This is a genomic window from Nonomuraea glycinis (assembly GCF_014646515.1).
Taxonomy (GTDB): domain Bacteria; phylum Actinomycetota; class Actinomycetes; order Streptosporangiales; family Streptosporangiaceae; genus Nonomuraea; species Nonomuraea glycinis.
Genome location: NZ_BMNK01000011.1, coordinates 1 through 84,603, shown reverse-complemented (window position 1 = coordinate 84,603; position 84,603 = coordinate 1). Strand labels below are relative to the sequence as shown.

The following is an 84,603-nucleotide window of genomic DNA, read 5'->3' as shown; positions in this document are numbered from 1 at the left end:
CGACGGTCCAGGAGGGCCTTCTCACGTTGCGAAGGGCAGGGGGTCAGGCGCGGTTGGGTGCGAGGCCCAGTTGGAGGCCCTTGAGGCTGGAAGAGCGCTTGCTCAGCCGGTCGGCGATCTGCCGCAGCTCCGCGGCGGCGGGTGAGTCGGGGTCGGTCAGGACCAAGGGCTTGCCTTCGTCGCCGCCCTCGCGCAGGCGCAGGTCGATGGGGACCTGGCCGAGGAGGGGGACGCGGGTGCCGAGGGTGCGGGTGAGCGCGTCGGCGACCGTCTGGCCACCGCCCTCGCCGAAGACGTTGATGCGGTCGTCGCAGTGGGGGCAGGGCAGCCAGGCCATGTTCTCGATGACGCCGGCGATCTGCTGGTGGGTCTGCGCGGCGATGGAGCCGGCCCGCTCGGCCACCTCGGCGGCGGCCATCTGCGGGGTGGTGACGACCAGGATCTCGGCCGACGGCAGCCGCTGGGCCACCGAGATGGCGATGTCGCCGGTGCCGGGCGGCAGGTCGAGCAGCAGGACGTCGAGATCGCCCCAGTAGACGTCGGCGAGGAACTGGTGCAGGGCCCGGTCGAGCATCGGCCCGCGCCAGACCACGGCGCTGTTGCCCGGGGGCTTGAACATGCCGACCGAGATGACCTTGATGTCATGCGCCACCGGCGGCATGATCATGTCTTCGACCTTGGTGGGCCGTTCGGCGGCGCCGAGCATGCGCGGGATGCTGTGGCCGTAGATGTCGGCGTCGACGATGCCGACCTTGAGCCCGCTCGCGGCCATGGAGGCGGCCAGGTTGACGGTGACGGAGGACTTGCCGACGCCGCCCTTGCCGCTGGCCACCGCGAAGACGCGGGTCAGCGAGCCCGGCTGGTTGAAGGGGATCTCCTTCTCCGGCCCCCGGTCGCCGCGCAGCGTGGTCTGCAGTTTCTTGCGCTGCTCGGTGCTCATGACGTCGAGCTCGATCTCGACGGCGCTGACGCCGTCGATCTTGGCCACCGCGGCGTTGACGTCGCGGCGGATGGTGTCCTTCATCGGACACCCGGACACCGTGAGGTAGATGCCGACGCCGACCTTGCCGTCCGCGGCGATGTCGATGCCTTTGACCATGCCGAGGTCGGTGATCGGGCGACGGATCTCGGGGTCGATGACGGTGGCGAGGGCGGCCGTCACCTGTTCCTGGGTTGGTGCCATCGAAGTCTCGGCACGCCCATGACTGAGGGGTGCCGTCCCTCCTTTGCCGGTATATGTAGGACAAGCGCTGGACGCCAGTTGAGGATGCCCCTCAATGGTATGAACCTCGGGAGCGGCCTCGGTAATCCACCTGGGTGGGCTGAGCTTCTGAGTGTCCGTGCAACGCTCTAAGGTTACTCGCTGGCCCATTCGCTCACCGCCCCTCCCTGACCTCCTCGCCCAGCCGCTGGAGCTCCGAGCGTAGATAGTCGCGGGTGGTGACCTCGCTCAGGGCCAATCGGAGCCCGGCGATCTCGCGGGTCAGATACTCCAGGTCGGCCCGGTTGCGCTCGGCCGCCCGCCGGTCGTGCTCGTACTGCACGCGGTCCCTGTCGTCCTGCCGGTTCTGCGCGAGCAGGATGAGCGGCGCGGCGTAGGAGGCCTGCAGCGACAGCATGAGCGTGAGGAAGATGAACGGGTACGGGTCGAACTGGAGATCGGCCGGGGCCGTGGCGTTCCAGCTGATCCAGACCGCCACGAAGACGGTCATGTAGACGAGGAAGCGGGCCGTGCCGAGGAACCGGGCGATCCGCTCCGACAGCCGGCCGAACGCCTCCGGATCGTAGTGCGGCCGCCGTGCGCGGCGCAGGTCCCGTGGCTGGTCCAGGCGGTCTGTCGTCATGAAGGGGACCTCTCTCGCCAGTCCTCGGGGAGAAGGTGGTCCAGGACGTCGTCGACCGTCACGGCGCCGACGAACCTGTTGAGCTCGTCCACGACGGGCGCCGCGACCAGGTTGTAGCTCGCCAGGTAGAAGGCGACCTCCCGGAGCGTGAACTCCGGCCTGATCGGGTCGATCGACGGGTCGAGGACGCCGCCCAGCAGTGTGGACGGCGGGTCGCGCAGCAGCCGCTGGAAGTGCGTCACGCCGAGGTAGGCGCCCGTGGGCGTCTCGTTGGGCGGCCTGGTGACGAACACCTGGGCGGCGACGGCGGGCAGCAGGTCCTGCTGGCGAATGTGCGCGAGCGCCTCGGCCACCGTGCTGCTCGGCGGGAGGATCACCGGCTCGGTGGTCATCATGCCGCCCGCGGTGTCGGAGGGGTAGGTGAGCAGCCGCCGCACCGGGGCGGCCTCCCGCGGCTCCATGAGCGCGAGCAGTTCGGCCGCCTTCTCCTCGGACAGGTCGTGCAGCACGTCGGCGGCGTCGTCGGGGCCCATCTCCTCCAGCACGTCGGCGGCCCGCTCCGGCTCCAGCATGCCGAGGATGGTGATCTGGTCGCCGGGCGGCAGCTCTTCGAGGATCTCGGCGAGTCGTTCGTCGTCGAGGGCGCGGGCGATCTCGATGCGTCGCTTGCCGGGCAGGTCGTGCAGGGCGCCGGCGATGTCGGCGGCGCGCATGGAGTCGAAGGAGGCGATCAGCCCGGCGGCTCCCTGGTCCTCCTGCAGGATGTCGAACCCCGACACCTCGCTCCACTCGACGATCGCGGGATCGCGCCTGCGCTTGTCGCGGTAGACGGCGACCTTGGTGATCTCCCAGGTGGACGGGCTGGTCTCGGCCATCGCCACGTCGAAGACGGTCACCGGGCGGCCGTATACGCTGACGGTCAGGTCCAGCATCTCGCCGATCACCAGCGTCTCGGTGGCGCGCTGCTCGAACCTGCGGACGTTGATCCGCCCGGTGAAGACCACCGCGCCGGCCTCGATGCCGCGCACGCGGGTGATGGGCAGGAACACCCTGCGGCGTGGTTGCACCTCGACCACCATGCCGTGGACGCTCGGCGGCCGGCTGCCGCGCAGTCCGGTCACGACGTCCCTGATGCGGCCGATCTTGTCGCCGGCGGGGTCGAAGACCGGCGTGCCTGCCAGGCGGGCCACGAAGATCTGCACGTCAACCAGGCTAACAGTGCCATGGCATTGCGCCTGGGACCCTGAGCGTGTCAGTATCAAACGTTTTCTACACTCATTACTCTTCTGGCGGTGTGTCATGCGGTATGCGGGGCTCGCGATCGCTTTCGTGTCCTCGGTGTGTTTCGCCTTCTCCGGCCCTATGGCGAAATATCTCATCGCTGCCGGAATGGCACCGATGGAGGCCGTCTGGGTGCGGATGGCGGGCGCGGGGGTGCTGATGATCGCCGTGCTGGCGGTGCTGAAGCCGTCGGCGTTGCGGATCCCGCGCTCCCGGCTGCCGTTCTTCGCGATGTACGCGATCATCGCCGTGGCCGGGGTGCAGTCACTCTACTTCGCGGCGATCACCCGGCTGCCGGTGGGCGTCGCGCTGCTGCTGGAGTTCATGGCGCCGGTGATGGTGGTGATCTGGGTGCGGTTCGTGCGGAAGGTACGGCTCGCCCGGGCCGCCTATGTGGGCGCGGTGGTCGCGGTGATCGGGCTGGCCATCGTGGTCGAGGTCTGGTCCGGGATGCGGTTGGACGCGCTGGGCCTGCTCCTGGGGTTGATGGCCGGCGCGTGTTGCGCCGGATATTTCCTGATGAGCGATAGCTTCGGGGCGGATGTGGACCCGCTGGGCCTGATCGCCTGGGGGATGACCGGCGCGGCCGTGGTGCTCGTCCCGCTCTCCCAGCCGTGGAACATCCCGTGGAGCGCCTTCACCGAGACCGCCACCCCCGACGGCGCCGTCACCCTGCCGGTGCTGGGCGCGTACCTGTGGATGGTGCTCATCGCCACGATGATCGCTTACGTCCTCGGCGTGAACGCGGTGCGCAGACTGTCGGCGGCGGTCGGGGCCACGGTGGCCTCGCTGGAGGTCATCGCCGGCGCCGTGGTGGCGTGGGTGCTGGTGGGCGAGGCGCTCGGTCCGTTCCAGATCTTCGGCGGCCTCATCGTCCTGTCGGGCGCGCTGCTCGCCCAGACCGCCACCTTCACGCGTCAGCCGGAGGCGGCGGCGCTCGCGGAGCCGGTGCGGACCGGCTGAGGCGTGAGGCGCACCACCGTGGCGCTCTCGGCCCAGCGCTCGGTGAGGTGCTCGCTGTCGCGGGCGTTGAGCCGCTCCTTGGCGAGCGCGGCGATGGCGTCGGGCTCGGCCGCCTGGTCGACGACCGTGACGGCGGCCTCGAAGTCCACCAGCCTGGCGCCGTTGTCCTTGCTGCGCAGCGTGACGCGGACGGAGCTCAGGGCGCCGAGGCCGGGCAGGTCCTGCTCCTGCCCGCCCGTCACCACGTAGAGGGCGCCGTCGTGCCAGGCGTGCCAGGCCAGGCGGGGACGGTCCAGGTCGAGCCAGCAGATGCCGGACTTCTTGGCACCTTCCTGGATGGCGGCGCTCAGATCGCTCACAGCACGACTTTAACCCGGACTCACCCGGTCGCGGCTCCCGGCTCTTCGACGCGCTCGAGCGCGGAAGCCTTCGCCGCCAGCGGCGCCAGCCGCCGCTCGGCGCCCTCCACCACCTGCAGATCCGCCTTGATGTGCGCGATGGCGGCGTCCACCAGCAGCGCCACGAGCGGATCCGACTCGCTCTCGCGGCGCAGCCGGGTGAGTCCCGCCAGGTCCGACAGGTAGGCCTGCTGCTGTGCTTCGGTGAATCTGGCCAGGGCCTCCGGGCCCAGCCGGGTGGCGGCGAGCAGCTTGAGGAACAGCTCATCCCGGAACCCGCCGGAGCGCAGGTGCGGCGTGACCGCCCAGGTGGTCAGCTCATCGGTGCCCGCCTGGGTGAGCCGGTAGATGGTCTTGTCCGGCCGGACGTCCTGAGCGACCTGGCTCCTGGTGACGTGCCCGTCCCTGACCAGGCGGTCCAGGATCTGGTAGAGGTGCCCGATGTTGAGCCCACCCCACTGGGGGCCGATCGCCGACTCGAAGCGGCTCTTGAGCTCGTACCCATGGCTTGGACCGTCGGCGAGCAGGGTGAGAACGGCATGGCTCAGCGGCATGATCGAATCATTTCCTAGATTGTCGCAATGTAAAAGGTGGGCATCTCTCCATGCATTGTGACAATGTAATACCCCATGGGAACATCAGTCACCCTCGAGAGCGTGAGCCGCTCGTACGGTTCCACCAAGGCGCTCGACGACGTCAGCCTGCACTTCGAGGCGGGCACGGCGGCCGCCCTCATGGGCCATTCGGGCGCCGGCAAGTCCACCGTGCTGCACCTGATCGGCGGGATGGACCTGCCGGACTCCGGGCACATCAGCGTCGACGAACAGCCGCTGCCGCGCCGGCTCGACGCGCACCGACGACGCGTGGGCTTCGTGTTCCAGCGCTTCCATCTGCTGCCCGCGCTGAGCGTCCTGGACAACGTGCTGGCGCCGGTGCTGCCGTACCAAGTGGACTTCGACAGGAAGGCGCGAGCGCGCGAGCTGCTGGAGGCCGTCGGGCTGGCGATCAGGGAGCGGGCGCTGCCCAGCGAGCTGTCCGGAGGACAGCAGCAGCGAGTGGCCATCGCCCGCGCGCTGATCGGCAGGCCGCCGCTGCTGCTCGCGGACGAGCCGACCGGCAACCTCGACAGCGCCACCGGCCAGGAGATCGTGGAGCTGCTGCTCGGTCTGCGCGAGCGCTACGGCATGACCATGCTGATCGCCACCCACAACCCTGAGCTGGCCGCCACCTGCGATCGCCTGATCAAACTGGCCGACGGCAAGATCGTGCGGGACATCCCGGTCACGCCCTCGGCCGACATGCTCCAGCGCATCGGCAGGCTGGGATGATCCGGCTCGCCGTCGCGCAGCTCCGGCACCGGCTCGCCCGGGCCGCGGTGCTCCTGCTGGGCATCCTGGTGGCCGCCACGGGATTCAGCGTGCTCACCGGCACGGCCACGACACAGCACCTCGAGATCGTCGGGTCGGTCAAGGAGCACTACCGGGCGCAGTACGACATTCTCATCCGGCCGAAGGGGTCGACCACGGCGCTGGAGCGCTCGACGCGGATGGTCCGGGCCAACTATCTGTCAGGCATCCACGGCGGCATCACCCTGGATCAGCTCAAGACGATCAAGAAGATCGACGGGATCGAGGTCGCCGCCCCGATCGCCATGATCGGCTACTTCACCGCGAACGGCACCACCCAGATCCCGGTCACCGAGGTGCTCGACGAGGGCGAGCGCACGATGCTGCGGGTCGACCGCACGCGCGTGGCCGACCGTGGACTGACCAAGATCCCGTACGCGCCGCTCTACCAGTACGTCACGCGCCGCCCGCTGACCGCGGCCATGGACAAGGGGGCGCTGCTGGACCTGACCACCGAGCGGCTGGCCTCGGGTGAGAAGACGCGGCTCGGCGACTCCCTGCTGTGGCCCGCACCCAAGAAGGCCGGGCCGTTCCCGTCCGACGGCGGGCCGACCGCGGCGGCCTGGTCCACCCAGAGCGGCAGCGGCGACGGTGTGCCGATGCAGTGGGGCAAGGGCGCGGCCAAGAAGGGCGAGGCCATGGTCTCGATGTCGCAGGAGTTCCCGCTGCTGCTCGGCGCGATCGACCCCAAGGCCGAGGCGGCGCTGGCCGGGCTCGACAAGGCGGTGGTGGAGGGCGCCTATCTCGGCTCGCCCGCCGAGCTCACCCAGTGGGACATCCCGCTGCTCGCCACCGCGAAGCCGCTGACGGACCAGACCGAGGAGGTCGTCGTCAGCCGGTTGCCGGCGAAAGCGGCGCGGATGGTCGCCGACGGCGTACCTGCCCCGAAGGTGCTCGACTACCTCAAGGCCCACCCCGGTGAGGTGGTCAAGAAGGTGAGCGTGGGCCCCGACGTGTTCTTCGAGGACCTGCTGGACACCTGGCAGAAGCAGGGGCTGCGACTGGACCAGAAGGTCGTCGCTCCGCTCACCCGCTACTACACGGCCGGTCCGGTGGACTACGAGCGCCAAGCGGACGGCGCCCTGATCCCCAAGAGGGCGGCCAACGACCCGAAGGTCTGGCAGGACAAGGAGTGGACCGGCGGCGCGCCCATCGGCTCGGCCGACACCGAGTTCCGGGAGCTGTCCCGGCTGCCGCTCAAGACCGGGCTGGACGGCTCGGGCGGGCTGGGCGGCCCGCTGTTCCTCAAGCTCATGGGCCGCTTCGACGCGGCCAAGCTGCCCGGCTTCTCCGAGCTGACCCAGGTGCCGATGGAGACCTACAACCCGCCGTCCGTCGTCGGGGCGGACGAGCGGACCCGCGGCCTGCTAGGCGGGCGCGAGCTGCTGCCCACCGACAACGTGGCCGGCTACCTCCAGGCCCCGCCGCTGCTCCTCACCGACCTCGGCGGCCTGTCCAAGATCGCCAAGCGGGACACGAAAGGGGTGCTCGCCAAGGCTCCGCTGAGCGTGATCCGGATCCGGGTCGCCGGAGTGACCGGGCCCGACCCGGTGAGCCAGGAGCTCATCGGCGAGGTGGCCCGCAAGATCGTGGCCGCCACCGGCCTGGAGGTGGACATCACCATGGGCTCCTCCCCGTCGCCGGTCACCATCGAACTCCCGGCCGGCGACCACGGCCGGCCCGCGCTCACCCTTCAGGAAGGATGGGTGAACAAGGGCGTAGCCCACCAGATCCTGGACGAGGCCGACCGCAAGTCGCTCGTGCTGTTCCTGCTGATCCTGACGGTGTGCGCGCTGTTCGTGCTGAACGCCGCCTCCGCGGTGGTCCGCAGCAGGCGCACCGAGCTGGGCGTGCTGGCCTGCCTCGGCTGGTCGCGGCGCAAGCTCTTCGGCGTGGTGCTGTGGGAGGTGGGGCTGGTCGGGCTGGTCGCCGGCCTGCTGTCGGCGGCGCTCGCCATCCCCCTGTCGTCCTGGTTCGGCCTGCACGTCTCGGTCCCGCGCGCACTGCTCGCGGTGCCGGCCGCGGTGCTGCTGGCCCTGGCCGCCGGCGCCGTGCCCGCGTGGCGGGCCTCCACCGTGCCGCCCGTCGCGGCGGTGCGCGCCGGAGTCAACGCCGCACGCCGCGCGAGCTCCCCACGCGGGGTGACCGGGCTGGCCCTCGTCGGGCTCGCCAGAGTGCCCGGCCGCACGATGCTCGGCGCCGCCACGCTCATGCTGTGCGCGTTCGCACTCACCGTGCTGCTCGCGGTCACGTACGGGTTCCGCGGCCAGGTGGTCGGCTCCCTGCTGGGGGACGCGATCGTGGTGCAGGCCAGAGCAGCGGACTACGTGGCGATCGCGGTGATGTTCACGCTTGGCGCGCTGGCCGTGGCCGACGTGCTCTACCTCGGCATCCGGGAGCGGGACGCCGAACTGGCCGCGCTGCGTGCCACGGGCTGGCCGGGCCGGGCCGTCGTCCGGCTGGTGCTCTCGGAGGGCGTGGTCATCGGGTTGGCCGGCGGGGTGTCGGGCGCGGTCCTGGGGCTTGCCGCGGCCGCGGCGCTCGCCGGGGCGCTGCCCCAGGTGGTGCTGGCCGGCGCCCTGGCGGCGGCCGGGATCGCGCTCGTGCTGGCCGTCCTCGCCTCCATCGTGCCCGCCGTGCTCGCCCGGCGGTTGCCACTGGCGGCGGTGCTGGCGCGCGAGGGCTGAAGACCGGGGGGTCTGCCGCCGGGACGCGGACGCAGCCGCTAGCGTGTGTGCGCATGCGCTCACGTCGGTCCGTTCTCGCAGTCCCGGGCAGCAGCCCCCGCTTCCTCGAGAAAGCGCAGGGCCTGCCCGTCGACGAGGTGTTCCTCGACCTGGAGGACGCCGTCGCGCCGCTGGCCAAGCCGGAGGCCCGGCAGAACATCGTGGCCGCCCTGCGCGAGGGCGACTGGACGGGCAAGACGCGGGTCGTGCGGGTCAACGACCTGACGACGCAGTGGACGTACCGCGATGTGATCGAGATCGTGGAGGGCGCGGGGGACCGGCTCGACTGCTTGATGCTGCCCAAGGTGCAGGACCCGACCGAGGTCGTCTGGCTCGACACGCTGCTCACCCAGATCGAGAAGACCATGGGCTTCGAGGTGGGGAGGATCGGCATCGAGGCGCAGATCGAGAACGCCCGCGGCCTGGTGAACGTGGACGCCATCGCCGGCTCGTCGCCGCGGCTGGAGACGCTGGTGTTCGGCCCGGCGGACTTCATGGCCTCGATCAACATGCGCACGCTGGTCGTGGGTGAGCAGCCGCCCGGCTACGAGGAGGGCGACGCCTACCACTACATCCTGATGAGGCTGCTGATGGCCGCCAGGATGCACGACCTCCAGGTCATCGACGGGCCTTACCTGCAGATCAAGGACGTCGACGGTTACCGGCGGGTGGCCCGGCGCTCGGCGGCGCTCGGGTTCGACGGCAAGTGGGTGCTGCACCCGTCGCAGATCGACGCGGCCAACGAGGTGTTCTCGCCGGCGCAGGAGGATTATGACCACGCCGAGCTCATCATCGAGGCGTACGAGCACTACACCACCGTCGAGAAGCGCGGCGCGGTCATGCTGGGGGACGAGATGATCGACGAGGCCTCGCGCAAGATGGCGCTCGTCGTGGCGGCCAAGGGCCGGGCCGCCGGGCTGAGCCGTACGAAACGGTTCAGCCCGGAGGGCTAGATCTTGAAGCCGATCGTGGTGAAGAACCAGAAGGACGAGGTCAGCCAGAGCCCGACCAGCGCGGTGAACGCCAGCCCGCCCAGCACCGGGAACGTCCAGCCCGGTGCGTCCTGCTTGCGCAGGGACAGGAGCTTCGTGGTGAACACCCCGTAGAAGAAGCAGCCGAGCAGCGAGTGGACCATCACGCGCGGCGCGTCGTACTGCAGGCCCAGGGCGTACAGGCAGTGGAAGGCGACCGGGATGGTGAGGATGAACGCCAGCCTCCCGGACCAGCGGTGCACGCCGGCCGGGATGTCGATGCCCAGCTTGCCCCACATGGACAGGGCCGACACGACCTGGACCACGGCGAGCACGGTCGCGCCCGTCGTCAGCCACACCTTCATCGGCAGCGCGGCGGAGAAGCCCGCGACGCCGACCGCGAACCCGGTCGGGGGGTTCACCCGCCCGTAGACGCCGAGCGCGATCATGACCAGGCCGCCGACGAGCAGCGGCACCAGCAGCGATGCGGAGCCACGCGACGAAGGTCGCTGGATGGCGGTCATCCCATCTCCTCGATGAAGCCGTCGACGTCCTCAGGTGTGACGGTCGCGCCGTTGACGGACACGGGGCTGGTGGGCGAGTCGCCGTCCAGCTTGGGGATCGGCACCTGCTTGTCGTCCTGGAACGCGGTGCCGACCTGGGTGAAGCCGCCGTCGGCCCGCTTCACCACGATCCAGCCGGCGCGTACCTTGGCGCCTCTGACGATCGCGCTGGCCCGGTACAGGCCGGACGGCTTCACCGCGATGGGCGCGGTGAAGCGCCACTTCTTGCCGCCGACCGCGACCTGGCCGGTGGCCTTGCCACCACCGAGCTCGGCCGTGACCTTGGCGCCGCCGAAGCCTTTGAGCGCCAGTTCGCTGCTGCCCGCGTCGCCCTTGAACCAGGCTTCGGTCTTGCCGTCGCAGAAGTAGCCGACGGCCTTGCCGTTGCGCACGGAGATGGCGATGAGGCCGCCGTTGTCCCTGACGCGGCCCGCGTAGTCGCCCTTCTTCGGCGCGGGGGGCGTCGTCTCCTCGAAGGTGGGCGTCTCGGTGGGCGACGCGCTCGGCGCGGCCGCCGCCGTTTCTGGGTTCTCGGTTTCGGTGTTCTCAGGGGTTTCTTCGGGTGCTTCGGTCGCCGTTTCGTCGGCTGTGGCGACGGTGGTGTCCGCCGCCGGTGTCGCGGTGATGCTGGCGACACCCAGCCCCACGGCGAGCACGGCGCCCGCCGTCAGGGTGACGATAGGTCCCAGCCTTGACATGGACTTCTCCCAGGGTCGAAATGCTTACCACCCGAGCATCCGCCGGAATTGTCGGAGCGTCTGTGAACTATTGCGCACCAGCCGGACAGAATATACAGATGCAGGAAAATCCCGGGTCTCATCCGCCGTTCGGCACGCAGCCCCCCTATCCATACATGTCGCCTCATCCGCCACGGCCGACCTGGTTTCTTCCGACGCCGCGAGGGGCCCGTTACGACCACCTGGCCAGGACTCCCGCGAGCGGGCTGTGGCGTCAGTTCGTCGGCACGATCCTGATCGCGGTGAACTTCTTCGCCGTCGGGACGGTGGTGATCGTCGGGGGCGCCATCGTGGCGGGGATCCTGGGGATCCCGACGCCGGTGAATCCGGAGCAGATCTCCAGCGACCCGGTGTTCGCGCTGGTGGTGTTGCTGCTGTCGCTCGCGGCCGTGCTCCCGCTGGTCTTCGGTACGGTCGCGCTGGTGCAGCGACGCCGGCCCGGGACGCTGTCCTCGGTGGCCGGCCGGCTGCGCTGGTCGTGGCTGCTGCGCTGCTCGGGTGTGGCCGTGCTGTCGCTCGTCCTGGGGCAGCTGGCCCAGTTCGGCGCGCTGGCGACCACCGGGGAGACGGTGGAGGGCATGTTCGGCTGGACCGGGTGGGAGCGGTTCCTGCCGGCGCTCATCGTCATCGTGCTGCTGGTGCCGTTCCAGGCGGCCACGGAGGAGTACATCTTCCGGGGGTGGTTCCTGCAGGCGTTCGGGACCCGGTTGAGCAATCCGCTGTGGAGCATCCTGATCAGCTCGGCGCTCTTCGCGTCGTTGCACGGGTATTCGTGGGCGGGGCTGGTCGACGTGTTCGCGTTCGGGGCGGCGATGGGGTTCCTGGCGGTGCGCACCGGGGGGCTGGAGGCGCCGATCGCGTTGCACGTGGTCAACAACGTGGTGGCGTTCGGGCTGAGCGCGGCGGCCGGGAACCTTGAGGACGCTCTTCAGCAGGACAAGGTGCCGGTGCCGTGGCAGTCGCTGGTGGGGACGGTGGTGCAGCTCGGGGTGTTCGTCATCGGGGTGCTTTACCTCACAAGAAAGCGGTCAATCAGCACTATTTCCGGATAAAAGTCTGAGGGGTGCCGGGAATCTCGCTAGAGAGCTCTCGCCATTCCGGCTTCGGCATGCTGCTCTGGACGGTGTGCGCGTACGCGAAGATCGGAGGTGATCATCTCGGGCGGCCGGGGTAAAAGTATTCCCGGGTTCCACCAACTCGACGAGTTCGACTAGGAGGTACGGCGCGTGGCCTCCGGCGCCAGTGAACCGCCACGGCTACCGCCGGGTGACGACGATCCGCGTGCTGACGACGGACGCGCCCCGGATCGGCATCCCCGCGATGAGCCCAGGATCCGGCATACCCCGCCAGGTCCCACGGACGAAAGAGTCGGCGCGCCGCCGCTGAGCTCGCCCTGGGGCATGCCGCCGTTCGCCGCGCCCACCCCCGAGGACCCCCAGGAGCCGCCCAAGGGCCGCCGCCCGTACAGCTCCCCGACGGCCGAGCCCGAGGTCGAGTCACGCCCCCGTCGTACGGTCGACCGCCCCGACAAACTCGTGGCCAGCGGCCCGCCCCGCCTCGTCCCCCCACCGGCCGAAACGCCCCCGGAAGGCCGCGAGCAGCCCACCCGCCGCGACCCCAGAACAGCCCCCTACCGCATGGCCCACCGCCCCCCAGCCCCCGGCACGGGCCCCGCGCCCGCCGAGGCACGATCTCCGTACGGTGAGGAGGAGTTCGGGCGGTCGCCCGACGCGAGGTCCGAGCACGCAGGCGAAGAGTTCGGGCGCGCCTCCGACGCGGGGCCCGCGCATGTCGGCGAGGAGTCCGTGCGGTCCGGGGCGGGTGACGACTTCCCGGACGGTGACGAGGACTTCGTACGGCAGGACGAGGGCGAGGAGGCGGACGGCGACGAGGAGTTCGTGCGGAGGGTGGGGCGGCCGCCCGGTGGCCGGCCCACGAGGCCGGACCTGCTGGTCGCGTCCGGGCCGGAGCGGCAGTCCAGCGGCAGGCACCACCGGGGACCGGCGCCGGCCGCACTCAGGCGGGCCGGCCCGATGCGGCGGCGGCGCGGCGTCCCCGCCCCCGTCGTGCTGGCCGTGGCGCTGGTGGTGCTGGTGGCGAGCGGGGTGCTCGTGTGGCAGTGGGCCGGCGCCGGCGATCCGGGGCTGAGCCTGGCCACCGGCACCGGGCGGTCGGGCGACGACCTGTTCACCGTCCCCGCCTCCACCGGCCAGGGCTCCGACCAGAAGCTCAACGACGTGGTCGCGGTGGGCGGCGCCGTCGTGGCCGTGGGCAGTGACACCACGAGCCCGACGCCACGCCCGCTGTTCCTGTTCTCGCCGGACGGCAAGAAGTGGCAGCTCGGCAAGGTGACCGGCTCGACCACGCCCACCGTACGGCGGGTCGTCGGCGGCGCGGGCCGCTGGCTGGCCAGCGGCGGCGACGGGCTGACCGAGCGCGGCATGTGGACCAGCGCCGACGGGCTGACCTGGCAGGCCGTGGAGCCGAGCGGCCTGGCCGCCTTCCGCGACGGAGACCTGATCAACGACATCGCCAGGACGGCCTCGGGGTTCGTCGCGGTCGGCCGCGCGGCGCTGCGGGACGGCGGCGCCGGGACGGCCGCGTGGTGGTCGGCGGACGGGCGTGCCTGGGAGCGGGCGGAGACGCGCGGGACAGGCGTGGGAGAGCTGAAGGCGGTGGTCGCCAAGGGCGACACCGTGGTGGCGCTGGCCCAGCCGGGACAGGGCGACGGCTCGCGGGTCGTTCGCTCGGCCGACGGCGGGCGCACCTGGCAGGCGACCGGCTTCCAGCTGCCCGAGGCGCAGCCGAGGCTCGGGTCGCTGGCGGTGACGCCGAAGAGATTCGTGCTGGTGCCGACGCGGCAGCGGACGATCGCGGGCGACGTACGCGTCTACTGCTCGCCGACCGGCGCCGAATGGTCGCAGTGCGGCACGATCGGCGGGCTGGGCAGGACCAGCCCGGGGGTGGAGTCGCTGGTCCCGCACGCGTCCGGGGTGGCCGCGATCAGCCAGGCGAGCCTGGGCGGCTACGCGGTGCTGAACAGCGCGGACGGCCGAGACTGGAAGAAGTCGGCCGAGCTCGGCGACCTGGCGGGGGCGACGCTGCGCGGCTTCGCGATCTCGCGGGCCGGCACCCTGTTCGCGGGCGGCGACCGGGCGGCGGCGGACGTGGACAACCAGCTCGTCCTCATGGCCGTGCCGCCGGGCGGCAAGGCGTCGCGGGTCCGGCTGGACCGGGTGGAGGGCCTGTCCAGGGTCGCCCGCGAGACCAGCCGGGTGGCCGGCCACGACGGCAGGTACGTCGCGGTCGGCTCGGCTTCGGGCGACGCCGGCATCTGGACCAGCCTCAACTGGCAGGACTGGCGGTCCATCAGCCTCGGCGGCCCGGGCCTGCAGCAGCTCCACGACGTCGCCTTCGGCCGCCGCGGCTGGCTGGCGGTCGGCGGCACGCAGACGGGCCCGCAGGTCACCGAGCCCCTGCTGGTCACCTCCCGGGACGGACGCCAGTGGAAGAAGGTGGGGATCTCCGGCGACCTCGCGCGCCCCGGTGACGACCCTTACCTGGACGCGCGGGTGCTCGCCGCAGGACCGCAGGGCTATGTGCTGGCGGGCGAGGACAGAGCTCTGTCCGGTACGGTCTCCGCCGCCCTCTGGTTCACCCCTGACCTGCGCAGGTTCACCCGGTCGAAGAAGCTCCCGCAGGGCGGCTCGAACGTACGCGTCCACGACCTGGCCGCCACGCCCACCGGATATGTGGCGGTCGGCGGCGCCGGGGTGGGCGGCGACGAGAGCGGCGTGGTCTGGGTCTCCGAGGACGGCGTCAACTGGACGGCGCGTAAGCGGGTGGTGCCGCCGGAGGCGACCTCGGCGAGGCTGCGGCAGGTGGCGGCCTTCCAGGACCGGCTCGTCGCGATCGGCACCGCGCAGGCGGCCACCGGCGGCCGGCGGCCCTTCTCCGCGGTCTCGGAGGACGACGGTGTCACCTGGACGACGGCCTGGCTGCCGGCGGAGAAGGCGGCGGAGGTCTACGACCTGGCGGCGGCGGAGCAGGGTCTCGTCGCGGTCGGCCGGCACGGCAGGGCGGGCGAGGACGACAGCGCGGCGTGGATCTCGCCGGACGGCTCGGCGTGGAGCCGCCTGGACCTGACCGAGGATCGGCTGGGCGGCCCGGGGAGCCAGTGGCTGACGGCGGTCACGGTGGCAGGCGAGGAGGTGGTGGCCCTGGGGCGCTCCACGACCTACAGCGACGACCACCTCATCCTGTGGACGTCCACCCTCACCGCCAGCCGGTGAAGGGCTCGGTGACGCCGGACCAGGGATCATGGAGCGGGCAGGACGTTCCAGGCTGGGTGACGCCGGACCAGGATCATGGATCGGGCAGGACGTTCCAGAGGGTCAGGGCGTCCAGCAGGCCGGCCGTGAGCGGAAGGCGTACCAGCTCGTCGTGGGTGCACCAGCGGGCGTCGGCGGCGTCGTCCCCGGCGGCGAGCGAGCCGCCGGTCACGGTGGCGAGATAGTCACGGATGACGTACGTGCCGCCGTTCGGGGCGGGGCGGTCCACCGCGCCCGCCGGCGCGCCCACCCGCACCAGCAGGCCCGTCTCCTCCAGCACCTCGCGTCGCACGGCCGCGGCGTCCGTCTCGCCGGGCTCCACCCGCCCGCCGGGCAGTGACCACAGCCCCTCGCCAGGCGGGTGGCCGCGCCGGATGACGAGCAGTCGCCGTGAGGGGTCAAAGACGATCGCTCCCACACAATTTACGCGCACCTGACCAATATTACGAGGAGATAACAAGCAGCGGCCTTGACGGGTGGCGCGTTGAGGAAGCACCGTGGGTAGCTGTGAGAGCGGCTCCGACCTGCCCGCGGTGTTTTGGCCCGCTTCACGGGCCCAGTGCGTCGAGCGCATGGCGATGCGACACGCACGGTGACGTCCTGCCCTACCAGCCACCCTGGCCACCGTCCCAGGCGGGGGTGGCGGCGATGCGCAAGAACTCCCTGCTCCCCGTGTGGCTGCCCTGGCCGCTGCCCGCCGGCTGGCTGGTGACGGGCTTCGGGGAGGTGGGCGACGAGCACCGGGGAGGCCGGGCCAGCGTGGTCGCCCTGTCCGGGCCGGCGCTCCTGCAGGGCCCCGCCGACCTGCTGGTCATCGCAGAGGAGCCGGGCGTGGGGCTCGGCGCCGCGTTCGCCGGGCTGGACGGGCCCGACCCCGGCGAGGGATTCGACTCCGGCCCGCCCAACGCCAAGATCGAGGTGCTCGGCCACCCGACGCCGCTGTGGTGCGTGGGCGGGGCGCCCGACCGGGCCGTCTACGCCGGTGAGGCGCTCGGCAACTGGCTGTGGACCATCGCCTGGCCGACGGAGGCCGGCTGCCTCATCGGGCTCGGCGAGCTGAGCCTGCTCGACCTGCGCGACCACGACCTCGACGTGCCCTTCGGGGCGTTCTCGCCGAGGCTGGAAGACTAGCCGCAGATCGCTCGGCGGCATGTCGCGAACGTGATTCGCTCATTCACCCAGACGGACTAGAGTTCGGAGGCGTGACAGCGCGTATCGAGCGAGTGGTGACCGAGGGCGTCGTCGACATCGACGACGTCGAATACAAGGTCGAGAACAACACCTGGATCATCGGCGACGACGATGAGGTGATCGTCATCGACCCGGCGCGTGACGCCGACAAGATCCTTGAGCAGGTCGGCGAGCGCGAGGTGCTCGCCGTGATCTGCACGCACGGCCTGCCCGACCACGTCGGCGCGGCCATCGAGGTGGCCAGCAGGGACGAGGCGGTGATCGCTCTCCATCCCAAGGACAAGCCGCTCTGGCGGGAGACCTGGTCGGAGACGTGGCCCGACATCGACATGGAGGACGACGGCATCTTCGGTGTCGCCGACGTCCAGCTCGACGTCATGGAGACGCCCGGCGTCACGCCCGGCGGGGTCTCCCTCTACTGCGAGGGGCTCGGGGTCGTCTTCTCCGGCGAGACGCTGCAGGCCGACGGTCCGGGCAAGCTCGGCGGCGAGTATCCGCGCCTGGCCGACCAGCTCACCGCGATCGGCGGGCGGCTGTTCACGCTGCCCGCGGAGACGCGCGTGCTGGCCGCACACGGTGACGAGGTGACGGTCGGCGATCTGGAGCCGCACTTCGACGACTGGATCTCGGGGTCGCTGACCCGTACCGAGCCCGAGCCCGCCCCGGAGGGCCCGCTCTCCGACGGCACCAAGATCTCCGGCATCAAGCTCAACGGGGGCGACGAATAGGGTGCAGGACCAGCTCCCGCTGGAAGGGATGCCGCGGCGGCTCTACTCGTGCACGCCGTCGCGGTTGAACGCCTGGCTCGACTGCAGGCGCCGCTACCGGTTCAGCTATCTGGACCGGCCCCAGCCGTCCAAAGGGCCCGCCTGGGCGCACACCAGCGTCGGGTCGAGCGTGCACAACGCGCTGGCGGCCTGGTGGCGGGAGCCGTACGAGCGTCGCACCCCGCTGACGGCGGCCATCCTGGTCACCAACGGGTGGATCGCCGAGGGGTTCAGGGACGCCCAGCAGTCGGCTGAGTGGCTGGGCCGCGCCCGCGACCTCGTGTCCGGATATGTCGCGACTTTAGATCCGGCGGATGATCCCGTCGGCGTCGAGCGCACCGTCGCCACCCGCACCGGCGTCATCGCGGTCTCCGGCCGTATCGACCGCCTCGACCGGCGCGGGGACGAGCTGGTGGTGGTCGACTACAAGACCGGGCGGCGGCCGCTGACCCAGGACGACGCGCGCTCCTCGCTCGCGCTGGCGATCTACGCGGTCGCGGCGACCCGGATGATGCGCACCCCGGCCCGCGCCGTCGAGCTGCACCATCTGCCCACCGGTGAGATCGTCGAATGGCGCCACACCGAGGAGTCCCTCGGCCGCCATCTGAGGCGTGCGGAGGAGATCGCCCTGGAGGCCTCCACCGCGGACGAACGCTACCGCGAGATCATGGGTCCCCCGGCGGCCAGGACCCGACGCCCCTCAGGAGCCGCTGGCGGGCGCTCCGGTGCGGCGAGCGGCAAGGGTGCCCCTACGGCGGCGCAGGGCGCGAGAGGCCCCTCTGGGGGCTCTCAAGGCGCCCGCGAGGACAGGCCCTCCGTGGGGCCCGCTCGGGTGCCGGATGAGCTCGACGCTCTCCTCGCGCCCAATCCCGGCCCGCTCTGCGGCTGGTGCGACTTCCGCCGCCACTGCCCCGAAGGCCAGGCCGCCGCCCCCGACCGCCGCCCCTGGGACGCCCTCGCCGAGTGACCCGTGGTTACAGGGGGGTGGGTCTGATGTCGGTGAAGTGGCTTTCGGCGGTGTTCCAGAACCTGATGAGGGCCGCCGCCGTCGTCTCCGGGGCCTCCACCGAAGGGGAGTGCGCGGCGCCCGGCACCACCACGCACTCCGCGTCGAGGTAGCCGGCCATCTCCGACTGCGTCTCGGCCGACCAGCCGTCGTCGTGCTCGCCGTACAGGACCAGGGTGGGGAGCTCGACCTGGCGCAGCTCGTCGGTGCGGTCATGCATGGTGACGACCTGCTCGGCCATGTACCGCAAGGCCGTGGGGGAGTTGGCCAGCAGGCGCTTGCGCAGGAACGCGATGATGTCGTCGGGCACCCCGTTGGCCAGCGCCTCCGGCTCGAAGCCGGCATGCCAGACGTGGTCGAGCCCCAGCTCGGGGATGTCGCGGATCATCTTTCTCGCGTGCTCCGCGCGCTTGCCCGCGATGGCGGCGGGGCCGGAGCCCAGCAGCGTGAACGAGGCGAACTTGGTGCGCCCGTCGATGACCGCCTCGCGCGCGACCAGCCCGCCGAAGGAGTGGCCCACCAGGTGCAACGGCTCGCCGTCACCGATCTCCTGGGCCAGCAGGTCGATGTCGGCGCCGAGCGCCGCGCAGGTGTAGGCCGCGGGATCGTCGGGGCCTGGTGTCTCGTACTGGCCGCGCAGGTCGACGGCCACCACGCGGCGGCCCGACTGGGCCAGGGTCTGCAGGACCGCGATGAAGTCTTCCTTGCTTCCGGTCAGGCCGGGCACCAGGAGCGCGGGCCAGCGCTCCACCACGCCGCTCACGGGCGACGCCTCAAGGGCCGCGAACATGCCCTGGGGGGTTTCGATCATTCGTGGTGCAACGCCAGGAGGCAGGTGCAGGAATCGCGGCGTACTCACGTGGGGCAACAATACCCAGAGCTCAGCACGTCAACACCGATGAACGGGCTACGCCGGTGCCGTTTTGTCGCATTTGTGAGTAATGCCGGATCTGGTGGCGTACACGCGAAAGGCGCGCACCGCGGGTGCGGTGCGCGCCTTCGTGATGACGCTCGGAGCATGCTCAGAGCGTGCTCAGCTCATTGCTCAGCCCATGCGGCGGCGGTTGCCGCCGTCGCGGCCACCTGGGGCGCCGCCACGCGGCTGGCGCCGCTGCTGCTTGCGCTCGGTGGCGGCGGACGGGGCGATGTCGTCGTCGTCCGTCGCCAGGTCCGGTGACTGGAAGATCACCGAGAACGGGCTGGCAGGGATGATCCGCTCCGGCTCCTTGGGAGCCGGGGGCTCCGGGGTGGACAGGAAGCTGGGAGCCTGCACGGGTGCCTGCTCTGTCGCTGTTTCGGTCACCGGGGTGGCCTCCATGATGGGCTTGGGTTCGGCGGTCGGCTCGGTCATCGGGGCGCGCGCCACGACGGGCTCCACACTGTCGATGACCGGCGCGGCCTGTGCCGGAGCGGTGCGGCGGGTGCGGCGGCGCGGCTCGGCGGCCACCGTCTCCACCTCGTTCGTTGAGATGATCGCGGGCGTCTCCTCCTGATCGCGGGAGCGACCGTTCACGAGCTCGACCTCCGGCGTCTCGACGAGGACGGCCTCGTCGGCGGGCTTGCCGCCGCGGGTGCGGCGGCGCTGGCGTGGCGTGCGGGCGGGACGCTCCCGCTCCTCACGCTCGTCACGGCGCTGTCCGCCACGCACGCCACTGCGTACGCGGGGCCGGCCCGTCTCGCCGAGGTCCTCGACCTGCTCCGCCGACAGGCCCGCCCGGGAGCGGTTGGCGCGCGGCAGCACGCCCTTGGTGCCTTCGGGAATGCTGAGCTCGGTGAAGACGTGCGGCGAGGTGGAATAGGTCTCCACCGGGTCGGGGAAGTCGAGGCCGAGCGTCTGGTTGATCATCTTCCAGCGCGTCAGCTCCTCCCACTCCACGAACGTGACCGCGATGCCGGTGCGTCCGGCCCGGCCGGTGCGGCCGATGCGGTGCACGTAGGCCTTGTCATCGGCCGGGCAGTCGTAGTTGACCACGTGCGTGACGTCGTCGACGTCGATGCCCCGGGCCGCCACGTCGGTGGCCACCAGCACGTCGATCTTGCCGTGCCGAAACGCGCGCAGAGCCTGCTCGCGCTGGCCCTGGCCGAGGTCGCCGTGGACGGCCGCGACCGCGAATCCGCGCGTGTCGAGCTGCTCGGAGACCATGTCACAGGCCCGCTTGGTCTCACAGAAGACCATGGTGAGCCCGCGGCCGTCGGCCTGGAGCAGCCGGGCGACGATCTCGATCTTGTCCATCCGGTGCGCCCGCCAGACGATCTGCCGGGTCTGCGGCGGGGTGTCACCGTCGCCTTCTTCGACGTCGGTACGCACGCGGGTGGGACGGTTGAGGTATTTACGGGAGAGCCCGACGATCTCGCCCGGCATGGTCGCCGAGAACAGCATCGTCTGGCGCTCGGCCGGGACCAGCTTGAAGATGCGCTCGATGTCGGGCAGGAAGCCCAGATCGAGCATCCGGTCCGCCTCGTCGAGCACCAGGCTGGTGATCTGGCTCAGATCCAGGTGCTTCTGCTTGACCAGGTCGAGCAGCCGGCCCGGGGTGCCGACGATGACGTCGACCCCGGCCTTGAGCGCCTCGATCTGCGGCTCGTAGGCGCGCCCGCCGTAGACGGTCAGAACCCGGGAACCGAGCTTGCCCGCGGCGGTGACCAGGTCCTCGCTGACCTGGACGGCCAGCTCGCGGGTCGGCACGACGACCAGCCCGCGCGGCTTCTTGCGGTTCTTGCGCGGCTTGCCGATGCCTTGCAGCATCGGGATGCCGAACGCGAGGGTCTTGCCCGTGCCCGTCCTGGCCTGACCGATGAGGTCCTGGCCGCTCAGGGCGAGCGGGAGTGCCATCTCCTGGATCGGAAACGGTGTAGTGATGCCCTCGGTCTCGAGGGCATCGGCGATTTCTGGTGTGACTCCGAGGTCTCGGAAAGTCGTCAGCGTGGCCTGCCTCAGTCTCAAATGAAGGCGGGCCTGCCGGGACCGACGGGCGGAAATGAATCCCCGTGCCTGGGTCCTCGCGGTAGAGCCAGCCCTCTCGCGTCATCAGCGACCGCGCACCCGGGGAGCGGGGGTTATCGGGGGGGATTCCCCCGAATTAACACAGTGCGGTCGCACTTTCACAGAGCAGTGTACTCGATACCACAACGTTGACCGAGCTTAGATCTGTTCCCGAAGATTCTGCCAAGTACGCTGCGGGGCATGAACGAGTCTCCTGGGGTCGCCGACCTGCTCGGCGTTCTTGCCTATGCCGAGCTCAGCGCTTTCACAAGGATGACCGAGGACGCCGCGCTGCTGGCGCCCTCGCTGGCCGACCGCACCACGCTGAGCGAGCTGGCCGTGGCGGAGTATGCCCACTTCCGGCTGCTCCGCGACCGGCTCACCGAGCTGAAAGTCGATCCCGAGCAGGCGATGCGGCCCTTCGTCGAGGCGCTCGACGCCTGGCACACCCAGACCAGACCGGCCGACTGGCTGCAGGCCCTGGTCAAAGCTTACGTGGGCGTGGGCATCGCGCTCGACTTCTACCGGGAGGCGGCCAAGCGGCTGGAGCCGTCGATCACGAAGCTGGTCGACGAGGTGCTGGCCGACGAGGGGCGGGCCAACTTCGCGGTGGAGCGGGTCAGAGCGGGCGTGGCGGCCGATCCGGTGGCGAGCGGACGGCTGGCGCTGTGGGCGCGGCGGCTCGTCGGCGAGGCGCTCAGCCAGGGCCAGCGGGTCGCGGCGGCCCGGCCCGAGCTGGCCAGGCTGCTGGTGCAGTCGGTGGCCGACGACCAGGCGGAGATCTCCCGGCTGTTCGCCGCGCTCACCGAGGAGCACGGCAAGCGGATGGCGGCGCTGGGACTGTGAGATGTTCGTCCGCACATCGTGATGGCAGCGCTGAGACTGTGAGATGTTCGTCCGCACATCGTGATGGCAGCGCTGGGACTGTGAGACTTCCGTCCGCACATCGGGCGGCGCGCAGGCCCGCAACGGTTGTACGGTGCCAGGTATGAGGGCCTCGCGCCGCTATGGCAGTTCTTTGACCAGATGTGGGCCGAATCGCTGGACTTCGCGCGCTGTACTGAGAAGAGGAAGCGCGGACTGTCCGATCGAACCCAAGCGAAATGTCCTTCTCCGCCGCCGGCGGCCCCGCGGCTGCCGGCTCGGCGAGTCCCAGCTTGGCGAGCCCCACGAGGAGTGCTGAGGGGCGGCCAAGCCGGGCCGGAAGCGTTAGAGGGTGCCGCCGAAGCCCACGGGACGGGTCTCGTCCTCACCGATCTCCAGGAAGCCGAGTGACGAGACCGGCACCACGATGCGTCTGCCCTTGACATCGGTGATGGCGAAAACTCCCCGATCGGCCGCGAGAGCCTTCCTGATCTCCTCTTCGACCTGGTCGGCTGACAGGTCGGTCTCCACAACGAGCTCACGGTGCACGGAGCGCACGCCGATCTTGATTTCCATCATGCTCCCTTTCGACGGGGCTGGCTCATCCCATCGTGGCTGTCGAACGGTGGAAACACGCCGTTGATCGCGGCCAGCGAACGGGTTTAAGCCGTACGCGGAAAACCGCTGATGCCCCGCCAGGCCAGCCGGGCCATGAGCTGCTCGGCCGCGTCCTTGGGGATGGACCCCTGGGTGGTGACCCAGTAGCGGGCGCTCACCTCGGCCATGCCGACCAGCCCGACTCCCAGCAGGTGGGCCTCGTCGCTGGTGCAGCCGGTGTCCTCCTGGATCACCGCGCTGACCATCTCCGCGCACTCGCTCAGGGAACGCTCGACCATCTGCCGCACCGGCGCCACATTGCGCAGGTCGGACTCGAAGACCAGGCGGAAGGCCTCGCCCTGGGTGGAGACGAAGTCGAAGAACGCGCTGAAGGTCGCCTGGACGCGCAGTTTGTTCTCGTGGGTGGAGGCCAGCGCCTCGCGGCAGCGGGTGACCATGTCCTCGACGTGCAGTTCGAGCAGCGCCAGATAGAGCTCCAGCTTGCCGGGGAAGTGCTGGTAGAGCACCGGCTTGCTGACGCCCGCCCGCTCGGCGATCTCATCCATGGCGGCCGCGTGATAGCCGTTCTCGACGAAGACCTCCTGTGCCGCGCTGAGCAGCTGCCGGCGGCGGGCGAGTCGGGGCAGCCGGGTGCCCCGGGGCTTGGCGTCCGGGGTTGCGGTCACGCGGTCTCCATAGGCTCGTGCGGATCGTGCCGTCATCCTACGTGCGGGGGGTCGACGTCTCAGCGATAGTCATCATCATCGAGCTCGACCACACGGTCCTGCTCCGCCGCGTCGGCCGGGTCGACCTCGAGTGGAGTCTCCCGGCGCGGATGGACCCCGTCCTCGGCGAGCAGGCGCTGCTGCTCGGCGGCGTCCGCCTCCGGAGCCTCCAGGGACAGCTCCTCCTCCTCGGCGAACTGCCCTTCGTCCCCGCGTATGTCCATCTCCGACATTGGATCCCCCTCTACGTGTGGACGCGTCCAGCCTACGCCCGGGTGAAAAGGTCGCCGTGCTCATCGGCTCGCGCCAGCACGTCCGACGTGGTGAACACCAGATCTTCGGGATTCGCGCAGCCTTCCACCTCCTTCCACAGCAGCGGGGCCGACACCGTCGGGTGCGCCCTGGCCCGCAGTGAGTAGGGGGCCACGGTGGTCTTGGCGGGGTTGTTCTGGCTCCAGTCGATGAAGACCTTGCCCGGCCGCAGCTTTCTGGTCATGACGCTGAGCACCTGCTCCGGATGCTCCTTCGCGAGCCGCTGGGCCACCCGCTTGGCGTACGCCGAGGCCTCCTCGCGGCCGTCCCAGCCGGTGTAGAGCTGCATGCCCTTGCTGCCGCTGGTCTTCGGCCTGGCGGTGAGCCCGTCGTCCTCCAGCACCGCGCGCAGCATGAGGGCCACCTCGCAGCACTCCACGATCGTGGCGGGCGGGCCGGGGTCCAGGTCGAACACCAGCGTGTCGGGCGGCAGCGCCTCCCCCTCGGCGGACACCCGCCACTGCGGCACGTGCAGCTCCAGGGCGGCGAGATTGGCGTAATAGACCAGGGCCGGCAGGTCCTCGACGAGGGCGAAGTCGATGGTCTCGCGGTTCTTCGTACTGCCGGGCACGGGCAGCCGGACCCTGCGCACCCACGCGGGCGTGTGCTCGGGGGCGTTCTTTTCGAAGAAGCTGGTGCCCTCGACCCCGTTCGGGTAGCGCTTGACGGTCAGCGGCCTGCCTTCCAGGTGCGGGAGCAGGATCGGCGCGATGCGGGTGTAGTAGTCGATGACCTCGGCCTTGGTGAATCCGACCTCTGGATAGAGCACCTTGTCCAGGTTGCTCAGGGTCAGCTCACGCCCGTCGACCTTGACCGGAACCTTCGCCTGGCTCATCGGGCCGGGCTCACCTCCTTGCCTCCGAGGGACGCACGGGGGCTCGCCCGTCCACATCGTGTAGGCCACCTCCCCGGCCAGATCAGGTCTAACCCATCGATCCGGGGTGGGGAAAGGGCTGCCGGCATGTCCCGATAGCGCCACAGACAGAGCTGGCATCGGTACGAGCGGGTATGGCATTGCTTATGCCATGACGGGTATGTGCCCATGAGCGACCCGCCCGCTACCGCTGAGGAGTGCCCATGCGCAGCATCTGGAAAGGTGCGATCTCCTTCGGGCTGGTCACGATCCCGGTCAAGCTCTACTCGGCGACCGAGCAGAAGGACGTCAGCTTCCATCAGGTGCACCGCGAGGACGGCGGCAGAGTCCGCTACAAGCGGGTCTGCACGGTGGACGGCGAGGAGGTCCCCTACGCCGACATCGCCAAGGGCTACGAGCTGGCGACCGGCGAGATCGTGGTGCTCACCGACGAGGACTTCGAGGGCCTGCCGCTGAGCACCTCACGCAGGATCGACGTCCTGCAGTTCGCCCCCGCCGAGCAGATCGACCCCATCTACTTCGCCAAGTCGTACTACCTCGAACCCGACGCCCAGGGCGCCAAGCCGTACGTGCTGCTGCGCGACGCGCTGGAGAGCTCGGGCCAGGTCGCGGTGGTCAAGGTGGCCCTGCGCCAGCGCGAGTCCCTGGCCACGCTGCGCGTACGTGACGGCGTCTTCGTGCTGGAGACCATGCTCTGGCCCGACGAGATCCGCAAGCCGGACTTCGAGTTCCTCGACGAGGACATCGAGGTGCGCGCCCAGGAGCTCAAGATGGCCGAGTCGCTGATCACCACGATGGAGTCCGACTTCGACCCGACCGAGTACCACGACACCTACCGCGAGGCGCTGCAAGAGGTGATCGAGGCCAAGGTCGCGGGCAAGGAGGTCATCGCGCCGGCGGAGGGCGAGGAGGAGGCCGGCCCGGCCGTCGACCTCATGGCCGCGCTACGGGCGAGCGTCGAGGCGGCCAAGCGGGAGCGCGGTGGCGAGCCCGCCAAGCCCAAGAAGCCCGCGGCCAAGTCCACGGCGTCGAAGTCCACGGCGTCGAAGGATGCCAAGGAGAAGGAAGCGGCTCCCAAGCGCAAGACGCGCAAGTCCGCCTGACCGCCGCGCCGCCCTTCCCCGTAGCGGCCCGTCCCGCCGCCGCGCCCGCTGTTCGACGGCGTGTACGCGGGGTCGCCGTCAGTTGTGTGTACGCGGGCGTACCGGCTTTGGGGCGATCTGTTCCCCGTCGGGTCTCAGCTTGTCGGTGAGGCGGCTGCTTTCGGCGTGCCGGTGATCTTCTGAACGAGCCGTGCGGGCGTTTCGGTGATCGTGAGGGGCGGCGGACCTCTTTGGTGATCTTGTGTTGGGCGGTCGGCAGCGGCGTGATCTTGGGATGGCGTACCTGGAAAAAGTAGATCGCCAGGCGGGACATAATCGGACAAATCGCAGCATTTCATTTGATAAACGCTTAATGCAAGTAAGGTGATTCTTGGGGTATAGCAAAAAGGGTTGGTTCCTGTTTATTTGCCCCCTGTCCCGGAAATGTCTTTTCTCGGATGGACTCGCTAGCGGGCCATCCAAGACAGTTACCGGTAATCCGGAAAATGTCGAGAACGGGGCAAACCGATCCTTTAGGGGGAAACGCAATGCCCAAGCTCAAGAGTGTTATCGCAGGAGTCGCCATCAGTACGGCGCTGACTGGGGGAGCCGTCAGTCTGGGCGCGATGACCACCGCGACCAGCGCCAACGCGGCCACCACTGTAAAGGCAGGCACGTCCGTCCTCGCCGGCTCGGGCTGCTGGCGGCACCGCCGCTGCGGCTGCGGCGGCGGCTGGCGGCACCGTCACCACGGCCACCAGAGAATCCGCATCAAGCTGCACGTGCACAACAACAACCACAACAACAACCACAACGACAACCGCGTAAGCGAAAAGCAGCACGACGATTTCTGGGACTAGTCCGCCGACGCTGAGCGGGATCGCGCTCTAGCTTGAACCTGTGTTGCATATCTGAATGCCATAGGGTTTCATCAATGCGATGAGGTCGAGCGCCTGTATGAGTGCCCGTGTTCAAGGGTGATGTCGTTCTTCGCTGGACGGCGACATTCACTTCTTGAATACGGGCATTCGGCATTGCGAAAGAACGGAATGACAGGGCGACCCCAGCCTCACGCGCACCCCGACCGACCCCCTCGAACGACCCCCCCGAACGACCCCCCCGAACGACCCCAGCACCACCCCGAGCCCCAGCGTGACGCCCAGCGGCCTCGGTGACAGCCCTCCGGAGCCGGCGTCCGCCCCCGGACGCCACCCAGTACGGAATTCCCCGGCCCGCCGGGTTCTGCCCGCGCCGCCCGATCCCTCGCCCCCCGACAGGCCCCCGCCTGCCTGACCCGGGGCCGTCTACCCGGCCCAGGGCCGCACGTCGCCGCACGTCGCCGTACAGGTCTGAGACCCGGCCGGTCGATCGGGCGGATGCGCCGCCATCATCGGCATGCTGGAAGACCTCGCTCTCGCCCTGCGGGCCGGCATGGCCGGTGCCGACGTGGGGTTGCGGCACTTCGCGCACGTTCGGGTCTCGTCCAGCGGCACAAGGTCGACGGTTCGGTGGTGGCCGGGGCTGACCTGGCCGCGGAAGAGGAGGCGCGCGCCGGGTCCCGCTCGCCGAGCGACCGGCGGCGTGGAGACCGGTGAGCGACGGCTTCGGGACGACTGCCGCCGGCGATGTGACGGGCCGGAACCGGAGGCGACGATCAAGCCTTGATCCGGGGCTCGGCGGGGCGGGGGCGGGCGTGGGGTGGGGAATGCCGAATGCCCGTATTCGATGGATGAAGTTCGCTGCTCGGTGAGGAGCGGCGATCCATCGAATACGGGCACTTATCCAGGTGCTAGGAGTTCATCGCAGATGCAACCCTATGACCCTTGGATGTTAGACACGGGATCAAGTTGACGCGTGATCCTTGGTCACTCTTCGACTTCAGGCGTGGTGGTGGTCGGGGCGTGGCTACGCTTCTTGATGTCGATGTCGCGACGGTTGTCGTTGTGGTTGTTGGTGTGGTTGTTGTTGTGGACGTGCACCCTCAGACGGATCCGGTGGTGACGGTGGTGGTGACGCCAGCGGCCGCCCCAGCCCCAGCCGCAGCTGTTGCCGTGCCCGCAGCCCGAAGCCAGGACGGACGAACTGGTGGCGACGCCGGCCTCGGCGTTGGCCGCCGAGGTCGTCGCGCCCATGGCGACCATGCCACCCGACAGCGCCGAGCCGATGGCGAAACCCGCGAGAAGAGTCTTGAGCTTGGGCATTGCTTTTCCCCCTAAAAGGATCGGTTGCCCCGTTCTGATGTTTCCGGATTACCGGGAACTGTTGCGAATAACTGCTATATGTCATCCGCATCGTGTATATTTCCTGCCCCGATGGCCGACAAACCAGAGGATGTCCGGCTTTGCTCCGTAATAGAATTTTCATTACATTGGAAATCCAGGCACAGTAAAAGGCTCCCCGGGCAAGCCTGGCGAGCCTTCTTGTGAATGGCAGTCCGAATGGAGAACGAGGTCGCGTACGGGACCGAGACGAGTGCCCGTATCCACCGGAGGTCGTCCAGCGATCACCGGTGAATACGGGCGCTCATTCATATGCCTCGGCGGCGCGTGCCCGGATGGTCGGATCAACCGGGCCGAGGTCGGGCGGAAGCCTCAGCCGATCTTCTCTTTTACGCTTCTCTCTTCGTTGTTCAGGTTGACGTTGTTGGTGCAGTTGCGGTTATTGACGGTGACGTTGATGCCGCGCCGGTTGAAGTGCCGGTGGTGGTTGTCGTTCCTGCAGTGGTCCCCGGTACGGAAGGCGGGCACGTCGGCGCTCGCCGTGGCGGTCAACGCGCTCATGCCGACCAGGCCGCCGGCCAGTGCCGTGCTGATGGCGACTCCCGTGATAACACCCTTGAGCTTGGGCATTGCGTTCCCCCTGAATGATGTGGTGGTTCGTTCTCGACGTCTTCCGGATTTCCGGAGAACGTCCCGGATGGCTGGCCGGCCATCCATGGAATGGCATTTCCTGGACAGAAGAGAAGTAAACGGTATCTGTGCTATTTTGCCGTAGAGCAACAGCTTTATTGCTCACATCAAATGCCATCTGTTGTAATAGCACGACTTGTCCGAATTTGTGGTACTCGGCTCAATAGGGCGCGCCACGGCCGGAGGGGGCTGGAGGTCGCCACGAAGTTCCGCCATCTCTTGAGGGTGTGTCCACTTCACAGCCTTCGAGGCAGCACCAAGTGCCTCTACTGTCACCCCGCCTGCCATCTGGTTGTCATGTTCTCCGATCTCGATGGCCGCAAACGACGATCAGTAGCCTTTATCCATAGTTGGAAACTCATGAGATCGTTTAGATATCCATAAATAGAAATAGGCTGATATGTCCGAATAGGGTGACGGCGAGTCCCAAGGGCGCCCGCCGCGTGACGGCCCCACGGCCAGCGCCCCGGCATCCCCGTCTTTCGTATGGTTGTCACGTGGCACCGCGCCCGACGTCCCCCAGACCGAGGCCCGGCACCACGTACGTACGTACAGCGGAAAGGAGCACGCGATGGCGGAGCCGGTCCCGCACTGGCCGGGACGCATGGTCGGCCCAGTGCACGTCAGGTCCACCCCCGAGGGCGCTCCCGAGCAGGCGGTGTTCGTCCACGGCCTGGCCGGTTCTGCGACCAACTGGACCGACCTGATGCAGGAGCTGAAGGACGAGGTCACCGGGCACGCCATCGACCTGCCCGGAGCCGGGTTCTCGCCCGAGCCGCCCGACGGGGACTACAGCGTCGCCGCGAACACCGCCGCGGTGATCGGTTTCCTGGAGCACATCGGGCCCGCCCATCTGTTCGGCAACTCGATGGGCGGCGCGATCTCGGTCAGGGTCGCCGCCACCCGCCCCGACCTGGTCCGCTCGCTGACGCTCATCTCGCCCGCGCTGCCCGACCTGCTGCCCCGGTACGGCCCGGTCCGGGTGGCGGCGGCCGCCACGCCGCGGCTGGGCGAGTGGGTGGCCGACAGGCTCCGGCTGGTCCCGGCCGAGCAGCGGGTCAACGCCTCCTTCAGCATGGTCTGGGCCAACGCCCGCGCGGTGCACCCGGTGCGGCTGCGCGACGCGGTGGAGGAACTGCGCCGGCGCGATGCCCTGCCGCACGCCGGCGCCGCGATGATCGGCTCGGCCCGCGGCATCGTGGCCGAATACTTCCGCCGTGGCGAGGGCAACCTGTGGCGGCAGGCGGAGAAGGTCCAGGCGGCCACCCTGATCATCCACGGCAGGCACGACCGGCTGGTCAGGCCCGCCATGGCCGCGAAGGCGCACCGCGCGTTCCGCCAGGTCAGGCTGGTGCTGCTACCCAGGGCGGGGCACGTGGCGATGATGGAGCTGCCGCAGGTCGTGGCCATCGAGGCGCGCCGTCTGATCGGTGAGACGCGATTGGGGAATGCCCCGCTGCCCGGCTAGGTTCCACTGAGAGATAAGACCCCTGAACGGGAGCGTTGAAAGTGTCGTTGCCACCGCTGGTCGAGCCGGCCGCCGAACTTACCGTCGATGAGGTACGCCGCTACTCGCGCCACCTGATCATCCCCGACGTGGGGATGGCCGGACAGAAGCGGCTGAAGAACGCCAAGGTGCTGTGTGTGGGCGCCGGCGGTCTCGGGTCGCCCGCCCTGCTCTACCTCGCCGCGGCGGGTGTCGGCACGCTCGGGATCATCGATTTCGACGTCGTCGACGAGTCCAACCTGCAGCGCCAGGTCATCCACGGCCAGTCCGACGTGGGCAGGCTCAAGGCCGAGAGCGCCGCGGCGTCAGTCCGCGAGATCAACCCCCTGATCGACGTCGTGGTGCACAACGCGACGCTGACCACCGAGAATGTCATGGAGATCTTCTCCGGCTACGACCTCATCGTCGACGGCACCGACAACTTCGCCACCCGCTACATGGTGAACGACGCCGCGGTGCTGCTCGGCAAGCCGTACGTCTGGGGTTCGATCTACCGCTTCGACGGCCAGGCGAGCGTCTTCTGGGCCGAGCACGGCCCCTGCTACCGCTGCCTCTACCCCGAGCCCCCGCCTCCCGGCATGGTCCCCTCGTGCGCCGAGGGCGGCGTGCTGGGCGTGCTGTGCGCCTCGATCGGCTCGATCCAGGTCAACGAGGCCATCAAGCTGCTCACGGGCATCGGCGACCCGCTGGTCGGCCGGCTGATGATCTACGACGCTCTGGAGATGAAGTACCGCGACGTCAAGGTCCGCAAGGACCCCGAGTGCGTGCTGTGCGGCAAGAACCCGACGGTCACCGAGCTGCTGGAGGACTACGAGGCCTTCTGCGGCGCGATCTCCGACGAAGCCGCCGAGGCCGCCACCGGCTCGACGATCACCGCTCAGGAGCTCAAGGCGATGCAGGACGGCGGCGAGAACATCTTCCTCGTCGACGTGCGCGAGATCAACGAGTACGAGATCGTCTCCATCCCGGGCGCCACCCTGATCCCCAAGGGTGACTTCCTCAACGGATCCGCGCTGGAGCGGCTCCCGCAGGACAAGCGCATCGTGCTGCACTGCAAGTCGGGCGCGCGCTCGGCGGAGGCGCTGGCGGTCGTGAAGAGCGCCGGCTTCGCCGATGCCGTGCACCTCGGCGGCGGCGTGCTGAGCTGGATCAAGACGGTGGATCCGAGTCTGCCCGAGTACTGAGTCCGCTCCCTGAACGGTCCGCTCCCTGAACGGTCCGGTTTCTGAGGATGGCGCAGGGTCGCCCGCATTAAGGTCGATCCTGTGGACAATCCCCGCCTCTGGCCCTCCCTCGTGGTGGCCTCCGCGCTGACCCTGGTCTGCGCGGTGGCCGCCGGGGTGACGGCCGGGGAGGCGGGGACGGAGCTCACCCGTGGCCCGAGCGCCGCCGAGCTCCGCGCGGCGGCCGAGGTCGAGGTCGCCGCGCGCTGGCGCACCTGGGAGGCCGGGCGCATCTTCCCCGACAGCCTCCCCTACGCCGCGGAGCAGGGCGGCCGGGAGCGGGCCAGCCGGGTCGGCATCTCGCCGGACACCGGCTGCGCCGACTCGGTCGACGCCGAGGCCGCCGAGGCGCTGGCCGTGGCGGGGTGCCGGGCCGTGCTCCGCGCCACCTACATCGACGCGCTGCGCGGCGTGCTCGTCACCGTCGGGGTCGTCGCGCTGCCCGACGAGCCGCGCGCCGCCCGCGCCAGGGTCGCCTTCCCCGCCGCGGGCAAGCCCGTGCCGGGCCTGCGGCCGCTGGCCTTCCCCGGCACCGTCTCGGACCGTTTCACTCCTGCCGTACGGCAGGCGGGCTCGGTACGGCAGGCGGGCCCGTACCTCGTGCTGACCACGGCGGGACAGGTCGACGGCAGGCCGGCCGTCGCGTCCAGTGAGCAGCGTCCGGCCGTTTTCGCCTTCGCCGCCGAGCTCTCCGAGCGGATCCTGGCGGAGCTGAGCGTGCCGGTGATGCCCGACTGCTCGGCCGAGGAGTGGCAGTGCTGAGGCGTGCCGGCGTGGTCGTGCTGGCGGGGGCGTTGCTGTTCGACGCGCCGCCCGCCGTGGCCGACGACGTGCGCCGTGGCCAGGAGTCGGTGATCGAGGCGCTCGACCTGCGTACGGCCTGGCGGACCAGCAAGGGTGCGGGGGTCGTCGTGGCGGTGCTGGACTCCGGCGTCGATCCCGGCCACCGCGATCTGGTGGGCTCGGTGACCGTGGGCAAGGACTTCGTCGAGGGCGCGAACCCGCCCGGGGTGCCGCCCATGCGCCTGCACGGCACGTACATGGCCTCGCTGATCGCCGGGCACGGGCACGGGCCGGACGGGAGGTTCGGCGTCATCGGGGTCGCGCCCGAGGCGGGGGTGCTGTCGGTGCGGGTGATCCTGGAGGACGAGGAGCCGGGGTTCGGGACGTTCAACACCGACCAGCGGTTCGAGAACTCGGTCGCCGGTGGCATCCGGCACGCGGTCGACCAGGGCGCGGACGTGATCAACTTGTCGATCTCCAAGGACCTGCCGAACCGGCAGGAGCGCGCGGCCATCCGTTACGCGATCTCCAAGGGGGTCGTGCTGGTGGCCGCGGCGGGCAACCAGGGGGCGGACGGCGGGACCGTTCCTTACTCCTATCCGGCGTCCTTCACCGGGGTGGTGTCGGTGGGGGCGGCGGACGCGAAACTGCGGCGGGCGTCGTTCTCCAAGCGGAACGCCTCGGTCGTGGTGGCCGCGCCCGGGGTCGACATCATGGGCGCGGGCCCGGACGGCGGCTACTGGGTGGGCAAGGGCACGTCTCAGGCGACCGCGCTGGTCTCGGGGGTCGTCGCCCTGATAAAAGCGAAATATCCGGGAATGTCGCCGCCGTTGGTGGTGCAAGCCCTGGCCGAGAGCGCGACCGACAGGCCACCGCACGGCTACGACATCGGCACCGGATTCGGCGTGGTCAACGCCGCCAAGGCGCTGGCCGCGGCCGGCCGGCTGGCCCGGCACACCGTGACGGCCGCGGCGGGCCAGGCGCACGACCCCGCCACTCCTCTCGGCGGCGGCCCGATCGGCCCGGTCAAGGTCGTCCACCGGGACGACGAGCACGTCATGGTCTACGGCTCCATCGCCGCGGTGCTGGTCGCGGGCGCCCTGGGGGCGCTGGCGGTCATCTTCGCTCTGGTCAGGAGGGTGCGACGCGCGCACAATTGCCAAGACGCATGATCCGCCGCTTAACGGGGACGAAGTAGACACGTACGAACGGGGAACGAGGCGGTGGTGAAGGCACGCAGGTCCACCTCAGGTCTGCCACGCGCCGGGGGAGCAGCCACGCCGGGCCGGAGGAATCCGCTCGGCGCCACCGCCGGTCGTGGCTCCCGCGTGCGCGACTGGCCGGTGGCCGGCACCGCGAGCCGGACGGCCGCCAAGGAACGGGCCGAGGCCGACGCGCTCCAGCAGGGCGTCCGCTACCGGCGGCTGTTCGTGGCGCTGCTCGGCACCATCGTGGCCCTGTCGGCCGTCATCGTGCTGCTCGGCACCGCGGCCCTGTTCAGGGAGACCCGGTCGCGGCCGCTGACCGCCGAGGAGCAGAGCCGCTACAAGCAGGAGGAGATCGCCCGACGCTGGCAGGCCTGGCCCGTCACGAGCGTCTTCCCCGAAGAGGTGAAGTACTTCGGGCTCGACCGCGTCCAGCAGTACGCCAGGCGCGTCGGCATCGCCCCCGAGGCCACCTGCCGCAGCGCCGTCGACTCCTCGATCGCCGGGATCCTCGACGGCCACGGCTGCCGCACCATGCTGCGCGCCACCTACGTCGACCAGACCTCCACCTTCGTCATGACCGTGGGCGTGGCCGTGCTGGAGGATGAGGAGGCCAGGGCCTCCGCCGCAGAGGAGCTCACCCAGGACGACCGGGTGGGCGTGCTGCCCGTCGCCTTCCCCGGCACGGTGGCCGAACGCTTCCAGGTCGCGCAGCGGCAGCGCACCGGCTGGGTGGGCGCCGGGCCGTACCTCGTCTTCTCGACCGCGGGCTACGCCGACGGCCGCACCAGGGCCGCCGTCGCGCCGGAGGAGATCCTGCACAGTGAGCTCTGGCCGGCGGCCAGGTCGGTCGGCAACCAGATCGCCTACTTCCTCGCGGACCCGCCCAAGGTGCCGCCCTGCACCCAGGGGAACGTGTGCTGACCGCCGTACGCGTGCTGACCGCCGTCGTGCTCGCCCTGCACGCCCCCGCCGAGGCGCCCATCAGGGAGCGGCAGCAGTGGGTGCTCGACGCGCTCAACGTCGAGCAGGCGTGGCAGGTCACCAAGGGCAAGGGCGTCACCGTGGCCGTCATCGACAGTCCCGTCGACAAAGGCGTCAAGGAGTTGCGCGGCCGGGTCACCGTCGGCCCGTACATGAGGTCGTCCGCGGAGGGCGAGGAGGTGGCCCCCGGCAGGCACGGCACCGCCATGGCCGGGCTGATCGCCGGATCGGGCGCCGACGGCGGGCTGGTCGGCGTCGCGCCGGAGTCCCGCGTCCTGTCCCTGCCGCTGGCGCTCGACGAGGAGCCCGACATCAACGTGATCCCGCCGCTGGAGGATCAGCGGAGCGCGACGCAGAGCCCGCTGGCACGGGCGCTGCGCTACGCCGCCAACCACGGCGCGCAGGTCGTCAGCATGTCGATCGGCACCTACGGCCCGCAGCGGACCGAGCGCGAGGCGGTCTCCTACGCGCTCGGCAAGGGCGTGGTGCTCATCGCGGCCGTGGGCAACGACGGGCAGAGCGACTACACCAAGGAGAAGGGCACCTCCTACTGGGCCTTCCCCGCCGGGTATCCCGGGGTCATCGGGGTGGCCGCCGTGGACGAGCGGAGCAACGTCGCGCCGTACAGCAGTGACAATCTGTCCGTGCTGGTCGCCGCGCCCGGCTCGGGGGTGCCCGTGCTCAAGCGGGGCGGCGGCTACGAGGTGGCCGATGGGACCAGCTCGGCGGCGGCGCTGGTGGCGGGGGTCGCGGCGCTCATCAAGGCACGCCATCCCGACCTGCGGCCGGCCCAGGTGGCGCAGGCGCTGGCCGTCGGCTCCAGGGGCCGGCCCGCCGCCGGGTACGACGACAGGATCGGGTTCGGGGTGGTCGACGCCGTGGCCGCGATGAACGCCGCCGAGCGACTGGCCGGCGAGAAGCGTTCCCTGCCGGTGCCGGACGAGCAGCACTTCGGGCAGGGGGAGGACTCGCCGCCGCCGTCCGCGCCCGGCCCCGATCCCTGGCGGCTGTGGCTGTACGGCGGCGGAGTTCTGATAGCGCTCATCCTGTTCTGCGGGGCGATCGTCATGCTCAATCAGCGCAGAGAGTAAAAGATCCGCTATCGTCGCGCGTCATGGGATACGAGCTACGCGTGGTTCGTGAGTCTCCGCTGGCCTTCGGGGAGCTGGCGAGGGCGATCGCGCCGGCCGGTTTCGAGCTGCGCGGATCGGACGAGATCGTCGCCAGGCATGGCGGCGGCACGCACCCTGTGGGCGCATGGCGGGACCAACTGATCGGGGAGCCCGGCTCCGACTGGCAGGTGGCGCAACTCGTCCGGCTGGCCGCCGCGCTCGGCGCCAGGCTGGTCGGCGAGGACGGCGAGGTCTACGCGCTGCGTGACGGGGTCGTGGAGGTGCTGGCCGACGGCACCGCGATGGTGCTCGGCAAGCTGGACGAGATGATCGAGGCGGGCCCGGCGGCGTGGACGCCGTGAACCCCTTCGCCGAGGCGGTGCTCGACGTCGTCGAGCGCATCCCGCCCGGCAGGGTCATGTCGTACGGCGACATCGCCGAGTACGTGGGCCAGGGCGGCCCCCGGCAGGTAGGCCGGGTGATGTCCACCTATGGAGGCGGTGTGCCCTGGTGGCGGGTGGTGCACGCGGACGGCACCGGCGCACCGGACCACGAGCAGCGCTGCCTGGCCCATTGGCGCGAGGAAGGCACGGCGCTGCGGGGTGACCGGGTGGATATGCGAAGGGCCCGCTGGGACGGGCGTTCAGCGGATTTTCAGGAAGCGCCTTGACCTGCTTTTTCGGTTAAGGGGCGATTTGTTGACATGTGACTCCTATTAGCATGAGCAGAAATACTGACGGCGGCCCGAAAGGCGGTGCCCACCCGATGGCTACCGGCGTAAAAGCCCAGAGCCCGGGCGGCGAAGCGGTCCCCGACCGCCTCAAGGCTGTCCAGGATCTCTGCGATCGCGGCGAAGCACTCGACGCCATCATGCGCGTCGTCGGCCCAGGCGGCCGTGACTCCGCGTTCGACAGCGAGGCGCTCAGCGGCCCGCTGGGCGCCCGGATGGATCTGGCGGTCAAACGTGGCGCCGCGCGCAGGCGCGAGCTGCTCACCTTGCTGCGCCCCTACCTGGCGAGTGTGGACCCGGGCGTCAAGCGTGAGCTGCCCGTGGCCCGCCGCCTCATCTGCCACCTGATCGAGAGCCGCCCCGACGAGGAGCTCGTCGACGGCGAGACCCTCACCAAGGTCGTCGCGGCGGCGGCCGAGCCGTCCAAGCGCATCCGCAAGGGCCTGCGCTGGTACGCCGACCTGCCGTTCCGCGACGAGCTGCCGGCCGAGCTCTACCGGCTCAGGCGCGCCGACATGGTGCCGGTGACCCACATCGACGACATCGTCTGGGTCGGCGGCAAGCTGCGCATCACCGGCTTCGCCTACCTCGCGGGCCTGTCCGTCCGCAGCCGCCGCTTCAACAGGGCGACCGTGGTGCTGCGCGGCCCGCGCTGGCTGCCGCCCGTGCGGCTGCGTACCCGCCGGGTGCTCGCGCCCGAGGCCACCCACGGCGCCCGCGAGCCCGGCTGCAACTACGACTGGTCCGGCTTCAGCGCCGAGCTCAACCCGTGGGCGCTGCGCTGGCGCGGCGCGGTGCGGGCGGTCGTCCACGCCGCACGGCGGCGCCTGCGCAGCCGTCCCGCCGTGCGCGACACCACCACGTGGCGCGCCGAGATCGTGTTCTGGAGTCGTGGCGCGCGGGCCACCGGTCTGCTGCGCGGCGCCTCCGTGGGCCGCAGCGAGCGCCCCGCCGGCCGCAAGCTGCGGCCCGGCTGGTGGGCCAGGCCGGTCTGGACCTCCGACCGCGCCCTGCAGGTGGTGCTCCAGCCCAACCGGGCCGAGCTGACCGGCGTCACCGTCGACGAGGACCGTCTCGGGCTGCAGATCTTCCTGCCCGACCGCGCGGTGACCAAGGGCCACGCCCGGCTGGGCGGCCACCGCATCGCCGCCGAGTTCACCCCCTCGGGCAAGGGCACCGAGGTGCTGATCAGCCTGGCGGTGCCCGCGCTGCTGCAGGAGAAGGACGGCCGCCGCCTGTGGGTCGAGCCCAAGGGCGACCCCGCCGCGTCGGTCATGCTCGGCGACCTGGCGGACACCAGGACGACCGTCGCGGACCGCGAGATCACCGTGCTCGGCGACCGGCGCGACCGCGTGGTCGTCTCCGCGCACCGGATCCGCCCGGTGATCGTCTCGGCCGGGTGGGAGGGGTCCACGCTCGTCCTCAAGGGCGACTACCCCGACGCGCCGGGACCGCGCTCGCTCACCCTGCGCCACCGCTCGGGCCTGTCCTACGTGATCCCGATGGAGCGCTCCGGCGAGGACTTCACCGTACGGATCTCCCCGGCCGCCATGGACCGCTTCGGTGAGGCGGTGCCGCTGTCGTCCGGCACCTGGAACATGACCGTGCGCCACCCGTCCGGTGAGATCGTCCCGGCCCGCATGGACCACGCCTGCCTGGAGACCCTGGACGAGGAGCCGCGCGTCCTCGGCGGCCACGCGTTCCGGATGATCTCCACGCGCTTCGACGTGCCCGTGGTGATGTCGGAGGAGGAGCGCCCCGCGGACGAGAAGGGCGTGGCGGGCACCCACGTGCTGCGCCGCGTCTTCTACCCCGCCCAGCGCACCGAGCCGCTGGGCGACGCGACCGTCTACGTGGTCAACGACGGTCGCCTCTACGCCGACAGCGTCCGGGCGATCTACGAGGAGCGGCTGCGGCGCGGCGACGACCGCGAGCACATCTGGATCGTCAAGGACGGCGCGTTCGTCCCGCCGGGCCCGGCGACCGTGGTGCGCGCGGGCAGCCGCGAGCACCACGCGGCGCTCGCCAGGTCCCGCTACATCGTCACCAACGCGTTCCTGCCCGTCTGGTTCCGCTCCCGCGAGGGCCAGGTGGTCGTGCAGACCTGGAACGGCACCCCGGCCAAGCACGTCGGCAACGACCAGGCGCACATGAACCGTGACCCCCGTCCGCCGATCTGGCACCGGCAGGCCACGGAGGTGCGCGGCTGGGACGTGCTGCTGTCGCAGTCGCCGTGGGCGACGCCGGTGCTGCGCCAGGCGTTCGGCTATCAGGGCGAGGTCCTGGAGAGCGGCCTGCCACGCAACGACGTCCTCACCTCGCCCGACCGGGACGAGCTGGCGGCGGCGGTCCGGGCCCGCCTCGGGCTGGCCGAGGGCAAGCGCGTGATCCTCTACGCGCCGACCTGGCGTGACTACGACCGCAAGAACGCGATGGTCAAGCTCGACCTGGCCAAGGCCCGCGAGGCGCTCGGCGCCGACCACGAGCTGCTGGTACGCGCCCACCCCATGCAGGCCGCACCCGCCGTCCCCGACATCGCCCGTGACGTCACGACTTATCCGGATATCGCGGATCTGCTGCTGGTGACGGACGTGCTGGTGACGGACTACTCCTCGGTCATGTTCGACTTCGCCGTGACCGGCCGCCCGATCGTCCTGTACGGCTACGACCTGGCGAAATACTCCACCAAGCGGGGCCTGTACGTGGACCTGCCGGAGATCGCGCCCGGCCCGGTGCTGTCGACGTCGTCGGACGTGGTCGAGGCGCTGCGCTCCATCGATGAGGTGTCGGCCGCGCACGCCGACCGCTACGACGCCTTCAGGGCCACCTTCGCCCCGCGCGACGACGGCAAGGCCACGGCCAGGGTCGTGGACCACATCTTCTCCTAACGAAATCTTCTCCTGACGAACCGGCACGCCGGTGAGCGATGTGCTCACCGGCCAGGGGCTCGTTCACCGGCACGCTGCGTCCCGGCGTGTCGCCGAGAATCCTGATATTTCCCCAGATACCGTGGGCGATCGCGCGAGGAGACCGGTCAAGACGGCACGATCTACCCCTGTGGTCTGGTGGAATCTAGTGTTGTGAGTGGTCAGACCTGGCGACTGGTGCGCCGCAGCAGTGGGGGGCCTGTCGAGGCCCCTGTGCTGGACGAACATCAGCGCGCCGTGGTCGAGCACCGGAGTGGCCCGCTGCTGGTGCTCGCCGGGCCGGGCGCGGGCAAGACCACCACGATCGTGGAGAGCGTCGTCGACCGGATCGAGCGGCGCGGCACGGACCCCGAGCGGGTGCTGATCCTCACCTTCAGCCGCAAGGCCGCCGGCGAGCTGCGCGAGCGCGTCACCGGACGGCTGCGCAGGACCACCCGCACCCCGCTGGCGCTGACCTTTCACTCCTACGCCTACGCGCTGCTGCGGCGCGAGGCCGTGCTGGCGGGCGAACGGCCGCCGCGCCTGCTCACCGGCCCCGAGCAGCTCCTGGAGGTGCGGCGGCTGCTGCACGGCGAGCTAGAGGACGGGGCGCTGGAGTGGCCCGAGGACCTGCGCGAGCCGCTGAAGACCCGCGGATTCGCCGAGGAACTGCGCGACTTCCTGTCCCGCGCGGCCGAGCGCGGCCTGGACGGCGAGCGGATCCAGGAGCTGGGCAGGCGCCACGGCCGGGCGGACTGGGTCGCGGCCGGCCGCTTCTCCCAGCGCTATCAGGTCCGCTTCGACCTGGACCCCGAGCCCGCGCTGGACTACTCCGAGCTGATCAGGGCGGCGGCCGGCCTGCTCACCGATCCCGACGTGCGCCGGCGGGAGCGCGCGGCGCACGACGCGGTGTTCGTGGACGAATACCAGGACACCGACCCGGCGCAGGAGTTCCTGCTGGAGCAGCTGGCCGGCGACGGCCGGGACCTGGTCGCGGTGGGTGACCCGGACCAGTCGATCTACGGGTTCCGTGGCGCGGACGTGCGCGGCATCCTGAAGTTCCCCGAGCGCTTCCGTACCCGGGAAGGGCGGGACGCGCCGGTGGTGGCCCTGCGGGTCTGCCGCCGCAGCGGCGAGGAGCTGCTGGAGGCCTCGCGCCGGGTCGCCGCCCGCCTGCCCGCCGCCCCGATGCCCGACGGCGGCCGTTCGGGCGGCCACCGGGACCTGCTGCCGCTGCCGGAGACCCCGGCGGGGGACGTCCGGGTGCTGCTGGCCGACAGCACCAGCCAGGAGGCCGCGGTCGTCGCCGACACACTGCGGCGCGCGCACCTGATCGACGGGGTGCCCTGGCATCGGATGGCGGTGCTCGTCCGATCGGCGATCCGCCAGGTGCCGTTGCTGCGCCGGGCGCTGGTCAACGCCGGGGTGCCCACGATGATCGCCGGTGACGAGGTGCCGATCGCCCAGGAGCCCGGCGTACGGCCGCTGCTGACGATGCTCCGCGTCGCCCTGGACGTCACCGAACTGGACGAAGGCGTCGCCGAAGAGCTGCTGACCGGCCCACTCGGCGGGACCGACATGATCGGCGTCCGCCGCCTGCGCCGCGCACTCAAAATCGCCGAGAACGAAGCCACCACCGCCGAGGAGCCCACCACCCCCGACGTGCCGGCCGCCGAGGAGCCCACCACCCCCGTCGCGTCGGCCGGGGGTGAGCCCGCGGGGGGTGCGGTGCGCGCGGGGGGCGAGCCCGCCACCCTGCCGTTCGGGGTGCGGTCCTCGGGGGAGTTGCTCGTCGCCGCCGTCAAGGACGCACGCGAGCTCGTACGGATAGAGCCGCACATCGCGCTGCCCGCCGAGCGGGTCGCCAGGCTGCTGGCCACCGCCAGGCAGGCGGTGCGCGAGCAGGGCAGCGCCGAGGAGGCGCTGTGGGCCGTCTGGCAGGGCAGCGGCCTGGCCGAGCGGTGGACGGAGCTGAGCCTGGCCGGCGGCGCCAGGGGCGCGCAGGCCGACCGGGACCTCGACGCGGTGGTGGCCCTGTTCGACTCGGCGGCCCGGTTCGTCGACCGGATGCCCAAGGCGGGCCCCGAGGTGTTCCTGGACGACCTGGCCGCGCAGGAGATCCCCGGTGACACGCTGGCCGAGCGGGCGCCCGACGGCGACGCCGTACGCGTGCTGACCGCCCACCGCGCCAAGGGCCTGGAGTGGGACGTGGTGGTCGTGGCGGGCGTCCAGGAGGGCGTCTGGCCGGACCTGCGGCTGCGCGGCTCGATGCTGGGTGTGGAGGACCTCGTCGAGGTGGTGGAGGGAGCGCGGCCGAACGCCGCCTCGCTCACCTCCAAGCTGCTGGCCGAGGAGCGCCGGCTGTTCTACGTGGCCGCCACCCGCGCCCGCCGCCGCCTGGTGGTGACCGCCGTGGGCGGCGAGGACACCGACGAGCGGCCGTCCCGGTTCCTGTCGGAGCTGCTGCCGGGCGCGGTGGAGGAGGCCACGGTCGACGACCGGGCCCGGTGGCTGAACATGTCCGCGCTGGTCGCCGACCTGCGCAGCGCCGTCACCGACCCCACCAAGCCCGCCGCGATGCGGCACAAGGCCGCCGAGCAGCTGGCCAGGCTGGCCGCCGCCGGCGTGCACGGCGCGCACCCCAACGACTGGTACGCGCTGACCACCATGACCGACGACCGCCCCCTGAGCTGGCCGGACGACATCGTCAGCATCTCCCCGTCGGCCGTGGAGAGCTTCACCAAGTGCGGCCTGCGCTGGCTGCTGGAGACCGCCGTCGGAGCCGCCGGCACCAGCTCCGCGCAGGGCCTCGGCACGGTGATCCACGCGCTGGCCGTGCTGGCCGCCACCGACCTGCCCAGCGAGGACCTGCTCGGCAAGCGGCTGGACGAGATCTGGACGGAGCTCGACTTCGGCGGCGTATGGTTCAACCGCAAGCAGCGCCAGGTCGCCGAGCAGATGATCGGCAAGTTCCTCCGCTGGCACCAGGACAATCCGCGAGATCTCGTCGCCCTGGAAGAGGCGTTCGTCGCCACGGTGGCCGACGGCGTCCAGATCAAGGGCCGCGTTGACCGGGTGGAGCGCGACGCGGAGGGCAGAGCGGTGATCATCGACCTCAAGACGGGCGGCGCCAAGCCCAGGCCGGGCGAGCTCGACCGGCACCCCCAGCTCGGCGTCTACCAGCTCGCGGCCGTGCTCGGCGCGTTCGCCAGGCACGGCATGACCGAGCCGGGCGGTGCCGCGCTGGTCCAGCTCGGCAAGGCGGCGGGCAAGAGCGCCGCGGTGGAGCAGAAGCAGCAGGCCCTCGCCGAGGACGCCAACCCCGGCTGGGCCGCGGACCTGGTCGACACCGTGGCGATCGGCATGTCGGGCCCGTTCTTCCAGGCGAAGGCGAACGACGGCTGCCGCACCTGCGCGGCCAAGGCGAGCTGCCCGGTCAACGACAGCGGGGGACAGGTGTGCTGAACCCGGTCGAACTGGCCGACAAACTCGGCATCCTGCCGCCCACCCGCGAGCAGGCCGGCGTCATCGAAGCCCCGCTCGAACCCATGGTCGTGATGGCCGGCGCCGGCTCGGGCAAGAGCGAGACGATGGCCGGCCGCGTGGTCTGGCTGGTGGCCAACGGCCTGGTCAGCCCCGGCAACGTGCTCGGCCTGACGTTCACCCGCAAGGCCGCCGCCGAGCTCGCCGTCCGGGTCAGGGAGCGGCTCAACGGGCTGGCGGAGGCGGGGCTGGTCGAGCCCGCCCTGCTCGACGAGGAGCCGACCGTCTCCACCTACCACGCCTACGCCGCCCGCCTGGTCACCGACCACGCCCTGCGCGAGGCGCTGGAGCCGACCATGCGCCTGGTCACGCCGGCCGTCTCGTGGCAGCTCGCCTCCCGGGTGGTGGCCATGTACGACGGGCCGATGGACCGGATCGAGCTGAGCCCGCCCTCGGTCACGGCCGCGGTGCTGGAGCTCGCCGGGGAGCTGTCGGAGCACCTGCGCGCCGCCCCCGACGTGCGTCGCGTGGGCGAGTGGCTGCGTGACAGGTACGACGCGCTGCCGGGCCGGACGGTCGCCGCCCAGCGCAAGCCGCTGGCCGTACAGGCGGCCAGGGAGCAACTGCTGCCGCTCGTGGAGGCGTACGAAAGGCTCAAGCGCGGCCGGGAGGTCATCGACTACGGCGACCAGATGTCGCTGGCCGCGCGGATCGCGGCCAACCACAAGGAGGTCGGCGAGATCGAGCGCGCCCGCTTCTCCGTGGTGCTGCTCGACGAGTATCAGGACACCAGCCACGCGCAGCTCGTGCTGCTGCGCTCGCTGTTCGGCGGCGGCCACCCGGTCACGGCGGTGGGCGACCCCTGCCAGTCGATCTACGGCTGGCGCGGCGCCTCGGCGGGCAACCTGCGCCGCTTCCCCCAGGACTTCAGGAGCGGCTCCGGCGACCTCGCCCCGGTGCGGCAGCTCAGCGTCAGCTTCCGCAACGGCGACCGGGTGCTCGACGTCGCCGCGCGGGTGCAGCTCCCGCTGCGGATGGAGGCCCGCGAGGTGCCCGTGCTGGTCCCCGGCCCCAACCGGGTCGACCGGGGCCGGGTCACCTGCGCCTTCCACGAGACGGCCGAGGACGAGGCCAGGTGGATCGCCGACGGCATCGCCGGGCTGCTGGGCAAGGAAGTGGCCCCCGACGGCCTGCCCTGGGGCGAGAAGGAGCGCAAGAAGACGCTCGCCATCCAGCCGCAGGACGTGGCGATCCTGGCGCGCAAGAGGTCGCAGTTCCCCGCCCTGCGCCGGGCGCTGGAGGCGCGCGACATCCCCGTCGAGGTGGTCGGCCTGGGCGGCCTGCTGACCGTGCCCGAGGTCAACGACATCGTCGCGACGCTGCGCGTGCTGTACGACCCGACGGCCGGCGACGCGCTGGCCCGGCTGCTCGCGGGGCCGCGCTGGCGGATCGGCCCCGCCGACCTGCGGGCGCTGGGCGAGCTCGCCCGTGAGCTGAACCGCGAGTCCCGGGACGGCCGCCGCGCCGACGACCCGCTGGACCAGGTGGTGGCCGACCTGGCCGAGGAGCGCGGCAGCCTGGTGGACGCGCTCGACGAGCTGCCCGACCGGGAGGCCTGGCTGCGCTCGTTCTCGCCGCTGGCCGCGACCAGGCTCGTCGCGCTCGCGCACGAGCTGCGCCAGCTGCGGTCCCACACCGGGCAGCCGCTGCCGGACCTGATCAGCGAGATCGAGCGCAGGCTGGGCCTGGACATCGAGGTGGCGGCGCGCGGCGGCACGGTCAGCGCGTTCGCCGCCAGGGCCGACCTCGACGCGTTCCAGGACGCGGCGGCCCGGTTCGCCGGCGACTCCGAGGACCCGACGCTCGGCGCGTTCCTGGCCTACCTGCAGGCGGCCGAGAGCGAGGAGTTCGGGCTGGAGGCGGGCCGGGTCGGCGAGAGCAACAGCGTCAAGCTGATGACCGTGCACGCCTCCAAGGGGCTGGAGTGGCCCGTCGTGGTGGTGCCCGGCCTGTCGCAGCTCCTCAGCACCAAGGGGACGATCGCCAGCGGCAGCATGTTCCCCGCCACGCCCGTCACCAACAGCCGCTGGACCGACAACCCGCGCAAGCTGCCGTACGCGCTGCGCGGCGACGCCGCCGACCTGCCCCGGTTGGCCGGGCTCGGCAAGGAGGAGCTGGCGGTGTTCGACGAGCTCTGCCGCGAGCGGGACCTTATGGAGGAACGGCGGCTGGCGTACGTGGCCGTCACCCGCGCCCACTACCAGCTGATCGCCTCCGGCTACCGGTGGGGGAGCGCCTCCAAGCCGCTGGCCCCGTCGGACTTCCTGCTGGAGATCCGCGACACCGCCGACCGGGTCGCGTTCTGGGCGCCCGAGGTGACCGAGGGCGCCACGAACCCGCTGCTGGCCGAGCCGGCCGAGGCCGTCTGGCCGGTCACCCCCGAGGGGCTGCGGTACGAGTCCGTCCTCGACGGCGCCCGCCTGGTGGAGGCCGCGCTGGACCGGGTGATGACGGCTGCTCCGGCGGAGGGCGTACAGGAAGGCGCCGCAGGCGCGGCGGGCGTGTCCGAGGACGCCGTCCGAGGCGCGGGGGGCGTGCCGGGGGATGCCGGTGTGTCCGTGGAGGGCGGGCGAGGCGCTGAGGCGCTGCGGGCGTTCGAGGAGGAGCGGGTGCGCGCCTGGGAGCGCGACACCGACCTGTTGCTGCGCGAGCGGGAGCTGCACCGGCGGCGCGGCTCCACCACCGTCGAGCTGCCGACCAACCTCACCGTGTCCTCCCTGGTCACGCTGGCCGGCGACGCCCGCGAGCTGGCCCGCAGGATCCGTCGTCCGGTCCCGGTCAAGCCCGCGCCGCTGGCCCGGCGCGGCACGTCGTTCCACAGGTGGCTGGAGACCCGGTGGGACCAGCAGCGGCTCATCGACGACTTCGAGCTGGACCTGCTCCAGGAGCCGGAGGAGGCGGACGTGCGGCTGGCCGACCTGCAGGAGCGGTTCGAGCAGAGCGAGTGGGCCGAGCGGAAGCCGCTCGACCTGGAGGTGCCGTTCGAGACCATGATCGCCGATCGGCTGGTGCGCGGCCGGATGGACGCCGTCTTCGAGCTGCCCGACGGGCGCTACGAGGTCGTCGACTGGAAGACCGGCGAGCCGCCCAAGGGCAAGGCGGCCAGGGTGGCGTCGGTGCAGCTCGCGGCCTACCGCCTGGCCTGGTCGCAGCTCGCGGGCGTGCCCTTGGAGAGCGTGGGCGCGGCCTTCCACTACGTGCGCGCGAACCGGACCGTGCGGCCGGTGGACCTGCTCGACGCCGACGGCCTGGTGGCACTCATCGAGGCCGTCCCCACCCGCCCCCAGCCCGCCGACCGCCCTCCCCGGCCCGGTTCCTGAGCCTCCGGGGCGATCACGCGAGCGGGTTGGCGATCGGTACGTATCCGGCGGACCGGTCGGCGGCCCTGGCCCAGCGCACGCTCAGGTTGGCCTTGGCCGGCAGCGGGGAGCCCGCCAGCAGGTCGGACAGCGGCAGCGGCCAGCCCAGCTCGCCGGCCTGCTGGAGGAGGATCTCGCGGGCCGCCTTCCACAGCTCCGGCAGGATCTCCCCCTCGCCGTCCGCGCCGTCCTCGCCGTCCGCGCCGTGGCCCGCCACCGTGGCGGCGATCTCCACCAGGTGGTTGACCAGCAGGCAGTAGACCACCCGCGCCCAGCCCCGCTCGGCGTCGTACGACACGGCCCGCGCCACCTGCGGAGCGAGCCCGGTCAGGTCGTGCCGGCCGGTGACGAGCTTGGCGCCCTCCAGGTCGCGGAAGACGGCCGCCACGGGCAGCCCGGAGGCGTCCAGGTCCACCAGGACGTTCTGCAGGTGCGGCTCCAGGATCACGCCGTGAGTGAAGTAGAGCTCCAGCACCGGCCGAGCCACCGCCGAGACGTAGGCGGTCCACCACGCGAGCGGATCGCGGCCCAGCGCCTCCGGGGCGGGCGAGCCGGCGGCCAGGGCCCCGGCCAGGATCGGGGTGACGCCGGGGGAGCCGCCTAGCCACGGCCCGGTTCTGACGATCACGCCGAGGCCCTCCAGCAGGCGCGGGCCGAGGTCGGCCGAGCGGTAGCCGGGCTCGGGCAGCCACCGCGTCCCAGGATGTTTTCGCGAAATATCGTGGAAAATCGGGGTGAGTCGGCGGGTCAGCTCCACCGCCCCGGCCAGCTCGTACCACGCGTTCTTCCGTACACAGTTGGTGATCCGCACGTCCAGGCTGAACTTCAGGCACACCCCGGCATCCGGCGCGTACACCGTCCGCACCGACGAGGTCGGCATGACGGCGGGCCCCGGCCCCAGATCCACCAGCTCGCCCCCCAGAGCGGGCCGCAGCAGGTCGAGCTGCCACGGATGCGCGGGCAGCAGCCGATAACCGGCGGGCGCCTCTCCCAGCCCGTCCAGCGCCGTCACGTCGCCCTCCTGCGCCAGCGCGTCCGCCCGCACTCCCAGCAGCCGGAGCGGGAAACTCGCGTGCGCCTCGGGCGCGTACCGCAGCCACCCCCGCCCGCCCCGCGCCTTCGGGCTCGGGTGGAACGGGTGCCCGTACACCAGCGCCTGCTCCGAGGCCAGCCACGGATCGGCCGGCGGCACGGCGGCGGCCCTGGCCCGCAGGATCACCGCCATGGCCGTACGACTGGCCGCCACCTGCCCGGCGAACTCCTCGTTGTGGCCGCGTCCACGCCCCAGATCCGCCTGTGCCAGCCGTACCAGCTCGTCGGTCGTCAGGGGGTGCCAGGCGCCCGCTTCGAGCCGCTCGGGACGCCCCTCGAAGCGCAGCGCCGCGCCGCCGCGCGTGCGCGCCCGCAGCAACTCGCCGCCCACCCGCAGCAGCACGTACGGCGGAGCCGGCCAGACCAGGCCGCGCGGCCCGGCGACCTCCCGGACGCAGCAGCGCAGCAGCGCCGCGAGCGTCGCCCCCTCGGCCTCCTCGGCGGGCGAGGTGAGGGCCAGACCGTGCATTCAAGCTCTCCTCAGGTAGTTGGGCCCGCTGGTGCCGTAGAACTTGTTCACGTCCGCCGCGCCGGTCCGCTCCTTGGCCACCAGCGTCCCGGCGGTGACCATGGACTTGCCGGTGAGCCGGGCGGCGTCGAGCGTCCTGGCCCGCAGGAGTCTGGCCATCGGGTCGTCGCCGTAGCCGTTGAGCGCCTCGGCCAGCGTGTCGCGCAGCAGCGCGGCCGCGCGGGCGTGCGGCAGCGCACCGAAGGCGATGGCGGCGGCCGCCAGGTGGAGCGTGATGGTCACGAACACGTCGGCCAGCGCGTGCGGGTCGTCGGTCAGCATCCGGGGATCGCCGAACTCGGGCACCGCGACCCCGGCCGCCGCGAGCCTGGCGGGCGAGGCCAGCAGCCCGTCGTTGTCCTTGACCAGCAGCTTCATCCCCTCGCCGGTGAAGACCAGGGACAGGTTCTGCTGGTGCGCCTCCAGCGCGACGCCGTACTCGACGAACAGCCGTACGTTCCAGCGCAGCAGGAGGCGCAGGTAGGCGGGCAGCACGTCGCCCAGCTCGGCCAGCACACCCGGGATCGCCAGCGCCGCGACCGGCACCACCTTCCCGGCCGGGAGCCTGCGCACCATCCAGGCGAGGTACTCGTGCCCCGCGTGCGCGTGGCTCTGCTCGTCGGCGATCAGCACGTCGGAGTCGGCGAGCGCGCGCAGCAGCAGCTCCGCGCGGGCGCCGTCGCGCAGGGTGCCGGCCTTGATCGAGCGCCGGTTGCGCAGGCCGAGGGTGCTGGTGGGCAGCGGCAGCTTGAGATGCGTGCGGGCGTCGATCTCCACGGTCCGCATCGACAGCGTGGGTCGTACGGTGACGCGCGCCTCCTCCAGCACCCGCACCCCGTCGATCCCGCGCACCTCGCCCACGGTCAGCGGATGCACCGGGAAGAGCACCTCGCCGTCCGGCAGCTCGCGCGTCCGCACGTCGGCGGGCAGCGCGAGCGCGGAGCCCGGCTCCCACGTCCGCACGTCGGCGGGCAGCCCGAGTGCGGAGCCCGGCTCCAGCATCCGGCGCGGCACCGCCGCCCAGCGCAGCTCGAACGAGGGCGCGAACTCCGGCGCGTACGCCAGCAGATCGGCCTCCGACAGCCCCTGCCGGGCCCGTGAGGTCGGATAGACCGGATGGTCGGCGAAGGCCGCCAGCGACTCGTAGGAAGGCTTCCTGGCCAGTACGTCGGGCAGGTGCGCGTCGTGCAGCTCCAGGGCGGCCAGCGCCGCCACGCACTCCTCGAAGAACGCCGCCACGCCCGCCGCGTCCTGCGGGTCGGCGAGCTCGGCCAGCGTCTCCAGCACCTGCTCCAGCCCGAGCTGCTGGCCGGGGGCCACCACGAAGTCCTGGAACGGCGCGCCGGTCGCCAGCCGCACCAGCCGCCCGTCGGCCAGCGTCAGTCCGACGCCGCTCCGGCTCCTGCCCACCCGGGCCGACAGCCTGCCGTAGTCCTCGCGCAGCAGGGCGTTGAGCACCCGGGCGGCCAGGTACGCCTCCCTGGACCTCATCCGACGACCCAGGGCCGGGTGGCGCGGTAGTCGAGCACGGCCGCGTCCACCCGGGCCCGGTCCGGCCCGACGGCTCTGATCACGCCCAGGTAGTCGCGGTTGGTGTGGGTCCGCTCCACCCGGTCGCCGACCTGGCGCAGCGGCCGGTGCCAGAGCCGGACGCCGTCCCGGGCGAGCTCCTCCGCCCCGGGCGCCGAGGTGATCGTGCCGGACCGGCCGGCGACCAGGCTGACCGCGCTGCCGTACCGGTCGACGGCGGGCACCCGCGGCGCCCGCTCGCCGAGATGCACCCGCAGGATCCACTCGAACAGCGGCACGCCGAGCAGGTCGGCGAGCAGGAAGTCGCAGTGGTCGCCGATCACCCGGTAGTTGATCTCGACGATCCGCGGCCCGCGCGCGGTGTCGACGTACTCGGTGTGGCAGGCGCCGAAGCCCGCCCCGATGGCCCGCAGCGCCGCCAGCACGTGCTCGTGCGGCCCGTCCGGCGCCCAGTCCAGCCGCTCCTCGACGAAGTACGGCAGCGGCCCCAGCGTGGTGGCGAACCCGCCGAGCACCTGGATAGTCTCCCCGTCGCCCAGGGTCTCCAGCGTGCGCAGCGGCCCCTCCAGATATTCCTCCACGACCAGCGACTCGCCGGGCCGTCGCCGCCTGATCGTACGGACCGCTCCGGCCAGATCGGACGCCACGTACAGCACGTCCTCGCTGGCCACCCCCTCCCTGGGTTTGACCACGAGCGGGTACGTCAGCCCGTCCGGCACCGGATCCCCGGGCCCCAGCCGGACGGAGCGGACCCGCTCGATCCCCGCCTGCGCGAGCCTGCGGCGGGTCAGGAACTTGTTCTTGGCGGTCAGGCAGGCCCGCCAGTCCTTGCCGGGCAGCCCGAAGTAGTCGGCGGCCATGGCCGTCTCCGCCTGCAGATGATCGGAGTTGGAGAAGAGGGCGTCGGGCCTGCCGAGGTGCTCGATCGTGTCGATCAGAGCGCGCGGGTCGCGCACGTCGCAGGCGACGGCGCTGGGATGCCGCTCCGGCCGGTCGGTGAGGATCGTCACCGCACACCCCAGCGCGCGGGCGGCGGGCAGGAATCCGCCGGTCACCGAATCGGTCGCTTTGAGCGCGGTCAGGTAGAGCCGCAACGCGAGGCACCCCCGGAGGATCAGGTAAGCCTAGCCTAACTCACAAGATCCTAGTCCCTCGAAGATCCGGCTGAAGCCGTGGATTCGTAATCGGCGGACAACCCCGAGGTCATAGGATGACATGGGATTTAGGAAGGGTGGGGCCGTGGAAACCGCGGAAGAGCAACTCATCGGACCGCTGCTCCTCGCACGCGGCACCATCGACAGATCGGGCGCGTTGCGCGCCGACGACGCCTGGTTGGAACGTGCCTGGGCGGATCCGGCGACCCGGGTGCTCCTCGTCGACAACGGCCGCACCCTCGTCAGGCGCACCGGCGACGAGGTCCACGCCGTGCTCCTCACCACCGCCGAGGCCCCGCCCGGCGAGCGCTATCTGCTGGGAGTCGCGGACGACGTCGCCTACTTCGCGGTGGCCGCGCCGCTGCCCGGCGTGCCCGGCGGGCACGCCGGCGAGGTCAACGGCCGCCTGTCCAGCGTCATGAGCCTGCGGGACGCCCCCGACGGCCAGGCGGTCCCCGCCGGCCTGCGGCAGGCGGGCGGGCTGCTCGGCGACCGCGACGCCGGCCTGCTGGTCTACGCGGTCGCGCTCGAGGCCTGGCACACCACCCACGACTACTGCCCGCGCTGCGGCACCCGCACCGAGGTGCGGGCGGGCGGCCACATCCGGGTCTGCCCCCAGGACGCGAGCCAGCACTTCCCCCGCGTCGACCCCGCGGTCATCATGCTGATCCGCGACGCCGACGACCGCTGCCTGCTCGCCCGCGGCCCGCACTGGCCCGAAGGCCGCCTGTCGATCCTGGCCGGCTTCGTGGAGCCCGGCGAGTCCCTGGAGGCCGCCGTCGTCCGCGAGGTGGCCGAGGAGGTCGGCATCGCGGTCACCAACCCGCGCTATCTCGGCAGTCAGCCCTGGCCGTTCCCGCGCAGCCTCATGCTCGGGTTCTTCGCCGAAGCCCTCACCACCGACCTGACCCCCGACACCGAGGAGATCGCCGAAGCCCGCTGGTTCTCCCGCGAGGAGCTGGCCGAGGCCCTGGAGTCCGGAGAGCTGCGTCTTCCGCCGTCGGTCTCCATCGCCCGCCGTCTCATCGAGACGTGGTACGGCAAGCCCCTCGAGGGTGACTGGTAGGTCAGGCCGCTTCCAGGAGGGCCTTCACCTCGCGGGCCGAGGGGTTGGTGCGGACCACGCGCCCCTTGGCCGTCTCGATCACCACGGTCGGCACGACCTGGTTCCCGTTGTTGACACTCATCACGAACGCGGCCGCGTCGGGGTCGCGCTCGATGTCGATCTCATCGAAGCGGATGCCTTCTCGGGTCAGCTGCGACTTCAGCCGCTTACAGGGACCGCACCACGAAGTGCTGTAGACCGTGAGCGCCATGTCAGGGATTCCTCCAAGGTCAGGAACGGGCGTCCCGTGCAACAACGCGGGACGCCCCGGTAATCCCCTATCCGATGCGTTCGGAAATCCAGGCCTGCACCCGCTCGGCCACGCGCACGTCGCGGTAGAGCCCGGAGGCGTGCGCCGTGCCCGGCACGGTGACGACCTTCACCGGCACCCCCGCCTTGCCCAGCATCTTCTTCGCCAGCATGCTCTGCACCGGAGGCACGAACTCGAACTGCGAGTGCACGGTCAGCATCGGCGCGTCCTTGCTGCTGGCGTGCCAGGCGACCTCCATGCTGGCCCAGACCCGCGAGCACTTGCCCTTGGGCGCGCAGCCGCCGGCCAGCCGGATCGCCGCCTTGCGGAGCTGCTGGGCGTAGGGGTCGGCGGCGGTGGCGCCGTCGGTGTAGGCGCGCAGCGGCGAGATGATCGGCGACAGGCCCACGACGCCCTTGAGCCCCGGCGTGCCGTTGCCGTAGGTGCCCACGGCGGCGGCGATGTGCCCGCCCGCGGAGAAGCCGGTCACCACGAAGTTGCTCGTGTCGAACGCCCATCGGGCGGCGTGCCGCTTGGCCGTGGCGATGGCGTCCAGCGCGTCGACGCGCTGCGCGGGCCAGGCCGCCTCGGTGGAGAGCCGGTAGTTGATGTTGAAGACCGTGTAGCCGCGGTCGGCGTAACTCCGCGTGATCTCGGTCATCTGCTTCTTGTCGCCGCTGGACCACCAGCCGCCGTGCACGATGAAGATCCCCGGGCGCTTCTGCCCGTCGGGGGTCCACCAGACGTCCATCTGCTGGTGGCGGTGCTTGCCGTAGGAGACGGTCTCCGAGGCTAAACCGCCCATCCCGTCCAGATCGGTCGTGGAGGTCGTCGGTGTCGGACCCGGTACGGGGTCCGTGCTCGCCGACGCGGTCGCGGGCGCGAGCGCGACACACGTGAGCGCGATCGCGCTCAAGGAAACCGCTGTTCGCACGGCCTTCCTTTCTCCTCCATGCTCAGGGACGGCCCCATTGTGATGGAAGCAACCGGTTCTTTGCACCTCGTTGCCTCACAGCGGGTGAATGCCGCAGCTTGCCAGAATGGAGTCCGGACCGCCACCGGCTGGGAGACTGAATGAGTGAACAGCGTGGATGACGTGCTGTCCGGGCTCGATCCGGAGCAGCGTGAGGTGGCAGAGACCCTGCGTGGGCCGGTCTGCGTGCTCGCCGGCGCCGGCACGGGCAAGACCAGAGCGATTACGCACCGCATCGCTCATGCCGTGCGCAGCGGAGTCGTCGACGCACGCAGCGTGCTGGCAGTGACATTCACCACACGGGCGGCCGGCGAGCTGCGGCAGCGGCTGCGCGCGCTGGGCGCGCCCGGGGTGCAGGCGCGCACCTTCCACGCCGCCGCGCTGCGGCAGCTCACCTATTTCTGGCCCCGGGTGATCGGTGGCGAGGCGCCTTCGGTGATCGAGTCCAAGCTGCCGGTGCTGGTGGAAGCCTGCCGCCAGATCCGGAAAAATCCGGATCGGTCCGAGTTGCGGGACATCGCGGCCGAGGTCGAGTGGGCCAAGGTCACCCAGGTCGGGCCGGAGGACTACGTCGCGGCGGCGGCCAAGCACCACCGCACCTCTCCCGTGCCCGCCGAGGAGGTGGCCCGCCTCTACGAGGGCTACGAGCGGATCAGGCGCGAGCGCCACCTGGTCGACTTCGAGACCATCCTGGAGCTCACCGCCGCGGTGATGACCGAGCACCAGGAGGTGGCGGGCCAGATCCGCCAGCAATACCGCTACTTCGTCGTCGACGAGTACCAAGACGTCAACCCGCTGCAGAAGCTCCTGCTCGACACCTGGCTCGGCGGGCGCAAGGACGTCTGCGTGGTCGGCGACCCCAACCAGACGATCTACTCCTTCACCGGCGCCACCCCGCGCTACCTGACCGGCTTCGCCGTCGAGCACCCGGACGCCGCGGTCATCAAGCTGGTCCGTGACTACCGCTCCACGCCTCAGGTGGTGGACCTGGCCAACCTGGTCATCGCCAAGGGCAGATCACCGCACCGCGTGGAGCTGATCGCGCAGCGCCCCGAAGGCCCCCGGCCGACCTTCGCCGACTACGACGACGAGCCGGCCGAGGCCGCCGGAGTCGCCCGCGCCATCCGCAAGCTGATCGACCAGGGCGTGCCGTCCCGCGAGATCGCCGTGCTGTTCCGCACCAACTCCCAGTCGGAGGCCTACGAGCAGGCCCTGTCCAAGGCCGAGATCCCCTACGTCCTGCGCGGGGCCGAGCGCTTCTTCGAGCGTCCAGAGGTACGGCAGGCGGTCGTGCTGCTGCGCGGCGCGGCCCGCTCCGCCGCCGGCGAGCCGCTGGCCGCCGAGGTCCACCACATCCTGGCGGGCGTCGGCCTGACGCCGGCACCGCCCGGCGGCGGCAAGGCACGCGAGAAGTGGGAGTCCCTCAAGGCCCTGGCGGACCTGGCCGAGGACCTGGCCGCCACCGGCGCGGATCTGCAGGCGTTCGTCGCCGAGCTCGAACGCCGCGCGTCCGAGCAGCACGCGCCGCCGATCGAGGGGGTCACCCTGGCCTCCCTGCACGCCGCCAAGGGCCTGGAGTGGGACGCCGTCTTCCTCGTCGGCCTGACCGACGGCATGATCCCCATCATCTACGCCGAGACCCCGGAGCAGATCGAGGAGGAGCGCCGCCTGCTCTACGTCGGCGTCACCCGGGCCCGCGAGCACCTGTCCCTGTCCTGGGCGCTGTCCCGCGCCCCTGGAGGCCGTAAGAGCCGCCGCCCGTCCCGCTTCCTGGACGGCCTCACCGGCCGCGCGCCCGCCTCACCGCGCGCGGCGGCGCCCGCCCGCGAACGTCGTACGGTCGCGCCTCCGGTGAGCTGCCGGGTCTGCGCCAGGTCCCTGACGACGGCGCCGGAGCAGAAGCTGGGCCGCTGCGCCACCTGCCCGGCCGACTACGACGAGGCCCTGCTGGAGAACCTGAAGGTCTGGCGCGCGGCCACCGCCAAGGAGGCGAAGCTGCCGCCGTACGTCGTGTTCACCGATGTGACGCTGCAGGCCATCGCGGAGCGCGCGCCCACCACCGAGCAGGAGCTGTTGTCCATCGCCGGCATCGGCCGCGTCAAGCTCGACCGCTACGGCGAGGCGGTCCTTGGCCTCTGCCGCGCCGCCTCTCCGTGATGTGCGGTTCTGCGGTAGTGGCACCATGTTGGGGGCGGATTTCCCGTACGGCAGATATGAGGGGCTCTTTGTGAACGAGGCGCTGAAGGAACTCCTCGACCTGCTCGATCTTGAGCAGCTCGAACTGGACCTGTTCCGGGGGCGCAGCCCGAGGGAGCGCATCCAGCGCGTCTTCGGCGGGCAGGTCGCCGCGCAGGCGCTGGTCGCGGCCGGTCGCACCGTGGACTCCGACCGGAACGTGCACTCCCTGCACGCCTACTTCATCCGCCCCGGCGACCCCTCGGTGCCGATCGTCTACAACGTCGAACGGGTGCGGGACGGCAGGTCGTTCACCACGCGCCGGGTCACGGCCATCCAGCACGGCAAGACCATCTTCACGATGTCCGCGTCGTTCCACGTCCTGGAGGACGGCGTGCAGCACCAGGCACTGGTGAAACCGGACGTGCCGGACGCCGAGTCGCTGCCCGGCTACCAGGAGCGGATGTCGGGGCTGCTCGGCACCCACCCCGAACTACGCGAATGGGTCTCCCGGCCGCGCCCGGTGGACTCCCGGTACGCCTCCCCGCTGACCTGGGAGGCGTACATGAATCCGGAGCTGCGCTCCGCCGAGACCAACGTCTGGTTCCGCTACGACGCCGACCTGCCGGACGATCCGCTGCTGCACGTGGTGCTGGCCGCCTACGCCTCCGACTTCACCCTGGTCGACACGGTCCTGCTGGCGCACGGCATGGCCTGGGGAGCCTCGGACATGATGGGCGCCTCCCTTGATCACGCCATGTGGTTCCACCGGCCGTTCCGGGCCGACGACTGGCTGCTGTACGCCCAGGAATCCCCCTGGTCAGGGGCGGCGAGAGGGCTCGCGCGGGGCGAGATGTTCACCGCGTCGGGCGAGCTGGTGGTGTCGGTGGTGCAGGAGGTCATGATCCGGTTGAGAAAATCGTAAAACTGCAGGTAGAAAATATGTTGCCCAGTTCCCGGATCCCGGTTTAGGGTCTTGGACAAGCGAGTCGGGCAATCAGCCCGACGATCCCAGAGTGGAGGTGAGCCCCGGTGATCAGCATCAAGATGACGGCCACGCAGTGGCTCGCTTCCGCATGCCGTGACTCGGTCAGGCTCGTCGATGGGCCGGCCAAGCTGCGGCGGGAGCAGTCTGCCCGTCGTCAGGACCCGGCTTTCTATGCGCGTGCCCATTTCGGTGCGGCCGCCCTGATCGCCCCTGCCTTCGTCGCAGGCAATGAAGTGTCGACCCCGCAGTTCACCAAGGGTGGAAGGTGCGGTCCGCAACCCTGGAGGGATGCGCCGGTCATAACCTGACCGGCACATAGGAGCCCCCAGGCCGCGGATCCGCACACAGGATCCGCGGCCTCTTTGTTTGTCCGTGATCCCCCGAACACCCACGAGGTGCCAGAACAAGATCAAAAAGACCGATCGAAGGAGAAAGCAGATGGGGGCGAAGACGATCATGGACCTGATCGACGAAGCCGAGATCCCCTGCCGTACCGACCCTGACCTGTGGTTCGCAGAGTCACCGGAGGACGTCGAGTTCGCCAAGGCGCTCTGTGGCGGCTGCCCGATCCAGAAGGCCTGCCTGGCCCGCGCGCTCGAGCGCGAGGAGCCATGGGGCGTCTGGGGTGGCGAGCTGATCCTCCGCGGGACCGTCGTACCCCGTAAGCGTCCGCGCGGGCGTCCGCGCAAGCACCCGGTCGCTGCCTGAAGTTCCTGCACAGCCTTCCAACAGAAAGAAGACAGGCAATGAGCATCCCGACGAGTCACATCTCGGCGCCGTATCTCTACCATGAATTGGTAAACGACCGAATACAAACCCTCCATCGGGAGGCGCGAGAGCAACGCCTGGTCGCTCGCATCAGCCGCATCCAGCGAGCTGAGCGCGGGGTCCGACGGGCGAATGAACGCCTCAGCCGGGCCCTGGGCATGGAGGGCTGATCCGGGAGATCCTGCCGCCGGCGCAGGATCTCCCGGATCCTCCGAGATCAACTTAATCGCCCCGCACGGAACACGACCTGTTCCGTGCGGGGCGGTGTCGTTCCCAGCTCCTGACCTGTACGGCTCGGCTCGGCCGTCGGTGTCGTTCGCGGCTCCTGACCTGTGCGGCTCGGCTCGGCCGTCAGTGCGCGACGGCCCCGGAGGCGGCGACCATCCCCGGATCGTCCTCGGCCGACCACAGGCGGGTTGCCATCCAGACGATCCCCGCCGCGGCCACGACCAGGCCGATGAGGTAGACCGGCGCCGGTAACGCGCTTCGCAGCGAGCCGGGAATCATCCCCACGACGTAGAGGGCGACGCCCGGTGGAGGAAGCAGGCCGCTCCGGAGGGCCGCCGCGCCGAACGTCAGCACCCCCGCCACCAGAACGACCGAAGTGACGAGGAACGCCATCCCCGTGCCCCCCGCGAGGAGCCCGGTGACCGTGGCGCCGTCGAGCGACGGGAAAATGAAGTGCAACGCGTACTCGATGGCGAACGCTCCCGCGAGACCGGCGGAGTTGAGCAGATATCCGACCAGGCCGAGATTCCCCGCGCTGCCACGGATGAGCAGGTAGAGCCCGGTGATCGCGAACAGCCCCGTCAACGCTCCGAACGGGGCGATGGCATGGGTGAGAGCCGTCTCGGGGACGACCCCCGCGCGACGGAGCACATTCACGACCAGCAGCACGGCACAGACATAGGCAGCCACGGCGGCTATCCGGTAGAGACGCATGTACGACCTTCCTTCCAGCTTCCTTCTTGGTGATTACGCCGTAAGCATGCGCGCCCCAGGGCCACCGGCTAAGCCTCGGCGGGCCGTCGTAAGCACCCCGAAAGAACTCGACGAGCGACGCGACAGACAGTTCGCTGCTTCGCTGCCCGGTCCGGGATGCACATCTCCTGGAGGACATCGGACCCACGCATCAACTCGGCCGGCCGCGCAGCGCCCATCGACCGATTTAAAGTCCATCAAATGAAATTGATGTATTCTGCTGGCATGGTGTCCAGGGATCAGACGCCTCCGGCGTTCGTGCGGCTGGCCGCCCACCCGCTGCGGTGGCGGCTGCTGACCGCACTGGCCACGAGCGACTATCGGGTCCGTGAGCTGGTCCACCTGCTCGGCGAGCCGCAGAGCCTGGTCTCCTACCATCTACGGCTGCTCCGCGGCGGCGGTCTGGTCACCGCCCACAGGAGCAGCTTCGACGCCCGCGACAGCTACTACCACCTGGACCTGGAGCGCTGCACGCACGCCCTGACCGCCACCGGCCTCGCCCTGCATCCGGCGCTGCGCCTGGCCCCCACCCCGCCACCGGCCACCGCCACCCCTCGGCTTCGGGTGCTGTTCGCATGTACGGGCAACAGCGCCCGCTCACCGATCGCCGAGGCCCTGCTGCGCCACCGCACCGGCGGCCACGTGAAGGTGACCAGCGCCGGCAGCCACCCCAACCCGCGCATACACCCTCACGCCGTACGAGTCCTACGCGAGCACTACGGCATCGACCTCGCCGACCAGCGGCCCCGCCACCTGGACACGATGGCCCACCGCCGCTTCGATCACCTGATCACCCTGTGCGACAAGGTCCGCGAGGTCTGCCCCGACTTCACCGGCCGACCGCGCCAGACCCATTGGAGCATCCCCGCCCCACCCCCCACCCACGTCCTCGACCACCCAGCTACGAGCGACCTCGACCGGGCAGCTATGAGCGACGTCGACAGGGCGAGCTACTCCGCTTGCAGAGACATGGCGGCGGAGATCGACACCCGTATTCGCTACCTGCTGCCCGTCCTCGCCCACGCCACGAACTCGGAGATCGAGCCATGACCACTACACCCGACGAACTCGTCAGCGTCCGCTACATCGTCGACGATGTGGCCGCCGCCGTCCACTTCTACACGAGCCACCTGGGCTTCACCCTGCACACCAACCCGGCCCCCGCCTTCGCCGACGTGGTACGCGGCCCCTTGCGCCTGCTCCTGTCCGGCCCTGCGAGCTCCGGTGCCCGCGCCACCCCCGACGACTCCACCGCCCCCGGCCGCAACCGCATCCACCTCATCGTTCACGACCTTGAAGCCGAGATCGCCCGGCTACGCACCGCTGGGCTGTCCTTCCGCAGCGACGTCATCGCCGGCCCCGGCGGACACCAGATCCTCCTGGCCGACCCAGCCGGCAACCTCATCGAACTCTTCGAACCCGCTTCCCCGTGAATCCCCTCTTCAGAACTTCCACGGCGGACTGAGCCAGAGCTTTATGGGAGGCGAGCTGGGCCAGGAGCTCTAAGGAGGGCGAGCTGGGTCAGGAGCTTTATGGGAAGGCGAGCTGGGTCAGGAACGCTATGAGGAGGCGGATTGGGCCATGGGGCGGATGGCTTCCTCGAAACGCCGCGCCTCATTCCGGTCCACGGCCAGATCGATGATCTTGCCCTTCTTCCAGGCCGTGAGAGCCTCGGCCGGCGGGTGGTCGATCAGCGCGGCGATCGGCGGCACGGCCTTGGCCACCGGTTGGGCGAAGACCACCGATGCCATCCGGACGAGAGCGCGCAGCGGCTGACCGAAGGGCTCATGCAGCCCCGTCGCGACGAACACCGGGTTGTACAGCACGTACTTCGTGCGCTCAGAGGCGTAAGCCGCCCCGAGCAGTTCGCCGGCCTTGGCGCCCTGCATGGTCGCGGCGATCGCTCGGTACCTGTCCTTCAGTTGAAGGTCGTCCCAGCGAATCCGGCCGCCCTGCCCAGCGCCGCACAAGTTGATGATCACAGGCGCCGCAGCGCTCTCCAACGAGCCGCGCAGCCCGTCGGCCATGAGCCATCGGTTGAGCACATAGAGGGCGAAGGTGTGTTCAATACCCTCGTCAGTCTCCACCCGTACCGGGTTGAACCGGAACGCGGCGAGCACCAGCGCGTCGACCACGGGGTGCTCGTCGCTCAGCCGTTCCACCAGGTCACGGGTCTGGCGGAGGGAGCTGAGGTCAGACTGGACGAACTGCGCCATCGGGACCACCTCGCGCAGACGCCGCCCGCCCTCCTCGCTGCTGCCCACCGCCACGACCTGATCGCCGCGCTCGGCGTAGTGCCGGGCCAGGGCCATACCGAGGCCGTTCGTGCCGCCGGTGACCACGATGGTGCGAGACATAGTTGAGACTCCCCTCAAGTTGAAAGATGCCTCAAGTTAACTAAGCTTGCGGACATGCGCAAGGACGCCGTGCAGAACCGTGAGCGCCTCCTGCAGGCGGCCCGGCAACTATTCGCGGATGGAGGGCTCGACGTGCCCCTCGAAGAGATCGCACGCACGGCCGGGGTCAGCATCGGAACGCTCTACAACCGGTTCCCCACCCGGGACGCTCTGGTGGAGGCGGTCTTCGCGGACCGAGTGGCGACCGTCGCCGATCTGGCTGAGCGGGCACTGGCGATGGACGACGCCTGGGATGGGTTCGTGGCGTTCCTGACCGGCGTGTGCGAACTGCAGGCCGCCGACCTCGGCTACAACGACCTCGCCGCACGGACGGCGCCGGTGGACGGCGATCGTGGGTACGGTCTGATGCTGAAAATCCTCGACCGCGCTCAGCGATCCGGGGAGTTGCGGCCCGACGTCACACTCGCCGACATGGCCTTCGTGCTCTGGGGCGTGGCGGCGACCATCAGAGCCACCCACGAGGTAGTGCCAGGAGCCTGGCGACGACATCTCGCCCTGACCCTGGACGGCCTACGCACAGCCACGGCCCACCCATTGCCGGCCCCTCCCATGTTCACCGAGCAGACCCGCGCCGCGCTGCGGAAGTGCTGACCCTCCACGGCTTTCTCTCATGATCACCCCTGCGGGTGAGGAGGACTCATAGACACGTTTGGAGGGCTTGAAGCGCGTTCGAGGGAAGTGCGCCCGGGTTTCGTCAGAGGGGAAGTGCCCCGGGTTTCGTCAGAGGGAAGGGCTGGAGCTTTGTCTCAGGGATGGCGGAAGTTGTGTCTCAGGGGACGGCGAGGGCTTCGTCGTTGGGGTCTTCCAGGAAGCCGGGGACCCAGCGGATGGCCTCGTCGCGGAAGCGGGCCGTGGTGCCGAGCTGGCATAGGACACCCACTCCGGCGGCGTGCACGCGGTGGATGAGGACGTAGGAGGCCGGCAGGTTGAGCTGGCGCACGACGTTGGTGGGGCGGAGATCGGTGACGCTGGCTGCCTGGGCTCGAAGCCATTCGCGGCTGAAAGTGAACTCTTCGACGGCTGTCGGCTCGACGTAGGGGGCGAGGAAGGCGCGCAGGGCGTCGGGGTCGATCTCAATGCCGGGGCGGATGAAGCCCTCGTCACGCAGCCCGTTGACGACGGTTTCCATGTCGCCCTGGTTGAAGATGCGGGTCAGGAGACCGAAGACCTGGGGGTAGCCGCCGGGCATCCGGTTGACGGCGCCGAAGTCGAGGATGCCGAGCTTGCCGTTGGACAGCATGCGGAAGTTGCCCGGGTGCGGGTCGGCGTGCAGCATGCCGACGCGGGCCGGCGAGCAGAACAGGAACCGGACGAACAGCAGACCGGCATGATCCCGCTCCTCCTTGGTGCCGTCGGTGATGACGCGGGACAGCGGGGTGCCGTCCATCCACTCGCTGACCAGGATCATCTCGTTGGCGGCGATCACGTCGGGAACGTGGAAGTCGGGGTCGTTGTGGAATTCCAGGGCGAACGCGTGCTGGGCCTCGGCCTCGCGCAGGTAGTCGAGCTCTTCGGCGACCCGATCGCGCAACTCGGCCAGCACCGCCTTGATGTCGAGACCGGGAAGCAGCGCGCCGAACATCTTGCCCAGGCGGGCCAACTGCGCGAAGTCGCCCAGCAGAGCCTTACCGGCTCCCGGGTATTGGATCTTGACCGCGACCTGCCGGCCGTCATGCCACACGGCCTTGTGCACCTGGCCGATGGAGGCGGCCGCGGTCGGCTGGTCGTCGAAGGAGACGAAGTTGTCGCGCCAGTCGTCGCCGAGCTGCTCGCTGAGCACCTTGTGGACGGTGGCGGCCGGCAGCGGCGGCGCGGCGTCCTGAAGCTTGGTGAGCGTGGCGCGGTACGGGCCGACGATCTCCTGCGGCAGGGCCGCCTCGAAGATGGACAGGGCTTGGCCGAGCTTCATGGCCCCGCCCTTGAGCTCGCCGAGGACCTTGAAGATCTGCTCGGCGGTGCGCTGCTGGATCTCCTCCGCGACGATCTCCGCGGACTTGCCGCCGATGCGCTTACCCAGCCCCATGGCGGTGCGACCGGCGAAACCGAGTGGAAGGGCGGCCAACTTGGCGGAGCGCGTGACTGCTCGGCGTGGAAGATCGCTCACACTGATGCGCGGAATCCCAGACGGGACGCCACTTCCCCCCTTCGTGGTCGATACCTGAACATGTCAATCACAGGTAGCTGACATGACCATTGTGCGCGGATATGGGTTGTTTCGTGTACACCGACATTGCGGATGCATGACCCACGATCGTCGTTCCCAGTTCCCATCGGGGGAGACATCCCTTGTGCCGTTGGTCACAACCGCGTCCCGGCCCTCGAGATGAGCGAGTGCGTGGCCGGTCGCCGCTGCCGCCACCAGGCTCGCGAGGACCGCATCGCAGGCGATTTCGCCAGGAGGGAAGCCGCCGAGGCGTGCGGTGACGATCGGCCAGGCGGGGTCGCCGTCGCGACGAGCCAAGTCTAGGCAATGCAGACATGCGCTCTGACCAGGCAGGACCAGCGGCCCCACGCAACCGTGGCCCTCGAAGGCCGACACGAGAAGGTGAGGGATGCCGAGGTCGAGGAGCTCGTTGGCGAGCACTCGGTCGAGCGGGCGCACCGGAGCGAGGATCACGAGGTCGGGCCGCTGGGTTCTGTCGCCCAGGTAAGGCCCACCGGCTTTCGCGTCCACGGTCGGATCCCAGGGCTCCGCACCGCTGAGGGCGGAGCGGGCGCGGCCGGGTCTGGTGTTCGTGCCCTCGCGGTCTGCACGCGCCGCAGGTGGCTTGCCGAGGTCGGCGTCCACGGTGGTGCCGGGATGGTCCGCACCGCTGGGGGCAGAAAGGGCGCGGCCGGGTCTCGCACCCGGGATCCGGCCCGGGTGGTCTGCAGCGCTGCCGGTTGAGGGTGCGCGGCCCGGTTTGGCGTCTTTGGTGCGGCTTCGACGGTTGGTGATGCTGGCGGTAGAGGGAGAGCTCGGGGAACTCGGGGTGGGGTTGTGGGTGGGCTCTTGTGGGATTGGGCTGGTCGCTCTGCGGGCGAGTGCCACCGCGCCGTCCTGGCGGCTGAGGCCGAGCTCGGACCAGGTCAGGCCGCCGGGCGTGAGGTCCTCCGGGCGGGTCGGTTCGGGATCGATCACGCGGATCGTGCCCACGCCGGCAGCGGCCAGCAGGGCGACGATCTGGGCGCCCACCCGGCCGGCGCCGTAGACGCGCACCTGCGCCTGTCTCCTGCGGCGCATCGTTGCCCGGCCGCCGTCAGGGGTGGACGAAGCCAGATCCAGGGCGTCCAGGTCGGGCCTGAGGCGGTCGAGCTCAGCCAAGGGGAGAGGCAACGGCGGGGCGCCGGCGTCGTGAATCACGCCCTGTCGCATGAGCTGATCGAGCAGGGATCGGGCGCTGGGCTCGTCCAGTCCGGCCGCCACGGCCTCGCGCAGGACGTGGGCGAGGTCACGGGTGCCGTCGAGAGTGTCGAACCACTGGCGGATCGGCCGGGTCAGGCCGTTCAGCATGAGCGCCCGCTGAGGGTGCAGGCCGATCTGGAGGGTGTGCTCGTCACGGTCGACGCACCGCAGGGCGGGTTTCACGCGTGGCCTCATGCCGTGAAGATTCGCACGAGTCTCCAAGATCCCGAGACTCTTTTCTCGGCCCTGTGGATAACTTCCGCCAACAACAGAAACCCTGTGGATAACCGCCCGATGAAGACGGACCACCCACCGGAGACGGCCGCTCCAAAGCTACGCTTCCCCGCATGAGCGAGCTTCTCGTCGATCACCAGGACGACGGCGTCGTCCTGGTCACCCTCAACTGCCCCGACGTACGCAACGCCATGACCGACGGCATGACCGACGCCTGGCAACGGACCATGGCCGCCCTCGCCAGGGACCGAGACGTCCGTTGCGTCGTGGTCACCGGCGCCGGCACCGCCTTCTGCGCCGGCGGGGACCTGTCGTGGCTGGGGGAGCGGGGCGTGGAGCCGGTGGATCGGCTGCGCGACAGGATGCTCGCCTTCTACCGTTCCTGGCTCTCCATCACCGAGCTGGAGGTTCCCACGATCGCCGCGGTGAACGGCGCGGCCGTGGGGGCGGGCCTGTGCGTGGCGCTGGCGTGCGACCTCGTGTACGCCGCCGACGACGCCAAGCTGCTGGCACCGTTCACGGCACTCGGCCTGCACCCGGGGATGGCCGCCACCTACCTGCTGCCGAGGCGGGCGGGCACCGGCCTGGCGAGGGAGATGCTCCTGACGGGCCGTACCCTCTCAGGCGCCGAAGCAGCCGACAAAGCCCTAGTAAATCGATCTTTCCCAAAAAATGACCTTATGTCGGAAGTGATGGCTATCGCCAGAACGGTGGCCGGCAACGCCCCCATTGCCACCAAACTCACGAAAGTGGCACTCAATGAGGATCATCAACACCTGGAAGCCGCGCTCAGATGGGAATCCCTGGCCCAGCCGGTGACCATGACATCCGCCGACATGATCGAGGGCCTGACGGCGCATCGGGAAAGTCGTGTTCCCAAATTCACCGGGTCTTAATCATCTGACCAGCAGAAACAGCGTCCACCCTCTGTGGAATTCCGCCAGTCTCGGCTAACGTGCATATGTGCCCCCCGAGACAGTCGAGGTCCGACGTAGTTCTCGTCGCCGGCGCACGGTCTCCGCATACCGTGACGGCGACAAGACGATTGTGCTCCTGCCCGCCTGGCTGAGCGGCGAGGACGCTGATGAGTGGGTGAGCCGGATGCTCGATCGGCTTGCTGCGAAGGAACGCCGACGGCGGCCGACGGACGAAGCGCTCCTCGAGCGGGCCAAGGAGCTGTCGATGAAGTATCTCGACGGCAGAGCCGACCCCGTGAGCGTCCGCTGGGTTGACAACCAGCAGCATCGATGGGGCTCGTGCACTCCGGAGAGCGGCACGATCAGGATCTCGACCCGCCTCAAGGGCCTACCCGAATGGGTCATCAACTACGTCATCATCCACGAGCTCGTGCACCTGCTGGTGCCGAGCCACGGCCCCCGTTTCTGGGCGCTGGTCGAACAATATCCCAAGGCAGAGCGGGCGCGCGGGTTCCTCGAAGGATTCTCCGTCGCGGCGCAGACGGCACCGGAGGAATGTTGACGCGCGTCGTCGCGGTCCTGGTACGGCAGAGCATGGCGAGGTCCGCCCCCCGAGGCGTCGACGCACGGTCGTGGCTGGAGGCGGTGGCCGAGGACACCTACGAGATGGTCTCCGGCCTGGAGCTCGTGACCCCCGTCCTGGTGACGAGCGTCCCCGGCCTGGACGAGATCGTCTGGCCCGGCACCGAGGTGATCTCCATTGCCGAGGACGAATCACTCAGGAGCATCCTCGGCAGGCTCGGCGGCGACCAGGCGGCGGTGATCGCGGGCGACGCGCCGGACCTGCCGCCGCTGCTGGTCGGCAAGCTGTTCAGGGAGCTGGGCCGGGCGCAGATCACGGTCAGCCCGGCCGAGCGCGGCGGGGCCGTCGCGCTGGCCTGCGGCCTGCCCGCACCCGCTTGGGCGGACCCGGACCTGGACGACCCGGACCTGGTGGCGACGCTGCGCGCGCAGGCTCCCGGCTCGCGGATGGTGGCGACCACGCCGGGCTGGCACCGCCTGCGCACCCCGGACGACGTCGAGCGCCTGGACCCCGGTCTCGAAGGCTGGGACAACACGCGCGCCCTGCTCACGGCACGGTGAGCTCCGCGAACACCGCCCGGTGATCGGTGCCGGGCACGTCGTGCACGCTGACGGCCTTCACCCCCACCCGATGGTCGACCAGCACATGGTCGATGGTGATGATCGGCGGAATCCGCTTGTTCGCCGGCCAGGTGGGGATCAGCCCGGCGCCGACCTGGGCGGCGGCGTCCTTGTAGCCGCGATCGAGCAGGCGGCGCATCGCCGCGTGGTCGAGTGAGGCGTTGAAGTCGCCGGCCAGGATCCGCACGGTCTCGGCGGAGGCGCCGGGGAAGGACTCCAGGGACTCGTTCCACTCGGTCACCTGACGGCCGAGCGGCGGGAACGGATGGACGTCGATGAACTCGATCGGCCGGGCGCCGGGCAGCGTCAGCCGCGCCGCGGGCATGTTGTGGCTCCCGGAGCGCGCCGCCACACCGGCGATCGGGTCGAGTGGATGCCTGGAGAACAACCCGCTCCCGCCCGCGGACCATTCGGCCTGGACCACGCGGTGCGGCATCAGCTCACGCAGGCCGGCCTGGTCCAGCCGCTCGACCGCCTCGGGAGTCAGCTCCTGCGTGTTGAGCACGTCGGCGTCGAGGTCGTACACCATCTTCATGATCGCCTGGGTGTCGGCCTGCCCGAACAGCATGTTGATGCTCAGCACCCTGAGCGGACTGCCCGGAGTGGCCTCAGCCGTGCCGAACGCCCGGGGCAGCACGCTGAAGCCGAGCGCGGTGGTGGTGAGCAGGGCGACCACGGTGGCGGCGCGCCTGCGCCCCAGCGCGGCGATGAGCAGGGGGATCAGCGAACCCGCGGCGGCGTACGGGGTGGCGGTCATGAGCTGGGTCGAGATCGACCCGCGCTCCAGCCCCGCCAGCCTGGCGACGGCCCAGGCCGCGAACGGCGTCACGGCCAGCCAGGTCAGCGTGGCGCGGGCGCGCCCACTGCGCTTGCGGCGAACGGGAGTGACAATGGTGCCGCCGACGGGACTTTCGGCCGAAACCTCCACATGCCCCCCTTTGGAACGATCCGATCTCCCGGGGACTCTAGCCAAACGCGCGTGAGCGCGAGGTAAGAGCGGCCTGCCCGCGTGCGGCCAGGCGGCGGGTCGCCTCGTCGGAGAGCTCGGGGATCCCGTCGATCGGGAACCAGCGCAGATCCAGCGATTCATCACTGATGACCGCTTCGGCCCCCGCAGGGGCCACGGCGGCGTACTCGACGTCGAAATGCCGGCTGTCCGGCGGATGACACCAGACCCGGTGCTTGTCCAGCGCCAGCGGGCCGGGCAGCAACTCCAGGTCCGCGATGCCCGACTCCTCCACGGCCTCGCGGAGCGCGACCTCCGTCAGCGTGCGGTCGCCCGGCTCACAGTGGCCGCCCATGGGCAGCCACATGCCGGCCTTGGGGTGCAGGGTGAGCAGCACTCGCGCGCCGTCGTGCGACAGCACCGCCGTCGTCGCCGTCAGATGCCCGGGAACGCACTGGCGCAGCATCGCGTCGTCGTGCGCCGCCAGATGCTCGAGGAACTCCGCGCGCAGCGCCTCCTCCTCGGCCGTCGGCGCGGCCCACGCGGTGAGCACGCTCACCGCGTCGTGGTGCAGGCTCAATTCTGGTCGCCCTCGTCGTCGGGCTTGCGGTCGAGCTGTGAGATGTCCCACGCGGCCTCGCCGCGCACGAACGCCTCGGGGTCGTCCAGGTCGTCGGCGTGCGGCATGAGGTCGGGGTGACCCCACAGCGCGTCGCGCCCGTCGATCCCGCGCTCCTGCTTCAGCGCCTGCCACAGCGCCGCCGCCTCCCGCAGCCTGCGCGGACGCAGCTCCAGGCCGACGAGCGTGCCGAAGGTCAGCTCGGCCGGACCGCCCGTCGCACGACGACGTCGTACGGTCTCCGCCAGCGCCACGGCGGAGGGCAGCTTGCCCGCGGCGGCCTCGTCGACCACCGTCGCCACCCAGCCCTCGACCAGCGCGAGCATCGTCTCCAGGCGAGCCAGGGCGGCCTTCTGCCGCTCGGTCTCCTCGGGCTTGAGCAGGGCGCCCCCGCTGAGCGCCTCCTGGAGCGCCTCGGGGTTGTTGATGTCGAGGCCGCGGATCTGCTCCTCCAGCGCGGAGGTGTCGACCGTGATGCCCCTGGCATATTCCTCGACGGCGCCGAGCAGGTGCCCGCGCAGCCACGGCACGTGCTGGAACAGCCGGTGGTGCGCCGCCTCGCGCAGCGCCAGATAGAGCCGGATCTCGTCGGCCGGGTGCTCCAGGCCCTCGCTGAAGGAGGCGATGCCGCCGGGCAGCAGCGCGGCGGTGTCCGACAGCGGCAGCCCGATGTCGGTCGTGCCGATCACCTCGCGCGCCAGCGAGCCGAGCGCCTGGCCGATCTGCTGACCGACCATCATGCCGCCCATCTGCTTCATCATGCCCATCAGCGGCCCGGCCATCTGCTGGGCCTCAGGCGGCAGGTTGGCGCCGCCGAGCGCGCCGCTCATGGTCTCGACCATGCGCTCGGCGATCGGCTCGGCCAGCTTGCGCCACACCGGGATCGTGTTCTCGATCCACTCGGAGCGGCTCCACGCCTGTGGGCCGGACACGCCGCTGGGCAGCGCGGTGGCCTCGTTGAGCCACAGGTCGGCCAGCTGGAGGGCGTCGACGATCTGGCGTCGCTCACCCTCCATGACGCTGGGATCGCCCTCTGCGACCACGGCGTGGCGGGCGATGTTCTTGGCCATGTCCCAGTTGACAGGGCCGGAACCCTGCGGCGCCGACAGCATGTCGGCGAACTGGCGCATCGCCTGAGCCATCTGCTCAGGGTCGCCGAACATGGCGAACGGGTTTTCGTTGGGGTCGTTTTCACGACCTGGCAGGTCAGTCACCGCTCTACCTCGTGCAGGATGGAGGAGTCCACATCCGCCACGTTAGTCGTCCTACGGCGGATCAGTGCAAAGTGAGGACCTGGTGCCTACCTCGAAACGCCCGCGCCAACCAGTCGTAGCGGTCACAGGTGCTGCCTCAGGCCTGGGCCGTGAGTTGCTCGCAAAGCTCGTCTCCTCCCAGGATTTCCGCAGGGTGGTGGCCATTGACGAGGAGCGCGGCGACATCAAGGAGGCCACGTGGAGAGTGATCGACGTACGAGATCCGCTCTTGGCGAACCGAATCTCCGACATCGACGTCCTGGTCCATCTGGCCGGTGACTACGCCGTCGACGCCAACCCCGGGGAGCGGCGGGCGTACAACCTGAGAGCGGCGCAGACCGTGCTGACCGCCAGCGCGGCCGCGCGCGTCCGCCGCGTCGTGCTCGTCACGAGCGCGATGGTGTACGGCGCGGCGCCCGACAACGACGTGCCCCTCGCCGAGGACGGCCCGGTCGCGGCCGAGCCCGACACCGGCGTGGTGGGCGACTACCTGGAGATCGAGGCGCTCGTACGCAGGTCGCTGCGCAGTCATCCGGGGCTGGAGCTGACGGTGCTGCGCCCGGCCGCGGTCGTCGGCCCCGGCGTGGACACCGTCATCACCCGCCACTTCGAGTCACCGAGGCTGCTCACCGTCAAGGGGTGCGAGCCGCGCTGGCAGTTCTGCCACATCGACGACCTGGTCTCGGCGCTGGAGCTGGCCGCGAAGGGCGCGATCAGCGGGGTGGTGGCCGTGGGCTCCGACGGATGGCTGGAGCAGGACAAGGTCGAGGAGCTGTCCGGGATCCGCCGCTTCGAGCTGCCCGCCGGATTGACGTTCGGCACCGCGCAGCGGCTGCACCGGCTGGGCATCACCCCGGCTCCCGCCACGGACCTGCACTATGTCGTCTATCCGTGGGTGGTCGACTGCGTGGGGCTGCGTGCGGCGGGCTGGAAGCCGGCCTGGACCAACGAGGCCGCGCTCGCGCAGGTGCTGGAGCTGCGCGAGAACCGGACGACCGTGGTCGGCAGGCGGCTGCCGGTCAAGGAGGCCACGCTCACCGCGGCCGGTGCGACCGTCGCGGTCATCGGCACCGCCGCGATCGTCCACCAGGTGCGCAAGAAGCGGCGTGCGTGAGGCTTTGAGGAGGACAACTTCTGTAGGCTCTTTTCGTGGACGTTATCCGCTTGCTGGCAATTCGTGACACCGCGCTCTCTGTGGACGAGGTGATGGCCGCGGTGGGTGACCACGCGGCCGGCGGCACGACGCTCTTCGTGGGCACCGTGCGCGAGCAGGACCACGGCAAGCCCGTGACCAGGCTCTCCTACTCGGCGCACCCTTCGGCCGACAGCGAACTGCGGGCGGTGGCGGAAAAGGTGGTCACCGATTTCCCCGTGACCGCGCTCGCGGCCGTGCACCGGGTCGGCGACCTGGAGCTGGGCGACACGGCGGTGATCGTGGCCGTGGCCAGTCCGCACCGGCAGGAGGCGTTCCTGGCGGCGCGCAGGCTCATCGACGACCTCAAGTCCCAGGTGCCGATCTGGAAACATCAGGTGTTCGCCGATGGGTCGACCGAGTGGGTCGGCGCCTGCGAATAAGCTCGATCCATGTCACGACGCGCCCTGACCCTGCTGGTTTCGGCCTTTCTCGTGCTCGCCCTCGGGATCGTGGGGGCGCTGTCGAAGGTGCCGTACGTCGTGCTCAGTCCCGGCCCGACCGAGGACACCCTCGACAAGGTGGACAACAAACCGGTGATCACGATCAGCGGGCGGGAGACGTACCCGACCGATGGTGAGCTGAGGCTCGTCACCGTCGCCTACCAGGGCGGGCCCAACGCCAAGATCGACCTGCTGACCGCGCTGCGCGGCTGGATCGATCCGACCGTGGCCGTGGTGCCGCAGGAGACCATTTTCGCCCCCGACCGCTCTCAGCAGCAGGTCGAGGAGGAGAACACGGTCGAGATGACCAACTCCCAGGACAACGCGACGGCCGCCGCGCTCACCGAGCTCAAGATTCCCTACACCACCGTCATCTCGGTGGTCTCCACCGTGAAGGACCAGCCCGCCGCCGGCAAGCTGCTGAAGGGCGACGAGATCGTCGCGGTGGACGGCAAGCCGGTCAGCGAGATCGATGCGGTCGGCGAGGCGGTCAGGGCGCGCGGCCCGGGCGAGCAGGTGACGTTCGGCGTCGTCAGAGGCGAGCAGAAGCTCGACGTCGCGGTGAAGACCATCGGGGAGCGGGGCAAGGCCATGGTCGGGGTGACCATGCAGGCCAAGTACAAGTTCCCGTTCGAGGTGGACATCAACGTGGGCGACGTGGGCGGGCCGAGCGCCGGGCTGATGTTCTCGCTCGGCATCGTGGACAAACTCACCCGCGGCCCGCTCACCGGCGGCAAGCAGATCGCGGGCACGGGCACGATCACCCCCGAAGGCGAGGTGGGACCGATCGGCGGCATCGCCCAGAAGATGGTCGGCGCCCGTGACGCGGGGGCCACCGTCTTCCTCACGCCGGCCGACAACTGCGCCGAGGCCGTCAAGGGCGTGCCCGACGGGCTGCGGCTGGTCAAGGCGGAGACGCTGAGCGGCGCGGTGCAGGCGCTCGACGCGCTCAACACGGGGAAAGGTGAGGTGCCTTCTTGTAGCTAGGGACGAAACTTCCTGCTATCGCCGTGCGTTAGTCGTAGGGATGGCACCGCGGTGTAGGTTGCCAGACACGGACCGTTTCTTCATCACGACGAGGGGTTGGCCTTGAGCTTCCGGACCCCAGGAGCCGGCGGCAGGGCGATGCGTTTGCCCCGCCGACCGCGACTGCTTCTGCCTGTCGCGATCGCACTCGTGGCGATTGTGGCACTTTTCTTCCTTTTTTCCGGGATTTATACGGATTATCTATGGTTTGACGCCATCGATTACATTCCGGTCTTCTCCGGTGTGCTGCTGACCGAGATCGTGCTGTTCCTCATCGGGGCGCTGCTCATGGTCGGCATCGTCGGCGGCAACATGCTGCTGGCCTTCAGGACCCGGCCGATGTTCGGGCCCGCCATGTTCGGTGGCGGCAGCGGCGCCGACCGTTATCGCATGGCCATCGACCCGCATCGCAAGCTCATCTTCATCGTCGGCATGGCGATGATCGGGCTTTTCGCGGGCTCGTCCCTCGCCGGTCAGTGGCCGACGTGGATGCAGTTCGTCAACGGGGAGCCGTTCGGCAAGACGGACGAGCAGTTCAAGATGGACATCTCGTTCTTCACCTTCGAACTCCCGTTCATCGAGATGGTGCTGAACTTCCTGTTCACCGCCGTCATCATCGCGACCATCCTCGCGGCGATCACCCATTACCTCTACGGCGGATTCAGGCTGCAGTCGCCCGGCGTGCACGCATCCCGCGCCGCACGGGTCCACCTGTCGGTCCTGGTCGGCGTCTTCGTGCTGCTCAAGGCCGTCGCCTACTGGTTCGACCGGTTCGCCCTGGTCTTCTCCGAGCGCGGGTTCGTGAACGGCGCCTCCTACACGGACATCAACGCCGTGCTGCCCGCCAAGACCATCCTCGCGATCATCGCGCTGATCTGCGCCGTGCTGTTCTTCGCCGGCGTCTTCCGGCCGGGCGGCATGCTGCCCGGCGTGTCCCTCGGTCTGCTGGTGCTCTCTGCCGTGCTGATCGGCGGCGTCTACCCGCTGCTGGTCGAGCAGTTCCAGGTCAAGCCCAACCAGCAGGGCAAGGAAGCCGCGTTCATCGGCCGCAACATCACCGCGACGCGGGACGCGTACAAGATCGGTGATGCGGAGATCACTCCCTACACCGCCGAGGTCGACCCGAGCAAGGTGCAGGTCAACGGCGACGCCTCGGTCGCCGGCGTGCGCCTGCTCGACCCGGCGCTCGTGTCCGCGACCTACGAGCAGACCCAGCGCATCCGTGGCTTCTACGCCTTCTCCGACCAGCTCGACGTCGACCGCTATCCCGACTCGACCGGCAAGCTCGTCGACCACATCATCGGCGTCCGCGAGCTGACCGGGCCGCCCCAGGGCCAGAACAACTGGATCAACCGGCACCTCGTCTACACCCACGGCTACGGCATCGTGACCGCGCCGGGCAACAAGGTCGACTCCGGTGGCCTGCCCGACTACGACGCCAAGAACATGCCGGTCACCGGTCCGCTGGCGTCCAGCACCGCGCTCAAGGAATCGCGCATCTACTTCGGCGAGCACGAGAGCAACCAGCAGTACGCCATCGCCGGCGGCAACCCGAGCAGGCCGCAGGAGCTCGACTACCCGGAGACGGGCGGCACCGGCCAGGCGAACACCACCTACACCGGCGCGGGCGGCGTGCCCGTCGGCTCCTTCGTCAACAGGTTGTTCTACGCCGCCAAGTACGGCGAGGTGAACATCCTGCTGTCGGGCGACATCAACGACAATTCCAAGATCCTGTACGAGCGCAACCCGCGCCAGCGGATCCAGAAGGTCGCCCCGTTCCTGACCCTCGACTCCAACCCTTACCCGGCGATCGTCGACGGACGGGTCACCTGGATCGTGGACGCCTACACCACGTCCAACGCCTACCCCTACTCGCAGAGCGAGAGCCTCGGCGAGATGACCAGGGACCTGTCCACGGACCGCTCCCGCGTCATCGCTCAGCAGCCGCAGGACAAGATCAACTACATCCGCAACTCCGTCAAGGCCACGGTCGACGCCTACGACGGCACCGTCACCCTCTACGGCTGGGACGCCAACGACCCGATCCTGAAGACCTGGAGCAAGGCCTTCCCCGGGGTCATCCGCCCGGCCGCCGAGATGAGCCAGGACCTGCGCGCCCACGTGCGCTACCCGGAAGACCTGTTCAAGGTGCAGCGCTACACCCTGTCGCGCTACCACATCACCGACGCCGCGGCCTTCTACAGCGGCCAGGACTTCTGGAACGTCCCCAACGACCCGTCGCAGGGCGACCGCAACATCAAGCAGCCGCCCTACTACCTGACCACCACGATGCCGGGTGGCCAGCCGACGTTCTCCCTGACGACGACGTTCGTCCCCAGGGAGGGGCCCAACCTGGCCGCCTTCATGGCGGTCGACTCCACGGCCGGTCCCAACTACGGCAAACTCCGCGTCCTGCGCATGCCGTCCAACACCCCGATCCCCGGTCCGGGCCAGGCACAGAACTCCTTCCAGAGCCGGTTCGCCGGTGAGCTCAACCTGCTGGGAGTCGGCGCGTCGGCGGTCCGGTACGGCAACCTGCTGACGCTGCCCTACGCGGGCGGGCTGGTCTACATCGAGCCCGTCTACATTCAGGTGGCGGCCGGCGGCGGCCAGGAGCCGTACCCGATCCTGCAGCGGGTGCTGGTGTCGTTCGGCAGCAAGATCGGCGTCGACCGCACCCTGGAGGGGGCGCTCGCCCAGGTCTTCGGCGGCGAGCAGCAGACGCAGACGGACGAGAACGTCCAGCAGGAGAACAAGCCGACCGAGAACAACCAGGCCGCCACGGCCCTGTCGACGGCCATCTCCGAGGCTGAGAAGGCCTACGACGACGCTCAGAAGGCCCTGCAGACCGACCCGCCGAACTGGGTCGAGTACGGCAAGGCTCAGCAGCGGCTGGACGACGCCCTGGAGAAGCTGAAGACGGCCGGCGCCCAGCCGGTGCCTTCGGCCGGCCCCACGGCTACGCCCTCGGCGACACCCAGCGCCACGCCGACGGTGACACCGACAGGCTCTCCCGCGCCGTCGCCGACGGGGGGGTAGGGCCAGTCAGTTTGCGTAAGCCCCGTGTCAGGGATAGTCTTTAGACACACACCGACGCGGGGTGGAGCAGTTCGGTAGCTCGCTGGGCTCATAACCCAGAGGTCGCAGGTTCAAATCCTGCCCCCGCTACCAAAGAAGAAATGCCCTCCGGGATTATCCCGGAGGGCATTTCTCATTCTCCGGCGACCATTTCCCGGCTCATCATCGGGTCCTGGTAACCCATTCCTTGCCCATCGGGCGAATCGTGCCGTACATCACAGCCCGTACAGCACCGCCGTGCACCTACCAGCGCCGTACATCACAACGGCCGGACTCGACGTGTGGGGCGAGTCCGGCCGGATGTGGGGTTGGGAGTCAGGCCATCAGCACCTCCTGCCGTTGTTGATGCACTCGACGATGGTCCCCATGAGCTGATCCGAGATCACGCCGATGGCGCCGACGTGGTCGGTGATCGGGCTGTGGCGTTCGCTGGCGAAGGAGTCCACGGCGAAGGGGACGTCCGTGCCGTTGGGGCGGGTGTTGGGAAGGTCGTTGTAGATCAGGGTCATGCGCAGTTGCGGCACGGCCTTGGTGCCGCTCGGGCAGGCGCCGTTGTCATCCGGGAAGACGAGGTGGTCGCGGTGGTTGGCGCTGTCGATGTTCTGGCCGTCCCAGCAACTCGGCATGTCGAAGATGCGGGTCACTCGGCTGCCGGAGGGGCAGATCGGGTATTTGTCGGTGATGCGGTCGGTGAAACCGGTGCAGGTCCAGACCGGCCTGGCGTTGGCCGGGCCGTTGGTCACCGCCTTGGCGTCGCCGAAGTTGAGCCTGAGGAAGCGCGGCGCCGCCGTGACCGGCGAGGTGGGATTGCCGCGGTACTCCAGCCGCGCCACTGACGCCCGCACCGGCGTGCCGATGTTGTTCTTGTCCACCTCCGGCGCGCCAGGCTCGTCGTTGGGCCCCCGTACGCGCAGGACCGGCCAGAAGTAGGTCGTCTGGTCAGCCTTGTTGCGGCACGTGGTGTCGGAGGCGGCGAGGCTCTCGTTGGTGGAGAAGGCGTCGGCCGACACGTTGCCCACGTAGTCGTGCAGGTGCTGGGCAGCGTTGACCACGCCGGGGGCGTTGATCAGGTTGTCGGTGTTGCGATGCTCTTCCTCGTTCGTGCCGCAATCGGAGACGAACACGCCCCTGGAGCCGTTCCCGCGCGCCTGCGGTTGCCGGGTGCGTGCGACCTGCCGGATGTCGATGAAGTCCTCGGCCGACGGTCCGATGGCCGCCGCGATCTCCTCCTCGCTCTGGCCGCCGCCGTTCTGGCCGTCAGTCGGCTGAGGGCTGGGTGAGCCGGTCCCCGGGTCGGGCGCGGGTGCGCCGGCATCGTCGAGGCTGCAGGGAGCGAGGGCGGCCAGGTTGTCGGGGCGTTCGGCGGATCGGCCGATGGCTATGGCGATGCGGTCGAGGGTGGCGGCGCGTTTGTCGGCGAGGGGGCCGAGGATGGCGTTCTGGACGAAGTTGGGGCCGCCTTGTCCTTGGGTGTCGGCCAGTCGGTCGTTGGCTTCCTGGATCTGGGTTTCCAGGAGGGCCAGGTTCCGGTCGACTTCGTTCTGAGCGGCGGCCGGGATCTCCGGGAGCTGGTCGTTGACGCTCGGGCAGACGATGCGCTGCGCGCTCCCGCCGTTGTCGTCCTGCGCCGGAGGCGGTGAGGTGGCGTTGTCGTCAGGGGCGGGACTGGGGCTGGGGCTGGGGCTGGGGGAGGTGTCGTTGCCGCCGGAATCGCTGAGCCTGCACGTGGCGAGTGCGGCCAGGTTGTCGGGGCGTTCGGCGGATCGGCCGATGGCTATGGCGATGCGGTCGAGGGTGGCGGCGCGTTTGTCGGCGAGGGGGCCGAGGATGGCGTTCTGGACGAAGTTGGGGCCGCCTTGTCCTTGGGTGTCGGCCAGTCGGTCGTTGGCTTCCTGGATCTGGGTTTCCAGGAGGGCCAGGTTCCGGTCGACTTCGTTCTGAGCGGCGGCCGGGATCTCCTGGAGCTGGCCGGCGACGCTCGGGCAGACGATGGTGTCCGCCGCCAGGCTGCTGGCCTGGGCGGATAACGGAGCGCCGGACAGGACCAGCGCGATGCTGCCGCCTATCGCCACGGCGCCCCACCACGCTCCGCGCCCTCTTCTCCCCGATCTCATATGCATGCGACCTCTCCTTCCGGTCTTGGGAAAGCCCGGTTTCGGAGTGGTACGGGAGAAAGATTGTCTGGGTTCAGCCGCCCCGGCAAGAAGCCCTCCGGGAGTGGTCATCCCGGAGGGCGGCGGTCGAGCGGTCAGCCTTCGTCGCGGTCCGCCTCTTCCTTGGTGTGGTGTACGACCCCGTCCGCGTGGTCCGGAGGCCCGTACACCGTGTAGAGGACCAGCGGGTTGACGCCGGTGTTGATGAAGTTGTGCCGTGTCCCGGCCGGTACGGCGACCAGGTCTCCCTGGTTGACCTCACGGACCTCGCCCCCGACCCGCGCCTCGCCGGTGCCGGCGACGAAGGTCAGGATCTGGTCGTTCTCCTCGTGGACCTCATCGCCGATCTCGCCCCCCGGCGGGATGGTCATGATGACCAACTGGCTGTGTTCCCCGGTCCACAGGACACGGCGGAAGTCGGCACTCTTCTCGGCAATGGTGACGATGGTGAAGTGCTGCACGGTTCTCTCGCTCCCGTAATGATCAGGCACACGGACTCTCGCGCTACTACCCCGCACCCGCGGCCGGTCACCCCAGATACCCGGAATTCCCGCACGGGGCGGAGTATGACCAGATCATGAGACGGTCTGGCCGCCTGGTGCGACGACACCCGCGCTCGCCGTGGTGGTGCGGCGGCGGCCTCAGGGGACCGTGCATCCTGGCGATCCGGGCGGCGAGGGATCGCCGGTGAGGACGGACTTTCCGCTCTACCTGGTATCAAAATATCAACTTTTGTAACAGCGGGTTGTCGCCCGGGAGCGTCACGTGCATAGTGGGGCAAATCACAGTGCACTCGCGGCACTTGCCACCCACAACCGGCAGATCAACTAGCGGATTGGACCTAGCGATGAGCTCCACCCCGCCGATCCGCTCGAAGATCCTCAAGATCCTGCTGGTGCCCCTGATCTCGCTGGTCGCCCTGTGGGCGTTCCTCTCGTACAGCATGGTGGCGGAGACCTCGGGGTTCGCGCAGAGCAGGAGCGAGTGGGACGCGGTCGGCGCGCCCGCTCGCGCGCTGATCGTCGAGGTGCAGCGCGAGCGCCAGCTGTCCGCCGAGCTCGCCGGCGACACGGCGGGCGACGCGCGGCTCGCGGCGCAGCGGCAGCGCACCGACCAGGCCGTGACCCGGATCCGGGACGTGGCAGGTCAGGTGTCGGTGAGCGGCACGCCCCCCGAGGCGGTGCAGGGCCTGCTCAACGAGCTCGACGGGCTCTCCGCGGTACGGGCCGGCGCCGATATGGAGGAGAAGATCCCGCTCGCCACGACCGAGAAGTACGACGCGGTGATCAGCGTCGCGCAACGCCAGTTCGGTGGTTCGGAGCGGGTCACCGAGGTGTCGTCGTACCGGGTGCTGCGCGGGCTGACCGCCTACAGCTCGGTCGCGGAGTATGCCGCCAGGGAGCACGCGGTGCTCACCCCGGCGCTGGCCCGCGGGGAGATGACCCAGGCCGAGCACGCGGCGTTCGTCGCGGCGATGACCTCCCGCCGGGTCCAGCTCGCCGACGCCGACCGCGACATCGGCCCCGACCTGCGGGAATGGCACGCCCAGCTGGCGGCGAGCGTCGCCTACCAGCGCTTCGAGCGAGCCGAGGACGCCGTCTTCGCCTGGGACCTGACCGGCAAGCCGCCGGTGTCCGCGGCCGACTGGCAGCGCGACGCGAGCGAGGCGTTCACCGGACTGACCGGCAACGCTGCCAAGGATCTGCAACGCGCCACGCTCAAGGGCGAGAGCCTCGTCGTCACCGGCCTGCTGCGCATCGTGCTGGTGGTGGGGCTCGGCCTGCTGGCCGTGGTGCTGTCGATCGTGCTCTCCTACCGCTTCGGCCGCTCCCTGGTCGACGAGCTGAAGAGGCTGCAGAGCTCGGCCGTTGAGCTGGCCGAGGTACGGCTGCCCAGGCTGGTCGAGCGGCTGCGCAGGGGAGAGGACGTCGACCCCGCGGAGACGCCGGAGCTGGGCAGCGCCCGCACGGCCGAGGTGGCGGCCGTCGCCCGGGCGTTCTCGGACGTACAGCGGACCGCCGTACAGGCCGCCGTCGGCCAGGCCACCCTGCGCAGGGGCGTCGGCCAGGTCTTCCTGAACCTGGCCCGCCGCAACCAGGCCCTGCTGCACCGCCAGCTCAGCCTGCTCGACTCCATGGAGCGCAAGACCGAGGATCCGGACACCCTGGAGAACCTGTTCAAACTCGACCACTTCACCACCCGCATGCGCCGGCACGCGGAGAACCTGATCATCCTGTCCGACGCCGCCCCCGGCCGCCGCTGGCGCGACCCGGTGCCGATCTACGACGTGGCGCGGAGCGCGGCCCTGGAGGTCGAGGACTACACGCGGGTCACCATCCAGCCGATGCAGGCAGCGCCGCTGCTCGTCGGCAACGCGGTGACCGACGTGATCCACCTGATCGCCGAGCTGGTGGAGAACGCCACCGCCTTCTCCCCGCCGAACACCACCGTTCAGGTCCGCGGCCTGAGCGCGGCGAACGGGTTCGCGGTGGAGGTCGAGGACTGCGGCCTCGGCGTCGAGCCCGCCGTCCTGGCCGAGCTCAACGCCCAGCTCGCCACCCCGCCCGAGTTCGACCTGGCCGGCACCGACCGGATGGGCATCTTCGTGGTCTCGCGACTGGCCGCCCGGCACGGGATCAGGGTCACGCTCCGCCCGTCGCCGTACGACGGGACGACCGCGATCCTCATGCTGCCCGCGAGCCTGCTCACGCCGGCCGCGCCGACCGGCTTCTCCCTGTTCGACGCCACCCGCTCCTACACATCCGCCAAGTCGGTACGTAAACCGATCCACCCCATCCAGTCACCGCCTGCCGCACCTGAGATCGACGACGACCTGGACGGGCTGCCTGTCCGGGTGCGGCAGACCAACATCGCACCACAACTGAGCGGTACACGTCTCAAACCGGACCGCGAAACCTCCGCCCGCTCTCCGCGGGAGCTCCTCGACCTGATGACCTCCATGCAGGAGGGATGGCGTCAAGGGCGCAGAGAGGTGGAAAGGGAACGAGACGTGCGCAACGAAAGGGATTCCCATGGCTGACGCTAGAGCTGAGCTGAGCTGGCTGCTCGACGACCTGACCCACCGGGTCGACGGCATACAGCACGCGGTCCTGTTGTCCGCCGACGGCCTGACGATGGGCGGCTCCAAGGCGCTGACGAGGGAGGACACCGAGCACCTCGCGGCCATCGCGGCCGGCAGCCACGGCCTGGCCTCGGGCACCGGGCGGCATTTCGGACTCGGCGGTGTACGTCAGACGATCTTCGAGATGGAGGGTGGCTTCCTCTTCGTCACGGCCGCCGGACAGGGCGCCAGACTGGCCGTGCTGGCGGCGGGCGACGCCGAGCTCGGACTGGTCACGTACGAGATGGCACTGCTCGTCAAGCGGGTGGGCCAGCACCTGAGCGCCCAGCCGCGAGGAGCGGCGCCCGCACCCGCCTGGAACGGCATGGCGCCATGACGGATGCGGATCCAGGGCCTCTGATCAGGCTGTACGGCCTGACGGGCGGCCGGGCGCGGCCGCCCGGCGAGGCGTTCGATCTGGTGGCCATCGTCACGACGATCATGACGCCGATCGAGCCGGTCGGCCTGAATCCGGAACACCACGCCATGCTGACCATCTGCCACGAGCCGACCCCCGTGGCCGACGTGGCGGCGCAGCTCGGGCTGCCGCTCAACATCACCCGCGTGCTCCTCGGCGACCTCCGGCGCGAAGGCCTGGTCGACATCGCAGCACCGCAGCCCGTCGACGAGACGATCGATGAACGTACCTACAGGGATGTACTGCATGGAATACGCAGGCTTTGACCGCCCCCGGCTCTCCGGAGGTACGCTCACCGCCACTGCCCTGAAGATCCTGGTGGCAGGGGGGTTCGGCGTGGGCAAGACCACCATGGTCGGCACCATCAGCGAAATACGTCCCCTGCACACCGAGGAACTGCTGAGCGACCGCGGCGTAGGCGTGGACGACATCTCGGGCGTGGAAACCAAGATCGCCACAACGGTGGCACTGGACTTCGGCCGCATCACCATCCGCGACGGCCTGTGGCTCTACCTGTTCGGCACGCCCGGACAGGATCGCTTCTGGTTCATGTGGGAGGAGCTGGCGCTGGGCGCGCTGGGGGCGGTCGTCCTGGTCGACACCCGGCGGCTGCAGGACTGCTTCCCCGCCGTGGACTACTTCGAGAAGCTCGACCTCCCCTTCGTGGTCGCGGTCAACTGCTTCGACGGCGCCCGCCGCCACGATGCGGCGAAGGTGCGGCGGGCGCTGGGGTTGGACGAGTCCACGCCGCTCATCATGTGTGACGCCCGCGACCGCGCCTCCGTCAAAGAGGTGCTGACCACCCTGGTCACCCACTCGATGAGCATCCGCTAGCGACGTCAGGACGCCGTGCAGGTGAGGGGCGACGGCGTGCTGCCGTCGCCGTTCCCGCTACCGAGGAAGCCGAACGTGGTCGTCGCGTTCGGCGCGATGCCGCCGTTCCAGCCGAGGTCGGTGACCGTGACGCCACCGGAGGTCGAGAGGCTGCCGTTCCACAGCTGCGAGATGGACTGCCCGCCGGGGAAGGCCCAGCGCACCCGCCAGCCCGCCGTGGGCGACGACCCGGTGTTCCGCACCGTGACCTCCGCCTGGAAACCGTCCGCCCACGTGCTGATCAGCCGGTACGACGCGGCGCAGCCCGCCGGCGGCACCGTGGGAGTGACGGTAGGCGTCACTGTGGGTGTCACGGTCGGGGTGACGGTGGGCGACGGTGCCGCCGAGGCAAGGTCGTAGGCCCGCTGCGGCACGAACTGGCCCGCGGCGGCGAGACAGCCGTCGGCCTCGCCCGGAGGCTTCACCCACAGGAACGCGTCGATGGCCGGGTCCCCGGTCTCGGTGGTGCTCCAGGTGCCGGTGGCCCGGCCTGCCGGATCACACCACTCACTGCCCGCCGGCCCGTTGCCGTTGCGACTGGTGTCCACGACCGCGCCCAGCCCGGAGACCCCGGTCGCGGCGATGACGCTCTTGGCGAACGACACCAGGCCCGCCGTGGCGCGATAGTTCGAGGTGTTGACGGCGATGCCGTCGGCGCTGCCGGCCACGCGCGCGCCGGTCAGCCGGGCGGCGGCCTCCGAGGGTGACAGCCAGGCGTCGTGGCCGATGTCGAAGTAGACGTTCACCTGGGCGGACGTGGCGTTGAAGCGCTCCCCGGCGTAGGCCATGGAGGCCTGGACCTCGGCCTGCTGGGCGGCGTTCATGCAGCTGGACATGATGGCCAGCGCGTCCGGCTCCAGGATGATGGTGGCGGGCCGCCCGCCCAGACCTGCCGCGATCTGGTCGATCCAGCCCCGGTACGCCGCGTGGTCGGGAGCTCCGCCCGCGCTCGGGCCGCCGCAGTCGCGGTTCGGCATGGCGTACACGACCATGATGGGGATCTTGCCCGCCGTCGCGGCGGCGCCCACGTACGCGTCAACCTGGCCGCGCACGGTCGCCGGGTTGTAGGTGGCGAACCAGCGGCCCTGCGGGACGGCGGCGATCCGGTCTCTGATCACGGCGGCGCGGCGGTCGCCGGGGTTGGCGGCCACCCACGTGGCCGCGCTGGTCAGCGGATCCACGTAGAACGTGGACTCGGCGGCCTGGACGGCGGACGAGGTGAAGACGACCGTCCCCGCCGCGACCGTGGCGAGCGCGGTGAGGATGCCGGCCAGGAGGGGTCTTTTGCGAGACATGGATGCTCCGTCCGATGACGTGGGTGCTTTGGGAGCGCTCCCATCGGTTCTCTCGGATGGTAGGGAGACACGGCCGCGACCAGAAGGGGCGGCGGCCGCGGACGTACCCGCTCCCGCCAAAGGCACAGGCTGGACAGGTCGGCCGTGCGCCGAGTGGCTGAAAGTTTCAACCGTCAGGACGGTTCTTGGCAGGTCGCCCGGGATCTTGGTGCGGACTTGCTATCGTCTGCGTGTGCCCGTTCCCGCCCCGCCCGCGCGCAAGCGGATGCGGGGTCTCTGGCTCGTGGTCCCGCCGCTGCTCGCGACCCTGGCCAGCCTGATCGGCGCCGTGTTTCCTGGAGGCAGCCTCTATGTCTGGTCCTATGCGTTCCTCTTCTGGCTGATCGCGGCCGGCTGCTGGGGGGTGCTGCTCTACCTGCCGGGTCGCCGACGGCATGCGGTGGTCGCCGTCGCGCCGGTGCTCGCTGTCGTGACGTGCGGCGCCGTGGCCGCGGACCTGCCCATCCGGGTGGCCTTCGCGGTCTCCGAGCCGGCGCTGTCCGACTATGTGAGCTCGCTGCCGCTGCATCCGGAGAGCATGACGCTGGGCGACGCCGAAGCCGGGCTGGGCGTCGACTGGGTGGGAGTCTTCCCCGTCGGGCGTGCCGTCCGCCACGAGGGCAGCTCCAACCTCAGCGTGATCGGAGCCGGCGGGTGGCTGGAATTCTGCGGGCTCACCTATGCGACGGGCGATGGGAAGATCCGGTCGTCCTCCGTCGACCACCTCTCCGGCCGGTGGTACGTGACCTGCGATGACTTCTGACCGCTGCCCGCTTCCCGCCGTCGGGGTCTTGCCCTGATTTATCAGGACTGATTACATAATTACATGACTGATGAAGCGGTGCCGACGCTGTACGAGTGGGCGGGCGGCACGGACGCGTTGGAGCGGCTGACCGAGGTGTTCTACCGAGAGGTCAAGAAGGACGAGCTCATCGGCCCGCTGTTCGCGCACATGGACCCGGGCCACCCGAAGTATGTGGCGATGTGGCTCGCGGAGGTGTTCGGCGGCCCGGCGCGCTACACCGACGAGCGTGGCGGATACGCGCACATGCTCGCGCACCACCTTGGCAAGGGCATCACCGAGCCGCAGCGCCGGCGGTGGGTGAGCCTGCTCATGGACGCGGCGGACGAGGTGGAGTTGCCGGACGACCCCGAGTTCAGGGCCGCCTTCTTCGGCTACGTCGAATGGGGGACCCGCCTCGCCCGGCAGAACTCCCAGCCCGGAGCCGAACCGCCGCCCCAGGCGCCGGTGCCGCACTGGGGATGGGGCGTGGCGCCGCCCTATATCCCGTAACCGTCTCGTACGGCTGACTCGGCTCAGGCCTTGCCGATCATCACCGCCGTCTTCCAGGCGGCCCACCCCAGCAGGAACAGTGCGAAGACCGCCTGGGCGACACGCATCCACGGGGCAGAGGTGACGTCCGCATAGACCACGACACCGAGCCACATCAGGCCAAATATCCCGACCAGCGCGATGGCCGCCCAATTCATACCCCGATGCCACATATGCGCAGTCTCCCAGTCGCTTCATCAATGACGGGTATGTAGCAGGTCGTCATCGGGTCACTGGTGTGCCGCTACCTAGCCCCGTCCATCGGAAAGGCTTGCGTTGCCACACCGGGGCGCGTTACCGGGAAGGCTGCGGGCGGCGCGTCACCTGGAGAGGCTGCGGGTGGGGCCCGATCTGGAAAGGCTGCTGGTGGGGCCTCATCTGGGCAGGCTGCGGGCAGCGCCGACGCAGCGGCGCAGGCGCATGTTGCGCGTACGGGCCGGCTTCGGCTGCTCCAAGCAGGCCAGAAGGGTGGCGGCGGTGCGGGCGTCGGCCAGGATCCGCTGGACCATCTCACCGTCGAGAGGGAGTTGGCCGTGCTCGGCGAGCTCGTGCTTGATGAAAGCCATGGGGTCGGGCGCTCCCGCGGCGTCCGCCGCGACCGTCGCCCGCGAGGCGGTGAGCAGACGCAGGTAGTGGGTCCGCAAGATGGCCTCGCGCGTACGGGCGTGCTCAAGGTCGTCGACCAGCATCCGGGCGATGGGCAGCAGGTCGTCGGCGCGGGTCGCGCTGTCGGCGAGAAAGGCGCGGATGTCGTCGAACTCCGAACGGGTCATAGCTGCCACCTCCGAGAGCACAGTCGGCTCATGGGTCCTTCGTACCCGGAGACGATTGCGGATGACTTGCTGACCGCTTGCTCAGGGCCCGTCTGGTGACTCTCGTGGCATGTACCGACATGTAGCAGCTTGCCCCGGTAGGGGCGTCTGACGTTGCCAAGAGGGTAGAGAGGTTTGAGGGTTGCGTGGGGAGGGAAGGACCACATGATTACCTCTGTGGGGCCGAGTTGGTCTTGAGGGCTGCTAGAGTTGCTCAGGCACGGGCGGCCAGGACTCGCAGAGTCCGGGAGATGCCCGGCAAACTCCACTCTCTTGCTTCGCATCACGATGGTCTCGACCATTCAAATGTATTGGTAAGTTAGAGGGGTTGTCCCGGAAGCGGGGCGGTGGTTATTCCTGCAGGTCGAGCGGGTCCGGTCAATTTGACAGGGACTTGAACGGCTGACAGGATTAAGACATAACAGAACACGAAATGAGCG

Annotated in this window: 77 protein-coding genes and 1 tRNA gene; 45 read left to right on the top strand and 33 right to left on the bottom strand. The window is 70.2% G+C overall.

Annotated elements, in window-relative coordinates; all coding sequences use genetic code 11:
• Window positions 1–43: 43 nt before the first annotated feature.
• The 3 genes from IEY87_RS28125 to IEY87_RS28115 form a co-directional block, all read right to left on the bottom strand.
• On the bottom strand, window positions 44–1,183 hold the full coding sequence (locus IEY87_RS28125) for an Mrp/NBP35 family ATP-binding protein (RefSeq protein WP_189141813.1): 1,140 nt from the start codon (window positions 1,181–1,183) through the stop codon (window positions 44–46).
• A 193-nt stretch (window positions 1,184–1,376) separates the two neighbouring features.
• Window positions 1,377–1,844 carry a DUF1003 domain-containing protein gene (locus tag IEY87_RS28120; protein WP_189141812.1) on the bottom strand — a complete coding sequence of 156 codons (468 nt, stop codon included), beginning with the start codon at window positions 1,842–1,844 and terminating at the stop codon, window positions 1,377–1,379.
• Window positions 1,841–3,046, bottom strand: coding sequence for a magnesium transporter MgtE N-terminal domain-containing protein (locus tag IEY87_RS28115; protein WP_372462268.1), 1,206 nt, complete (start codon window positions 3,044–3,046; stop codon window positions 1,841–1,843). Before IEY87_RS28115 ends, IEY87_RS28120 begins: the two co-directional genes overlap by 4 nt.
• Window positions 3,047–3,143: 97 nt before the next feature.
• Between IEY87_RS28115 and IEY87_RS28110 the strand changes: the two genes are divergently transcribed.
• A complete protein-coding gene (locus tag IEY87_RS28110) occupies window positions 3,144–4,088 on the top strand; it encodes an EamA family transporter (RefSeq protein WP_189141810.1) in 945 nt (314 codons plus the stop codon).
• Here IEY87_RS28110 and IEY87_RS28105 read toward each other — a convergent pair.
• Both IEY87_RS28105 and IEY87_RS28100 read right to left on the bottom strand, forming a co-directional pair.
• Window positions 4,043–4,447, bottom strand: coding sequence for a hypothetical protein (locus IEY87_RS28105; protein WP_225277768.1), 405 nt, complete (start codon window positions 4,445–4,447; stop codon window positions 4,043–4,045). The two genes, IEY87_RS28110 and IEY87_RS28105, sit on opposite strands and share 46 nt — an antisense overlap.
• 20 nt (window positions 4,448–4,467) lie before the next feature.
• Window positions 4,468–5,040, bottom strand: a complete 573-nt coding sequence (locus tag IEY87_RS28100) for a PadR family transcriptional regulator (RefSeq protein ID WP_189141809.1) — start codon at window positions 5,038–5,040, stop codon at window positions 4,468–4,470.
• Between the two features lie 102 nt (window positions 5,041–5,142).
• On the opposite strand from IEY87_RS28100, the gene IEY87_RS28095 reads away from it, so the two are divergent.
• Genes IEY87_RS28095 through IEY87_RS28085 form a run of 3 tightly spaced genes read left to right on the top strand, consistent with a single transcriptional unit; the run spans window position 5,143 to window position 9,571 of the window.
• The gene (locus IEY87_RS28095; protein WP_225277769.1) at window positions 5,143–5,814 is read left to right on the top strand and encodes an ABC transporter ATP-binding protein; all 672 of its coding nucleotides are present in this window, start codon (window positions 5,143–5,145) and stop codon (window positions 5,812–5,814) included.
• Window positions 5,811–8,579 carry an FtsX-like permease family protein gene (locus IEY87_RS28090; protein ID WP_189141807.1) on the top strand — a complete coding sequence of 923 codons (2,769 nt, stop codon included), beginning with the start codon at window positions 5,811–5,813 and terminating at the stop codon, window positions 8,577–8,579. Before IEY87_RS28095 ends, IEY87_RS28090 begins: the two co-directional genes overlap by 4 nt.
• A gap of 53 nt (window positions 8,580–8,632) precedes the next feature.
• Window positions 8,633–9,571, top strand: coding sequence for an HpcH/HpaI aldolase/citrate lyase family protein (locus tag IEY87_RS28085; RefSeq protein ID WP_189141806.1), 939 nt, complete (start codon window positions 8,633–8,635; stop codon window positions 9,569–9,571).
• Here IEY87_RS28085 and IEY87_RS28080 read toward each other — a convergent pair.
• The gene (locus IEY87_RS28080) at window positions 9,568–10,113 is read right to left on the bottom strand and encodes a DUF6529 family protein (RefSeq protein WP_189141805.1); all 546 of its coding nucleotides are present in this window, start codon (window positions 10,111–10,113) and stop codon (window positions 9,568–9,570) included. The two genes, IEY87_RS28085 and IEY87_RS28080, sit on opposite strands and share 4 nt — an antisense overlap.
• The gene (locus IEY87_RS28075; protein ID WP_189141804.1) at window positions 10,110–10,850 is read right to left on the bottom strand and encodes a hypothetical protein; all 741 of its coding nucleotides are present in this window, start codon (window positions 10,848–10,850) and stop codon (window positions 10,110–10,112) included. Before IEY87_RS28075 ends, IEY87_RS28080 begins: the two co-directional genes overlap by 4 nt.
• Before the next feature lie 155 nt (window positions 10,851–11,005).
• On the opposite strand from IEY87_RS28075, the gene IEY87_RS28070 reads away from it, so the two are divergent.
• Both IEY87_RS28070 and IEY87_RS28065 read left to right on the top strand, forming a co-directional pair.
• Window positions 11,006–11,941: a CPBP family intramembrane glutamic endopeptidase gene (locus IEY87_RS28070; protein ID WP_189141803.1), complete on the top strand. Its 936-nt coding sequence runs from the start codon at window positions 11,006–11,008 to the stop codon at window positions 11,939–11,941.
• A gap of 348 nt (window positions 11,942–12,289) precedes the next feature.
• Complete coding sequence (locus tag IEY87_RS28065; protein WP_189141802.1) at window positions 12,290–15,181, top strand: hypothetical protein; 2,892 nt, start codon at window positions 12,290–12,292, stop codon at window positions 15,179–15,181.
• A gap of 73 nt (window positions 15,182–15,254) precedes the next feature.
• Here the strand turns inward: IEY87_RS28065 and IEY87_RS28060 are convergent, their stop codons facing one another.
• Entirely contained in the window at window positions 15,255–15,638 is a 384-nt protein-coding gene (locus IEY87_RS28060; RefSeq protein ID WP_229699396.1) for an NUDIX domain-containing protein, read from the bottom strand.
• On the opposite strand from IEY87_RS28060, the gene IEY87_RS28055 reads away from it, so the two are divergent.
• The 3 genes from IEY87_RS28055 (at window position 15,611) to IEY87_RS28045 (ending at window position 18,145) form a co-directional block, all read left to right on the top strand.
• Window positions 15,611–16,351 (top strand): DUF6758 family protein, encoded by a 741-nt coding sequence (locus IEY87_RS28055; protein ID WP_308426461.1) that lies wholly within the window; start codon window positions 15,611–15,613, stop codon window positions 16,349–16,351. The genes IEY87_RS28060 and IEY87_RS28055 overlap by 28 nt on opposite strands.
• 71 nt (window positions 16,352–16,422) lie before the next feature.
• The gene (locus IEY87_RS28050; protein WP_189141799.1) at window positions 16,423–17,139 is read left to right on the top strand and encodes an MBL fold metallo-hydrolase; all 717 of its coding nucleotides are present in this window, start codon (window positions 16,423–16,425) and stop codon (window positions 17,137–17,139) included.
• Between the two features lie 28 nt (window positions 17,140–17,167).
• Entirely contained in the window at window positions 17,168–18,145 is a 978-nt protein-coding gene (locus IEY87_RS28045; protein WP_189142001.1) for a RecB family exonuclease, read from the top strand.
• A 7-nt stretch (window positions 18,146–18,152) separates the two neighbouring features.
• Here the strand turns inward: IEY87_RS28045 and IEY87_RS28040 are convergent, their stop codons facing one another.
• Together IEY87_RS28040 and IEY87_RS28035 are read right to left on the bottom strand one after the other, a co-directional pair.
• Window positions 18,153–19,043 carry an alpha/beta fold hydrolase gene (locus IEY87_RS28040; protein WP_189141798.1) on the bottom strand — a complete coding sequence of 297 codons (891 nt, stop codon included), beginning with the start codon at window positions 19,041–19,043 and terminating at the stop codon, window positions 18,153–18,155.
• Window positions 19,044–19,229: 186 nt separating this feature from the next.
• Window positions 19,230–21,017, bottom strand: coding sequence for a DEAD/DEAH box helicase (locus tag IEY87_RS28035; protein ID WP_225277771.1), 1,788 nt, complete (start codon window positions 21,015–21,017; stop codon window positions 19,230–19,232).
• A 351-nt stretch (window positions 21,018–21,368) separates the two neighbouring features.
• Between IEY87_RS28035 and IEY87_RS28030 the strand changes: the two genes are divergently transcribed.
• Window positions 21,369–22,013, top strand: a complete 645-nt coding sequence (locus IEY87_RS28030; RefSeq protein ID WP_189141797.1) for a ferritin-like fold-containing protein — start codon at window positions 21,369–21,371, stop codon at window positions 22,011–22,013.
• 363 nt (window positions 22,014–22,376) lie between these two features.
• Here the strand turns inward: IEY87_RS28030 and IEY87_RS28025 are convergent, their stop codons facing one another.
• From IEY87_RS28025 to ligD, 4 genes are all read right to left on the bottom strand, one after another.
• A complete protein-coding gene (locus IEY87_RS28025) occupies window positions 22,377–22,610 on the bottom strand; it encodes a DUF3107 domain-containing protein (RefSeq protein ID WP_308112994.1) in 234 nt (77 codons plus the stop codon).
• 83 nt (window positions 22,611–22,693) lie between these two features.
• On the bottom strand, window positions 22,694–23,314 hold the full coding sequence (locus IEY87_RS28020) for a TetR/AcrR family transcriptional regulator (protein WP_189141796.1): 621 nt from the start codon (window positions 23,312–23,314) through the stop codon (window positions 22,694–22,696).
• 59 nt (window positions 23,315–23,373) lie between these two features.
• The gene (locus IEY87_RS28015) at window positions 23,374–23,577 is read right to left on the bottom strand and encodes a hypothetical protein (RefSeq protein ID WP_189141795.1); all 204 of its coding nucleotides are present in this window, start codon (window positions 23,575–23,577) and stop codon (window positions 23,374–23,376) included.
• Between the two features lie 41 nt (window positions 23,578–23,618).
• A complete protein-coding gene (ligD, locus tag IEY87_RS28010; RefSeq protein ID WP_189141794.1) occupies window positions 23,619–24,500 on the bottom strand; it encodes a non-homologous end-joining DNA ligase in 882 nt (293 codons plus the stop codon).
• A gap of 242 nt (window positions 24,501–24,742) precedes the next feature.
• Here ligD and ku point away from each other — a divergent pair, with 242 nt between their 5' ends.
• Together ku and IEY87_RS28000 are read left to right on the top strand one after the other, a co-directional pair.
• A complete protein-coding gene (gene ku / locus IEY87_RS28005) occupies window positions 24,743–25,642 on the top strand; it encodes a non-homologous end joining protein Ku (RefSeq protein WP_189141793.1) in 900 nt (299 codons plus the stop codon).
• Between the two features lie 527 nt (window positions 25,643–26,169).
• The gene (locus tag IEY87_RS28000) at window positions 26,170–26,481 is read left to right on the top strand and encodes a hypothetical protein (protein WP_189141792.1); all 312 of its coding nucleotides are present in this window, start codon (window positions 26,170–26,172) and stop codon (window positions 26,479–26,481) included.
• Window positions 26,482–27,486: 1,005 nt separating this feature from the next.
• Here the strand turns inward: IEY87_RS28000 and IEY87_RS27995 are convergent.
• Both IEY87_RS27995 and IEY87_RS27990 read right to left on the bottom strand, forming a co-directional pair.
• Window positions 27,487–27,822 (bottom strand): hypothetical protein, encoded by a 336-nt coding sequence (locus IEY87_RS27995; protein WP_189141791.1) that lies wholly within the window; start codon window positions 27,820–27,822, stop codon window positions 27,487–27,489.
• A 390-nt stretch (window positions 27,823–28,212) separates the two neighbouring features.
• Window positions 28,213–28,470 (bottom strand): hypothetical protein, encoded by a 258-nt coding sequence (locus tag IEY87_RS27990; RefSeq protein ID WP_189141790.1) that lies wholly within the window; start codon window positions 28,468–28,470, stop codon window positions 28,213–28,215.
• 631 nt (window positions 28,471–29,101) lie between these two features.
• Here IEY87_RS27990 and IEY87_RS27985 point away from each other — a divergent pair.
• The 11 genes from IEY87_RS27985 to IEY87_RS27935 all read left to right on the top strand — a co-directional run bounded on the left by IEY87_RS27985 (window position 29,102) and on the right by IEY87_RS27935 (window position 45,843).
• On the top strand, window positions 29,102–29,998 hold the full coding sequence (locus tag IEY87_RS27985; protein ID WP_189141789.1) for an alpha/beta fold hydrolase: 897 nt from the start codon (window positions 29,102–29,104) through the stop codon (window positions 29,996–29,998).
• Between the two features lie 41 nt (window positions 29,999–30,039).
• The gene (gene moeZ / locus IEY87_RS27980; RefSeq protein ID WP_189141788.1) at window positions 30,040–31,221 is read left to right on the top strand and encodes an adenylyltransferase/sulfurtransferase MoeZ; all 1,182 of its coding nucleotides are present in this window, start codon (window positions 30,040–30,042) and stop codon (window positions 31,219–31,221) included.
• Between the two features lie 81 nt (window positions 31,222–31,302).
• The gene (locus IEY87_RS27975) at window positions 31,303–32,022 is read left to right on the top strand and encodes a hypothetical protein (RefSeq protein WP_225277772.1); all 720 of its coding nucleotides are present in this window, start codon (window positions 31,303–31,305) and stop codon (window positions 32,020–32,022) included.
• Window positions 32,016–33,215, top strand: coding sequence for a S8 family serine peptidase (locus IEY87_RS27970; protein WP_189141787.1), 1,200 nt, complete (start codon window positions 32,016–32,018; stop codon window positions 33,213–33,215). Before IEY87_RS27975 ends, IEY87_RS27970 begins: the two co-directional genes overlap by 7 nt.
• 54 nt (window positions 33,216–33,269) lie before the next feature.
• The gene (locus tag IEY87_RS27965) at window positions 33,270–34,172 is read left to right on the top strand and encodes a hypothetical protein (protein ID WP_225277773.1); all 903 of its coding nucleotides are present in this window, start codon (window positions 33,270–33,272) and stop codon (window positions 34,170–34,172) included.
• Window positions 34,166–35,323: a S8 family serine peptidase gene (locus tag IEY87_RS27960; protein WP_189141786.1), complete on the top strand. Its 1,158-nt coding sequence runs from the start codon at window positions 34,166–34,168 to the stop codon at window positions 35,321–35,323. The genes IEY87_RS27965 and IEY87_RS27960 overlap by 7 nt, the downstream gene beginning before the upstream one ends.
• Window positions 35,324–35,364: 41 nt before the next feature.
• The gene (locus IEY87_RS27955) at window positions 35,365–35,706 is read left to right on the top strand and encodes a hypothetical protein (protein ID WP_225277774.1); all 342 of its coding nucleotides are present in this window, start codon (window positions 35,365–35,367) and stop codon (window positions 35,704–35,706) included.
• Window positions 35,694–36,014, top strand: coding sequence for an MGMT family protein (locus IEY87_RS27950; RefSeq protein WP_189141784.1), 321 nt, complete (start codon window positions 35,694–35,696; stop codon window positions 36,012–36,014). The genes IEY87_RS27955 and IEY87_RS27950 overlap by 13 nt, the downstream gene beginning before the upstream one ends.
• A 95-nt stretch (window positions 36,015–36,109) precedes the next feature.
• Window positions 36,110–38,962 carry a CDP-glycerol glycerophosphotransferase family protein gene (locus tag IEY87_RS27945; protein ID WP_225277775.1) on the top strand — a complete coding sequence of 951 codons (2,853 nt, stop codon included), beginning with the start codon at window positions 36,110–36,112 and terminating at the stop codon, window positions 38,960–38,962.
• A 252-nt stretch (window positions 38,963–39,214) separates the two neighbouring features.
• A complete protein-coding gene (locus IEY87_RS27940) occupies window positions 39,215–42,445 on the top strand; it encodes an ATP-dependent helicase (RefSeq protein WP_189141783.1) in 3,231 nt (1,076 codons plus the stop codon).
• Complete coding sequence (locus IEY87_RS27935) at window positions 42,439–45,843, top strand: ATP-dependent helicase (RefSeq protein WP_189141782.1); 3,405 nt, start codon at window positions 42,439–42,441, stop codon at window positions 45,841–45,843. The genes IEY87_RS27940 and IEY87_RS27935 overlap by 7 nt, the downstream gene beginning before the upstream one ends.
• 13 nt (window positions 45,844–45,856) lie before the next feature.
• On the opposite strand, the gene IEY87_RS27930 is transcribed toward IEY87_RS27935, so the two are convergent.
• The 3 genes from IEY87_RS27930 to IEY87_RS27920 are packed head-to-tail and all read right to left on the bottom strand — an operon-like array spanning window position 45,857 to window position 50,106.
• Complete coding sequence (locus IEY87_RS27930; RefSeq protein WP_189141781.1) at window positions 45,857–47,443, bottom strand: IucA/IucC family protein; 1,587 nt, start codon at window positions 47,441–47,443, stop codon at window positions 45,857–45,859.
• On the bottom strand, window positions 47,444–48,973 hold the full coding sequence (locus IEY87_RS27925; RefSeq protein WP_189141780.1) for an IucA/IucC family protein: 1,530 nt from the start codon (window positions 48,971–48,973) through the stop codon (window positions 47,444–47,446).
• Window positions 48,970–50,106: an ATP-grasp domain-containing protein gene (locus IEY87_RS27920; RefSeq protein ID WP_189141779.1), complete on the bottom strand. Its 1,137-nt coding sequence runs from the start codon at window positions 50,104–50,106 to the stop codon at window positions 48,970–48,972. The genes IEY87_RS27925 and IEY87_RS27920 overlap by 4 nt, the downstream gene beginning before the upstream one ends.
• A gap of 145 nt (window positions 50,107–50,251) precedes the next feature.
• Here IEY87_RS27920 and nudC point away from each other — a divergent pair, with 145 nt between their 5' ends.
• Complete coding sequence (nudC, locus tag IEY87_RS27915; RefSeq protein WP_229699395.1) at window positions 50,252–51,232, top strand: NAD(+) diphosphatase; 981 nt, start codon at window positions 50,252–50,254, stop codon at window positions 51,230–51,232.
• A gap of 1 nt (window position 51,233) precedes the next feature.
• Here the strand turns inward: nudC and IEY87_RS27910 are convergent, their stop codons facing one another.
• Both IEY87_RS27910 and IEY87_RS27905 read right to left on the bottom strand, forming a co-directional pair.
• Window positions 51,234–51,482 carry a glutaredoxin family protein gene (locus tag IEY87_RS27910; protein WP_263652783.1) on the bottom strand — a complete coding sequence of 83 codons (249 nt, stop codon included), beginning with the start codon at window positions 51,480–51,482 and terminating at the stop codon, window positions 51,234–51,236.
• Window positions 51,483–51,549: 67 nt separating this feature from the next.
• Window positions 51,550–52,455 carry an alpha/beta hydrolase gene (locus IEY87_RS27905; protein WP_225277776.1) on the bottom strand — a complete coding sequence of 302 codons (906 nt, stop codon included), beginning with the start codon at window positions 52,453–52,455 and terminating at the stop codon, window positions 51,550–51,552.
• A 153-nt stretch (window positions 52,456–52,608) separates the two neighbouring features.
• Here IEY87_RS27905 and IEY87_RS27900 point away from each other — a divergent pair, with 153 nt between their 5' ends.
• The 4 genes from IEY87_RS27900 (at window position 52,609) to IEY87_RS27885 (ending at window position 56,365) form a co-directional block, all read left to right on the top strand.
• On the top strand, window positions 52,609–54,651 hold the full coding sequence (locus IEY87_RS27900; protein ID WP_189141993.1) for an ATP-dependent DNA helicase UvrD2: 2,043 nt from the start codon (window positions 52,609–52,611) through the stop codon (window positions 54,649–54,651).
• A 70-nt stretch (window positions 54,652–54,721) separates the two neighbouring features.
• Window positions 54,722–55,594 (top strand): acyl-CoA thioesterase, encoded by an 873-nt coding sequence (locus IEY87_RS27895; RefSeq protein ID WP_189141777.1) that lies wholly within the window; start codon window positions 54,722–54,724, stop codon window positions 55,592–55,594.
• Between the two features lie 107 nt (window positions 55,595–55,701).
• On the top strand, window positions 55,702–55,965 hold the full coding sequence (locus IEY87_RS27890) for a hypothetical protein (RefSeq protein ID WP_189141776.1): 264 nt from the start codon (window positions 55,702–55,704) through the stop codon (window positions 55,963–55,965).
• A gap of 130 nt (window positions 55,966–56,095) precedes the next feature.
• Window positions 56,096–56,365: a WhiB family transcriptional regulator gene (locus IEY87_RS27885; RefSeq protein ID WP_189141775.1), complete on the top strand. Its 270-nt coding sequence runs from the start codon at window positions 56,096–56,098 to the stop codon at window positions 56,363–56,365.
• Between the two features lie 411 nt (window positions 56,366–56,776).
• Here the strand turns inward: IEY87_RS27885 and IEY87_RS27880 are convergent, their stop codons facing one another.
• A complete protein-coding gene (locus tag IEY87_RS27880) occupies window positions 56,777–57,367 on the bottom strand; it encodes a hypothetical protein (RefSeq protein WP_189141774.1) in 591 nt (196 codons plus the stop codon).
• Window positions 57,368–57,631: 264 nt separating this feature from the next.
• On the opposite strand from IEY87_RS27880, the gene IEY87_RS47025 reads away from it, so the two are divergent.
• Both IEY87_RS47025 and IEY87_RS27870 read left to right on the top strand, forming a co-directional pair.
• Window positions 57,632–58,456, top strand: a complete 825-nt coding sequence (locus IEY87_RS47025) for an arsenate reductase/protein-tyrosine-phosphatase family protein (RefSeq protein WP_189141773.1) — start codon at window positions 57,632–57,634, stop codon at window positions 58,454–58,456.
• Window positions 58,453–58,839 carry a VOC family protein gene (locus IEY87_RS27870; RefSeq protein ID WP_189141772.1) on the top strand — a complete coding sequence of 129 codons (387 nt, stop codon included), beginning with the start codon at window positions 58,453–58,455 and terminating at the stop codon, window positions 58,837–58,839. Before IEY87_RS47025 ends, IEY87_RS27870 begins: the two co-directional genes overlap by 4 nt.
• 126 nt (window positions 58,840–58,965) lie before the next feature.
• On the opposite strand, the gene IEY87_RS27865 is transcribed toward IEY87_RS27870, so the two are convergent.
• Window positions 58,966–59,763 carry an SDR family NAD(P)-dependent oxidoreductase gene (locus tag IEY87_RS27865; protein WP_189141771.1) on the bottom strand — a complete coding sequence of 266 codons (798 nt, stop codon included), beginning with the start codon at window positions 59,761–59,763 and terminating at the stop codon, window positions 58,966–58,968.
• Between the two features lie 54 nt (window positions 59,764–59,817).
• Between IEY87_RS27865 and IEY87_RS27860 the strand changes: the two genes are divergently transcribed.
• Window positions 59,818–60,414: a TetR/AcrR family transcriptional regulator gene (locus tag IEY87_RS27860; protein ID WP_189141770.1), complete on the top strand. Its 597-nt coding sequence runs from the start codon at window positions 59,818–59,820 to the stop codon at window positions 60,412–60,414.
• Between the two features lie 178 nt (window positions 60,415–60,592).
• Here the strand turns inward: IEY87_RS27860 and IEY87_RS27855 are convergent, their stop codons facing one another.
• Together IEY87_RS27855 and IEY87_RS27850 are read right to left on the bottom strand one after the other, a co-directional pair.
• Window positions 60,593–61,885: an ABC1 kinase family protein gene (locus IEY87_RS27855; RefSeq protein WP_263652784.1), complete on the bottom strand. Its 1,293-nt coding sequence runs from the start codon at window positions 61,883–61,885 to the stop codon at window positions 60,593–60,595.
• Between the two features lie 105 nt (window positions 61,886–61,990).
• Window positions 61,991–63,316, bottom strand: a complete 1,326-nt coding sequence (locus IEY87_RS27850) for a ThiF family adenylyltransferase (RefSeq protein ID WP_189141768.1) — start codon at window positions 63,314–63,316, stop codon at window positions 61,991–61,993.
• Between the two features lie 239 nt (window positions 63,317–63,555).
• Here IEY87_RS27850 and IEY87_RS27845 point away from each other — a divergent pair, with 239 nt between their 5' ends.
• From IEY87_RS27845 to IEY87_RS27835, 3 genes are all read left to right on the top strand, one after another.
• Window positions 63,556–64,338, top strand: coding sequence for an enoyl-CoA hydratase/isomerase family protein (locus IEY87_RS27845; protein ID WP_189141767.1), 783 nt, complete (start codon window positions 63,556–63,558; stop codon window positions 64,336–64,338).
• Between the two features lie 67 nt (window positions 64,339–64,405).
• Window positions 64,406–64,921: a M48 metallopeptidase family protein gene (locus tag IEY87_RS27840; protein ID WP_189141766.1), complete on the top strand. Its 516-nt coding sequence runs from the start codon at window positions 64,406–64,408 to the stop codon at window positions 64,919–64,921.
• Window positions 64,915–65,502, top strand: coding sequence for a hypothetical protein (locus IEY87_RS27835; RefSeq protein ID WP_225277778.1), 588 nt, complete (start codon window positions 64,915–64,917; stop codon window positions 65,500–65,502). The genes IEY87_RS27840 and IEY87_RS27835 overlap by 7 nt, the downstream gene beginning before the upstream one ends.
• Here the strand turns inward: IEY87_RS27835 and IEY87_RS27830 are convergent.
• Genes IEY87_RS27830 through IEY87_RS27820 form a run of 3 tightly spaced genes read right to left on the bottom strand, consistent with a single transcriptional unit; the run spans window position 65,489 to window position 68,341 of the window.
• Window positions 65,489–66,490, bottom strand: coding sequence for an endonuclease/exonuclease/phosphatase family protein (locus tag IEY87_RS27830; protein WP_189142029.1), 1,002 nt, complete (start codon window positions 66,488–66,490; stop codon window positions 65,489–65,491). The genes IEY87_RS27835 and IEY87_RS27830 overlap by 14 nt on opposite strands.
• Window positions 66,491–66,527: 37 nt before the next feature.
• Window positions 66,528–67,088: an NUDIX hydrolase gene (locus IEY87_RS27825; RefSeq protein WP_189141765.1), complete on the bottom strand. Its 561-nt coding sequence runs from the start codon at window positions 67,086–67,088 to the stop codon at window positions 66,528–66,530.
• Window positions 67,085–68,341, bottom strand: coding sequence for a zinc-dependent metalloprotease (locus IEY87_RS27820; RefSeq protein ID WP_225277779.1), 1,257 nt, complete (start codon window positions 68,339–68,341; stop codon window positions 67,085–67,087). The genes IEY87_RS27825 and IEY87_RS27820 overlap by 4 nt, the downstream gene beginning before the upstream one ends.
• A gap of 79 nt (window positions 68,342–68,420) precedes the next feature.
• Between IEY87_RS27820 and IEY87_RS27815 the strand changes: the two genes are divergently transcribed.
• From IEY87_RS27815 to IEY87_RS27795, 5 genes are all read left to right on the top strand, one after another.
• Complete coding sequence (locus IEY87_RS27815) at window positions 68,421–69,494, top strand: NAD-dependent epimerase/dehydratase family protein (protein WP_189141990.1); 1,074 nt, start codon at window positions 68,421–68,423, stop codon at window positions 69,492–69,494.
• Window positions 69,495–69,529: 35 nt separating this feature from the next.
• Window positions 69,530–69,955: a molybdenum cofactor biosynthesis protein MoaE gene (locus tag IEY87_RS27810; protein ID WP_189141764.1), complete on the top strand. Its 426-nt coding sequence runs from the start codon at window positions 69,530–69,532 to the stop codon at window positions 69,953–69,955.
• Window positions 69,956–69,964: 9 nt separating this feature from the next.
• Entirely contained in the window at window positions 69,965–71,002 is a 1,038-nt protein-coding gene (locus IEY87_RS27805; RefSeq protein WP_189141763.1) for a YlbL family protein, read from the top strand.
• A 138-nt stretch (window positions 71,003–71,140) separates the two neighbouring features.
• A complete protein-coding gene (locus IEY87_RS27800) occupies window positions 71,141–74,080 on the top strand; it encodes a UPF0182 family protein (protein ID WP_189141762.1) in 2,940 nt (979 codons plus the stop codon).
• A gap of 55 nt (window positions 74,081–74,135) precedes the next feature.
• A tRNA-Met gene (locus IEY87_RS27795) sits at window positions 74,136–74,212 on the top strand.
• Window positions 74,213–74,442: 230 nt separating this feature from the next.
• On the opposite strand, the gene IEY87_RS27790 is transcribed toward IEY87_RS27795, so the two are convergent.
• The gene (locus tag IEY87_RS27790; RefSeq protein ID WP_229699394.1) at window positions 74,443–76,191 is read right to left on the bottom strand and encodes a DUF1996 domain-containing protein; all 1,749 of its coding nucleotides are present in this window, start codon (window positions 76,189–76,191) and stop codon (window positions 74,443–74,445) included.
• A gap of 176 nt (window positions 76,192–76,367) precedes the next feature.
• Window positions 76,368–76,733, bottom strand: a complete 366-nt coding sequence (locus IEY87_RS27785; protein ID WP_189141761.1) for a cupin domain-containing protein — start codon at window positions 76,731–76,733, stop codon at window positions 76,368–76,370.
• A gap of 386 nt (window positions 76,734–77,119) precedes the next feature.
• Between IEY87_RS27785 and IEY87_RS27780 the strand changes: the two genes are divergently transcribed.
• From IEY87_RS27780 to IEY87_RS27765, 4 genes are read left to right on the top strand one after another with little or no spacing between them, the layout of a single operon-like run.
• Window positions 77,120–79,312: a sensor histidine kinase gene (locus IEY87_RS27780; protein ID WP_189141760.1), complete on the top strand. Its 2,193-nt coding sequence runs from the start codon at window positions 77,120–77,122 to the stop codon at window positions 79,310–79,312.
• Window positions 79,305–79,730 (top strand): roadblock/LC7 domain-containing protein, encoded by a 426-nt coding sequence (locus tag IEY87_RS27775; RefSeq protein WP_189141759.1) that lies wholly within the window; start codon window positions 79,305–79,307, stop codon window positions 79,728–79,730. Before IEY87_RS27780 ends, IEY87_RS27775 begins: the two co-directional genes overlap by 8 nt.
• Entirely contained in the window at window positions 79,727–80,077 is a 351-nt protein-coding gene (locus IEY87_RS27770; RefSeq protein ID WP_189141758.1) for a DUF742 domain-containing protein, read from the top strand. Before IEY87_RS27775 ends, IEY87_RS27770 begins: the two co-directional genes overlap by 4 nt.
• On the top strand, window positions 80,058–80,645 hold the full coding sequence (locus tag IEY87_RS27765) for a GTP-binding protein (RefSeq protein ID WP_189141757.1): 588 nt from the start codon (window positions 80,058–80,060) through the stop codon (window positions 80,643–80,645). Before IEY87_RS27770 ends, IEY87_RS27765 begins: the two co-directional genes overlap by 20 nt.
• Window positions 80,646–80,650: 5 nt before the next feature.
• On the opposite strand, the gene IEY87_RS27760 is transcribed toward IEY87_RS27765, so the two are convergent.
• Window positions 80,651–81,979 carry a glycoside hydrolase family 6 protein gene (locus IEY87_RS27760; protein WP_189141756.1) on the bottom strand — a complete coding sequence of 443 codons (1,329 nt, stop codon included), beginning with the start codon at window positions 81,977–81,979 and terminating at the stop codon, window positions 80,651–80,653.
• A 232-nt stretch (window positions 81,980–82,211) separates the two neighbouring features.
• Between IEY87_RS27760 and IEY87_RS27755 the strand changes: the two genes are divergently transcribed.
• Together IEY87_RS27755 and IEY87_RS27750 are read left to right on the top strand one after the other, a co-directional pair.
• Window positions 82,212–82,781, top strand: coding sequence for a hypothetical protein (locus IEY87_RS27755; protein WP_189141755.1), 570 nt, complete (start codon window positions 82,212–82,214; stop codon window positions 82,779–82,781).
• Between the two features lie 63 nt (window positions 82,782–82,844).
• Complete coding sequence (locus IEY87_RS27750) at window positions 82,845–83,312, top strand: group II truncated hemoglobin (protein WP_189141754.1); 468 nt, start codon at window positions 82,845–82,847, stop codon at window positions 83,310–83,312.
• 23 nt (window positions 83,313–83,335) lie between these two features.
• Here the strand turns inward: IEY87_RS27750 and IEY87_RS27745 are convergent, their stop codons facing one another.
• Window positions 83,336–83,509 carry a hypothetical protein gene (locus tag IEY87_RS27745; protein WP_225278283.1) on the bottom strand — a complete coding sequence of 58 codons (174 nt, stop codon included), beginning with the start codon at window positions 83,507–83,509 and terminating at the stop codon, window positions 83,336–83,338.
• A gap of 216 nt (window positions 83,510–83,725) precedes the next feature.
• A complete protein-coding gene (locus tag IEY87_RS27740) occupies window positions 83,726–84,124 on the bottom strand; it encodes a hypothetical protein (protein ID WP_189141752.1) in 399 nt (132 codons plus the stop codon).
• Between the last annotated feature and the right edge of the window lie 479 nt (window positions 84,125–84,603).

What these genes read in the sequence shown, in the direction of transcription:
- IEY87_RS28125 (WP_189141813.1), bottom strand. Translation starts at nt 1,183, where the DNA reads ATGGCACCAACCCAGGAACAGGTGACGGCCGCCCTCGCCACCGTCATC.
- IEY87_RS28120 (WP_189141812.1), bottom strand. Translation starts at nt 1,844, where the DNA reads ATGACGACAGACCGCCTGGACCAGCCACGGGACCTGCGCCGCGCACGG.
- IEY87_RS28110 (WP_189141810.1), top strand. Translation starts at nt 3,144, where the DNA reads ATGCGGTATGCGGGGCTCGCGATCGCTTTCGTGTCCTCGGTGTGTTTC.
- IEY87_RS28100 (WP_189141809.1), bottom strand. Translation starts at nt 5,040, where the DNA reads ATGCCGCTGAGCCATGCCGTTCTCACCCTGCTCGCCGACGGTCCAAGC.
- IEY87_RS28090 (WP_189141807.1), top strand. Translation starts at nt 5,811, where the DNA reads ATGATCCGGCTCGCCGTCGCGCAGCTCCGGCACCGGCTCGCCCGGGCC.
- IEY87_RS28085 (WP_189141806.1), top strand. Translation starts at nt 8,633, where the DNA reads ATGCGCTCACGTCGGTCCGTTCTCGCAGTCCCGGGCAGCAGCCCCCGC.
- IEY87_RS28080 (WP_189141805.1), bottom strand. Translation starts at nt 10,113, where the DNA reads ATGACCGCCATCCAGCGACCTTCGTCGCGTGGCTCCGCATCGCTGCTG.
- IEY87_RS28075 (WP_189141804.1), bottom strand. Translation starts at nt 10,850, where the DNA reads ATGTCAAGGCTGGGACCTATCGTCACCCTGACGGCGGGCGCCGTGCTC.
- IEY87_RS28070 (WP_189141803.1), top strand. Translation starts at nt 11,006, where the DNA reads ATGTCGCCTCATCCGCCACGGCCGACCTGGTTTCTTCCGACGCCGCGA.
- IEY87_RS28065 (WP_189141802.1), top strand. Translation starts at nt 12,290, where the DNA reads ATGCCGCCGTTCGCCGCGCCCACCCCCGAGGACCCCCAGGAGCCGCCC.
- IEY87_RS28045 (WP_189142001.1), top strand. Translation starts at nt 17,168, where the DNA reads ATGCCGCGGCGGCTCTACTCGTGCACGCCGTCGCGGTTGAACGCCTGG.
- IEY87_RS28035 (WP_225277771.1), bottom strand. Translation starts at nt 21,017, where the DNA reads ATGGCACTCCCGCTCGCCCTGAGCGGCCAGGACCTCATCGGTCAGGCC.
- IEY87_RS28030 (WP_189141797.1), top strand. Translation starts at nt 21,369, where the DNA reads ATGAACGAGTCTCCTGGGGTCGCCGACCTGCTCGGCGTTCTTGCCTAT.
- IEY87_RS28025 (WP_308112994.1), bottom strand. Translation starts at nt 22,610, where the DNA reads ATGATGGAAATCAAGATCGGCGTGCGCTCCGTGCACCGTGAGCTCGTT.
- IEY87_RS28015 (WP_189141795.1), bottom strand. Translation starts at nt 23,577, where the DNA reads ATGGACATACGCGGGGACGAAGGGCAGTTCGCCGAGGAGGAGGAGCTG.
- ligD (WP_189141794.1), bottom strand. Translation starts at nt 24,500, where the DNA reads ATGAGCCAGGCGAAGGTTCCGGTCAAGGTCGACGGGCGTGAGCTGACC.
- ku (WP_189141793.1), top strand. Translation starts at nt 24,743, where the DNA reads ATGCGCAGCATCTGGAAAGGTGCGATCTCCTTCGGGCTGGTCACGATC.
- IEY87_RS28000 (WP_189141792.1), top strand. Translation starts at nt 26,170, where the DNA reads ATGCCCAAGCTCAAGAGTGTTATCGCAGGAGTCGCCATCAGTACGGCG.
- IEY87_RS27995 (WP_189141791.1), bottom strand. Translation starts at nt 27,822, where the DNA reads ATGCCCAAGCTCAAGACTCTTCTCGCGGGTTTCGCCATCGGCTCGGCG.
- IEY87_RS27990 (WP_189141790.1), bottom strand. Translation starts at nt 28,470, where the DNA reads ATGCCCAAGCTCAAGGGTGTTATCACGGGAGTCGCCATCAGCACGGCA.
- IEY87_RS27985 (WP_189141789.1), top strand. Translation starts at nt 29,102, where the DNA reads ATGGCGGAGCCGGTCCCGCACTGGCCGGGACGCATGGTCGGCCCAGTG.
- IEY87_RS27945 (WP_225277775.1), top strand. Translation starts at nt 36,110, where the DNA reads ATGGCTACCGGCGTAAAAGCCCAGAGCCCGGGCGGCGAAGCGGTCCCC.
- IEY87_RS27930 (WP_189141781.1), bottom strand. Translation starts at nt 47,443, where the DNA reads ATGCACGGTCTGGCCCTCACCTCGCCCGCCGAGGAGGCCGAGGGGGCG.
- IEY87_RS27925 (WP_189141780.1), bottom strand. Translation starts at nt 48,973, where the DNA reads ATGAGGTCCAGGGAGGCGTACCTGGCCGCCCGGGTGCTCAACGCCCTG.
- IEY87_RS27910 (WP_263652783.1), bottom strand. Translation starts at nt 51,482, where the DNA reads ATGGCGCTCACGGTCTACAGCACTTCGTGGTGCGGTCCCTGTAAGCGG.
- IEY87_RS27885 (WP_189141775.1), top strand. Translation starts at nt 56,096, where the DNA reads ATGGGGGCGAAGACGATCATGGACCTGATCGACGAAGCCGAGATCCCC.
- IEY87_RS27880 (WP_189141774.1), bottom strand. Translation starts at nt 57,367, where the DNA reads ATGCGTCTCTACCGGATAGCCGCCGTGGCTGCCTATGTCTGTGCCGTG.
- IEY87_RS47025 (WP_189141773.1), top strand. Translation starts at nt 57,632, where the DNA reads ATGGTGTCCAGGGATCAGACGCCTCCGGCGTTCGTGCGGCTGGCCGCC.
- IEY87_RS27870 (WP_189141772.1), top strand. Translation starts at nt 58,453, where the DNA reads ATGACCACTACACCCGACGAACTCGTCAGCGTCCGCTACATCGTCGAC.
- IEY87_RS27865 (WP_189141771.1), bottom strand. Translation starts at nt 59,763, where the DNA reads ATGTCTCGCACCATCGTGGTCACCGGCGGCACGAACGGCCTCGGTATG.
- IEY87_RS27860 (WP_189141770.1), top strand. Translation starts at nt 59,818, where the DNA reads ATGCGCAAGGACGCCGTGCAGAACCGTGAGCGCCTCCTGCAGGCGGCC.
- IEY87_RS27850 (WP_189141768.1), bottom strand. Translation starts at nt 63,316, where the DNA reads ATGCTGAACGGCCTGACCCGGCCGATCCGCCAGTGGTTCGACACTCTC.
- IEY87_RS27845 (WP_189141767.1), top strand. Translation starts at nt 63,556, where the DNA reads ATGAGCGAGCTTCTCGTCGATCACCAGGACGACGGCGTCGTCCTGGTC.
- IEY87_RS27835 (WP_225277778.1), top strand. Translation starts at nt 64,915, where the DNA reads ATGTTGACGCGCGTCGTCGCGGTCCTGGTACGGCAGAGCATGGCGAGG.
- IEY87_RS27805 (WP_189141763.1), top strand. Translation starts at nt 69,965, where the DNA reads ATGTCACGACGCGCCCTGACCCTGCTGGTTTCGGCCTTTCTCGTGCTC.
- IEY87_RS27800 (WP_189141762.1), top strand. Translation starts at nt 71,141, where the DNA reads ATGCGTTTGCCCCGCCGACCGCGACTGCTTCTGCCTGTCGCGATCGCA.
- IEY87_RS27780 (WP_189141760.1), top strand. Translation starts at nt 77,120, where the DNA reads ATGAGCTCCACCCCGCCGATCCGCTCGAAGATCCTCAAGATCCTGCTG.
- IEY87_RS27775 (WP_189141759.1), top strand. Translation starts at nt 79,305, where the DNA reads ATGGCTGACGCTAGAGCTGAGCTGAGCTGGCTGCTCGACGACCTGACC.
- IEY87_RS27770 (WP_189141758.1), top strand. Translation starts at nt 79,727, where the DNA reads ATGACGGATGCGGATCCAGGGCCTCTGATCAGGCTGTACGGCCTGACG.
- IEY87_RS27765 (WP_189141757.1), top strand. Translation starts at nt 80,058, where the DNA reads ATGGAATACGCAGGCTTTGACCGCCCCCGGCTCTCCGGAGGTACGCTC.
- IEY87_RS27760 (WP_189141756.1), bottom strand. Translation starts at nt 81,979, where the DNA reads ATGTCTCGCAAAAGACCCCTCCTGGCCGGCATCCTCACCGCGCTCGCC.
- IEY87_RS27750 (WP_189141754.1), top strand. Translation starts at nt 82,845, where the DNA reads ATGACTGATGAAGCGGTGCCGACGCTGTACGAGTGGGCGGGCGGCACG.
- IEY87_RS27745 (WP_225278283.1), bottom strand. Translation starts at nt 83,509, where the DNA reads ATGAATTGGGCGGCCATCGCGCTGGTCGGGATATTTGGCCTGATGTGG.
- IEY87_RS27740 (WP_189141752.1), bottom strand. Translation starts at nt 84,124, where the DNA reads ATGACCCGTTCGGAGTTCGACGACATCCGCGCCTTTCTCGCCGACAGC.